A 112,508-nucleotide genomic window follows, 5' to 3' on the forward strand; every position below is an offset into this window, starting at 1 on the left:
ACGGCCATCGCCGCCCCCGTCCCCGTCCTCCAGGCCCCGCCCACCGGTTCGGACGCCCTCGCCCAGTACCGCGACCTCGCGGCGCAGGCCGAAAAGCTCAACGAAGACCTGCTCAAGGCCCAGGACGACCTGAAGGCCAAGCAGGGTGAGCTCGACAAGGCCACCGGCGACGTCAACGCGGCGAAGGACCAGGCCGCCCAGGCGTCCGAGAACCAGAAGAAGTACCAGACCGAGGTCGACAAGTTCGCCGGCGCGTCGTTCACCAGCGGTGTCCAGCTGAACAAGCTGTCCGCGCTGCTGGCCGGCACGTCCACGCAGGACTTCCTCGACCGTTCCTCGGCGCTCGAGGTGATCGCGACCGAAAAGAACGGCGCGATGGGCAACCTCACCGGCGCCGTGCAGCAGGCCAACGACGCCACCGCCAAGGCCACCGACGCCGCGAAGCGCGCGACGGACGCCCGTGACGCGGCGGCGAAGCTGACCCAGGACATCCAGGCCAAGCAGAAGACGCTCAACGACCAGATCGAGCAGCTCAAGGCCGCCAACAAGAACCTCAGCGCGGCCGACAAGGCGCTGCAGGGCGACCAGGGCGGCTCGGCGCCGAACGTCAAGGCGCCCACCGCGGCCGCCCAGACCGCGGTCAACGCGGCGCTGAGCAAGCTCGGCAGCCCGTACGGCTGGGGCGACACCGGCCCCAGCTCGTTCGACTGCTCCGGCCTGATGCTGTGGGCCTACGGCAAGGCCGGGGTCAAGCTGCCCCGGTCGAGCCGCGAGCAGTCCACGTTCGGCGCCGCGGTGCCGCGCGACCAGCTCCAGCCGGGCGACCTCGTGTTCTACTACTCGCCCGTTTCGCACGTCGGCATGTACATCGGCGACGGCAAGATGGTCCACGCGCCCGACACCGGCGACGTCGTGAAGATTTCGCCGCTGCAGAGCCAGTACGCGGGGGCACGCCGCCCGACGTCCTGACCCGAGCAGCACTCCGCGAAGGGCGGTACCGCACACGCGGTGCCGCCCTTTCGCCGTACACGGCGGCCGCTAGCCTCTGGGACGTGCTCAAGACCCTGCTCGTGACCAACGACTTCCCGCCCCGGCCCGGGGGGATCCAGAACTACCTGAACTCCCTCGCCACCCGGCTGCCGGCGGACGACCTGGTCGTCTACGCGCCTTCGTGGGAGTCGCGGACGGGGTCGCACGAGGAGTTCGACGCGGCGGCGCCGTTCGAGGTCGTGCGGCACCCGACGTCGCTGATGCTGCCGACGCCGGACGTGCTCCGCCGCGCGAAGCAGATCATGCGGGCGCGGGACTGCGAAGCCGTCTGGTTCGGCGCCGCGGCGCCGCTGGCGCTGCTCGGGCACTCCCTGCGCCAGGCCGGTGCGCGGCGCGTCGTGGCGTCGACGCACGGCCACGAAGTCGGCTGGTCCATGCTCCCGGCGTCGCGGCAGGCGCTGCGGCGCATCGGCGACACCGTGGACGTCGTCACCTACGTCAGCCGCTACACGCGCGGCCGGTTCGCCGCCGCGTTCGGCCCGATGGCCGGGCTGGAGCTGCTGCCGTCCGGCGTGGACACCGGACTGTACAAACCGGACCCCGCGGGCCGCGCGGAAATCCGCGCCCGGCACGGCCTTTCCGACCGGCCGACCGTCGTCTGCGTGTCGCGGCTGGTCCCGCGCAAGGGCCAGGACCAGCTGATCCGCGCGTTGCCGCTGATCCGCGAACGCGTTCCGGACGCGGCGCTGCTCATCGTCGGCGGCGGGCCCTACCGCAAGAAGCTCAGCGAGCTGGTCACCGGGCTCGGCCTGGAGCGCGACGTCGTGCTCACCGGCTCGGTGCCGTGGGCCGAGCTGCCCGCCCACTACGCGGCCGGCGACGTCTTCGCGATGCCCGCCCGCACCCGCGGCAAGGGGCTCGACGTCGAAGGGCTCGGCATCGTCTACCTGGAGGCGTCGGCGACCGGGCTGCCGGTCGTGGCCGGCAACTCCGGCGGGGCCCCGGAAACGGTGCTCGACGAGGTCACCGGGCACGTCGTCGAAGGCCGCGACACCGGCCAGCTGGCCGAAACCCTCGCCAGCCTCCTGGCCGACCCCGTGCGGGCGCGCCGGATGGGGCAGGCGGGCCGCGCCTGGGTCACCGAGAACTGGCGGTGGGACACCCTGGCCGGGCGGCTGTCCGGCCTGCTCGACGGCGATCCGGTGGCCGTCGTCCGCTGAGGCTCACGGCGTGTAGAGCGCCGGGTGCCGCGGATCGTCGACGCGCACGACGACGTCGGCGAACGAGCTGGGGTCCACTTCCTCTTCGTAGCGCTCGTAAGCCGGGACCGCCCACCCTTCCGGCACGCGGCGGCGCAGCGCGGCGGGGGAGAGCCACAGGTGCACGGCCAGGTCGAAGGTCAGGCCGGCGCCGAGCAGCAGCTCGCCGTCGAGGAGCACGACGCCGCCTTCGGGGACGGGCACCCGTTCGGCGCGGGTCGCGCGGTCGCGGCCGGCGTCCCACAGCGAAGGCAGGACTTCGCCGGAACCGCCGTCGCCCAGCGGGTCGAGCACCTCGCGGCGGAGGGCGCCGAGGTCGAGCCAGTCGGTGTAGCGGGCGTCGGGGTTCGTGCGGCCGTGCTCGTAGCGCAGCGACGCCGGGCGCAGGAAGTCTTTCGCGGACACGCGCAGGGCCGCGCGGCCGCGCAGGCGCAGCGGGTCGACCAGCGCGTCCGCGAGTTCTGTGGTTTCCGTCGCACCCGCCGCGCCGTCGACGGCGACCGCGAACCGTGGACGCCCGGTGAGCGCGTCGATGCGTTCGGTCAGCTCTTCGGCCAGCACGGCCGGGGAAATGGGGCGGTAGCGCACGAGTACCGATCCTCCCAGCCGGGCCTCCGGCCGGTTTTGTCGTACCCCGGTGGGAAGATGCGGGCATGACTTCCTCAGTGGGGAAAACGGCCGATGTCGGGTGGAACATCGGCGTTTCGCGGACCCTGCCGTACCCGGCGGAGACGGTCTGGGACTTCCTGGTGAGCCGCGACGGCGTCGCGATCTGGCTGGGTCCCGGGGTCGAGCTGCCGCGGGAACCGGGCGTGGAGTACGAGACGGCGAACGGCACGGTCGGCGAGATCCGCAGCTACGTCGAGCACGACCGCGTGCGGCTCACGTGGCGGCCGAGCGACTGGGACCACGATTCGACCGTCCAGGTGCGGCTGAGCGGCGCGGGCGCCAAGACCACGCTGCGGTTCCACCAGGAATGGCTCGCGAGCGCCGGAGAACGCGAGGAACAACGGGCATACTGGCAGGACGTGACCGAGCGCGTGGTGACGGCACTCGCCGAGCGCTGAAGCGGACTGCACGGGGGAGCGGAATGACGACTTTCGAGGTGGCCGAGGACTTCGCGCAGGACGCGCACCTGTTCGCGGAGCTGCTGCGCGCGGGCGGGCCGGTGCGCCGCGCCCGGATGCCGCGCGGCCTGGACTGCTACATCGTGACCGACTTCGCGCAGGCGCGGGCGCTGCTGGCGGATCCGCGGCTGCACAAGAACAGCGCGCGGGCCCGTGAGCTGTTCGAGGCGAAGCTGCCGTCCGGCGAGCCGGCGCAGGGCGGGCTGGGGAACGACCTGAGCTTCCACATGCTCAACTCCGACCCGCCGGACCACACGCGGCTGCGGAAGCTGGTGAACAAGGCCTTCACGGGGCGGACCATCGCCCGGTTGCGGCCGCGCGTGGAGGAGATCACCGCGGAGCTGCTCGACGCGCTGGCCGGGCAGGAGCGGGCCGACCTGCTGCCGGCGTTCGCCGCGCCGCTGCCGATCACGGTGATCTGCGAGCTGCTCGGCGTACGCGCGGCGGACCGCACCGACTTTTCCGCGTGGTCGAAGACGTTGCTGAGTTCCGCGGAACCGGAGGCGATGCAGAACGCGGCGCAGAGCATGTACGCCTACCTCACGGACCTGATCGCGCAGAAGCGCGCCGAGCCGGCCGAAGACCTGTTGTCGGACCTGGTGCACGCGACCGACGACGGGGACTCGCTGTCCGAGCCCGAGCTCGTCTCGATGGCGTTCCTGCTGCTGGTCGCCGGGCACGAGACCACCGTCAACCTGATCGCCAACGGTGTCCTGGCGCTGCTGCGGGAGCCGGCGCAGCTGGCCCGGCTGCGCGCGGAGCCCGAGCTGCTGCCGAACGCGGTCGAGGAGTTCCTCCGCTTCGACGGCCCGATCCACCTGGCCACCATCCGGTTCACGGCCGAGCCGGTCGACGTGGGGGGCGTGACGATCCCGGAAGGCGAGTTCGTGCTGGTGTCGCTGCTCGGCGCGAACCGGGACGCCGAGCGCTACCCGGAGCCGGACCGGCTGGACATCACCCGCGCGGCGGGCGGGCACCTGGCCTTCGGGCACGGCATCCACTACTGCGTCGGCGCACCGCTGGCTCGGCTGGAGGCGGAGATCGCGCTGGGCGGGCTGATCGCGCGGTTCCCGGAGCTGGCTTTGGACGCGAAGCCGGATGAGCTGGTGTACCGGCCGAGCTCGCTGGTGCACGGGCTGGAGGCGTTGCCGGTCCGCTTGCGGTGAGGTCGTAGGGTCGGCTGATGGAGACCGACCTGCTCGCCTTGGACGCCCAGCACGTGTGGCACCCCTACGCGCCGATGCCGGCGGAGGTGCCTTCGCTGCTGGTGACCGAGGCGAGCGGCGTCCGGCTGAAGCTGGCCGACGGCCGCGAGCTCGTCGACGGGATGTCGTCGTGGTGGTCGGCCATCCACGGCTACCGGCACCCGGTGCTCGACGCCGCGCTCACCGCGCAGGCCGGGCGGATGAGCCACGTCATGTTCGGCGGCCTGACGCACGAACCGGCGATCACCCTGGCGAAGACCCTGGTCGAGGTGACCCCGGACGGGCTGGAGCACGTCTTCCTGTGCGACTCCGGGTCGGTGTCGGTCGAGGTCGCCGCGAAGATGTGCCTGCAGTACCAGCGTTCGCGCGGGCTGCCGGAGAAGCACCGGCTGCTCACCTGGCGCGGCGGCTACCACGGCGACACGTTCACGCCGATGAGCGTGTGCGACCCCGACGGCGGCATGCACTCGCTGTGGCGCGGGGTGCTGCCCGAGCAGGTCTTCGTGCCCGCGCCGCCGTCCGGGTTCGGCACGCCGCCGGATCAGTCCTATGTGGACATCCTGGACGCGGCGATTTCCGCGCAGGCGGGCGAACTCGCGGCGGTGATCGTCGAACCGGTCGTGCAGGGCGCGGGCGGCATGCGCTTCCACCACCCCGCCTACCTGCGCGTGCTGCGGGAACTGACCGAAGCGCACGACGTGCTGCTGATCTTCGACGAGATCGCGACCGGCTTCGGCCGCACCGGCGCGCTGTTCGCGGCGGAGCACGCGGGCGTGACGCCGGACGTCCTGTGCGTCGGCAAGGCACTGACCGGCGGCTACCTGAGCATGGCGGCGACCCTGTGCACCCCGGAGGTGGCGGTGGGCATTTCCCGCGGCGCGCTCCCGGTCCTCGCGCACGGTCCGACGTTCATGGGCAACCCGCTGGCATCGGCGGTCGCGAACGCCTCGCTCGGCCTGCTCGCCGACGGCACCTGGCGCCAGGACGTGACCCGCCTGGAGAAAGGCCTCCTGGCCGGCCTCGCCCCGGCCCGCGACCTCGCCTCGGTGACCGACGTCCGGGTGCTCGGCGGCATCGGCGTGCTCCAGCTGGACCACCCGGTCGACATGGCGGTGGCGACGGAGGTGGTGACCGAGCACGGCGCTTGGCTGCGGCCGTTCCGCGACCTCGTCTACGCGATGCCACCGTACGTTTCGACGGACGCCGACCTCGCGGTGATCACCCGCGCGATGCTCGCGGTCGCCGAAAAGGCCTGAGGGGGCGGGGTGCGTCGCCGGCGGGCCTCGCGGCGCCGGTGGTGGCTGCCGCGGCTTGAGGGTGTTCCGGGTGGGTGCCGACCGCGGGCGACTCCCGGTCCTGCTCACCCGCGCGATGCTCGCGGTCGCCGAAAAGGCCTGATTTCAGCACATCGGGTGTGACCACGCCCACAGTGAGACCCGAAGGTCCCTCATCGTCGCGCTGTGTCGTCAAGCACGATCGACACCACGCGAACGGTGGGGGCGTTCCGTGTGAAAAGTCGCCGCCGGTGGGGCCATCCCGTACCGGAGCAAACGCGAGAAATGCTTGCATAGCGGACTTTTCGCCGGGTTTCGGCGATCCTGCCCCCATGATCGAGATCGTTCGTGGCGAACACGACACCGGCCCGCCGAAGCACCCCCACCTCCGGGAGAACCTCAAGCACGACCTCCTCGCGTCGATAGTCGTCTTCCTCGTCGCCGTCCCCCTGTCCCTCGGCGTGGCCTTCGCCGCCGGGGCGCCGCTGCTCTCCGGCCTCATCTCCGCCGTCGTCGGCGGGCTGGTCGCGAGCCTCTTCGGCGGGTCGCCGCTGCAGGTCAGCGGGCCCTCCGCCGCGCTCACCGTGGTGCTGGCCGACACGATCGCCACCCACGGCTGGCCGGTCACCTGCGCGATCACCGTCGCCGCCGGCCTCCTTCAAATCCTCTTCGGGCTGACCCGGCTCGCCCGGGCCGCGCTCGCCGTTTCGCCCGCCATCGTGCACGGGCTGCTCGCCGGCATCGGGGTCACGCTCGTGCTGGGGCAGCTGCACGTCGTGCTCGGCGGCTCGGCGCAGGGCTCCGCGCTCGCCAACGTCGTCGCGCTGCCGCGGCAGATCGCCGCGCACCACGACCAGGCCGTGCTGATCGGGGTCGTCACCCTCGCCGTGCTGGTCGCCTGGCCGCGGCTGCCGAAGGCCGTCCGCCGGGTGCCCGCGCCGCTGGCCGCCGTCGCGCTGGCCACCGGGCTGTCCGTCGCGACCGGCATGTCGCTGCCGCGCGTCGACCTGCCGGCCGGGCTGCCCGCGCTGCACGTCGTGCCGCGGCTGCCGGACGGCGGCTGGGGCGGGTTCGCGCTCGCCGCGCTCACCATCGCGCTCATCGCCGGCCTGGAAAGCCTGCTGTCCGCCGTCTCGGTCGACAAGCTCCGCGGCGGCCCGCGCACCGACCTCGACCGCGAGCTCATCGGCCAGGGCGCGGCCAACGTCGCCGCCGGCGCGCTCGGCGGGTTCCCGGTCACCGGCGTCATCGTGCGCAGCATGACCAACTACGAGGCGGGCGCGCGCACGCGGCTGTCGGCGATCCTGCACTGCGCCTGGATCCTCGCCGCCTGCCTGCTGTTCACCGGCGTGCTGCGGCTGATCCCGCTGGCCGCGCTCGCCGCCCTGCTGGTCTACGTCGGCACGAAGCTCGTGAACGTCAACGGGCTCAAGGAAGTCCGCCGCCACGGCGACCTGCCGGTCTACGTCGTCACGCTCGCCGGCGCGGTCGCCGTCAACCTGCTGACCGGCGTCGCGGCGGGGATCCTGCTCGCGCTCGCGATGATGCTCCGGCGGATGATCTTCTCCGGGATCCACGTCGAGACCGACGGCGAGCGCCACCGCGTCGTCATCGAAGGCGCGCTGACGTTCCTGTCCGTGCCGCGGCTGACCCGCGTCCTCGCCGCGGTGCCGCCGCACGCCGAGGTCACCCTCGAACTGCTCGTCGACTACCTCGACCACGCCGCGTTCGACTGCCTGCGCGGCTGGCAGCAGGCGCACGCCGGGCCGGTGACGGTCGACGAGATCGGGCACCCGTGGTTCGAACGCGGCAGCTCGGGCGCGCCGACCGTGCGCCGCAGCGTCGCCGCGCGGGTCGTGCCGCGGTGGCTCGCGCCGTGGTCGCAGTGGCAGGCCGAGCACGTCGTGCTGCCCGCCCAGCGCACGGCGAGCTCGCTGCTCTGCCGCGGCGCTTCGGAGTTCCAGCGCCGCACCGCGCCACTGCTGCGCGACACCTGGAGCGGGCTGGCGCACGGCCAGCAGCCGCACACGCTGTTCATCACCTGCGGCGACGCGCGGATCGTGCCCAACCTGATCACCACCAGCGGGCCGGGCGACCTGTTCACGGTCCGGAACATCGGCAACCTGGTGCCGCCGCCGGACGGCGACGACTCGTCGGTCGGCGCGGCGATCGAGTACGCGGTCGGTGTCCTGGGCGTGGCGGAGATCGTGGTGTGCGGGCACTCGGGCTGCGGCGCGATGAAGGCGCTGCTCGGCCAGGCCCCGGACGGGCTCGAACAGCTCGGCAGCTGGCTCCGCCACGGCGAAGCGACGCTCCGGCGCCGCGCCCGCGAAGCGCCGCTGCTGCTCGGCGGCGACCGCCCGCCCGCCGAGGCCGACCAGCTCGCGCTGCAGAACGTGGTGCAGCAGCTGGAGATCTTGCGCGCCTACCCGGTGGTGGCGGCCGCTCTCGAGCGGGGCGCGCTCCGGCTCACCGGCATGTACTTCGACGTCGGCGCCGCGCAGGTGTCCCTTTTGGACGACGCGGCCCGAGGCTTCGTCCCGGCGGGCGCGCTGGAGCACTGACCGAAGCGCCCCAATGTGGCGTTCGGTGCGTCAGACGCACCGAACGCCACATTGGGTGCGTCCAGCGCACCCAACGCCACATTGGGGCGCTCGGGCCGCGTGTGAAACCCTTGTGTAGTACGGAATTCAACTGTCACGCGACAGGCGGACGCTTGTGAACGGCTTGTTAACGACTTGTCCGGTTTGTGACATTCGAGCTAATTACGGCGAATTATTCACCCGATCGAGTGGCGCATAGCGGACATTTCACTCGTTTTCCGGTTGCATGGTGATCATGAGACCCCTCGCCGTGCTCCGCCACGACCTGCCGGCCTCACTGGTCGTCTTCCTCGTCGCAGTACCCCTGTCCCTGGGCATCGCCCTCGCTTCGGGCGCACCCGTCGCCGCCGGGCTCGTCGCCGCCGTCGTCGGTGGCGTCGTCGCCGGCGCGCTCGGCGGCTCCGCGCTGCAAGTGAGCGGGCCCGCCGCCGGCCTGACCGTCGTCATGGCCGAAACCATCACCACCTTCGGGTGGGCCGTCACCTGCGCGATCACGGTCGCCGCCGGGGCGTGCCAGATCCTGCTGGGGCTGAGCCGCATCGCGCGCGCCGCGCTGGCCATCTCGCCGGCGATCGTGCACGGCATGCTGGCCGGCATCGGCGTCACGATCGTGCTCGGCCAGCTCCACGTCGTCCTCGGCGGCAAGGCGCAGAGCTCGGCGGTGGAGAACGTCGCCGAGCTGCCCGGCCAGCTCGTCGCCCACCACGACTCCGCCGCCGTGATCGGCCTGCTCACCATCGCCATCCTGCTCGTCTGGCCGAAACTGCCGTCCGCCGTCCGCAAGGTGCCGGGGCCGCTCGCCGCGATCGCCGTCGCCACCGTCGTTTCGGTCGTCTTCGGGATGACGCTCCCGCGCGTCGAACTCCCCGGTGACCTGCTGAACATCCGGCTGGTCCCGCAGCTGCCGGACGGCGGGTGGGGCGGGTTCGCGCTCGCCGTCGTCACGATCGCGCTGATCGCCAGCGTCGAAAGCCTGCTTTCGGCCGTGGCGGTGGACAAGATGCACACCGGGCGGCGCGCCAACCTCGACCGGGAACTGGTCGGCCAGGGCGCGGCCAACATGGTCTCCGGCGCGCTGGGCGGCCTGCCGGTCACCGGCGTCATCGTCCGCAGCTCCACCAACGTCACCGCCGGGGCCAGGTCCCGCGCGTCGGCGGTGCTGCACGGCGTCTGGGTGCTGCTGTTCGTCGTCCTGCTCGCCGGGCTGATCCAGAGCATCCCGCTCGCGGCGCTGGCCGGCCTGCTGGTGCACGTCGGCGCGAAGCTGGTCAACCCGGGCCACATCAAGACCGTCCTCGCCCACGGCGACCTGCCCGTCTACCTGCTCACCCTCGCCGGTGTCGTGGTGTTCGACCTGCTCACCGGCGTGCTCGCCGGCATCGGGCTGGCGCTGGTGCTGATGCTGCGCCGCACGCTCTGGTCGGGGATCCACGTCGACCGGGAAGGCGACGCCTGGCGCGTCGTCGTCGAAGGCGTCCTGACGTTCCTGTCGGTGCCGCGGCTGTCGAAGGTGCTCGGGACCATCCCGGCCGGCGTCCCGGTGCGGCTCGAGCTGGTCGTCGACTACCTCGACCACGCCGCCTTCGAAAGCCTCACCACCTGGCAGCAGGCGCACGAGCGCGCCGGCGGCACGGTCGACGTCGACGAGGTCGGCCACCCGTGGTTCGGCGAGGGCAAGGCGGGCCGCCCGACGCGGTCGCGGGTGCACGCGAGCCGGGCGGTGCCGCGCTGGCTCGCGCCCTGGTCGGAGTGGCAGGCCACCGAAGGCATCCCCACACAGCAGACCCGCAACGGCGCCACCGAGTTCCACCGCCGGGCCGCGCCGCTGCTGAAGGACACGCTGTCCGGGCTCGCCGACGGCCAGCGCCCGCGCACGCTGTTCATCACCTGCGGCGACTCCCGGATCGTGCCGAACCTGATCACCACCAGCGGCCCCGGTGACCTGTTCACCATCCGCAACATCGGCAACCTCGTCCCGGCCGGGCAGGCCGACCCGTCGATGAACGCGTCGATCGAGTACGCCGTCGGCGTGCTCGGCGTCGAGGAGATCGTGGTGTGCGGCCACTCGGGCTGCGGGGCGATGGCGGCGCTCGCCGACGGCCCGCCGCCGGGGCCGCTGTCGGTCTGGCTCCGCCACGCCGAGCCGAGCGCGCACCGGCTGGGCTCGGCGACGCTGGAGGGCGCCGTCCCGGAGCGGGAAGGCGACCGGCTGGCCCTGCACAACGTGCTCCAGCAGCTGGACCACCTGCGCGAATACCCGTCGGTGGCCGCGGCCGAGGCGGCCGGGAAGCTGCAGCTGACCGGGATGTACTTCGCGGTCGGGACGGCGCAGGTCCACCTGTTCGACGCGGCCGAGCGGACGTTCCGCCCGGCCGGGGCCCCGGTGGCGGTGCCGGGCGCCTGACCCGGTCCGGACCGGCCGCTCGTGCTGCGCTGAAGGGGACTTTCCTCTCATGTGATGAGACGAAGGTCCCCTTCAGCGCGTCGGATGCGAGCAACGTCCCCTTCAGCCGCGCGGGCCGTGCGCACCCGAGCACGGCCCGCGTGTGCGCGACCCGGCCCGGGGTCACTAAGTTGATGGTCCGTGACCATGCTGGTGATGACGGGGACCGGGACCGGGGTCGGCAAGACGATCACCACGGCGGCGATCGCCGCCCTGGCGGCGGACGGCGGGCAGCGGGTCGCGGTGCTGAAACCGGCGCAGACCGGGGTCCGGCCCGACGAGCCCGGCGACCTCGCCGACGTCCGCCGCCTCGCCGGCGACGTCACGACCCTCGAACTGCGCCGCTACCCGGACCCGCTGTCCCCGGAGGCCGCCGCGCGCCGCAGCGGCCTGCCGACGCTCGACCCGGGCGAGATCGCCCGGGCGGCGGCCGACCTGGACACCGGGCACGACCTGACCCTGATCGAGGGCGCGGGCGGGCTGCTGGTGCGCTTCGACGCCACCGGCGCCAGCCTCGCCGACGTCGCCTGGTCGCTCGGCTCGCTCGTGATCATCGTGGCCGAGGCCGGGCTCGGCACGCTCAACGCGACCGCCCTCACCGCCGAGGTCGCCACCAAGCGCGGCCTGACCGTCGCCGGCGTGATCATCGGCGCCTGGCCGGCCGAGCCGGACCTCGCGGCGCTGTCCAACCTCGAAGACCTGCCGGTGGCGGCCGGGGCGCCGCTGCTCGGCGTACTGCCCGCGGGGCTCGGCGAGACGTCCCGGGACGAATTCCTGACCGCGGCCAGGGGCGGGCTCTCGCCGTGGTTCGGCGGCGAGTTCGACCCCGAGCTGTTCGCCGGGTGCGCTTCGGCCGGGAAGTGACCTGCGTCGCTGTCGCCCGAGGGGCCCGTCAGGCACGATGAGGGACGCTTCCGTCACGACCAAGGAGACGCCTTGACCGCAGTTCCGGACACCGACGTCCTCGCCCACGCCCGTGAACTCGTCCTCGAAACCGGCGCCGGCCTGGGGGAAGCCGAGGTCCTCGAGGTGCTGCGGCTGCCCGACGACCGGCTGCCCGACCTGCTCGCGCTCGCGCACGAGGTGCGGATGCGCTGGTGCGGGCCCGAGGTGGAGGTCGAGGGCATCATCAGCCTGAAGACCGGCGGCTGCCCGGAGGACTGCCACTTCTGCTCGCAGTCCGGCCGCTTCCCGACGCCGGTGCGCTCGGCGTGGCTCGACATCCCGAACCTGGTCAAGGCCGCCCGGCAGACCGCCGAGACCGGCGCGACGGAGTTCTGCATCGTCGCCGCCGTCCGCGGGCCGGACAAGCGGCTGCTCTCCCAGGTCCGTGAAGGCGTGAAGGCCATCCGCGAGGACGGCAACGACATCCAGATCGCCTGCTCGCTCGGCATGCTGACGCAGGAGCAGGTCGACGAGCTCGTCGAGATGGGCGTGCACCGCTACAACCACAACCTCGAGACGGCTCGCTCGCACTTCCCCGCGGTGGTCACCACGCACACGTGGGAGGAGCGCTGGGACACGCTGCGGATGGTGGCCGAGGCGGGCATGGAGGTCTGCTGCGGCGGCATCATCGGCATGGGGGAGACGGTCGAGCAGCGCGCGGAGTTCGCGGTGCAGCTGGCCGAGCTGAACCCGCACGAGGTGCCGATGAACTTCCTCATCCCGCAGCCCGGCACGCCGTACGAGAACTACGAAATCGTCGAGGGCAAGGACGCGCTGCGGACGGTTGCGGCGTTCCGGCTCGCGATGCCGCGCACGATGCTGCGCTTCGCCGGCGGCCGTGAGCTGACCCTCGGCGACCTCGGCGCGGAGCAGGGCATGCTCGGCGGGGTCAACGCGATCATCGTCGGCAACTACCTGACCAACCTGGGCCGGCCGGCTTCGGCGGACCTCGAGATGCTGGACGAGCTCAAGATGCCGATCAAGGCGCTCAGTGACAGCCTCTGACGCCCCGGCTTTTTGCGTCCACTGTGGACAATCTTCGGAGGGTGGGGCGGACCACCCGGCGTGCCACAACCCCCGGACGGCGCTGGAACCACCGCGCTACTGCACGTACTGCGCGCGGCGGCTGGTGGTCCAGGTGAGCCCGCTCGGCTGGACGGCCCGCTGCAGCCGGCACGGCGAGACGGCGAGCGGCTGACGCGGACGTCGTGAACGACTCGTTCACGACGTCGCGACACGACCGGCGGCTCACCGTCCGCGCACACCGACCGGTTACGCTCGGTCGCAGCACGCTGTTCGACGGCTCCGGTGGTGGAGCCCCGGCCGGCACAGTCGCAGGAGGGAGTCCGGGTGAGTGAGACGTCGGGGCCCGCGCACCGGCCGTCGGCCGTGGCCGGTCCGTGGTCGGTGCCCGTGCTGTTCCGCGAGCGGCGGCCCCGGGTAGTCGTCAAGGCCGACCTGCTGCCCGCCCTGAGCGTGTTCAGCACGGTCGGGCTGCTGAGCTTCCCGCTCGCGTTCGCCTGGTCCCGGCTCGCGCCGCCCGAGCGCGTCCGCATCATCGCCACCGACGGCACCCAAGGCGCGCTGGAACTGGAGAGCTGGCACCGGTTCGACGACCTCGCCGTGTTCGGGCTGATGACGCTCGGGCTCGGGATCGTCGTCGGCGTGGTCGTCTGGCTGCTGCGGGAACGCCGCGGCCCGGTCGTCTTCCTCGCCGCGCTGCTCGGCGTGGCGCTCGCGGGTGTGCTCGCGATGCTGCTCGGCGTCACCTGGGCGAACGCCCACTACGCGATCACCAGCCCACCCGCGCTCGGCTCGGTGATCGAGCTCGCGCCACGGCTGGAGTCGTGGTGGGTGCTGCTCACCGGCCCGCTCGGCGTGTCGATCGCCTACAGCCTGCTGGCCACCTGGAACGGACGCGACGACCTGGGCCGCCGCCTCGGCTGACCGGTTTGCCCTACGCTGGTGCCCTCACTCACAGGGGGTTCCGGCAGTGACCGAAGACATCGAAGTTTCGCGGCGCGACGCCGTCCGTTTCCCGGGCATCAGCCCGCGCGCCTACGAGCACCCCGTGGACCGCGGCGCGCTCGCCACGCTGCGCGCGGTGCCCGGGTTCGCTCAGGTCGTCAAGGCCATCTCGGGGTTCTACAACGAACGCGGCGAGCGGCTGATGGCGCTCGCTTCGTCGATCCGCGTCGGGCCGAAGCAGTACCCGGAGCTCGACCGCCTGCGCCACGAGTGCGCCGAGACGCTCGATCTGCCGTCGGTGCCGAACGTTTTCGTGTACCAGGACCCGCGCCTCAACGCGGAGACGGTCGGCATGGACGAGCCGTTCATCCGGCTCAGCACCGGGCTCGTCGAGCTGATGAGCCACGATTCGCTGCGGTTCGTGCTCGGCCACGAGATGGGGCACGTGCTGTCCGGGCACGCGGTGTACCGCACGATGATGGTGCGCCTGATCGCCCTGCAGCTGGCGATGTCGTGGACGCCGGTCAGCGCGCTCGGCATCCGGGCGATCGTCGCGGCGCTGCGCGAGTGGTTCCGCAAGGCGGAGCTGTCGTGCGACCGCGCGGGCCTGCTGTGCGGCCAGGACCCGACGGCGGCGCTGCGCGCGCAGATCCAGGTCGCGGGCGGCATCGACCCGGCCCGCATCGACATCCCGTCGTTCCTGCAGCAGGCGTCGGAGTACGAGTCGGTCGAGGACATCCGCGACAGCTTCCTCAAGCTCAAGTTCGTCGAGACGGAGTCGCACCCGTTCGCGGTGGTCCGCGCGGCACAGCTCCAGCGCTGGGCGGCGTCGGAGGAGTACCGCGCGATCTTGGCGGGCGACTACCCGCGACGGGACGGCGACAAGCCGGGCTCGGACTGGAAGGACGACCTCAAGTCGGCCGCGCAGTCGTACAAGGAGTCGTGGAACTCGTCGGCCGACCCGCTGACGAAGGTGTTCAGCGACGTCGGCGAGGCGGTTTCGGGCGCGGCGGGCAAGGTGTGGAACAAGTTCGGCAACGGGAACGGGAACGGCTCCGGTTCCTGAGGCGGCGCGGCCCCGGTCCACGGGCGAGGGTTGTCCCCAGGCCCGGCCGGTTGTGGACAACCGCGCCGGGAATCCGCTTCGCGGCCGGTTTCGCCGGGGGGCGCCGATAGCCTGGACCGGGGTCCTGCACCGACAGGTCGGTGCCTTTCGGGAGGTACTGGCGCAGCAGCCCGGTGGTGTTCTCGTTGGAGCCGCGTTGCCAGGGCGCGTGCGGGTCGCAGAAGTAGACCGGCATCCCCGACGCGGCGGTGAACTGACCGCGCAGATGCATCTCGCTGCCCTGATCCCAGGTCAGCGACCCGCGCAACGGCTCGGACAGGGTGCCGATCGCCGACTGGTCGAACGCGCCCATGATCAGATCGCTGATTCCGTAACGACCCCTGGAAACCGCCGACGGGTCGGCTTGGTCTTTGCGGGCGTGGTCAGTTGAGGCTGGCCGGGCGGCTGAGATCCGTCAGCTCGCCCGGCGGCAGCGGCACCGCGCCCAGCGTGTTCAGGAACCCCGTTTCGCGCGTCAGCAGGCGGCACGCGATGCGGAGCCGGCGCAGGGGGTGGCGTTCCTCCAGGAGGCGCTGGCGGTCTTCCAGTGGCAGCAGGCAGTCCGCGGCCAGCTGGTAGGCCAGCTCGTCGACCGCCGTGGCCGGGTCCGGGGATTGCCAGTCGTCGCTGCGCCACGCCGTTTCGCAGTAGCGCTGGTGGGCTGTGCGGGCGACCGTTGCCAGCCGCTCGGCCATGTCGCCGGACGGGGCCACCGGGTCGTCGTCGATCCACTCGACCGATGCGATCAGGTACGGCGCCGACGTGCAGTCGAGGTCGGTCAGGCGGAAGCGGCGCTGGGCCTGCGTGACGACGTCGAAACGGCCGTCCGGGAGGCGCTTCGCCTCGCGCAGCACCGTGCTGCAGCCGATCTCGTACAGCTGGTCCAGACCACGTACCTCGCGGGTGAGCGACGAGCGGAGTGCGACCACGCCGAACTCGCGGCCCGGCACCGTGCCGCTCACCAGGTCCGCGGTCAGCTGCCGGTAACGCGGTTCGAAGATGTGCAGCGGGAGCTTGGTGCCCGGCAGCAGCACGGTCTGCAGTGGGAACAACGGCAGGATCGTCGTCGTCGCGTCACTTTCAGATTCCGGCTCGGTCACGGGTCAACGGTAAGGGGAGAACGCCTCCGGCGCAGGATGGTCACCGGTTCGGCGGCTTGAAGACCGCGAACGGATCCGTGATCTGCATGCCCTTGCCGGCGAAGGAGAACAGCGCCGCCGGGCGCCCGCCGGCGCGGCCCGGTGCGGCCGTGTGACCAGTGGGAACCAGCAGTCCGCGCCGGGACAGCACCCGCTGCAGGTTGGTCGCCGAGACGCGGTAGCCGAGGGCCGCCGAATACAGGTCGCGCAGCGCGGAAATCGTGAACTCGTCGGGGGCCAGCGCGAACCCGAGGTTGGTGTAGGAGAGCTTCGACCGCAGCCGGTCGCGGGCGCGCAGCACGATCGCCTCGTGGTCGAACGCCGTGCGCGGCAGCCGGGCGACGTCGTGCCACTCGGTGTCTTCGGGTACCTCGGGGTCGACGTCGGAGGGGACCAGGGCGAGGAACGCCGTCGCCACCACGCGCGGGCCGGGGACGCGGTGCGGGTCGCTGAACACCGCGAGCTGCTCGACGTGCTTCAGCTGCCGGATGTCGACCTTCTCCTTGAGCTGGCGCCGGACGGACGTCTCGACGTCCTCGTCGGGCCGCAGCCGGCCGCCCGGCAGGGACCAGCGGCCGAGGTGCGGGTCGAGGGCGCGGCGCCAGAGCAGCACCCGCAGTGTGTCGGAGCGCACTTGAAGGACCGCTCCCAAAACCTCGTGGGCGAGGGGGGCCTGGGTGTTAAGATGACTTCGCACGGTTTTCGATTGTAAGGCGAAAACCCGCGATCGGTCCAGGAGGGCCACATGACCACCACGTTGGTTCCGGAAGGCCTCACCCCGTTCGGCGGGGTCGAGGCGAACGCGGCCTGGGCGGAGGAGGTGCGGCGCCTGGCGAAGCAGCGCGATGCGGTCCTGCTCGCGCACAACTACCAGGTCCCCGAGATCCAGGACATCGCCGACCACACCGGCGACTCCCTCGCCCTCAGCCGCATCGCGGCGAGCAGCGACGCGTCCACCATCGTCTTCTGCGGCGTGCACTTCATGGCCGAGACCGCGAAGATCCTCGCCCCCGGGAAGACCGTCCTGATCCCCGACGCGCGGGCCGGCTGCTCGCTCGCCGACTCCATCACCGGCGCCGAACTGCGCGCCTGGAAGGCCGAGCACCCGGGCGCGGTGGTCGTCTCCTACGTCAACACCACGGCCGAGGTGAAGGCCGAAACGGACATCTGCTGCACGTCCTCGAACGCGGTCGACGTCGTCGCCTCCATCCCCGCTGACCAGGAAGTCCTCTTCCTGCCGGACCAGTTCCTCGGTGCCCACGTCAAGCGCGTGACCGGCCGGGAGAACATGCACATCTGGGCCGGGGAGTGCCACGTCCACGCCGGCATCAACGGCGCCGAGCTGGCCGAGCGGGCGGCCGAGGACCCGGACGCCGACCTGTTCATCCACCCCGAGTGCGGCTGCGCGACGTCGGCGCTCTACCTGGCGGGCGAGGGTGCCGTGGCGCCGGAGCGGGTCAAGATCCTCTCCACCGGCGACATGGTCCACGAGGCCCGCGACACGAAGGCCAAGACCGTGCTGGTGGCCACCGAGATCGGCATGATCCACCAGCTGCGCAAGGCCGCGCCGGGCATCGACTTCCGCGCCGTGAACGACCGCGCGTCCTGCCGGTACATGAAGATGATCACCCCCGCCGCGCTGCTGCGCTGCCTGCGTGACGGCCTCGACGAGGTCCACGTCGACCTCGAGACGGCGGCCCGCGCGAAGGCGTCGGTGCAGCGGATGATCGAAATCGGGCAGCCGGGCGGCGGCGAATGACGCCGCCGGTTAATGACCCCCAGGCGAAAACTCCGGTTTGGGAGGCACGCGCGGATCTGGTCGTGATCGGCAGCGGCGTCGCCGGGCTGACCGCGGCGCTGCGGGCGCAGGCGCTCGGGCTGCACGTCCTGGTGATCACCAAGGCGGCCGTCGCCGACGGCAACACGCGCTGGGCGCAAGGCGGCGTCGCCGTGGTCCTGGAGCACGAGCACGACCTCGACGACTCGGTCGCCAAGCACGCGGAGGACACCTTCGCCGCGGGCGCGGGCCTGGTCGACGAGTCCGCGGCCCGCTCCATCCTCGACGGCGGCCCGGCCGCGGTCGCCCGGCTGCGAGCGGACGGCGCGGAGTTCGACGCCGCCGCCACCGGCCTGCTCGCGCGGACCCGCGAGGGCGGGCACAGCGCGTTCCGCGTGATCCACGCCGGCGGCGACGCGACCGGCGCCGAGGTCGAACGCGCACTGGTCGCGCGGGCCGGGGAAGCGCGGGTGCCGGTGCTGGAGCACCACCTCGCCGTCGACGCCCTGCGCACGCCGGGCGGGCGGGTCGCCGGGGTCACGGTGCTCGACCGCAACGGCGTGCCGGGCGTGGTCCGCGCCCCGGCCGTGCTGCTGGCCAGCGGCGGGATCGGGCAGCTCTACCAGGCGACGTCGAACCCGGAGATCGCCACCGGTGACGGCCTCGCGCTCGCGCTGCGGGCCGGGGCCGCGGTGGCGGACATCGAGTTCGTCCAGTTCCACCCGACCGTCCTCTACACCCCGGGCGCGCGTGGGCGCTGCCCGCTGGTCACCGAGGCGGTCCGAGGAGAGGGCGCGACCCTGGTCGACGGCGCCGGCCTGCCGGTGATGCGCGGGGTGCACCCGCTCGGCGACCTCGCCCCGCGCGACGTCGTCTCGGCGGCGATCACGCGGCGGATGGCGGCGGCGCCCGGCGGCGTCGACGACCACGTCTTCCTCGACGCGACCTCGATCGCCGGGTTCGCGGCCCGGTTCCCGACCGTGCACGCGGCCTGCGGGGCACTCGGGCTGGATCCCGCCGTCGACCCGATCCCGGTGACCCCGGCGGCGCACTTCTCGTGCGGCGGCGTGATGACCACAGTGGACGGACGCTCGTCGGTGCCCGGCCTCTACGCCGCGGGCGAGGTGGCGCGGACCGGCCTGCACGGCGCGAACCGGCTGGCCTCCAACAGCTTGCTCGAAGGCCTGGTCGTCGGGCAGCGCGTCGCCGAGGCCGTCGCGGCGGACCTCGCGGCCGGGCTGCTCGCCGATCCCGCCCGCGGCCGGCTGCCGGCCTGGACCACCGCACCCGCCGCCGAGCGCGACGCGCTGCAGCGGGTGATGAGCCGGTACGCGGCGATCGGCCGGGACGCCGACGGGCTCGCCGCGGCGGGTTCGGTCCTCGACCTGTCGGTCCAGGACAGTCCGTTGTGGACGCACACGGCGGTCGAGGACGCGGCGCTGACCGTGGTGGCGCAGGCACTGCTCGCCGCGGCCGTGCGGCGCACCGAGTCGCGCGGCTGCCACGTGCGGTCCGACTTCACCGAGCGGGACGAGAACTGGCGGCGCAGCCAGGTCATCCGGCTCAGCCCGTCCGGCCAGCCGGTGCTGGCCGACCCGATCCCCCTGGAGGGCGTGGCGTGACGTTCCCGATCTCCGAACCGGTCCTGCGCCTGATCGCCGCGGCGGGCCTCGACGTCGAAGACGTCAAGCGGGTGGTCACCACCGCGCTCGGCGAAGACCTGCGGTACGGGCCCGACGCGACGACGGCGTCGACGGTGCCGGCTTCCGCGACGGCCGTGGCGGAGCTGACCCCGCGCGTCGACGGCGTCGTCGCCGGGCTGCCGGTCGCGCTCGCGGTGTTCGACATGGTGCTGGGCGACGGCTACGAAGTGCTGGCCCGGCGCGAGGACGGCGACCGGCTGGTCGCGGGGGAGCCCGCGCTGGTCCTGTGCGGCCCGGTGCGCGGGCTGCTCACCGCCGAGCGCACGGCGCTGAACCTGCTCTGCCACCTGTCCGGCGTCGCCACCGCGACCGCCGCCTGGGTGTCCGAAGTGGACGGTACCGGGTGCGCGATCCGCGACTCCCGCAAGACGTTGCCGGGACTGCGGCTGCTGCAGAAGTACGCCGTCCGCTGCGGCGGCGGGGTGAACCACCGGCTGGGGCTCGGCGACGCGGTGCTGATCAAGGACAACCACGTCGTCGCCGCGGGTTCGGTGACGGCGGCGCTGGCCGCGGCCCGCGCGCACGCGCCGGAACTGCCGTGCGAGGTGGAAGTCGACACGCTCGAACAGCTCGAGGAGGCATTGGCCGCGGCGGCGGACGAGGTGCTGCTGGACAACTTCACGCCGGAGCAGTGCCGGCTCGCGGTCGCGCGCCGCGACGAGGTTTCCCCGAAGACGCGGCTGGAATCCTCTGGTGGGCTGACCATCGAGCGTGGTAATGCCTACGCCCGGTCCGGTGTGGACTACCTGTCGGTCGGCGGGCTGACGCACTCTTCACCGGCGTTGGATCTCGGCATGGACCTTCGCTGAGCCGGGGTTCCCGGCTAGACTGGCGGTGGCGGAAGTCCTTTTCCGCCACCGTCTTTCGGTTCGGGGGTTCGGGTGCGGATACCGGCGGCGCTCGCGGTCGCGGGCCTGGTGACGGTCGGTTCGCCGGTGGCGGCGGCCGCGGCCCCGGAAGCGCAGTGCGCGAACCCGTCCGGCACGTATTCCGGCGCCGTCCCGTGGGGCCAGCGCCAGATCGACCCGGCGCGGCTGTGGCCGCTGACCCGGGGTGACGGCCAGCTGGTCGCCGTCATCGGCACCGGCGTCGACGGGCTGAACGGCCAGTTCCGGCCCGGCCAGCTCGAAGGCGGCGCCGGTACCGAGTCCACCGACTGCGACGGCCGCGGCACGATCGCGGCCGGGATCGTCGGCGCGCAACCGGATCCGTCGACGACCTTCGCCGGCGTCGCGCCGGGCGCGCGCCTGCTGCCGATCCGCTACACCGACAGCTCGGCGAAGGACGGCGGTGACCCGGGCGCGCTGGCCGGCGCGATCGACACGGCGATCGACCGGCACGCGGGCGTCATCCTGATCGCCGTCCCGGCGGCGTTCGACAGCCCGGCGCTGTCGGGCGCGGTTTCGCGCGCGCGGTCCGAAGGCGCGGTGGTCGTCTCGGCGGCGTCGGCGACCCAGCAGGGCGCGCGCACCTACCCGACGGCGACGTCCGGGGTCCTGGCCGTCGGCTCGGTGAACCCGGCGGGCGAGCCGGTGCAGACCGAGGCGGGGGACTACGTCGGCGTCGCGGCACCGGGCGCGGAGCTGGTCAGCACCTCGGCCGGCGCGGGCGGCGCGATCGCGCACCGCTGGCCGGTCACCGACCCCGGCCTGGCGGCGGCGTACGTCGCGGGAGTCGCGGCACTGGTCCGGGCGTACCACCCCGACCTGACCGGCGACCAGGTCGCCACGCGCCTCACGCTCACGGCCCACCGCCCGGCTTCCGGCGGCCACGACGCCCGGCTCGGCTGGGGCGTGCTGGACGCCTACGCGGCGGTCTCGTCGACGCTGCCCGCCGGCATCGCCCCGCCCGGCTCGGTCGCCCCGGCGGCCACCGAGCCCGACGTCGTCCCGGCGGCGGCCCCGGCCCAGCACCCTTCGAACGTCGCGGCGGGCACGATCGCGCTGGCCGGCGTCGCCCTGGCGGCGGCCGCCGGGGTGGCGGTCGCCGCCGTCCGCCGGGGCCGCCGCCGCGGCTGGCGCGCGTCCCGCTTCACGCCGTAGGCCGTTCAGCGAAGCGGGTCAGAGCCGGAAGACCTCCTCGAGCCAGCCGGACACCGTCTCGCCGCGCAGCATCGCGCGGCGCTCCGCCCGCGACGACGGCCCCGGGCCGGTCAGCGCCGCCTCCATCGCCTCGCTGGTCGCCGCCAGGTCGAACGGGTCGATCGGGACCGCGAACCGGCTCAGGTTCTCCAGCACGCCGGCGTTCTCCGACACCAGCAGCGACGCCTGGTCCGGCAACACGTACGCGGCTTCCTTGGCGAACAGGTTCAGGCCGTCGTAGGTGGAGTTGACCACCGCCGCGTCGCTCATGCTCAGCCCCGCCAGCACGCAGTGGCGCGAGTCGTCGTCGGCGGCCGGGCGGACGAGGGAGACCGCTTCGGTGCCGTCGACGGCGAACCGCGCGTTGATCCGCCGCACGATCTCCTCGGTCGCTTCCGCGTACGCCAGGTGTCGCCCGGCCGCCCGGCTCGGGGTGGTCACCACCGCCGCGAACCAGCACTCCGCGGCCAGCTCCGGACGGCGTTCGAGGAGCATCTCGTAGGCGCGGAACCCGCGGGGCAGGTTCTTCCACAGGTCCAGCCGGTCGGCGCGCAGCATGATCCGCCGTCCCTGCGCCGCCTGCGCCAGCCGGCCCCGCCACTTCTCCATCGGCGGCTCCGCCACCATCTTGTCGATCGTGCCGGTGTCGAGCGGGAACGGCGTCGCGACGAGCTCGGTGCGGTGCCCGGCGTGGTGCACCGTCCGCCCGTCGACCACCGCGCCGGGCAGCTCGCGGGCGCAGCAGCGCAGGAACGCGTCGGCCCAGCGGGACGCGTGGAAGCCGACGACGTCGCAGCGCAGCAGGCTGGTCAGCAGCCGCACGCGGATCGGCCGCGGGATGAGGGAGAAGTAGTCCGGCTCGCACCACGGCGTGCCGAGGAAGTAGGTCAGCCGCCGCCGTCCCGGCCGTTCCGCGGCGAAGAACTCCGGGACCAGCATCAGGTGCGGGTCGTTGAGGAGGACGAGCTCGTCGTCCCCGCCGCCGGACACTTCGGCGAGGCGCTTGGCGTAGAGGCGGTTCACCTCCTCGTAGCCGGACCAGGCGGCCCACATCCGGTCGTCGAACACCGGCTGCTCCGACGTGTCGTGCAGGTAGTGCAGCAGGCCGAGGACCAGCCGGATCGACACCTCGTCGTAGTGCTGCCGGCGCAGCTCTTCGCCGGGTTCGATCGGGTGCAGGACGACGCCGCCGTCGATCCGCACGGTGTCCGGGGTGCCCGGCCGGTCGGGCGGCAGGGTGAAGATCCAGTCGCCCCCGTGCTGGTCGAGCAGGGCGATCACCATCGGCACCAGGCCGCCCGGCGACCGCGGGGAGATCTTCCCGGCTTCCCAGCGCGGGCAGCTGTTGCTACAGGTCAGAATTCTCATGTCAGGCGCCTCCGGACGCGAGAGCAGACGACGGCCAGGCCGGCCGCGGAGAAGACAGCGAGGGTGGCGGCCAGGCCCTGGTAGCCGCCGAGCACCGAAACGAGGCCGGCCAGCGGCGCGGCCACCCCGGCCGCCACGCCCATGGCCGCCTCGCCGATGCCTTCGAGACGGGTGCGCAGCTCCGGCGACGCGGTCCGCCCGAGCAGCGCGCTGCCGCCCACCACCCCGCCGTTCCAGCCGAGGCCGATGAGGACGAGGTGGCCGGTCATCAGCATGGGGTCGTGCCCGCCGGCCAGCACCCCGAGCAGACCGCCCGCCGCGAGCACGACGCCCCCGGCCGCGATGAGGTACCCGGGGTGGTACCGGTCGGCGAGGGCCCCGGTGACCAGCGAGGGGCAGAACATGAACACCACGTGCAGGGCGACCACCACCCCGACGACCGTCAGCCCGTCGCCGCCGACGTCGAGGTGGACCGGGGCCACGGTCATGAAGCCGACCATCGCGAAGTTCGTCACCGCGAGCGCGGCGACCGCGGGCAGGGCCCGCGAAGACCGCAAGGCCTTCAGCGTCCCGCCCGCGGGACCCGGTTCCGGCCGGCCGGAAGAAAGCGAAACCGCGCTCGCCCCGAAGCGCGACAACGCCCCGAAGGCCAGCGCGGCCGCGCCGAACGCCAGGATCGCCACCAGGTACGCCCCGGCCGGGCGGAGCAGGCCGGCGCCGGCCGCCAGCGCGCCGCCCGGGCTCAGCAGCATCGGGCTGGCGACCGCGCCGGCGGCCGTGGCGAACAGGACGCGGCCGAGGGCGCGGCCGCGGCGGTCCGGTGGCACCGCGGCCGCCGCGGCGTACCGGGCCAGGAAGACCGCCGCGTTCGCCGCCCCGAGCAGCACGCTGCCCAGCAGGACCAGGGGAAAGCTGCCCAGCGCGGCGGCCAGGACGACCAGCGCGGCCCCGCCCGCGCCCGCGGTGAACCCGAGCGCCAGGCCCGGTCCGCGCCGGCCGAGCGCGGCCAGCCGGGACAGCACGAGCGCCGCCCCCGCCTGACCCGCCAGGTTCATCGCGACCGGGACGCCGGCCAGCGCCGCCGAACCGGTCATCGCCGTGGCCACCAGCGGCCCCGCCGTCCCGCCCGCGGCCAGGCCGGTGCTGCCGACCGCGGTCGCGACCGCCACCAGGTCCGGGACGATCGAACGGGCGGACGGCGGGGGACCGGCCGGCCGGTGCGGGCGCACCGGGGCTCCGGACGACACCTCTTCGCTCCTTCCCCCGGCCACGCTTCAGGCAGCCAGTTCGGACATCGGGCCGGACTCGTACGACAGCAGCCCGGCCAGCGCCGCCTGCCGCATGGCCGCGGCCATCTTCAGCGGTTCCCTGGCACGCACGAGCGCCGTGTTCACCAGCGTGGCCGCCGCGCCCAGCTCCATCGCCTGTGCGACGTGCCGGGCGCTGCCGATACCGCCTTCGACGATCACCGGGATCCCCACCTGGCCGATCACGGCTTCGATCGGGCGGGGATCGACGATGCCCCGGCCCGAGGCCACCGGCGCCGCCATCACCCGCAGCGCCGCGCACCCGGCCTGTTCGAGCTCTTTCGCCGTCTTCACGTCGGGCAGGATGAACGGCAGCAGTTCCATGCCCTCGGCCCGCAGTTCGCGGGCGGCTTCCACGGTGCCCGCGTTGTCGGGCACGTTGTCTTCGCCGCGCACGTCCAGCTTGAGGATGTCGATCCCCAGCGAGTCGCGCAGGATGCGCGCGCTCCGCAGCGCGCTTTCCTTCGACCGGGCGAACGACGTCGTGCCGATCCAGGTGAACCGGTCGAGCGGCAGTTCGTTCTCGAGGTCCATCAGGAGCAGGCTCGACCGGCGGTTGTCCGGGTCCACCGTCGTGATGAACACGTCGGCGCCGGCGGCGGTGAGCACGTCGCGCACGAGCGGGACCGAGTCGTACTGCTCGATGCCGACGACGACCCGCGAGCGGAACTCCCGGGTGCCGATCTTCAACCAGGCCCGTTCGGCTGCCGGGCCCAGGTCCGAAATAGTCACGATTCGTCCGTCCTTTCCCACCGTTCACCTGTCGGAATTCGCCTTCCCCGCGGCTGGGCGGAGGGTGGTGCGTCAGCCGATGCGAACAGTTCGGGACGAGCGCGGCCGGCCGCGGCCGAATTTCGGATTCCGCAAGGATTCCCTGGCTCCGCTGGGAAATCCGAGGTCAGCTTCGCCCGCCCGAGTGACACATCGGTGCCAGTGTTCTGGGAACGGCAAATCCTGACAATGCGAAGCCCAAGATCGAGCACAATGGAAATAAATGGCGCCGTCGCCGGAATGCCGGTGGGTGGGACCGGGCCTCAGGCGGGGACCGGGCGGGTCGAGCCGATGATCGCCACCGCGTGGCTCGCGCGCGCCACGTGGACCGTGAAGTCCGCGCCGTCGCGGCTGAACCGGGCGATCAGCTCGCGCGGGGTGCTCCGGTCGTGCGCCTGCCAGCCGCGCTCGGCCAGCGTGGGCAGGACGACCTCGGCCAGGCGGCGTTCCGGCTCGCCGGGGTGTTCGAGCCGGACGCCGTACTGCCAGCACAGCAGCTGCCCCGGCCGGGTCGGGTCGCAGTCCAGCTCGCCGTCCACCGTCCGGTCCGCGCCGTCGCCGAACACCTCCGCGACGCTGTCGATCACGTCGGTCAGCTCGACGGCCAGCCGGTCCAGTTCCGGGCTCATCGCAGCACCCCTCCGTCGTTCAGGAACTCGACGCCGTGTTCGAGGATGCCATTCGGGTCGAAGGTGCCGTTCGGGGTGACCGGGCCGCTGGTGATCACGCGGTAGATGTTCGTCCACGACTCCGAACCCGGCTTCAGCACGTCACTGTGCGACGACAGGCCCCACAGCTGGCCGCCCTCGGCGTCCCGGCCGGTCTCCAGCTCGGTGACGCCGGGGAAGGTGTCCGGGTCCGCGCCGTGGCCGATGCCGGTCCACTCCAGGCCCCACGCGTTGCCCTGGGCGATCTCGATCGGGTCGAGCGGCGCCGTCATCGAGTAGCGCTGGACGCCCGCCTGGCTCGCCGGCAGGTCCGACGGCGACCACACGCCGTGGCCCATGCCCGCCGACTCGACGTGCAGGACGCGGTCGACGTCGAGGCCGTGCGTCTCGGCCAGGCCGACCGTGGCGCCGCCGTAGCTGTGCCCGATCGCGGTCAGCGTGACGTCGGAGCCCGCGTGGCTCGCGATCTCGCCGCGCAGGTCGTCGGTGAAGTTCTTGAGGTCGGGGGCCATCGTCTGCGCGTAGCTCGCGTCCGGGCCCTGCACGACCGGGTTCTGCGGGAACACCCCGTCGGCCCAGACGACCATCGCGGTGCGCCCGGTCGGGTCCGCGGCCACCAGGCTGCGCCCGAGCCCGGCGTAGGCGTCGAAGTTGGACATCTGCGTGTTGACGCCGGGGACGAACAACCCGACGTTCCGCGTCCCGGGCTCGACGTGCCCGACCAGCTCGGCGATCCGGCCGTTGCCCGCCGGGTCGAACTTCAGGATCTGCCGGTTGTTCGCGAGGATGTCTTCGTAGAGCTTGATCCGCGCCTGCGAGCGCTTGATTTCGTCGGCGTCGGTCAGCCCGGCCAGCTTGGCGCGTTCGGCCGTCAGCGCGTCGGAGACCTTGGTGCGGTTCTCCTCGATCGCGTGCGCCCACGCGCCGGTGTCGGCGGACCCCCCGATGCCGGCGGGGTTCCCGGCCTTCGGCAGCGGGTCTTCGGGCAGCAGCGCCCGGTACATCGCGGCGACCTGGGCGTCGGTGCGGCGGTAGCCGGCGGCCGACTCGATCAGTCCACTTTGGAGCTTCTGGGCGCGGGTGACGTGCTCGCCGAGCTTCTCGCCCAGCTCCGTCATCGTCTTCTCGAACGTCTTGGCCGCGGCCGCGGACTCGCTGACCTGGCCGAACGCGGCGGCGGGGACCTTTTCCCCCGCCACCGCCTGCTGCGCGGTGCCCAGCGCGTCCGCACGCGAGCCGAACTCGCCGGCCACGGTGTCGAGGCGGGCCGGGGCGACGCGATAGCCGGCAGCCGTCACGGCCCGCCTCCGTTCCTAGAGTGGTTCAGTACGCTTCGGGCTCTTCGCCGATGACCGGGGGTGCGACCGGGGCGGACTGGCCCCAGACGTTCTCCGTTTCGACCAGCCACGCCGGGATCCGGCGTCCGGAGCCCATGTCGCCGCCACCGCCCATGCCCATCGGCATCATGGGCATCATCGGCATCGCGCTCTTGGCCGCCGCCGCGCCCACCGCGCCGGCCGCGCCGCCGGCGAGACCGCTGAGCGCGTTGCCCGAGCCGCCGTCGCCGGCCAGGCCGGAGTGCGCGGCCGGGGCGTCGCCGCCCCCGCCGATGCCGGCCCCGCCGGGGATGCCGCCGCCGATCGAGGGCGCGTCACCGCCGCCGATCGGGATGCCGCCCCCGGCGCCGCCCTCGACGCCGGCCCCGCCGCCGCCGAGCTTGGTGCCGGGCGGCTGGTCCTTGTTGTCCTTCGGGTCCTTGCCGGTGGCCCAGGACGGCACCTTGGGCATGATCGAGCCGAACCGGCCGAACGCGGCGGCCGACGCCGCGGCGAGCCCGGCGGTGAACATGTCGCCGAACAGCGGGTTCGACGTCGGCACGGTCGTGCCCGGCTGCTGCGGCGTGCCGGTCGAGGGCAGCGGGTGCCCATCGCCGGGGGTGACGACGACGCCGGGGTCGGTCACGCCGTTGCCGACGAGCCCGGGCGAACCCGTGCTCCCGGCACCGCCACCGGCGGGCGGGGCCGTGGGCACCTGGGCGGCGTTCGGCGACGCCGGGATCGACTCTTCGGCCACGGTGTACTCCCCGGCCAGTTCGGTCATGACGACGATCGCCTTGCCGTGCGCCGACCCGGCGGCGTTGGCCGCGGACTGCTGGGCCTCGACGTTCGCGATGGCCTGCTGGCGCTGCTGCGCGGCGGCCTGGACGACGGTGGGGGAAGCGTCCGGCGGCAGCAGCGGCGGGTTGACCGCGAGCGCGACGTCGGCGGGGGAGACGTCCGGCACCGAAACCGGCGGCGGCATCTCCTTCTTGGCCTTCACCAGCGCGTCGGCGGCGTCGCCGAGCATCACGTTCATCGCCTCGGCGGTCTGCGCCACCTTGGAGATGCCGTTCGCGAGGTCGACGATCATGTGCTGGTACTGGTCGGCCGCGCCGCCGGTCCACTGGTCCTTGAACTCGGTCAGCTCCGAGTTGAGGTTGTGGGCCTGCTCGTGCAGGTGCAGCGCGGCGGACTTCCACTTGTCGGCGGCGTGGCGCGCGCTGTTCGGGTCGCCGGCCTGGAGCATCGCGTAGAGCTGCTGGTGGCTGAACGCGGCGAAGTTCGTGTGCGCGGTGTTCTTCGTCATCCCTTGCGGCTCCCGTCCGAGTCACCGAGGCCCAGCAGCCCGAGCACCGGGTCGAGCAGGTTGGTGACCGCACCCGAGTGGTGCAGGTCCCCGGCCACCGCCTGGTCGGCGTTCTGGTAGCCGTCGGCGACCGTGGTGGTCACGTCCTGCGCGAAGCCGATCGCGCTGCGGACCTGGTCGAGCAAGCCCTGCATCTCCGAGACGGCCGCGCGGTGCGCGTCGGCCAGCGACCCGGCTTCGCCGAACTCGCCGAACAACAGCGGCTCCGCGCCGAGGGTGAGCAGGAAGTCGTTCGGTTTCGACATCGCGTGGATCTGGGTTTCCAGCTCCCGCACGAAGTCCTTCAGCGATTCCAGGTGGACGTAGTACGACTGGTCTGGCATCGGTCCCGGCTCTCTGGGCGCGACTTGCGGACATGGGGAAAGCCGGTCGGCCGGTGCGAGCGGGGGGTTTCCCGCACCGGCCGACCGACGTCTGGGCGCGGATCAGCCCGCGAACAGCCCCTGGTTGCGGTTCTCCAGCGACTGCTGGAGGTCGTGGGCCTCGCCGACCTTGCCGCCGAACTGCGCGATGATGGCGACGATGTCCGCGGTGGCCTGGCGCAGCCGGGTCTCCGACTGGCGGGCCGCGTCACCGGCGGAGCTGCCGGAGGCGTACCAGGTCGCGGTGATCGGCTGCAGGTTCTGGTGCAGCTGCTCCAGCTGCGAGGTGAGCGCCTTGGCCTTGGCGGCCAGGGATGCCGAGCTGTGCTGCAGCGCGGCGAAATTGATTTCGACGACGTCGGCCATGGTGGGCGTCCTCTCGGGTCAGGGGTTGAGGCGGGGGATCACGCCCGAGCCCTCGAGGGTGTTGCCGACCCCCTGGAAGCTCTGGTGGACGTCGGCGTCGCCGCGGCCGTAGTTCTGGTGGCTGGTGTGGACGAGCTGCGACATGGTGTCGAGCTCCTTCACGGCCACGGTCATCTTCTCCTGCAGTCGCCGCTGGAGGTCCCAGAACGCCACGGCCTGGTCACCCTTGTAGTTGCGCAGCGCCTCGGTCAGCTCGGACTCCAAGCTGGCCATCGTGGACTTGGCGTTCGTCGCGGTTTCCTCGAAACCCTGGACGGCGCGCGTCATGGCAGCGGAATCTGCCTGGAATCCCGGACTGGACATCGACGGGCCACCTCCTTCCTGAAGCGAATTCCCCTGGCGCGGTGGTCCGCGCGGTGTGAAAGTCACGCTAGAAAAGAGGCCAGTGTGGTCAAACGGCACAACTGCCGGTCGCGGTGACGGCACTTATACCCACAGGGCCGCGGTGGGGCCCGCCCCACCTTTTCCCGGGGGCGCGCTCCAGTGCCCGGCGGCCGGCCCGGCGCCAGGCTGTGTGCCATGGCAGACAAGGGAAATCCGCTGGTCACGCTCCGGGCGTGGCACCGCCCGCTGGTGGTGCTCGCCGGGGTGATGGGGGTGCTGTGCGCGGCGTCGCTGCTCGGCCTGTGCTTCGATGATCGCACGCTGGTCAATGCGCCGGTCTGGCTCAAGCCGCTCAAGTTCTCGGTCTCGGTCGGGCTGTACGCGCTGACGCTGGCCTGGCTGCTCACCCACGTGCGCCGCGGCGCACGCGCGGGCTGGTGGTTCGGCACGGTGTTCGCCGCCGGCATCGGCCTGGACGTCGGGCTGATCGTGGTGCAGCTGATCTTCCGCGGCACCACGTTGCACTTCAACAAGGCGACGCCGGCCGACGTCGCGATCAACAACGTCGTGGCGGGCGGCGCCTACGCGGCGTGGCTGATGACCGCCGCCGTGGTCGTCCTGCTGCTGGTCCAGCGCCTGCCGGACCGGGCGCTGACCTCGGCGTTGCGCTGGGGGACCGGCCTGGCCCTGGCCGGGATGGGGATCGCGATGCTGATGTTCTCGCCGTCGCCGGCCCAGCAGGCCGTGCTCGACGCGGGTGGCAAGCCCTCGACGTTCGGCGCCCACTCCGTCGGCGTCGAGGACGGCGGGCCCGGGCTGCCGGTGCTCGGCTGGAGCACCGCGGGCGGGGACCTGCGCATCCCGCACTTCGCCGGCATCCACGGCCTGCAGGTGCTGCCGCTGATCGCGTTCGGACTGCTGTTCCTGGCCCGCCGGTACCCGGTGCTCTCGGCCGACGTCGTCCGGCGCCGGCTCGTCCGGGTCGCCGGCGCGGGCTACGCGGGCCTGCTTGTCCTGCTCACCTGGCAGGCCCAGCGCGGCCAGTCGATCGTCCACCCGGACTTCTGGACCCTGGCCGCGGCCTTCGCCTTGGTGGTGGCGGTCGCGGGGGCGGCGGCCGTGGCCGTGCGGCCTTCTGCCGAAATTCTGAGATCCGCCCGGTAGACCGGGACCCCCGGGCGAAAGGCGGTCGAGATGGTCCACCCGCAGGCTCTGCTGGACGAGCTGGAGCGCGCCCCGGAGGTTCCCGCGTTCGAACACGGCTCCCGCGTCACGTCGCGCGGCGAGCTGCGGGAGCTGATCGGCCGGTTCACCGCGGGCCTGCGGGCGGCCGGGCTCGGCGCCGGCGACGGCGTCGGCCTCGCCACCGCCGTCACCGCGGAGGGGTTCGCCGCGCTGATCGCGGTGCACGTGCTCGGCGCCCGCGCGGTCGCCGTGCGGGCCGGGCTGCCGGAGGCGCAGCTGCGGCACGTCCTCGCCGACGTCTCGGCGGTGGTCGTGGACGGCTCGGTGGAGCCGGTGGACGCCGGCGTGCCGGTGCTGCGGATCGGGTCCGCCCTGCTGGCCGCGTACGAGGAGCCGGCACCGGGCGGACGGCTCGAGGACATCGCGACGGTCGTGTTCACCAGCGGCAGCACCGGCCTCCCGAAGGGCGTGGCCTACAGCTACCGCGCCCTGACCGAGGGCCGCGTCTGGCGGCCGCCGCTGCCCGGCACGGCCCACGAACGGCTGGGCGCGTGCTTCGGGCGGTACCTGCTGTTCGGTTCCCTGGCCAGCGCGGTGATGGTCGAGCAGCTCGGGGTTTCGCTGCTGTCCGGTGGCACCGCGGTGATCCCGGAAGGGCTGCCGGACTTCCCCGGCGTGCTCCCGCGGCTGGGGATCACCGCGGCCCTGACGACGGTGCCCAGGCTGCACCGGATCCTCGACGACCTGCGCGGCACGGCCGTCGACCTGAGCGCGTTGCGGGCGCTGATCGTCGCGGGATCGCCGATGCCGCAGCACAAACTGGCCGAGGCGGCCGAGCGGATCGGGCCCGCGATGCACCACGCGTACGGGCAGACCGAGACCGGGATGCTGACGATCTGCCGGGCCGACGAAGGCCTCGGGTCGGTCGGGAAGCCGTGCGACACGGTGCAGATCGACGTCCGGGACGAGATCTGGGTGCGCACCCCGTCGGCGTTTTCCGGCTATTGGCGGGATCCCGAGACGACGGCGTCGGTGCTGCGCGACGGCTGGGTGCGCACGCAGGACCTCGGGCACCTGGATTCGGCGGGGTACCTCCACCTTTCGGGCCGGGCGCGGGACGTGGTGATCGTGAACGCGATCATCCACTACGCCGGCCCGATCGAGCGGGCGATCGCGGCGCACCCGGACGTCGACCAGGCGTACGTGGTGGCGGTCCCGGACGCGCTGACGGGCGAAGCGGCGCACGCCTTCGTGGTCCCGGTGCCGGGGCGGGAGCCGGACCTGGCGGAGGTCCGCAAGGGGGTGGCGGCCGAGCTGGGGGAGGCCGCGGTGCCGGCGCGGTTCAGCTTCGTGGGCGCGGTTCCCGTCGCGCCGTCGGGAAAACCGGACAAGGCCGCGCTGCGAAGGTCCGTTGTGGACTAGAAGTGGGTGTCGGCGCCGAAGGCCTCACGGAGGTGGCGCATGTCCGCGAGGTCCCGCGGCCGCGGTGCGTACCCCTGGTGGAAGAAGATCTGCTGGGCGGCCGAGATGCACGGCACTTCGACGCCGTCGACCGACCCGGTGACGAAGCAGTCCGCGGGGTAGCGGAAGACCGCGCCTTCGCCGTCGGCTTTCTGGGTGGCTGAGCCGTTTTCGGCGAAGACGAGCGGGTGCAGGTCGAGTTCGGTCGCGCCGTCGGAGAGCACGAACCGGACCGGGCGGAGGTCGAGGGTCTCGTGGTAGCCCAGGGTTCCGAGCGCTCGCCGGACGGCCGGTTCCTGCTCCGAGCGGTGCAGCAGGTCGAGGTCGCCGTGGTCGCGGGTCTGCCGCCCGAGGAGCGCGTCGATGCCCCAGCCGCCCGCGAGCCACACCTCGTTCGGAGCCACGGCGGCCAGCACGCGGAGCACCGTGCGCGCGTCCATCACTTCCCGGCGCGCAGGTCCGTGATCACCTTGGCGACCCGCCGCTGCCGGGTCTCCTCGGTCTTCGCCTGGCCGATCGGCAGCACGAACCGCTGCTTCGCACTGTAGGAAAGGCTTTCGAACCGCGCTCGCGCGGTGTCGTCCGCCGCCAGCGCCGCCGCGAGGTCCGGCGGGACCGCCAGCTCGCGCGGGGCGGTGTCGAGGGCGATCGCCACCACGACGTCGTCCCCGGCGGCGACCCCGGCCTTCTCGCGGTTCTCCGCGCTGAGCGGCACCAGGAACTGCCCGCCGCGGCTCGCGACCGTCGTGCGGTAGGTGTGCCCGCCGAGCGTCACCGTGACCGCGGGCTTCTTGCCGGCACCGAGCGCTTCGACGACGTCGTCGGGTACCGGCAGGCCGGTCGCGGTCTTGCCGCCGAGCAGCACCCGCGTGCGGAACTCCATGGGTCGAGTATGCCGCGTGCCGGCCTCCCGGGCGGTGAGGCCGGCACGGGCGGGTCAGACGCCGGCCGTGGTGCGGATCCAGCTGCGGCTCGACGCGATGCTCGCGTAGTTCTGCGTGCCCTGCGGGTTCGAACCGGAGTTGTTGCCCGTGGAGCACACCCCGACCTGGGCGCCGTTGGAGAGCTGCGGTCCGCCCGAGTCGCCGTGCCACGCCGAGCCGTCGATGCCCTGGCTGGCGATCGCGGTGCCGCCGAACGCGTCCGTGCTGGTGCCGGTGACGCGGACGTTGGCGGTCTTGAGCGTGCTCGAGGGCGGGCTGCTGCCCTGCGTGCGGCCCCAGCCGTAGATCTGGTTGGTGGCCCCGGTCGGCGGGTTGCCCGTGCCGAGCTTCATGTACGTCGTGGTGACCGCCGTCGTCAGGTGCAGCAGGGCGATGTCCCCGTTCGGCGACGCCTTCTGCTGGTCGACGTTGGCGTTCGTGCCCTGCTGGAGCGTCACGTTGCCGACCTTGACGTGCATGCCCGGCGAGTTCAGGCAGTGCCGCGCGGTGAGCACCCACTGCGGGGCGATGATCGTGCCCGAGCACTCGAACCCGCCGTAGGTGGTGACGTTGTTCCAGTAGATCTGGGCGCCCCACGGCGCGGAGGAGACGGTGCTCCCGCCGATGATGTCCTGCTGGGCGTCCGCAACCCCCGCTGAGACCATGCTCAGCGCCGCGGCGGCAGCACCCACCGCGGCAACAGCCCTCGACATTCGCATGAAAATGCCCTTCGGCCAGGTGATCCGGATGTCGGCCCCGAAACCGGGCGACGAGCACAAACGTAAGTTCGTGGGAGGTTCCCGGGTACCTACCGAAGTCGGAAACTCGCCGACGGTGATCAGGGTGCCGTGGCGACCAGCTCCAGCAGCGTCGTCGGGTCGCCGTTCGGGTCCGCGCCCACGCCGACCTGCGTGGTGCCGTCGGACGGCACGTCGACGCTCGAGTGCACCCCGGCGTCGGTGGTCAGCGACGCCTTGAGCTTGTGCCCCTGTCCCGCGGACAGCCCGTCGGCGCGGATCGAGTACACGGCGGGGATCTTCATGGTCAGCTCACCGCCCGTGCCCAGAACCTTGAAGCAGACGCGGCCGTTGAGCGTCTGGCCGATCGCTTCGGTCGTCTTCACCTGGATCACGCCGACGGTGTCCTGCCCGGTGGGGCAAGGCGCGTACACGATGTGCCCGTCACCGCTGATGAGCTGGACGTGGTCGGTGGCGAGGATCGCCGCCGCACCGGGGTAGCTGTAGTCCTCGACCAGCGACGGCGGCTGATCGCTCGCCGCGATTTCGGACCCCTGTGCCGTGAGCACCCCGGCCGTTCCCGCGATGCCTGCGACCGCGATAACCAGAATTGTCCGGTTCAGCGCGCGCATGATTCCCCCTCGTTGATTGTTCAAGCCGACTTTCACCCCAAAGCCGACATTCCTTTGCCGGCAAGTGCGGCGTCGTGAGGCTAAGGCATCGAGGTCAGGAAGGTCGTTGTGATGTCGATCACGACCATTTGGCCGTTGATGAGATTCCTTCCCGTGGTTAATGTCCCGGTGGGCGAATGGGGCCGGTGGCCTCGTTTGTGAGGGTCAAACAGGGGGGAAATCCACAATGCGTGCGGCGAGACGGCGATTTCGTGCTGCCCTGGTCACGGTTCTGACCGTATCCCTGGCCGGTGGCGTGTCCACCGTTCCGCAAGCCCAGGCCGCGCCGCGAGCCGCCGCGGCCGCGACGGCGGCCACCTCACCCGGCAGCGACCGCGCGGAAGTCCTGCGGCTCTGGCAGTTCGGCGGCCCGGCGACCAAGCGCGACGCCGCGGCCGCGCTGGCCGGGACCGATGCCGACATCACCCGCTTCCTCACCACGCAGAAGGACGTCGACACGTCCATCGACCTGGACGTCCAGGTCAACCAGCTGATGGCGAACGGTGGCCCGGCGACGAGGAACGCGGCCCAGCAGGCACTGGACGCCAACAGCGACGCCGCGCTGACGACCTTCCTCGACACCGGCTGGATCACCCCCCACGGCACCGATCTCGACCTGCGCGTCAACCAGGTGATGGCCGCAGGAGGACCGCAGGTCAGGAAGGCCGCGCAGCAGGCCCTCGACGCCAACGCGGAAGACGCGCTGCGGGCGTTCTTGAACAGCGGCTGGCAGGTGCCGTTCCGGATCGACCAGGACCTCAAGGTCAACCAGATCATGGCGGCCGGCGGGCCGGAGGTGAAGAAGGTCGCGCAGCAGGCGCTGGACGCCAACACCGTCGACGCGCTCAACCAGTTCCTGGCCGTCGATCTGCCCGTGGCCCAGGCGCGCGACGCGGAGACGGACTCGATCGCGCAGCTGACCGCGACGGCGAAAGCCGCGTCGGTGCAAGCCGCGAGCGAAACCGACGTGGCGAAGCGACAGTCCGACCTCGCGGTGACCGAGGCGGCCGCGGCGCAGAAGGCGGCTCAGGCCGCGAAGGACGCGGCGGCTGCCGCACAGGGGCACGTCGAGCAGGCCGCCGCCGCGGCGGCACGGGCGGCTTATGCCGCCGACCAGGCCGCGGCGACCGCGCGGCAGGCGGTCGGCGCGGCGAACGCGGCGTCCAACGCGGCGCACACCGCCGCGGTCGCCGCATCGCGCGCCGCTACCGCGGCCTCTCAGGCCGGGCGGGCGGCTTCCCGGGCGTACGACGCGGCGGCGCTGGCGGTCGGTGACCGGGACAAGGCCGCGGCCGCCCGCGAGGCCGCTCAAATCGCCCACGACGCGTCCTTGAGCGCGGCGGCGGCGCGGGATGCGGCCCTGAGCGCGAAGACCGTTTCGCAGCAAGCGGAAACCGCGGGCGGCCTGGCCAAGGACGCGGCCGCGCAGTCCCGCATCGCGGCCGATGCCGCGACGGACGCGGCCAACAGCTCCGCGGCCGCCGGCGCGGACGCGCGGCAGGCCAAGGCCGCCGCGGCGCGAGCCCGCGTGCAGGCCGACCGCGCGGCCGCGGCCGCGAACGCGTCCCAGGCGTGGGCGCACCAGGCGTCCCAGGCCGCGGGCGAGGCCGCTACGGCCGCCGACGCCGCCGCTACGGACGCGCACAACGCGGAAGTGGCGGCGCTGGACGCCGCCGCACACGCGGGCAACGCCGCGAACGCGGCGGAACAAGCGACCCAGCACGCGAACGCCGCGACCGCCGCGGCGACCGCGGCCGTCACCGCGTCCAACCAGGCCACCCGGATCGCCCAGGACGCGCGCAAAGCGGACGACGACCGCATCACGCTGGCCGGCCAGCAGGCCGACGACGCGGCGAAGGCGGCGCTGGACGAGTACGCGAACCGCGTGATCCCGCCGCGGCGGGACGTGGACCAGGCGAGCACCTGGAGTTCGGAGACGAGCCGCCTGATCGCCGAAGCGCAGGCGGCCGGGACTGCCCGCGCCACGGTGCTGGCCGACGCGCGCAAGGTCGCGCTCGACCTCGCCGTCACGGGAGGCCCGTGGACGCAGGCCGCGTCGACCGCCGCGCTGGCCGGTTCGGACGACCAGGTCGTCGACTTCGTCACCACCGGTCTCGCGGCCGCCGCGGGACAGGACGACCGCGTCGTCCTCGCCGACCTGAGCGAGGCGGGCACCGACGGGTTCAAGGCCGCGGCGGCGACCGCGCTGGCCGGTTCGGACACCGCCGTCCGGGACTTCCTGCGCAGCCGCGACTACCCGGGCCGCTTCACCGACGATTCGCTGCTGGTCAACCAGATCATGGCCGCGGCACGTACGGCGGGCCGGACGGTCGTGGTGCAGCAGGCGCAGCGGGCGCTGGACCAGAACACCGATCAGGCCCTGCGCGCGTTCCTGGAGACCGGGCAGTACACCGCGCTGAACACCGACGAGGACCTCAAGGTCAACCAGGTCATGTCGGCGGCGAAGGCGGCGGGTGCCCGCGAGGTCGCGGCGGCGGCGCAGGCGGCGATCGACGGGCCGCCGACGTTGCGCCACGAGTTCCTGACGGTCGGCCAGTTCACCGCCGCCCGGCGGGACCAGAACACCGCCACGCACAACGCGGCGATCGACGCCCTGCTCGCCCAGGCCGCGACGGCCGCCGCGACCGCGACGCACGACGCGAACGACGCTCAGGCCGCGGCCGCCCGCGCGCGCAACGCGGCGCAGGAGGCGCAGAACTACGCCGATCAGGCGTCGGCCGCGGCGGCCCAAGCCACGACCTGCGCGAACCAGGCGCGGGACGCGGCCAACCGGGCCGCCGAGTCGGCGCAGCAGGCTCAGGCGTCGGCGAACACGGCGGCGGCGGCCGCGAAGTCCGCGGCGATCTCCGCGGACAAGGCGAGTGCTTCGGCGGCTTGGGCGCAGCAGTCGGCGTACGACGCCGCCGGTTACGCATCGGATGCGGCCGTCTCGGCCAACATCGCCTACGGCGCCGCGATCGACGCGGGCAAGAGCGCGCAAGAGGCTGTCGCGCTGGCGAAGGAGGCTTGGCAGGGCGTCGCCGACAAAGCCAAGCTGGAGAAGCAGAACGCGATCAACCAGCGGACGTGGGACTGCAACAACCGGGCCGCCTGGGTGGCGCAGTCGCTGAACACCGACGACTGCATCAAGCTGTTCAGCGGTACTCCGGCCGACCAGCAGCGGATTCTCGGGCACCTGCAGCAGCTGTGCCGTCAGCTGAACGACCCCGGCACCGTCGAACTGGCCAACTGCCTCGACCCCCGCAACCTGCTCAACGCCGAGTTCATGCCCGGTCCCGCGCCGTACGGCGATTCGGAGCTCGGGCAGTCGGTGACCGGCCTCGTGCTCGCGGGTCTGCTCGCGCTGATGTGCCCCGAATGCGATCTGGCCTCGTTCCTCGGCAACGCCGAAACGGAACTCGGGCTGACCGGGGCCCGGGAGCTTTCGGCGATGATGGCGGAGGCGCTGGCCCGCGGGGACGGGCTGTTCAACGCCGCCGCCACCGAAGTCTCGGCCGAACTCGGCAAGGTGACGGAAATGGCGATCCAGGCGGATCTCCAAAGCGCCGAGCTGGCCCGGATCGCGCGGGAGTACAAGGACCGCTTCCCGTTGTGCACCGGCAACAGCTTCGCGGCGGGCACCCGGGTACTGATGGCCGACGGACGCGCCGAACCGATCGAGGACATCGCAGTCGGCGACCACGTGGCCGGCGCCGACCCCGGTTCGGCGCCGGGATCGCACCTCGTCGAAGCTGTGCACGTCACCGATGACGATCACGACTTCACCACGCTCACGGTCGGCACCAGCGGCGGCCCGCAGTCGATCGAATCGACCGCGAAGCACCTCTACTGGAACGCCACGACGCACGAATGGACCCAGGCGGCGAGTCTGCGGCCCGGGCAGTCGCTCGAAGCCGCGGGCGGCGGCCGGGCCACCGTCGTGGCCGACCACCGTCATCCCGGCGCCACCAGGACGTTCAACCTGAGCGTCAACGCGGTGCACACGTACTACGTGCTCGCGGGCGACGTACCCGTTCTGGTGCACAACACCAATTCATCCGGATGCGAGCCGTACTTCCGGGTGTACGGCCCCGAACAGAAATCGGGCATCATCGCGGAGGTCAACGACGGCGTGCTCACGATGATCATCGAAGGCGACGCGTATTCGCCTCGTGGTGGCCAGATGTTCGCGGACGTCATGAACCATTTCGGTGCGGAGAACGTGCGCCAGTTCGACGCGAAGTGGGTGACCAAGATGCCGACGAACCTCGACGCGTTCAACGCGAATCTGCGGAACGGCATGTCGTACGAAGACGCCGCGGCCAACACGTTCACCGGTCACATGTGTGCCAAGTACGGTTTGACCAAGGTCACGGTGGACCGAAGTAAGCTGGTGGGCAGTTTCGGCGCGTACACCGATGTCGCACCGACGTTTTCGAGGCCGTGAGGGAGTGCCTGTGTCGACTGACGGACCCGAGCTGCGCGTGCTCGTGGCGGAGAAGACTCCCTTCCTGGAGCTCCTCGACCACCTGAAGGCACGTGCGGGAGGGGACCTCGGCGGATTTCAGCTGGTGGCGATGCTCCAGCAGGAAGCGGGGATCTCCTTCACCGAGTCGCGGGAGATGCTGGCCTACTTCGCGCCGGATTGGACGCCCAACGCGGAGCCCTCGGTGATCAACGAGCGGTGGGATGCGATCGTCGAGGGGTGGCTGGCGCGCGGGTGAGGGGCCGCCGGTCGCCGGGAGCCGGGAAGTAAAGTCTCCTCGCGTTCGCGCACGAGGGGGAACCATGGCAGCGCCACAGCACGATCCTGAGCTCTTCGACGAGCTCACGAAGAACGAACTCCGCCGTCAGCCGATCAGCCGATCAGCCGGTACGCCGTCGCCACCCTCGTCTCCGGGCTGATCGGTGGTCTGCTCGCCCCGGTCTTCGCCGTCGTCGCCGTGGTGCGGATCCGGAAGCAGCGGCGGCGGGGGGTGGTCCTCGTGATCTGCGGGATGGTCGCCTTCGCCGGGTGGATGGGGTTCCTCGGGTACCGGATCAGCACCGGGACCGCCTGGTGGCAGCAGCGAGCGAGCCAGGACCGGCTGCCCGCGGGCGCCGTGCACGGGTTCGACCTCGCCGCCGGGGATTGCTTCTGGGCGCCGCCCGCGTCCGGGGCCTCCGATGTCCTGCGGCGGTCGTGCACCGAGGGGCACACCGGTGAGGCGTTCGAGGTGCTTCCACTCGGCGAGCCCGATGCCCGACATCCTCGACGTCTACCCTGACTTGGCTCAAGATCGCTGATCTTGGGTAGGGTGCTGGCTGTTGAGCTGCGGTTTCGTCGTGTGAACGGCGAAAATCTGCGCACTGAGCGGCCGGTTCCAGGGGTCTGCCCATCGCTTCCCGGTTACGGCTTCAGCGACAAGCCGGCCGCGCCGGGGTGGGGGATCGAGCGGATGTCCGACGCGTGGTGCGAGCTGATGGCCCGGCTCGGCTACCGGCGGTTCGGCGCCCAGGGCAGCGACTGGGGCGCCAGCATCGCCACGAGCATCGGTCAACGGCAACCCGATCGGGTCGCCGGCAGCCATCTCATGCCGCCGCTCGCACCGCCCGATCCGGCCACGTCGGACGACCTCACCGGTGCCGAGCGGGCGGCGCTCGCGACACTGCGGGAGGCGGACGAATGGGGCTGGCGGATACTCGGCGCGGCAGTCGACCCGGCCGCGGACGGTCGGCTACGGGCTGGTCGACTCGCCGGCCGCCCTCTGCGCCTGGATCGTCGAGAAGTTCTGGTCGTGGACCGACTCCGGTGGCGACCTGCATCGGGTTATTACCCGGGATGAGCTGCCCGACAACCTGATGCTCTACTGGCTGTCCGGCACCGGTGCCTCATCCGCCCGGCTGTACTGGGAAAGCCTCCGGCAGGTCAACGAATGGATCTCCGGGTCGGCCGGCGCGCCGGTGACCGTACCCACCGGCTGTTCGGTCTTCCCCAAGGAGCTGCAGCGCCCGTCTCGGCGGTGGGCGGAGCGCCGGTTCCCGAACATCCGGTACTGGAACGAGCCCGGCAAGGGCGGCCACTTCGCGGCGTTCGAGCAGCCGGCGTTGTTCGTCGACGAGGTCCGGTCATTCTTCCGGCTGGTCCGCTGATGGTCACCCGTACTCGGTAAGCGGCTGGCTAAAGATCAACAAGTGCCCATCGGGTGTCCGTACGTTGAAGTCGCGCATCCCGTAGGGCCGGTCAGCCGGTGGCTCGACGATGTCGGCGCCGCGGGCGCGCAGCTCGTCGTGGCAGGAATCGACGTCGTCGACGACAACCGTCACCCTGGCCGGGCCGACGCTGCTTTCGGCGTACAGGTGGAACTCGGCGGTGTCGCGGATCACGGCCGCGTAGCTGGGTGGGGTCTCCCAGGTGAATATGGTGTCGAATCCGAGCGCGTCCGTGAAGTACGACCGCGCTGCCTGCACATCTCGGCACGGCAGCACGGGAACCGCCACCCGCATGACCATTCCGTCACCTTACCTGACTTTGGCTCAAGATCGCCGATCTTGGGTAGGGTGCGCACTAAGCGGCCGGTTCTAGGCTGTCTCTCGTGGCGTATGTGCGCACGGTGAAGACGGCGTCGGGGGCCAGGGCGGTGCAGATCGTGCACTCCTCGCGTCGCGGGTCGCGGGACATCGAGCACATCGGCTCGGCGCATGACGATGCGGCGTTGGAGGCGCTCAAGGCGGTGGCGAGGCAGCGTCTGGCTGTGGGGCAAGCCCGAGCTCGACTTTGGCCCGGACTTCGCGGCGTTGCAGGCCGGCAGTGGTGCTGGTGGTGGGCCGCTTACTGGTGCCGGCACGGATCGTCGAGCCGACCGGCAAGCTGGACAGTCTGCGGGTGGTCGAGGAGGCAGGTTTCGACCCGCCGGCGTACGCGACCCTCAAGCGGCGTCTGCCCGCGTTCGCGAAAGAGTCCTGGCGGCAGAAGTTGGCCGCGGCGTGCGCCCGCACCGCTGATCTGGGGCCGGCGTCACTGGTTCTCTACGGTGTGTCCACCTTGTACTTCGAGACCATGCCGGGGACGGGTTCCGTGAGCCCGGGTTCTCCAAAGAACGCCGCCTGGAGCCGCAGATCACGATCGGGCTGCTCACCGACGCAAGCGGGTTTCCGTTGATGGTTAACGCGTTCGAGGGCAACCGGGGCGAGACCACTACGATGCTGCCGACCATCCGTGCGTTCATGGATGCCCACCAGCTGGCTGATGTCACGGTCGTGGCCGACGCTGGCGTGATCTCTGCGGCCAACCAGCAGGCCATCGAGGCCGCGGGGTTGTCGTTCATCCTCGGCGCGCGGATACCCGACGTGCCGTACGTGGTCCAGGCGTGGCGCCACGAGCACCCGGATGAGCAGATCCCCGACGGGCACATCTTCACCCAGCCCTGGCCTGCCGGCCCCAAGGACCAGCGCCGCGACCAGATCATCTACTACCAGTACCGGGCGGACCGGGCTCGGCGCACCCTGCACGGCATCGACGAACAGGTCGCCAAGGCCGAGCAGGCCGTCGCCGGCAAGACCGCGGTCAAACGCAACCGGTTCATCCAGCTCACCGGCGCCACCAAGAGTGTCAACCGGACCCTGGAAGCCAAGGCACGCGCCCTTGCCGGCCTCAAAGGCTACGTCACCAACCTCCCGGACGTCACCGCCGAGTTCGTGATCGACGCCTACCACCGACTGTTCCACATCGAGAAGTCGTTCCGAATGTCTAAACACGACCTACGTGCGCGGCCGATCTACCACCACAAGCGCGAGTCGATCGACGCGCACCTGACGGTCGTGTTCGCCGCCCTGGCCGTCAGCAGGTGGATCGAGCAGACCACCGGCCGGTCGATCAAGAAGTTCGTGCGCACCACCCGCCGCTACCGCACCATCAACATCCAGGTCGGCGAGCACACCCTCACCGCCGTCGACCCGCTACCCGACGACCTCCGCGATGCCCTCACCCGCATCCACGACCGCGGTGCGCACTAATTTGAGCCAAGTCAGGCCCGATGCCCGACATCCTCGACGTCTACCAGCGCTCCCTGGCCCGCTGCGAGGCCGACGCCCGGCGGCTGCCGGACGTGCGCGTCCAGGTCGTGACGCCGACCGCGGACAGCTGGAACAAGGGCAAGCACCTCGCGGTCTGCTACTACCGCTTCGCCATGGAGAAGACCGCGCCCGCGCGGTGAATCAGCTCTCCGCCGGCTTCGTCCACGCCACCTGCACCAGCCCCGTCCCGTGCCGCCGCGACACCAGCGTGCCCCGGCCCGGTGGCTGCGGTGACGGCTTCACGTCCGCCAGCAACGCGCCCTCGTCCTTCGTCCCCGACATGATCAGACCCGGCGAACCCAGCTCCCGCAGCCGCTGCAGGACCGGCTCGAACAGCGCGCGCCCGGCGCCACCGGAACCGCGCACGATGATCACGTGCAGGCCGATGTCGCGGGCCTGGGGCAGGAACTCCAGCAGCGGCTGCAACGGGTTCCGCCCCACCGTCGCCACCAGCTCGTAGTCGTCCACCAGCACGAACAGCTCCGGGCCGCGCCACCACGAGCGGTTGCGCAGCTGCTCCGGTGTCACCGACGGGCCCGGCAACCGGTTCCGCATCGCCGTCGCGCACTCGCCGATCAGGTCGGTCAGCTTGCCTTCCGCGCCCGCGTAGCCCAGCAGGTGCGGCTCGGACACCGCGCCCAGCAGGCCGCGGCGGTAGTCCGCGACGATGATCGCCGCTTCCTCCGGGGTGTAGGCCGACGTGATGCCCTGCGCGATCGCCCGCAGCAGCGAACTCTTGCCCGATTCGACGTCGCCGAACGCCACGAAGTGCGGGTCCGCCGCGAAGTCCAGGTACACCGGGCGCAGCGTCGACTCCGCGATGCCCAGCGTGACCTGACGCGAAGGCGCCTTCGGCAACCCGTCCAACGGCACCTCGGGCGGCAGCAGCCGGACCTGCGGGGCGCGCGGGCCCTTCCACGCTTCCGAAATCCGCCGCGTCAGGTCGACGCCGCCCGCGCCGATCGTCTCCGGGCGCTGGTCCGAGTCGATGCGCGGCAGCGCCGCCAGGAAGTGGAGCTTCTCCGCCGTGATGCCGCGGCCCGGGCGGTCGGCCGGGACGTTGACCGCCACCTTGCGGTCGATCGACGAGTCCATCGGGTCGCCCAGGCGCAGCTCGAAGCGGGTGCCGATCGCGTCGCGCAGCTGCGCGCGGACGCCGATCCACTGGTTGAGCGAGACGATCACGTGGATGCCGAAGCCGAGGCCGCGGGCGGCCAGGCCGGTGATCTGCTCCTCCAGCTGCTCGTACTCCTGGCGGATCGTGGTCCAGTTGTCCACGAGCAGGAAGACGTCGCCGAACTCGCGGCCGTCGGTGCTCTCGGTGAACTCCGAACGCCGCTGCCGGAACGTCGTGATCGACTCGATCCCGTTGGCGGCGAAGAACTCCTCGCGCTGCTCCAGCAACGTCGTCAGCTCGGCGACCACGCGGCGGCAGCGCTGCGCGTCGCGGCGGGTCGCGTAGCCTGACACGTGCGGCAGCCCGGCGATCGGCGCCAGCGCGCCACCACCCATGTCCAGCACGAACAGCTGCACCTCGGCCGGGGTGTGGGTCAGCGCGAGCATGCCCGCGATGTCCTTCATCAGCGTCGACTTCCCGCTCTGCGGCGCGCCGACGATGAGCGCGTGCCCGCCCGCGCCGGAGAAGTCGGCCCAGTGCAGGTCGCGACGCTGCTCGAACGGCTTGTCCACCAGCGCGACCGGGATCGTCAGCTTGCCGTTGCCGCCCCAGCCGAGCGGGCACAGGCCGCGTGCGGCGTCTTCGCCGAGCGGCGGCAGCAGCTGGTCCAGCGTCGGCGGCTCGGCCAGCGGCGGCAGCCAGATCTGGTGCGCGGCCGGGCCGCGGCCCTCCAGCCGGGACAGCATCGCGTGGATGATCGTCTCGCCGGTGCCGTCGGCCTTGGGGGCCTCCTCGATCTCGGTCGTCACCGGGATCTCCACCGGGGCCAGGGAAAACGGCAGCACGCCGAGCTCCTGGCCGTCTTCGCGCACGACCGTGCTGCGCGGCGGCAGTTCCCCGGAGACGTAGGCGGCCTTGAGCCGGATCAGCGTGTCGGTGTCGGCCTTCAGGTACGCCGACCCCGGCACCGGCGGCAGGTGGTAGGCGTCGGCGACACCCAGCACCGCGCGGCTTTCCGCGGCGGAGAACGTCCGCAGCCCGACCCGGTACGACAGGTGCGAGTCCAGCCCGCGCAGCCGGCCTTCCTCCAGCCGTTGCGACGCCAGCAGCAGGTGGATGCCCAGTGACCGCCCGAGCCGGCCGATCGCGACGAACAGGTCGATGAACTCCGGCCGGGCGGACAGCAGCTCGCTGAACTCGTCGATGATCACCAGCAGCGACGGCAGCGGGTCCAGCGGGACGCCGTCCGCGCGCGCCTTCTCGTAGTCCCGCACCGACGCGTAGTTCCCGGCCGCGTGCAGCAGTTCCTGGCGCCGCAGCAGTTCGCCGTTCAGGGCGTCGGCCATGCGGTCGACGAGCGCGAGGTCGTCGGACAGGTTCGTGATGACCGCGCAGGTGTGCGGCAGGCCGGTCATCCCGGCGAAGGTCGCGCCGCCCTTGAAGTCGATCAGCGCCAGGTTCAGCGTCTCCGACGAGTGCATCACCGCCAGCGCCGTCACCAGCGTTCGCAGCAGCTCGCTCTTGCCCGACCCGGTCGCGCCGATGACCAGGCCGTGCGGGCCCATCCCGCCTTCGGCCGACTCCTTGAGGTCCAGCTCCACCGGGCGGCCGTCCGGGTTGACGCCCAGCGGGATCCGCAGCCGGTCGCGGGCCGCGCGCGGTGCCCACGTCACGGTGGTGTCGGTGTCGCGCGGGTCGCCGATGCCGAGCAGGCCGGACAGCCCGAACGTCGCCGACATCGGCTTCTCGCCGACGACGGCGGCCGGGGTGTGCAGCGGCGTCAGCATCCTCGCCAGCGCTTCGGCCGCGCCGCGGTCGAGGACGTCCGGGCGGCCGAGGAACCCGAGCCGCTGCTCGGTGGCGTCGCCGACGACCATGCCGAGCGACTCGGGCGCGGTGTGCAGGCTCAGCAGCCGCTCGGTCGAGTACGTCCGCGGGTGCTCCTGCCCGACCTCGAGCACGGTGACGCCGAGCCGGCCGTCCTCGCCGATCAGGCGGGGTTCGCCGTGCGCGTTGCCGCCGTCGACGACCACGACGAGGTGCGGGAGGTCGAGCTGGCTCGCCGCGCGGCGGCTGAACGCCGGGCGCTCGCCGAGGTCCGCGCCGAGCAGCTCGGCCAGCCCCGCCGCCGAGTCCGCGGCCAGGCGCCGGGAGCCGACGGCGTCGGTCGCGCCCGCCGCGGTCGCGTGCGGCAGCCACTTCGCCCATTCCCAGTCGTGCTGCCGGTCCGGGGACACGCAGATCGCGACCCGCAGGTCGCCGGGGGAGTGGAAGGTGACGAGCTGGCACAGCAGCGCCCGGGTCAGCCCGAGCACGTCCGGGCGCCGCCCGGCCACGGTCACCGCGGCGAACGACCGCAGCGACAACGCCACCGGCAGGCCGTCGACCGTCGAGTAGGTGCGGATGAAGTGCTTGAGGCTGGTGGAGGACACCGGGTCCAGGTCCTCCAGCGGCACCGTCTGCGGCGCCTTCAACGGCGTCGCCAGCCGCTGCGGCCCGGTGCCCGCGCGCACCTGCGCGAACTGGGAGTCGGCGGGCCGGCGGTCCCACAGCTTCCCGGATTCGACGTAGGCCCACAGGTCGGCCGGGTCGGGCTGGACGGCGACCATGGCCGCGCGCTGCCCGTCGGCGATGTCGCGGACCTGGGCGCGCAGCCCGGACAGGTACCGCTGGTAGTCGCGGCGCTCGTCGTTGATCTGCGCTTTCTTCGCCATCCCGCCGCGGCCGAGCGACATCACGACCATGCCGCCCATGGCGCAGATGAACAGCGCGCCGAAGATGTAGGTCATCACCCCGCCGTCACGTCCGATGTAGACGAACGACATCGCGCCCATGCCGAGCATCATCGGCAGGAACATCATCAGCTGCATCATCCCGCCGGACGAGCTCTTCGGGAGCATCGGCGGCGACTGCAGCACGATCTCGGAAGGACGCTCGGGCGTGAGGCTCATGCGGCAATGCTCCAGCGGTTCGAGGTGGCTCTGACCGGTATTTTGGCCACTTACCGCCACGCCGCGGTGGGTACTTTTGCCGTCCGCCCGCTTCCGGGGACGAACTTACGCTCAGCCGGACAAGCCATCCGGAAGGAGACCCATGGCCGGCGAGTACCGGGCTGAGCCCGAGGCGATGCGCTCCGCCGTGGGCAACGTCGGGGGCATCCTCGCCCACGGCATCAACGCCGTGGCCGATCTGGAACGCCTGGTCGTGCAGCCGATGTCGTTCGCGACCTTCGGCAGCGCCGTCGCCGCCGCGAACGCCGCGCTGCACTCCAGCCAGATCACCGCCGTCCGCACCCTCCTGCAGCTGCTGCAGCAGATCAACGGGCTGGTCAAGGCCAGCGCCGACGCCTACCAGGCGGCCGACCAGGACGCCGCCGCCGGCTACGGCGGTGGCCACGACGGGACCACCACGCCGTCGTCGTCGATCTGGGGGAACTCGCACGCCTCCGAGCTCGCCACCCTCGCCATCAACGACAGCGCGGGCGCCCACGGCGAGCCGTCGTCGGTCGGGAACGTGCTGCGCTACCTGGGGGACGCGCGGCTCGGCGGGCTCGGCGACCACCCGATCACCGACACCCGCTTCCACGGGGTCGCCGACTTCAACGACTGGCTCGCCGGCGACGCCGACAACCAGGCGCGGGTCGGGCTGATCGAGGTGTACGCGGGTACCGCGCGCACCTTCTCCGACGTTCCCGGCGGCGTGCACAGCGGGGACGTCGTGGTGGTCGAGCCGCTGCTGTTCTCCGACCGCCAGCCGGTCATCGGCGTCGCCGGCGACGGCGGCCGCCTGTACAACCACGGGCTCCTCGACGCCCGGATCAGCGGGCTGGCGAGGGTCAGCGTGTACCGGCCCGCCTCCGTCGTCTGATCCTCCGCACCCCGAGACTTTGTGAGGTCCGATGCTGACTTTCCCGAACTCCAGCGCGATGGACGCGACCGCGTCGTCGGGCGGGCCGATCACCATCCTGCCGCAGATCGTCACCGGCCAGCCGGAGCAGATCGCCAAGCACGTGCTCGACCTGGTCAAGAAGGCCGAGCAGTTCCTCAGCATGTACACCGAGCTGACCAAGGCCGCCGACCAGCTCGGCAAGATCTGGTCGGGTGCGGCGAGCGAGTCGGCGCTGAAGAAGATCTCCGACTCCCTCAAACAGCTCGAGACGATCATCAACGTCGTGCAGAAGGGTGCCGAGCTGCTCGGCGTCTCCGGCACGCTGGTCAAGACCGCGCAGGAGGCCTACCGCGCGGTGGTCTCCGCGGTGAACCCGACGGTCGCCTCGCTGATGTCGAACTGGTGGACCTATGGCGCGGCGGTCGCTTTGTCGACCGCGACGAGCGCGTCGCTGCGGGCGTTCATCACCTCGATCGGCGCGCTGCTCAAGGCGCTCGGCGCGGTCGACCTCGCCCAGCAGGTCACCACGCTCGCGCAGGTCATCGGCGAGATCGAGAAGCTCTTCCACCACGACTCCGGCAGCTCCGGCGCGACGACGCCGTCGATCGGGAACACCCCGGTCACGGCGCCCCAGGCCCCGGCGCCGGTGGCAAGCTCGGCCGGGCAGCAGGCGGTGGCGGGCGGGAGCGGCGGGGGGATCCCGCAGCAGCCTTCGTTCACCGACTACACCCCGCCCGCGCTCGCCACCGGCGGCGGTTCCAGTGGCGGCACGGCGGTGTCCGGCAACGGCACGCCGCTGAACCCGGCGAACAGCTGGATCGCCGTGGACCCGGCGCAGCACGGCGCGACCGTGCCGACCCAGCCGGCCCCGGTCACCCAGCCCGCCCCGGTCACCCAGCCGGCGCCGGTGCACAGCGCCGATGAGGTCGTCATCCACACCAACCTCACCACCGGTGAGTCCACTGTGGAGGCTCCGGGCGGCCAGGACTTCGACCTCGACATCGACCTGGACTACAACGGCAAGCACTTCAGCCAGCACGTCGGCTACGACGCGGCCGGGAACTAGCCCATGTGGTCCTCGGGGGTGGTCGACGCGTCGGGGGTGGTCAGCTCCGTGCTGTCCGGGTACCGGCGCGTGCTCGTCGAGTGCCAGCGACGCGTCACCGGTGATCCCGGTGCGCTCAGTGCGGCGTCGCAGCGGGTCGCCACCCAGGCCACCACGGTTTCGGGCAAGGCGAAGGAAATCGACGAGTCCGCCAAGACCCTGCACGCGGACTGGGACGGTGACGCCTACACCGCGTTCGCCACGGCCGCCGGGAAACTCGGCGAAGAGCTCACCGACGCGGCCACGAAGCTCGACGACCAGGCGAAACGACTCGCCACCGCGGCACAGCTGGTCCAGTCCGCGAAGGCCGCCGTCGACTCGATCATCGCCCAGTTCGACCAGTACGCCCAGCAGCTGACCGCCCAGGCCCGCGCGGTGAACTCCGGCTCGGTCGGCGCGTTCATCCAGGCCGCCCGGCAGCTCGGCGAACAGAGCGTGCAGGCCGCCCGCCAGGTCGTCGACGAGTTCTCCGACGCGCTCGCCGAGCTGTTCCCGCCCGAAGGCGTCGGACGGCTGGAGCACGAGCTGGGCAAGTGGGCGCGCGGCCCGCTGCACTGGCTCAACGGCGAACCGCTCGACGGCCGGAAGCGGCCGCGGACCGTGCCGTCGTGGTTCGGCAACTCCGGCTGGAAGAAGCTCACCTGGGACGGCCTCGAAGGCACCCGCGCGCCGAAGAAGGCGGACACGCCGTTCGGGCGGCCGGAAGCCGAGGGGCTCAAGGACAAGATCGGCCGCAACACCGAGATCACCTACTACAAGTTCCAGCACGAGCAGGACGGGTTTTCCCCCGAGTACGACGGGAAGATCACGTCGAAGGGCTGGGACGTCGGCGCGTCCGGGCACGCGGAACTCGCGGCCGTGCACGGCGAAGCCGAGCTCAAGAAGGAGTGGGGTGTCGCCGAAGCCCACGCCAAGGGCACGGTGTTCGCCGGCGGCGAGGCCGGCGCGTCCGGCACGATCGGCGCGCACGGCGTCGGCGCGCACGCGAACGCCTTCGTGGGCGGGAAGGTCGAGGGCGAGGTCGCCGCGGACGTCGCCGGCATCGGCGTCGGCGCGAACGGCACGCTGCAGTACGGCCTCGGCGCGCAGCTCGACGCCCAGGCCGTCTACGACGCCGGGCACCTCAAGGTGAACTTCAAGGCGGGCGCGGCGCTGGGCCTCGGCCTCGGCGTCGGCGCGAAGATCGACATCGACCTGCCGAAGCTCGGCCACACCATCGGCGAGTACGGCGGCGCGGCCGTCGACGCGGTCGGCCACGCGGCCGGCGACGCCGCCGACGCCGTCGGATCCGCTTGGGACGACGCCGTTTCGTACGTGGGGTTGTGATGACCCTTCCCCTCGACTTCGTCATCCCGGACGGCTGGACCGCCGTCGACCCGGGCGACTCCGGCGCGGTCTTCGTCGCCGTGCACCCGGTGCCGGGCGAGGAGTTCACGCCGAACATCACGGTCAGCGTGCAGCAGCGGCCGGACGACGCCTCGATCGACGCCGTCGCCGCCGAAGCCGTCGAACGCCTCTCGCGGACGCTGGCCGGGCTCGAAGTGCTGAGCCGCCGCGACGTCGGCGACGCGGCCGCGCCCGGCGTCATGCAGCTGCTGCGCCTGCGCACCGGCGAAGGCGACGAGCTGATCCAGACCCAGGTGCACCTGACGGTCCCCGGCGCGGTGCCGGCGGACCGGCTGGTGCTCGAGCTCGCCTGCACGGCCGCGCCCGCGACCGCGCGGCGGCTCTCACCCAGTTTCCAGCGGTTCGTGGGCAGCGTCCGCGTCCGCCAGCACGAAGGGAAAGCACAGTGACCGATCCGTACGCGGTGCCGGACATGGACGAGCTGCTCGCGCAGGTGCGCAAGCAGACCGAAGAGGTCCAGCGGATCCAGCGCACGGTCGAGGCGATGGAGGTCAAGGCGCACTCGCGGCAGAACGAGGTCACCGTCACCCTCCGCGGCGACGGCCGGTTCACCTCGATCGACATCGACCCCCGCGCGATCCGCGAGTACGACGCCCGCAACCTCTCGGAGATCGTCCTCGAGGCGGTGAACGCCGGGCTGCAGAAGCTCGCCGAGGCGTCGAACGCCAAGTTCGCCCCGGTGATCTCGGCCGCGAAAGAGATCTGATGACCGCTTCGATCACCGGGACGACGCGGCGGGTCACGGTGGTCACGCCGAGGGCCCGCGTGGACGTCGCCCTGCCGCAGCAGTCGACGTTCGCCGAGCTGGTGCCGCAGCTGGTCCGGCTGGCCGGCGCCGCCGGGCAGGCGTCGGCCGAACACCCCGGCTGGGTGCTCTCCCGGCTCGGCGGGGCGCCACTGGCCTTGGGCCTGAGCGTCGCGGCCGCCCAGATCCGGGACGGCGAAGTGCTCCACCTGACCCCGCGGGAACGCCCGCGGGGTCCGCTGCTGTTCGACGACGTCGTCGATTCGATCGCGAGCGTCGCCGACACCTCCGGCGGCTGGGGCCCGTCGGTGGCGCGCCGGTCCGGCCTGGTGGCCGCGGTGGTGCTGCTGCTGGCGGGCGGTCTCCTGGTGCAGTCGGCGGCGTCCGGCAGCGTCCTGGCGCCCATCGGCACCGGGCTGCTGGCCTTGGTGCTGCTGCTCGGCGGCGGCGCGCTCAGCCGCGCCTACGGCGACGCGGAGGCCGGGGCCGCGGGCGCGGTCGCGGGCGTCGGGGTCGCGTTGCTGGCCGGGATGTCCGTGCTGCCCCCGCACCCGCTGTTCTCGCTCTCGGCCGGCCCGCTGGCGGCCGGCTTCGCCGCGGTGACGGTGTTCGGCGTCCTGGCGGCGGTCTCGGTGGCCGACCGCCTCCCGTGGTTCGTGGCGATCACCGGAGCGGCCGGCGTCGGCGCGCTGACGACGGGCGTGGTGCTCCTGGCCGGCGTCTCACCCGCTTCGGCCGCCTCGGTGGCGGCGGTGCTCTGCACGGCGCTGGCGGCGGTGGCCCCGATGCTGTCCCTGCGCCTGGCACGCCTGCCGCTGCCCCGGGTCCCGGACGACATGGCGGCGTTCCGCGCGGACGAACAGCCGTCGCTCGGCACGGAGATGATCGGCCGGACGTCCCGCGCCCAGGCCGTGCTGACGGGCCTGCTCGTCGCGCTCGGCCTGGTGGTGCTGGCGTCTTCTGTCGTGCTGTCTTCGCGCGGCCCGTGGGAAGCGGGCCTGGCCGGGGTGCTGGGCGTGGCGTGGATCCTGCGGTCGCGGTCGTACGCGGGCCGGGCGCAGCGGCTGGTGCTCGTCGGGTTCGGGATCCTGAGCCTGGTGTGCGCCGGCGTGTGGCTGGTGGCTTCCGGCAACCGCACGGTCGTTTTCGCGGCGGGGTGCGCGGTCGTCCTGGCTGCGGCGCTTTGCCTCGTGTACGCGACGCGGGTGGCGCGGGGGCTGCGTTCGCCTTACTGGTCGCGGCTGCTGGACGTTTCCGAGTTCCTGGTGCTGCTGTCGCTGGTCCCGTTCGTGGGCATGATCTCGGGGGTCTACGAGGCCGTCCGCGGCTGACTTTCAGCTGTCCAGCGCCAGCGGCAGCGTCTGGCGAACCCCGGCACCGTGCCGGCCGTGCAGCGGGACCGCGGCCGGCGGTGCCGGGACCGAAGCACCCGGCCGCGCTCCCACCCGGATCGTCACTTCCGCCTTCTCCTTGCCGCCCGCGGTCCGCGTCAGCGTGTACGACGTCGCCGTGAACGCCGCGCCCGGGACCGCGACGTCCGGCATCCGCGTGGACCGCGGCGCGAAGCACATCTGCGGGGCACCGCCACCCCACTTCCACGCCCGCCAGCTCTCGGGCGCGCCCGACGCGGGTCCCTGGACGCCCAGCGCCACCCGCAGCTCCTTCGCCAGCTCCCCGGCCTCCAGCACGGTGCTCTGGTACCCGGCCTCGGCCAGCGCCCCCATCAGGCTCAACGCCGCCGACGCCGTGCTCCGCAGCGCCCCGAGATCGCCGCCGCCGCGGGCCAGTGCCGCGATCGGGGCCAGGTCCGGCCGGTACCGCACCGCCAGCCACCGCACGCGCAGCACCTGCTCACCGCGCGGGATGGCCCACGTCAGCAGCTGCGCCGAAGCCAGCGGGACGTCGGTCCGCCGGTAGGCCTCGCGCAGGACGTCGGCCAGCGCGCCCGGCGCGCCCGTCCCCGGCGTCAGCCGCACCAGCGCGCTCCAGCCGCCGTCGACCTCCGCGACGCCGAAGCGGTTGCCCGCGCGGTCGACGTGCTGGCGGACCTTCACCGGCCCGGCCACCGACAGCAGCGGGTCCGGGCTGTCGCGGCGGGTGTCGTGCCGCCGGAGCCGGAACACCGTCCAGGTCAGCGCCCAGCCCGCCAGGTGCCGTCCGGCGAACCGCACGGACGTCAGCAGCACGACGAGCCCGGCGACGACGCTCGCGGCGATCCGCACCGGCTGCGCGACACCGTCGACCAGCCAGGCGAGCAGGACGGCGATCGCGGCGAGCTCCCACACCGCGGCCTGCAGCGGCCGGATCGGCAGCAGCCAGGGCAGCGCGGCGGAGGCGGGCCGGGACGGTGCCGGGCGGACGGCGCCGGCGGTTTCGACGGACACGGGCTCCCCTTTCCCCGGGAACCCGACGCTACTGCCTCCCCAGATGTCGCGTGGGCGTAAAAATTACCCTCGCCGCCGCGCGGACGGGTGCTTAGCATCAATCGCTCGGAGGGACGACGCACACCGGGGGCACAGCAGCGTGTGGACGCAGCGGGACCAGATCCAGGCGTACCAGTTCCTCCGCCGCAGGCTCGTTTCCGCGCTCGTCGCCGCGGACGCCAACCACCCCGTCTCGCCCAGCCGCCGGCTCGTGCTGGCCACCGTGCTGGGACTCGTGGCCGCGCTCCTCGTCACCGCCGTCTTCGGGATCATCGGCCTGCTGAACCCGTCGGGCGGCAAGGACTGGCTCGAAGGCGGCAAGGTGATCGTCGAGGAGGGCACCGGCGCGCGGTTCGTCCTCGGTGCCGACGGCGTGCTGCACCCGGTGCTCAACTACGCGTCCGCGCGGCTGCTGGCCGGCGGCACCGGCGAAGCGACCGTGAGCGTGTCGCCGGAGAACCTCGGCAAGGCGGGCCGCGGCACCCAGATCGGCATCCCGGGCGCGCCCGACTCGCTGCCCGCGACCGGCGCCCTCGTGAACGCCGCGTGGACGAGCTGCAGCCGCACCACCCAGGACGCGCCCGCGTCGGAAGAACCGCGCACCGCCGTCCTGCTCGCCCCGCCCGCGTCCGGCGTCGAACTGCCGCGCGACCAGGGCGTGATCGTCCGGCTGCCGCAGGGGGACCGGTTCCTGCTCGCCGGCGGGCGGCGCTACAAGCTCAGCGACGAGGCCGCGACCGCGCTGCAGTTCGACAGCTACCCGACGATCGCGGTGTCCTCGCGGTGGATCGACACCGTCCCGGCCGGGCGCGACCTCGCCGCGCTGCCGGTCGACGGCGCCGGCGACCGCGGACCGGCCGTCGGCGGCCGCGACACCCGCGTCGGCGAAGTCCTCGCCGTCGTCGACGCCATGGCCGCGCCCGGCGCCGCGACTTCGTACTACCTGGTCCGCCGCGACGGACTCGAACCGGTGGGGCAGACCGAAGCGAGCCTCCTGGTGACGACGGAAGCCAACGCCGCCGCCTACTCCGGACCGCCCGCGCCGGTGGAGGTCCGCGCGGCCGACGTCGCCGCGGTGGCCAAGGTCGCCGCGCCCCGCGCCGGCGGCGCCGACCCGGCGGCCTACCCCGACCGCATCCCCGGCAAGGCGCCGATCACCGGCGGCTCGGTCGCCCTGTGCGTTCAGGGCAGCCGGTTGCTCGTTTCGGCCGAATTCCCGCTTTCCCCTGGTGCCAAGGCAATCCAGGTCGCCACCCGGACCGAAGCAAGGGTGGCGGACGAGGTGTTCGTACCTCCGTCGGGGGGAGCCGTCGTCGTCGAAGCCGGCTCGGCCACCACCTACCTGGTGACCGACACGGGCCGGAAGTACCCGGTGGTGAGCGCGCAGGCGCTGTCCTCGCTCGGTTACGGAGGAGTGGCGAAGTCACCGGTCGCAGGTAGTTTGCTGGCATTGGTGCCGACGGGCCCCGCGCTGGACCCGGCCACGGCCGGGCGGCCGGCTCCGTCGGGTGGAACGGGGTGAAAGTCGTGCAAATGACAGAAGAGCGTTCGACCGGCGAAGTGGACCAGGGGCGGGTCCGCGTCGCGGTCATCGAAGACCATCCGCTGTACCGCGTCTCCGTCGAGCGCGTGCTGGCCGAGGCCGACTTCGTCGAGCTCGGCGCGGTGGTCGATTCGGTGGCGCGGTTCCACGTGCACCGGCAGCCGCCGGGGAGCGTGGTCCTGCTCGACCTCGGGCTCCCCGGCGTGGCGGGGGCCGCGGCGGTGCTGGAGGTCTGCGAGCTCGGGCACCACGTGCTCGTGGTGTCCGCCCAGGCGGAGCCGGAGGTGGTGCTGGGCGCGATCGCGGCGGGGGCGCGCGGCTTCCTTTCGAAGGACGTCGACGCCGACGAGCTGCTGATCGCGATCAAGACGGTCGCCGGCGGCGGCGCCTACGTCTCGGCGGTGGTCGCCGGGATGATCATGAAGGACAACGCGGACCGCCCGGCCGTCTCGGCGGACGTCGAGCTGTCACCGCGCGAGGAGCAGGTGCTGCGGCTGGTGGCGGCGGGGGAACGGGACGTCGACATCGCGCTGATCCTCGGCATCGGCGTCCGCACCGTGCGGGGCTACCTCGACCGGATCCGCGACAAGACGGGCGAACGGCGGCGGCCGGGGCTGGTCAAGGAAGCCATCCGGCGCGGCTTGATCGGTGGCGCGGACCCCCGGCGCGGCGGCCGCAAATGAGCGACCCGGAGGAAACCCAGACCCCGCCCCCGCCCCCGCGGCGGATCCACGTGGGTGTGATCGAGGACCACCCGCTCTACCGGTACGCGCTGACCCGCGTGCTCACCGAGGCACCGGACGTCGAGCTCGGCGCGGTCGCCGATTCGGTGGCCCGGTTCGCGGTCCAGGACCAGCCGGCGGGCAGCGTCGTCGTCCTCGACCTCAAGCTGCGCGGCGTCCAGGACGCGGCCGCGGTCCTGGAAGTGGGGCAGATGGGGCACAAGGTGCTGGTGGTGTCCGCGCACGCGGAACAGCCGGAGGTGCTCGGCGCGATGCAGGCGGGCGCGAAGGGCTTCCTGTCCAAGGACGTCGACGGCGACGAGCTGCTGCGCGCGATCCGCACCATCGCCGACGACAACGCGTACGTGTCGCCGACGCTGGCGGGGATGATCATCCAGGACAGCGAAGAGCGGCACGCGGGGCCGAAGATCGTGCTGTCGGAACGGGAAAAGCAGGTGCTCCGGCTGGTGGCGGCCGGGGAGCGGGACGTCGACGTCGCCGAGATCCTCAACATCAGCGTCCGGACGGTCCGGTCCTACCTGGACCGCATCCGCGACAAGACCGGCGAACGGCGCCGCGCGGGCTTCGTCCGCGTCGCCATCCGCGAAGGCCTGCTCCGCTAGCCCTCCCGAAGCGGCACTTTCACGTGAAAGTGAACCGGAGTGCGCACTCCGGATCACTTTCACGTGAAAGTGCGCTTTGTGGTTCAGAGACGGCGGTTGGCCAGGGCTCCCGTGGCGGTGCGGGCCTGGGCCGACACGGCCGGGTCGACGTCCACCAGCAGCGTCTCGGGGGCGGCGCCGGCCTGGGCGATCACCCGGCCGAAGCCGTCCGACACCGTCGAGAAGCCGATGCCGGTCGGCGCCTTCGGGTTCACCGCGAGCCCGGTCGCCGCCGGGTCGGCCTGGCCGCAGCTCAGCACCCAGCAGCCCGAATCCAGGGCCCGCGCCCGCACCAGCACCTCCCACTGGTCGCGCTTGCCCTCACCGGCGCCCCACGACGCCGGCAGCAGCACGACGTCGGCGCCGTCGTCGGCCAGCGCGCGGAACAGCTCCGGGAAGCGCACGTCGTAGCAGGTCGCGACGCCGTACACGACGCCGTCGAACTCGAAGGTCACCGGCGTGGTGCCCGGGGCGACCGTGTCGGACTCGGCGAACCCGAAGGCGTCGTAGAGGTGGATCTTGTCGTAGCCGCGGTGGTGCCCGCCGCCGGTGATCAGCAGCGTGTTGCGGACCCGGCCGCCGTCGGCGGGGGTGAACATCCCGGCGACGACCACGACGTCGTACTCGGCGGCGACGGCGGCCACCGCCGAGGCCCACGGCCCGTCGAGCGGCTCCGCGACCGGCTCCAGCGGACGGCCGAAGCGCGCCATCGCCGCTTCGGGGAACACGACGATCCGCGCGCCGCCCGCCACCGCGGCCTCCACGCCGGAGCGAACGAGCTTCAGGTTCGCCTCCGGATCGTCACCCGAGTTGACCTGGCACAACGCGATTCGCGCCACCGCTGCCTCCTGCATGCTGGGATCCGCCGTCACCGGGGAGTATCGCCGACGAGTGCTCCAGTGTGACCTCGTACCCTGGAGGGCATGTTGAACCGCACCGACCTGCGCGGGCAGGTCCCGACCGCCGCCGAACTGCGCGCCACGCTGCCCCGCGCCGAATACGACGTGGACGCGGCGCTGCACCACGTGCGCCCGGTGGTCGAGGCGGTCCGTGACCGCGGTGTCGAAGCCGTCCTCGAGTACACCGAGAAGTTCGACAGGGTGCGGCCCACCGCCGTGCGGGTGCCTCGCGCCGAGCTGACGCGCGCGCTGGAGCAACTGGACCCGGCCGTGCGCGCGGCGCTCGAGGAGTCGATCACCCGCGCCCGGAAGGTGCACGCCGAGCAGCGCCGGACCGACGTCACGACGACCGTCGTCGAGGGCGGCACGGTGACCGAGAGGTGGGTGCCGGTCGAGCGCGTCGGGCTGTACGCGCCGGGCGGCCTGGCCGTGTACCCGTCGACCGTGGTGATGAACGTCGTCCCGGCGCAGATCGCCGGCGTCGGCTCCCTGGTCGTGTGCTCGCCGCCGCAGGCCGCGTTCGGCGGGCTGCCGCACCCGACCATCCTCGCCGCGGCCGAGCTGCTCGGCGTCGACGAGGTGTGGGCGGCGGGCGGCGCGCAGGCCGTCGCGCTGCTGGCGTACGGCGGCACGGACACCGACGGCGCCGAGCTCGCCCCGGTCGACGTCGTCACCGGCCCGGGCAACATCTACCTCACCGCGGCGAAGCGGCTCCTGCGCGGCCTGATCGGCATCGACTCGGAAGCCGGGCCCACCGAGATCGCGATCCTCGCCGACGAGACGGCCGACCCGGTGCACGTCGCCGCCGACCTGATCAGCCAGGCCGAGCACGACCCCCTGGCCGCGAGCGTCCTGGTGACGACGTCGGTCGAGCTGGCCGACGCCGTCGACAAGGACCTGGCGAGCCGCGTCGCCGCGACCAAGCACAGCGAGCGGGTCGCCGAAGCCCTGGGCGGCAAGCAGTCCGGCATCATCCTGGTGTCCACAGTGGATGACGGCCTGCGCGTGGTCGACGCCTACGCCGCCGAGCACCTGGAGATCCAGACGGCGGACGCGCGCGCGGTCGCGGCCCGGGTCCGCAACGCGGGCGCGATCTTCGTCGGCGCGTACGCCCCGGTTTCGCTCGGCGACTACTGCGCCGGGTCCAACCACGTGCTGCCCACCGGCGGGTTCGCCCGCCACTCCTCGGGCCTGTCGGTGCAGAGCTTCCTCAAGGGCATCCACGTCGTGGACTACTCCGAGGACGCGCTGCGCGAGGTCGCCGGCCGCGTCGTCGCGCTGGCCGACGCCGAGGACCTGCCCGCGCACGGCGAAGCCGTCGCCGCCCGGTTCGCGGGGGAGGAGCTCCGATGACGATCGGCGAAGAGATCACCCTGGCCGCGCTGCCGCTGCGCGAGGACCTGCGCGGCAAGTCCCCGTACGGCGCGCCGCAGCTGGAGGTCCCGGTCCGGCTCAACACCAACGAAAACCCGTACCCGCCGCCGCCCGAGCTGGTCGCGGACGTGGCGGAGGCGGTCCGCGCGGAGGCGGCCGAGCTGCACCGCTACCCGGACCGCGACGCCGTGGCACTGCGCCAGGACCTGGCCGACTACCTGAGCGTGTCGACGCGGGTCGTGCTGTCGGAGGCGAACGTCTGGGCCGCCAACGGGTCCAACGAGGTGCTGCAGCAGATCCTGCAGGCCTTCGGCGGTCCCGGGCGCACCGCGCTCGGCTTCGAGCCGTCGTACTCGATGCACCCGATCATCGCGTCGGGCACCCGCACCGAGTGGCTCCCGGCGCCGCGCCGCCCCGACTTCACGCTGGACACGGCGGCGGCCGCCCGGCTCATCCGCGAACGGCGCCCGGACATCGTGTTCGTCACGAGCCCGAACAACCCGACCGGCGGCTCGATCCCGCCGGACGAGCTGCGCGTGGTGGTCGAGGCGGCGACCGGGATCGTGGTGGTCGACGAGGCGTACGCGGAGTTCTCCTCGCAGGCGAGCGCGGTCGAGCTGCTGGCCGACTACCCGGCTCAGCTCATCGTGTCGCGCACGATGAGCAAGGCGTTCGCCTTCGCCGGCGGGCGGCTGGGGTACCTGGCCGCCGCCCCCGCCGTCGTCGACGCACTGCAGCTGGTGCGCCTGCCGTACCACCTTTCGCGGCTGACGCAGGCGGCCGCGCGCGCGGCACTGCGCCACGCCGACGCCACTTTGGACAGCGTGCACAAGTTGTCCGCGGAACGCGACCGCGTCGTGGAAGCGTTGGCGGGCCTCGGTTTCGACCCGGTCCCGAGCGACGCGAACTTCGTCCTCTTCGGACGGTTCGCCGACCCCGCGGCCGCGTGGCGGGCCTACCTGGACGCCGGCGTGCTGATCCGCGATCCCGGCATCGAGGGGCACCTGCGCGTGAGCATCGGCACCCCGGAAGAGAACGACGCCTTCCTCGAGGCGAGTAAGGAAGTTTCCCGATGACGCGCATCGGCAAGGTCGAGCGGACCACCAAGGAGTCCTCGATCTTCGTGCAGCTGGACCTCGACGGCACGGGCGAGGTCGACATCTCGACCGGCGTGCCGTTCTACGACCACATGCTGACGGCGTTCGGCGTCCACGGCTCCCTGGACCTCAAGGTCGAGGCGACCGGCGACGTCCACATCGACGCCCACCACACGGTGGAGGACACGGCGATCGTCCTCGGCCAGGCGATCCGCCAGGCGCTGGGCGACAAGAGCGGTATCCGCCGCTTCGGCGACGCGTGGATCCCGATGGACGAAACCCTGGCCCACGCGGCGATCGACGTGTCGGGGCGCCCGTACTGCGTGCACGTCGGCGAGCCGGAGCAGTTCAACACCTTCACGATCGGCGGCAACTACCCGTTCGTCCTCACGCGGCACGTCTTCGACTCGCTGTCGTTCCACGCGCAGATCGCCCTGCACGTCCGCGTGATCCACGGCCGCGACCCGCACCACATCGCGGAGGCGGAGTACAAGGCGGTGGCCCGAGCCCTGCGCGCGGCGACCGAGCCGGACCCGCGCGCGGGCGGCATCCCCTCCACGAAGGGCGTTCTGTGAGCAGCAGTGTCGTCGGAGTTCTTCTGCTGGCCCTCGGCGGCTTCCTGGTGGGCGGCGTGTATTCGACGTGGAAGACGGCGAAGTTCATGGCCGTGGTCCTGGGCGTCGCAGCGCTGCTGGCCATCGGCGGCGCGATCTTCTGGTTGGTGAGTTAGCCCCACCACCTCGGCCGGCGTCCCACGGCACTTCGGCGGAGCCGCTGTCAGCTTGCGCTGATCGCGGTCTTGCCTTGGAGATCCTTCGCGAGTCGTCGCACTCCTTCGGCGTCGAAGGAGATCTCGTGCTCTCCCAGCGCCACCCCGACACCCCTGAAGTCGTTGAAGGTCATCGACGTCCCACCGGACAGGTGCAGGGCCAGGCCGCTGGTGAACCCGGTCGCGGAACTGTGGGGATTCGTCACGGCGACCACCTCGCGCCACGGTGCGCCGCCCGAGGTCGTACCCGACACCAGGCTTTCCCGTGCCCAGACGAACTGTGTCGAAGTGAACAAAAGTGCTACGTAGCGGCCGACTTCTCCGGGGATCCCGCAGCGGCACAGGGCGATCAGGTCCTCGTGGCCCGAGAGAGCCTCGGTCAACGCTGCCCGCTGCTTTCGCCACAGGCCGCTCTCGAATGAGCTCGCGCCTTCTGAAAGCAGGGCGAGGTTGAACGCGTGTCGTGCTTCGTCCGGGGCACCCCACAATTCTGTCTTCGGTGCCAGAAGGCGAAAGTCGTAGCCGCAGTCCGGGCAGGCGACGACGACGGTCTCGGTGCGACGGGCCCGGCAGCCCGGGCAGAACACCACCACTGCGGACTCGAAATCCGTTCCTCGGCACGATTCGCAGGTCCGTGCGCCGGCGGCGGCCGGTGAATCACCTTGGCCCGCGTGTCGCATCACACTGGCGAAAGCGGAAAGGAACGGGTGATCGGGATCGAAATCGGCGAAGTCCTCAGCGAGCAGAGAGGTGGTTGCGTCCCGCCGTTCTTGAGTTCTGCGAGCGGCCTTCGCTTGCTCGTCGACCGGGTTGACGAGGACCGCGTTGCCGCATGCGCTGCAGGTGAGGTGCAACCTCAACCGTTTTTGGCCGTCGAGCTCCGCAATGATCCGGACCTGCTCGTGGAGAAGCTCGATCCAGGCTCGAGCCGCCGGGGTCGTCACGAGAGGCGCAGGGCTCGGGCGGCCGGCCTCCTCGAGATCATCGAGCTCTTGCCCGAGCTCCTCGAGCGCGGCGATGTCAGGGGCCGGTCCGGCGACCTCCGGCCGGGATCGGATGGTGCCGATCGTCTCCCGGAGTCTGGCAATGTCCGCCGTCGCGAGGAAGAGCGCCTCGTTGCCGGTTTCCGTAGTGAACAGGTGGCCCACTGCGCTGGTCATCGCGACCTTCGCCTCCGATCAGGCTGAACAGGAGGCGACCTGGTTCGCCTCCTGCCAAGCAGTCGGTGCGCTCGACCCGAAGGGTTACGTTCGTGGGCGAAACGATATGTGAAGGAGAATGAGTGGTTACACCTCAGCTTGTCACGAATTGGCTTGGCCCGCCGTCAATTGATATCCGGCCGTTGATCGAGCGGCATTGATTCTTTCGAAGTCGTCGGTCGGAAGCCGGAAAAGGGCCCGGCCGTGACGTGGGAACCACATCACGGCCGGGCTGGGGAGACTCCGCTCAGCGGCTTGCGCCGACCAGTTCGCGGGGGTCGTCGCCGGGGGCGTCGTCGAGGTGCTTCGTGAGCTTCTCGCCCTCGACGTCGACGTCCGGCAGGATGCGGTCGAGCCACCTCGGCAGCCACCACGCGCCGCGGCCGAGCAGCGACATCACGGCCGGGACCAGGGTCATGCGGACCACGAACGCGTCCACCAGCACGCCGATCGCCAGCGCGAAGCCGATCGACTGGATCAGCGACGACTCGGCCAGGATGAAGCCGGCGAACACGCTGATCATGATCAGCGCCGCCGCGACGACCACCCGCGCGCCGTGCCGGAAGCCGGTCACCATCGCCTCCTGGGGTTCCGCGCCGTGGACGTGCTCCTCGCGCATCCGCGTCACCAGGAACACCTGGTAGTCCATCGCGAGTCCGAAGAGGACACCGATCAGCAGGATCGGCAGCATGCTCATGATCGGGCCGGTCGACTCGACGCCGAGCAGGTCCGTCAGCCAGCCCCACTGGAACACCGCGACCACCGCGCCGAACGTCGCCGCGACCGAGCCGAGGAAGCCGATCGTCGCCTTCAGCGGCACCACGACCGAGCGGAACACCAGCATCAGCAGCACGAACGCCAGCCCGACGATCAGCGCCAGGTACGGCAGCATCGCGTCCGACAGCTTCTCCGAGACGTCGATGTTCGCCGCGGTCTGGCCGGTGACGGCGAGCTTCGCGCCGGTCGCGTTCTCCAGGACGCCCGATTCCGCGCGGATCGCGGCCACCAGGTCCTCGGTCTGCGTGCTGCTCGGGCCGCTCTTCGGGATCACCGTCAGCAGCGCGGTGTCGCCGGTCTGGTTGACGCGCGGCGGCGTCACGGCGGCGACGTCGGGCAGCTTCTGGATGTCGGCGGCGGCCTGGCCGAGCGCGGCCTGGCGGTTGGTGCTCGCGCCGGTGTCGACGACGACCAGCAGCGGGCCGTTGGAGCCCTCGCCGAAGCTGCGGCTGGCGATGTCGTACGCCTTCTTCTGCGTCGATTCCGGGGCGGCGGTGCTGTCGTTGGGCAGGCCGAGCTGCATGCTCAGCGCGGGCAGCGCGACGACGGCCATCCCGGCCAGCGCGAGGATCAGCACCGGGATCCGGTGCCGGGCCACGAACCGCGCCCAGCGCTCGCCGTGCGTCGTCCCGACCGGCTTGCGGCGCAACCGGATGCGGCTGCCGGCGACGCGCACGCCGGCGAACCCGAGCACCGCGGGCAGCAGCGTCAGCGCGATGAGCACGGAAACCGCGACGGTCACCGCGGCGGCGACGCCCATCTGGCCGAGGAACGGGATGCCGACGACGGTCAGGCCGGCCAGCGCGATGATGACGGTGAGCCCGGCGAACACGACGGCCGAGCCGGCGGTGCCGACCGCGCGCCCGGCGGCCTCTTCGGGTTCTCGGCCGAGACTCAGCTCGTGCCGGTAGCGCGAGACGATGAACAGCGCGTAGTCGATGCCGACGGCCAGCCCGATCATCAGCGCGAGGATCGGCGTGTTCGAGTTCAGCTCGAGGAAGCCCGAGGCGAGGAAGATGCCGCCCATCCCGGTGCCGACGCCGATCAGCGCGGTCAGCAGCGGGATGCCGGCCGCGACCAGCGAGCCGAAGGTGATGATCAGCACGACGGCGGCGACCGCGACGCCCAGGCCTTCGGTGGCCCCGGTCTCCGGGATGCCCTGCACGGCGTCACCGCCGAACTCGACGGTGAACCCGGCGGCTCGGGCCGCGTCCGCGGGGGCTTGCAGTGCCTGACGGTCCTCTTCGGTCAGTTCGTACGCCTTCGCTCCGTAACTGACCTGGGCGAGTGCGACCCGCTGATCGGGTGAGATCGACTGCACCTGGAACGGGTCCACGACGGCGGCGACCTTCGGCGCCGTCTTCAGCTGGGTGACCAGCGACTCGACGGCGGCCTTGCCCTTCGCGTCGGTCACCGTGGTCCCGGCGGGGGCCTCGATCACCACGCGTGCGGTGGCGCCACCGGCGTTGGCCTGCGGGAACTTCTCGGTCAGCTGGTCGATCGCCCGCTGCGACTCGGTCCCGGGGATCGTCACCGAGTTCGACAGCTGGCCCGACAGCGTGAGGGCACCCAGCCCCAGCGCCACGAGGACGGCCGCCCAGACGGCCGCGACCAGCGCTCGCCGTCGGAAGGACAACCGGCCGAGCCGGTACAGGAAGGTCGCCACGAGTCAGCTCCGTTTCGCCCGAACGGGCTCGGTTCACTCCATCAGGTCTGTCCCCAAGCTAGCCGATCGGCAAGGGCTGGTCCAAGCCGATCGGCAAGTATGTGACTTGCCGAACAGCAAGGTTTATCCCTGTCGATCGGCAAGTAAGGGAATTTGCCGATCGACAGGGAGTGACGTACGCTCCGACGGCTCGCTGAGGAGGAAGAATGACCGCCGGCCCGGCCGAGGACACCCGGACCCGACTGCTGCAGACCGCGCTGCGCCTGTTCACGGAACACGGGGTCGAGGGCACGTCGCTGCAGATGATCGCGGACGCGCTGGGGATCACGAAGGCCGCGGTCTACTACCACTTCAAGACGAAGGCGGAGATCACCGAGGCGGTGGCCGAGCCCGGCGTGCGAGACCTGGACGACCTGGTGCTGCGCGCGGCGGCCCAGAAGCGCCGCGGCGCGCAGGTGGACCTGCTGCTGGAGGGGTTCATCGACCTCGTGATCCGCCACCGCGCGCTGGTGGCGCTGTTTTCCAGCGACCCCGGCCTCATCCGCGCGATCGAGAAGTCGGCGCACGGCGGGATGGAGGGGTTCGGTCAGGCGCTGCTGGGCATCTTGGCCGGCCCGGACCCGGACGCGACGGCGCGCGTCAACGCGATGGTCACGCTGACGGGCATCGCGATGGCGGGCGGCTCCCCGGACCTGGCCGGCTTGGGCGACGACGAGCTGCGCACAGAGCTGCTGGACGTGGGCCGGAGGCTCCTGGGGCGTCCGCGCCGCCGGACTCCGAGCGCGGTGCCCTCCCTGTGAGCCGACCGGGGACGTCCGCCGTCGCGCGTGGTCACGGGAGGCGCGTGAGGTAACCCGGGGGGACCGCCGCGGTGAGCCAGACGCCGTTCGCGCTCACCTGGAACGCGTGGCCCGCGTCCGCCATCGCGGCCGCGCCGACTCGGAGGATCACCGGCTTTCCGCGGCGGGCTGCCACGGTGCGGGCCGTGTCCGTGGTGGCCGAGAGGTGGACCGCGTGGCGGTTCATCGGGCGCAGGCCCTCGTGGAAGATCGCGTCGAGGAACTTCGGCACCGTGCCGTGGTACAGCACCGGCGGCGGGGTGGTGTTCGGCAGGCCCAGGTCGACCGCGACGCTGTGGCCCTGGCTCGCGCGGATGCGGATGCCCGTTTCGTCGAACGCGAAGCGGCGCTTGTTGTTCGTCTCGACGACTTCGTCGAGCTGTTCGCGGGTGATCGCGAGCCCGTGGGTGCGCAGGGCGCCGAGGAGGGTTTCGACGTTCACCCAGCCGTCCGGGCCGAGGGTGAGGCCGAGGGCGGCGGGGTCGTGGCGCAGGTGCCGGGCCAGCCGCTTCGAGATGCGGATCAAGTGCTTTTCGTTCATTTCCTCCCCAGGATCCCGCCGGCGGCAAGCGGTTAAATGCCGCCCTCGACCGCCGGGCGGAGTTTGCTCGCGCCCGGGCCGTAGCGGGCCAGCTCGTCGTCGTTGTTGTAGAGCGCGCAGCTGCGCAGGGACAGGCAGCCGCAGCCGACGCAGCCGGTCAGGCGGTCGCGAAGCCGTTGCAGGGCGTCGATCCGCGCGTCGAGCTCCTGCTGCCAGTCGCGCGACAGCCGCGCCCAGTCCGCCTTCGTCGGGGCGTGGTCCTCGGGCAGGGTCGCCAGCGCCGAACTGATGTCCTCCAGGGAAAGCCCGACCCGTTGCGCGGCGCGGATGAACGCGATCCGGCGCAGCACCGAGCGCGGGTAGCGCCGCTGGTTGCCCGCCGAGCGCTCGGAACTGATCAGTCCCTTCTCCTCGTAGAACCGCAATGCCGTGTGCGGCACCCCGCTGCGTTCCGCCACCTGTCCGATGCTGAGATGTTCGGCGAGCCTCGTCACCTGCTCAGGCTATCCTTGACTTCGAGTTTAGTCGAGGTTGCATGGTCGGACCATGACCACTGCGACCGAACCGGGCTACGCCGACCTGCCGCGGCTGATCTCGCTGATGACCGGTGACGACAAGCACAGCGCCGCCGCGGAGTCCACTGTGGACGTCCTGTGGGTGCTCTACGACCGCGTCCTCGACGTCACGCCCGAAAACTTCCGCGAGCCCGACCGCGACCGCTTCCTGCTGTCCAAAGGGCACGGTCCGATGGCGTACTACGCCGTGCTCACCGCGAAGGGCTTCCTCGCCGAAGCGGAACTCCCGACCTGGTCCGACCCGGTGTCCCGGCTCGGCCACCACCCCGACCGGCGCCGGGTCCCCGGCGTCGAGATCTCCAGCGGGTCCCTCGGCCACGGCCTGCCGATCGCGCTCGGCACCGCGCTCGGCCTGCGGGCCCGCGGCCTGACGCGGCCGAGGGTCGTCACGCTCGTCGGCGACGCCGAGCTCGACGAAGGCTCGAACCACGAGGCGATCGTCGTCGCGGCCCGCGCCGGCCTCGAGAACCTCACCACGGTGGTGATCGACAACCAGTCCTCGACGCGCGGCTGGCCGGGCGGGATCGCCCGCCGCTTCGCCGTCGAAGGCTGGGAGACCCGCACGGTGTCCGGCCGCGACCACGACGCGCTCCACGACGCCCTCACCGCCGCCCGCCCCGGCCGCCCGCTCGCGGTGGTCGCCGTCGTCGAACCGAAGGGCTGACCGATGCCGTCGATGCGCGAAGCGTTCCTGAGCACCACCGAAGAAATCCTCGACGCGGACCCGGACGTCGCCGTCGTGCTGGCCGACATTTCGGCCGCCCAGCTGGCGGGCGCCGCGCGGCGCCACCCGGACCGGGTGATCAACGTCGGCATCCGCGAGCAGCTGCTGGTCAGCGCGGGCGCCGGGCTGGCGCTCGCCGGCCTGCGGCCGATCGTGCACACGTTCCCGTCGTTCCTGGTGGAGCGCGCCTTCGAGCAGATCAAGCTCGACTTCTCCCACCAGGAAGCCGGTGGCGTCCTCGTGTCCTACGGCGCCTCCTACGACATGGCCGCGGAAGGGCGCACGCACCAGTCCCCGGGCGACGTCGCGCTCATCGACTCGCTCCCGGGCTGGACCGTGCACGTACCGGGCCACCCGGACGAGGCACGCCGGCTGCTGCTCGAGTCGATCCCCGGCGACGGCCGGATCTACCTGCGCCTCTCGGCCCAGGAGAACGCGTCGCCGCACCTCGGTGTCGGCTTCACCCGGCTGCGCTCGGGTTCACGCGGAGTCGTCGTGGCCGTCGGGCCGGTGCTGGACCGCGTCCTGCGCGCGACGGCGGGCCTCGACGTCACGGTGCTCTATGCCTCGACGATCCGCCCGTTCGACGCCGCGGGCCTGCGCGCGGCCGCTCTGGCCGCCGCACCGGAGGTGGTCCTGGTCGAGCCGTACCTGGCCGGGACGTCCGCGCACTGGGTCGCGGAGGCGCTTGCCGACGTGCCGCACCGGTTGCGGTCGCTCGGTGTCCGCCGGGACACCGAAGTCCGGACCTACGGCGGCATCGCGGACCACGACCTGGCCCACGGGCTGGACGCGGGCTCACTGGCGTTGTCGATCAAAGATTTCCTCCAGGGGTAGGGGGCCGCTAGCGTGGCCCCATGGGGTTCCGGATCAGGCCGCTCGCGCTCGGGCTGGTGTGGCGCGGCGACGCGCTGCTCGTGTTCGAAGGGCGCGACGACGTCAAAGGCGAGACGTACTGCCGGCCGCTCGGGGGCGGGATCGAGTTCGGCGAAAGCGGCAAGGACGCCCTCCGCCGGGAGTTCCTCGAGGAGCTCGGCGCCGAGCTCCTCGTCGGCAAGCGGGTCGGCGTGCTCGAGAACATCTTCAGCTGGCAGGGCAGGCCCGGCCACGAGATCGCCTTCCTCTACGCCGCCGAGTTCACCGACCCCGCCTTCTACGAACGCGAAGAGATGAAGATCCTCGACGACCCCGCCACCGCGCACTGGGCCGACCTCGCGGACTTCCGTGACGGCCGCAAGATCCTCTACCCGGCGGGGCTCCTCGAACTCCTCTCAGCGGATCAGTGACCGCGAAGTCGCCTCCAACCCCAGCTCCACGTCGGCACCGAGCGGTGTCCGGCTGAACCACACCGAAAACGGGCCGTCCGCGCGGACCGGCAGCTGCGGGAACGTGTTCTCGGACGGCTCGGTCTCGAACGCCGCGAACGCCGACGGCGGCGGGTCCGACGGCGGGCCGATCGCCACGTGCAGGCCCGAACCCGGTGGGGGCGCGGAAAGCCCGCGCCGGACCGGGCGCAGCAGCAGGACGTCGTCCGAGTCGATCATCGTCGCGTTCGCCGCCTCGCGGTGCTCCTTCCAGACCGGGCCGAAGTAGAACTCCTCCAGCGCCGCTCTGCGCTCGTCCATCGAGCGGAACCCGCGCAGCCACACGAACTTGTCGGGTGACGCGCGCTCGCGGAACAGCCCGAACAGGTGCGCGCCCGCCGCCTCCTGCGGCTCGACGAACTCGCGCTCGAACAGCTCGATCAGCTCGTCTCGCCGCCCCGGGTGCAGGGTGTAGCGCCGGAGCTCGATGACGGTTTCGAAGTCGGTGAAGGTCATGCCGCCGAAGCTAGCGGCCACCACCGACAAAAACCGGATCAGCGGAAGGCCGCGAGCCCCGTGATCGCCTGACCGAGTGACAGCGCGTGCATCTCCTCGGTGCCTTCGTACGTCAGCACCGTCTCGAGGTTCGCCATGTGCCGCATCACCGGGTACTCCAGCGAAATCCCGTTGGCGCCGAGCATCGAGCGGGCCGTCCGCGCCGCGTCGAGCGCGGAGCGGACGTTCGCCATCTTCCCGAAGCTGACGTGGTTGTGGTGCAGCGTCCCGGCGTCCTTGAGCCGCCCGATCTGCAGCGCCACCAGCCCGGCGCGGTTGACTTCGACGAGCAGGTCGGCGAGCTTCCGCTGGGTCAGCTGGAACCCCGCGAGGGGCTTGCCGAACTGCGAGCGCGAAAGCGTGTACTCCAACGCGGCTTCGTAGCACGCGCGCGCCGCGCCGACGACGCCGAAGAGGATGCCGTAGCGGGCTTCGTTCAGGCAGGACAGCGGCCCGCGCAGCCCGCGGACCTCGGGGAACGCCGCCGAGTCGGGCAGCCGCACGCCGTCCAGCACCAGTTCCGCGGTCAACGACGCCCGCAGCGACAGCTTGTGCTTGACCTCGTTCGCGGTGAAGCCCGGCGTCGACGTCGGGACGACGAAGCCGCGGATGCCGTCGTCGGTCTGCGCCCAGACGACCGCGACGTCGGCGACGGTCCCGTTGGTGATCCACATCTTCGTGCCCGACAGCACCCAGTCGGAGCCGTCGCGCACCGCGCGCGTCCGCATCGAGCCCGGGTCGCTGCCCGCGTCCGGCTCGGTCAGCCCGAAGCAGCCCAGCGCGTCACCGGTGGCCATCCGCGGCAGCCACTCCTGCCGGTGCTCCTCGCTGCCCCACTTGTGGATCGCGTACATCGCCAGCGAGCCCTGTACCGACACGAAGCTGCGCAGCCCGGAGTCGACGGCTTCGAGTTCGCGGCACGCGATGCCGTACGCGACCGCGCTGGTGCCCGCGCAGCCGTAGCCCTCCAGGTGCATGCCGAGCAGGCCCAGCGACCCGAAGCCCTTGGCCAGCTCGGCCGCCGGGAGCGCGCCCGTTTCGTACCAGTCGGCGACGTGGTCGAGCAGGTTGTCCTTCGCGTACTCGCGCACCGCGTCGCGGATGGCGCGCTCCTCCTCGGCGAGCCCGGCGTCGAGGTCGAGGAAGTCGTGGGGATCAGGGGTGCGGCTGCTCATGAGGACTCCCGGGGGACGCGTCGATGCGGCCCTCGCAGGAAACCACAGTCAGGCGTCTGTTCTCCGAGTGGCGTTCGTCACGCGGACAGCAGATGCCGAGGGCGTGCACCGCGGGCGCGTCTGCTGCCGGGGGATGAGCAGCTCGCTGAACTGCGGGAACGGCACGCTGTCGATGTCGTCGCGCCAGGCGTTCAGCATCTGCGACAGCACGTCTTCCTCGGCCATCTTCGCCTCCCTGGCGTCCGGTCGTGCGGGGCGGTAGCCACACGATCGGGTGACTTGATACCCAGTCGGCGGGACGGTGAAACGTCCTGCCCCGGAATTCTTCCGAGCGGTCGTCACCCCATGGCAGAATCGCGTCGCCGCCGCCCAGGCCTCTACTCCCGAGGAGCGCCCATGCGCGCGGCCAGTCTGTTCGCCCTCACCACCGCCGCCCTGCTCGCCGCCACCGGCGTCGCCGCGGCCCACGAACCCGGCTGGCGCCGGGTGGGGCACACGACCGCCGAGAACCGGATCAGCGGCGAGGGCCTCACCACGCTGCGCCTGCCCGGCCACGCACCCGAGATCGTCTACCGCAACGGCGCGACCATCCCGCAGCCGCTCAAGAACGAGGGCTGGGGCCACGTCGGCGACCCGGACTCGCTGCGCGGCTACGTCTTCGACGTCTACCAGGACACCGTGACGCCGACCCCGGCCACGAAGATGTACCTGGTCACGAAGCCCGACGGCAGCACGACGGAGTTCGTCCACCCGCTCGCCCCCGACGAGCCGGCGGCCAACGCGAACGCCCAGGTCGCGGCCACCCCGGACGGTCAGTGGCTGGTCTCCGGCCCGCTCGGCGAGATCGACCGCCTCTACGTCTCCCCGACGCCGTTCCTCAACCCGCGCGGCCCGAAGACCGCCGGCGACCTCCCCGTCGCCGCCCGCGTCCACCTCGACCACCACGTCCGCAGCGCCCAGGGCTGCGACTTCGTCGGCGCGACGCGGCTGGTCTGCGCCACCAGCGACCCGGACAACGACCTGTACCCGACGAACCTGCAGCTCCTGCAGATCGACCTGCCGCGGCCCCTGAACGGCCACGACGTCACGGCGAAGGTGCGCGAAATCGGCCAGGTCCCGCTGGTCAGCACCTGCACCGGTACCTTCACCCCGGAAGGCGTCGACTACGACGCCGGCGTGCTGCGCGTGGAGGTCGTCCCGCCGTCGCCGTGCAACACCGTGACCGACGTCTATTCGTTCGAGCGCCGCTGAGGCCTCCGGCTACGCTGGGTGGCGTGTCTCGTGTGGTGATCCTCGACTACGGTTCCGGCAACCTCCGCTCCGCCGAACGCGCCGTGGCGCGCGCCGGAGCCGACGTCGAGGTCACCGCCGACCCCCATGCCGCGATCGAGGCCGACGGCCTGGTCGTGCCCGGCGTCGGCGCGTTCTCGGCGTGCATGGCGGGGCTGCTGGAGGTCAAGGGCCACCGGATCATCGGCAAGCGCCTCGCCGGCGGCCGTCCCGTGCTCGGCATCTGCGTCGGCATGCAGATCCTCTTCTCCCGCGGCGTCGAGCACGGCGAGGAGACCGAGGGCACGGGGGAGTGGCCCGGCGTCGTCGACCGGCTGAACGCGGACGTCCTGCCGCACATGGGCTGGAACACCGTGCGCGCGCCCGCGGACTCGCAGCTGTTCGCCGGCCTCGACCCGGACGAGCGGTTCTACTTCGTCCACTCCTACGCCGCCCGCAAGTGGGAGCTCGACGGCCTGGCCGGCCAGGAGCCGAAGGTCACCTGGGCGAACCACGGCGAGGACTTCGTCGCGGCGGTCGAGAACGGCCCGCTGTGGGCCACCCAGTTCCACCCGGAGAAGTCCGGTGACGCGGGCGCGCGGCTGCTGAAGAACTGGCTCGCGACCCTCTGACCGGGTGACCGGGGTCTCCGCCCTAGAGTTACCGGCGTGACTTTCACGCTGCTTCCCGCCGTTGATGTGGCCGATGGCCAGGCCGTGCGACTCGTCCAGGGCGAGGCCGGCACCGAGACCTCCTACGGCAGCCCGCTGGAGGCCGCGCTCGCCTGGCAGCGCGACGGCGCCGAGTGGATCCACCTCGTCGACCTCGACGCCGCCTTCGGCAAGGGCAGCAACCGCGAGCTGCTCGCCGAGGTCGTCGGCAAGCTCGACGTCCAGGTGGAGCTCTCCGGCGGCATCCGCGACGACGCGTCGCTGAAGGCCGCGCTGGCCACCGGCGCCCGCCGCGTCAACCTCGGCACCGCCGCGCTCGAGGACCCGGCGTGGACCGCGCGCGTGATCGGCGAGTACGGCGACCGCGTCGCGATCGGCCTCGACGTCCGCATCACCGACGCCGGCCACCGCCTCTCGGCCCGCGGCTGGACCTCCGACGGCGGCGACCTGTGGGAGGTCCTGGAGCGCCTCGACCGCGACGGCGCGTCCCGCTACGTCGTGACGGACGTGAGCAAGGACGGCACGCTGCGCGGCCCGAACCTCGAGCTGCTGCGCGACGTCGTGGCGCGGACGGACGCCCCGGTGATCGCTTCGGGCGGGGTGTCGAGCGTGGCCGACCTGGTCGCGCTGGCCGGACTGGCTTCGGACGGGGTCGAGGGGTCGATCGTGGGGAAGGCGCTGTACGCGGGCGCGTTCACGCTGCCGGAGGCGCTGGCCGCGGTCGCGGAGGTCTAGCCGCGCCGGGGTTCACGGTTCGTGCAGCGGCAGGAAGCGGATGACCGGTTCCTCGTACGGGTGGGCAGCGCGGACCGCCTGCTGAACGGCACGGGCTTGATCGACGTCGCAGACTGATTCGATGCGGCATTCCTCGGCGTGCTGCACGACGCCGACCTGGCCGTCGTACGGCTGGGAGCCGGGCAACGGCAGCCATGTTCCGGTCACTTGCCACCCGCTGGAACACCGCGCGTACTGGCCGACCCGGCCCGCTCCTGCTTCGTGGAGAGCGTCGATGACAGCGGCCACGTGGCTTTCCGGAACGGTCACCTCGATCTTCAACCGCGGCATGGCTGGACACTAACAACCGGGTCATGGCAGACGGTGAAAGTCGCGGAGGTTCAGATCGCGCAGCACGCCGCCGCAGGTGCTCGGCGCGCCGCTCCCGCGCGAACCTGCAAGCAGCGGCCCGCTGCGCGCCCCGTGCGTGAGCACTCCGCCTGTAGTACTTTCCCCGGAGTAGTCCTACGCCGGGAGTCTTCATGGTGCGACGCAACCCCGAACGGCGCGCGGCCCTGCTCGACGCCGCCATCGACGTTCTCGCCCGGGAAGGCGCCCGCGGGCTCACCTTCCGCGCGGTCGACCAGCAGGCCGGTGTCCCGGTCGGCACGGCGTCCAACTACTTCGCCGGCCGCGACGAGATCCTCAAGCGCGCCGGCGAACGCGTCTACGAGCGGCTCGTCGACGAAGCCGTCATCGCGGACGGGCTGACCGGGCCGCGGGGCCGGGCTCGCGTCGCCGCGCTGATGCACGAGCTCGTGGACCGCGTCGCCGCGTTCCCCACCGGGTTCCTCGCCCTGCTGGAACTGCGGCTGGAAGCCACCCGGCGGCCGGAGCTGCGGGACGTGCTCACCCGCCGCATCCGCGAGGACGTCGACTTCAACGTCGCCTACCACGAGAAATCCGGCCTGCCGGGCGACGGCACGACGGTCGTGCTGCTGTGGCTCGCGCTGAACTGGCTGATCATGGAACGGCTGACGCTGCCCGGGTTGTTCACCGACGCCCAGCGCCACGACCTCGTCGAGGCTCTTGTGGACCGCTTGCTCGCCGGGCAGCCGTCATTACCTCCGGCGTAATCGACTCCACGCCGCGGGCGGGCGAAGATTCCTTTCAGGACGACGAAAGGACCGCCATGACCGCCTACGGACTCGCCCACCTGCGCCCGCCCGCCGAGCTGTCCGAAGAGGTCTTCCAGTACCTCGAGCGCATCCAGGCGACGCTCGACCCCTTCGGCGGCGAGTTCCTCGTGCACGGCGCTCCCGTCGAGGTGATGGAAGGCGAATGGCCGGGCGGGCTCGTGCTCATCGGGTTCCCGAGCACCGCCGCGGCGCACGAGTGGTACGCCTCGCCCGCCTACCAGGCGATCCTGCGGCTGCGCGCGGACCACATCCCGGGTGATCTGGTCATCGTGGAAGGGTGCGGGCCCGACCACGACTCCGCCGCGATGGGAGCCGCGCTGCGCGCTGCCGCCGTGGGCCGAAAAGCGGCTGACAGCACCGTCTCCGCCCCGTAGGTTGCCGCGGGTGGAGGAGATCGTCACCCAGCTCGAAATGACCGCGGCCGACCAGCTCAACCCGGCCCCGCCCGTCGACGGCGTCACGCTGCGGGCCGCCGAGCCCGGGCCGCTGATCCGCGACCTGCACGTCCGCATCGGCACGCCGTACCGGTGGCCCAGCGCGTCCCGTTCGGACGCCGGCTGGGCGCGGTGGCTCGCCGAACCGGGACGGCGGTACCGGCTGATCGAGTACCGCGGCGAGGTCGCCGGCGCCGCCGATTTCGAGTACCAGGCCGACGGCGACGTCGAGATCACCACCTTCGGGCTGCTCCCGGAGTTCGTCGGCAAAGGGCTCGGCGGGTACGCGCTCACCCTCGTCGTCGCCGACGCCTGGACGCCGCCGGGCGCGCGCCGCGTCTGGCTGCACACCTCGACGCTCGACCACCCGAACGCGCTGCCGAACTACCTGCGCCGCGGGTTCCGCAGCTTCAGCCGTCCAGCTTGACCGCGATCCCGACCGTCCGGTCGGCCGGGCCGCGCAGCTTGGAGAAGAACATCGTGACGCGCCCGACGAGGCCGTACTTGCGCGCGATCGCCTTCCGGACCCGCTCGGTCTCGGCGAGGTCCAGCAGCCGGGCCTGGCCGGTCGCGACGGCGCCGTGCGTCTTCTGCCCGCGCAGGTCGCAGGCCTGGACCTCCACCCGTCCGCTGTTGCGGATGCGCTTGACCTTGCCCGCCTTCCGCTCCGACCACAGCACGAGCTCGCCGGCGTCGCCGGCGACCCAGATCGGGGTCGGCACCGCGCGCCCGTCGCGCCGGAACGTGGTCAGGACGACGTAGCGCTCGGCGGCGAGCCGGTCCGTTTCGGATGCCATGGGACCACGGTAGTCACGGCGTCCGGCGCCGCAGCGTCGCCGCGCCGAGGACCAGGGCGAGCAGTGCGCAGCACGCGACGACCACGAGGTTCCGCAGGATCACCGCGTCGACCGTGCCGGCCGTGGTGACGCGGGACAGCGCCTCGACCGCGTACGACAGCGGCATCACGTCGGAAAGCCACCGCAGCAGCCAGCCCATGTCGTCGCGCGGGACGAACAGCCCGCACAGCAGGATCTGCGGCAGCACGAACACCGGCATGAACTGGATCGCCTGGAATTCGGTGCGCGCGAAGGCGCTCACGAAGAGTCCCAGCGCCATGCCGAGCAGCGCGTCGAGGACCGCGATCAGCAGCAGCATCCCGACGGAACCGGCCAGGTCGAGGCCGAGCCACCACAGCGAAACCCCGGCGGCGAGCGAGACCTGCACGACGGCGATCGCGCCGAACGCCAGCGCGTAGCCGAAGAGCAGGTCCAGCCGTCCGATGGGCAGCGTCATCAGGCGTTCGAGGGTGGCCGTGGTGCGTTCCCGCAACGTCGTGATCGACGCGATGAGGAACATGATCAGGAACGGGAAGACCCCGAGCAGCGCGGGCGCGACGCGGCTGAAGACGGCCGTCGAGTTGAACACGTACCGCAGCAGCACCATGAGCAGCGTCGGCACCAGGACCAGCATCACCACGGTCCGCGGGTCGTGCCGCAGCTGGGTCAGGATGCGCCGGGTGGTGGCCAGCGTCAGCGCGGGGTTCACGACGCGGCCCGCACGAGGTTGAGGAACGCGCCTTCGAGGTCGGCGGCACCGGTGCGCTCGCGCAGGGCGAGGGGTGCGTCGTCGGCGAGGAGGACGCCCTCGCGCATGAGCAGGAGGCGGTCGCAGCGCGCCGCTTCGTCCATGACGTGGCTGGACACGAGCAGCGTCGCGCCGCCTTTGGCGAGCCGGCGGAACAGCGCCCACAGTTCGTCGCGCAGCACCGGGTCGAGCCCGACGGTCGGCTCGTCGAGCACCAGCAGTTCCGGCCGGCCGAGCAGCGCGACGGCGAGGTTCGCGCGGCTGTGCTGGCCGCCGGACAGGGAACCGACCAGCTTCCCGGCGTGGTCGGCCAGCCCGACTTCGGCGATCACCCGGTCCACATCGGACACCGGCGCGCGCAGCACCGCGGCGAAGTACGCGAGCGCTTCCCGGACGGTGAGGTCGGCGTAGATCGCGGGGTTCTGCGTCGCGTAGCCGATCCGCCGTCGCAGCGGCGGGCTGCCGGCGGGCAGGCCGAGGACGGTGACCGTGCCGCCTTCGACGATCTGGACGCCGACGATCGCGCGCATCAGTGTGGTCTTGCCGCAGCCGCTCGGGCCGAGCAGCCCGGTGACGGTGCCGCGCGGCACCTCGAAGCTCACGTCCCGCACCACGGGCCGGCCACCGCGCCGGACGCGGAGCCCGGTGACCGCCAGCGCAGAATTAGTCATGTGTTTAATTCTGCGCGCGTTGAGAAGCCGCCGTCAAGGGGGCACCCGGCGCAACGTGATGGCGCAGGTCGGCAGAAGCGCTTCAACCACTTGATTTGCGACGATTTCCGGGTTGGGTTGTGCCCGCGTACTGGAGGGAACGTCGATGGCCGTCACACAGCAGGTCCCGGTTCATCCCCAAGCAGGTTTCTTCGGCGAGGGGCCCTACCCCGCACGCCGCGCGGTGATCGCCGTCGTCGCGATCCTCGCCGGTTTCGGGCTGACGGCCATCTGGTCGGCCCCCTTCGTCGACTCCGTGATCGGGGACAGCGTCGCCAACGGGCTCCTCGGCTACGACGCGAAAGCGACGCCGATCAGCGGGGCCCTCGCCGGGACGTTGTTCGCGTTCGTCTCCGGGCTCGCCGGATCGTTCACCGCCTGCAACATCGCCGCGTTCGGGGCGGTCGCGCCCCTGGTGGGCGGGCAGGCGGGTGAGAAGCGCAGCCCGTTCAAGCCGCTCGGCTGGATCGCCGCGGGCATGCTCACGGTTTCGATCGCCTACGGCGTGATCGTCGCGCTCGTCGGCACGAGCATGCCGCAGTTCTCCACCGCGACGGCCAAGGGCCTTTCCCCGCGCAGCATCCAGTCCATGGTCGCGTTCGGCGTCGTCGGCCTGGTCTTCCTGCTGATGGGCCTGATCGCGCTCGGCATCCTCCACAACCCCTTCGCCGCGTTCACCCGGCGGCACCCGGCGGCGCCGCACGTCCTGATGGGCGCGCTCATCGGCGGGTTCCTGATCGGGCGGCCGTACCCGCTGTTCCGGATCATGTTCCGCAGCGCCGCCGAGCAGCACAACGTCTTCTACGGCGCCGCCGCGTTCGCCCTGCAGTCGATCGGCAACATCGTCGTCATGGCGGTGCTGTTCCTGATCCTGACCTACGCCACGCGCGGTCGCCTGCAGAGCTGGTTCGCCGCGAAACCGTCCCGGATCGCGGCCGTGACCGGGGCCGCGCTGCTCGTCGGCGGCACGTTCACGCTGCTGTACTGGGACGTCCGCGTGCTCGGCCGGCTCGGGATCATCTGGTTCCCGATGATCAGCTGGTAGCCCGGCCGAGCCACCGGTAGTCGGGCGTGGGGTCGAGCTGGACGCCGTTCGCGACGGCGATCAGCTCGGCTTCCGGCCGCGCGCCCGACACCGTCAGCCAGCGCCCGGACGGCAGCCGGACGGCGACGGTCCCTTCCCGGCCGGCCACGAAGAACCCTTGGCCGCCGCGGACGGTGACCGGTGCGGCGCCGTGCACGCCGGGGGAGCCCGCGCTCGCCGTGACGCGGACGGCGGCCACCGACGGCCGCGCCGGGTCGGCGGCGGTCAGCTCGGTGCTCCCGTCGGCCGGGCCGCTGCCCTTGACCGCGGCGGACCGCTCGATCAGTCCCGCCGGGAGCTCGCCGAAGCGCAGCTCGCCGCGGACGCCGACCGGCCGGGCGGTGACGTCGTCGGCGATCCGCTGGGCCACGGCGCGGGCGTCCGGGACCCCGTCGACCCGCGCGGTCAGGACGTGGTCGTCGTCGGCGAGCCAGGTGAGCAGCGCGGCGGTCTCGGTGCCGCCGGTGACCATGGCGACCCGGCCGTGCACCAGGACCTGGTCGCGGACCGACGCGATCCGCAGCGCGACCTGCGACCACTCGGGGTCGGCGGTGGAGTACGCCGACAGCGTGATCGCCGCGGGTCCGGCGGACCACCGCCGGACCTGCGGAGTGATGCCCGGGCCGCCCTCGCGGTACTGCTCGGTGAAGCCGTCCGGCAGCCAGTCCGGGCTGTAGCCGAGGACCGGAGCGCCGGCGGCCGGGACGACGTCCGGGGTGGTGAGCGCCCGCGTGCCCACGAAGACCCCGGCGACCAGCACGACCACCGCCGCGGCGACCAGGGCCAGCTTCGTCGACGGCCGCCGCGTCCGCCGGTCGCGGGCCAGCGCTTCCCGCACCGCCCGGCCGTCCGGGGCGCGGGTGGCGAGGCGGTCCAGGGTCTCCCGGATCAGCGTCTCGGTGTCGTGGTCGCTGCGGGTCATTCTCCAGCTCCGGTGGTGAGTACCGCGGGGTTCGGGGCCTGGCGCAGGGTGGTCAGCGCGCGGGAAATCTGGCTGCGCACGGTGGAGGCGCCGCAGCGCAGGACGGCGGCGATCTCGGCGTCGGAGTAGTTCTCGTAGTACCGCAGCACGACCGCCGCGCGCTGCTTGCGGGGCAGCGTGGCGAGCAGGCCGAGCATCGCGTCCCGCTCGTCGTAGGCGGTGGCCGGGTCGGCTTCGGGCGGGCCGAGCGCGTCGAGGACGTCGTGGCTGCTCGGCACCATCCGCCGCACGGCCCGCCGTCGCCACGAGAGGTATTCGTTGGTGATCATCCGCCGCACGTAGGACGGCGGCGCGTCGATGCCGTCCCACCGCTGCTGGGCGCGCAGCAGCACGTCCTGGACGATGTCCTGCGCCAGGTGCGGGTCGTTCGTCAGGACGGTGGCGTAGCGGAGGAGGCCGTCCAGCCGCTCCGCGACGAACTCTTCGAAGCTCACACGCGTCCCTTCCGTTCTTCCCTTGGACGCGCGAGGGGGCCGGGCTGATGCATGCGAGCGGAAAGTTTTTTCCGGGGCGAGTTCACCGGTTCGGCCCAGTCCGGCGTGGTCGCGGTCACACTGGGCTTCGTCTTCGGGGATGTTCGGCGGCGTCGCCGCTCCCGCCTTCGTCGGCGTGGGTGACAGGTGGCTCCGCTGCGTTCCCGGTTTCGGCGGGGTGGTCCGGGCGCTCGGGGAAACCTGTCGGTGGCCCGTGCTTTCCTGGGTCCGGGAGGAAGAAAGACCTGGAGGAGGGGCGATGACGAGGGGGAAGGCAGCGGCCGGTTCGGCCGCCGTGGCGGTGCTCGTGGCCGCCTTCGCGATCGGCCCGTTCGCGTTGTTCGTGGGCGCGGTCTGGGGGCTCGTCGCGGGCTGCCGCCGGTACACGCGGCGGTTCGCGGTCGGCGGTTCGGGACTGCGGTACCACCTGGCCGCGTTCGGGGTGCTGTACCTCGTACCGGTCGGCGTGGCCGCGAGCGCGTACCTGGCGCTGTCGGCGTACCTGCAGTGGTTCGCCGACACGTCGGGCACGGGCTGGCTCATTTCACTGCAACGGTTCTTCGAGGCGGTTTCGCGGTTCTTCTCCGAGAACCTGAAGCTGAGCGAGTTCTCGGTGTTCGCCGCGCTGATCGGCGTCTACCTGCTGACGTGCCTGCTGCTCGCACGCCGTGCGGATGGCTGGCGGGGGCGCGCGGCGGCCGGGCTCGGCCGGGCCGCCGACGGCTACACGAAGTACAGCGGGCCCGCGGCCGCCGGGCTCGCGACGTTGGCGTCGCTGTCGCTGTTCGGCATGCAGCTCGGCGTGCCGGCCACCGACCTGCAGGTGAAGTTCAAGGTCGCCCAGCAGGGCTACGCCGAGGTGACCCGGAAGATCGAAGCGGATCTGACCCAGCGGGTGGCGGGGAAGCTGTACGGCAAGGTCGAAGCGTCGTTGCCGCAGGCGTACCGGGACGCGCTCGCCGTCCGCCGGACGGAGCTGGCGGGCTTGACCGAAGCCGCGCGCAGCAGCGCCGAGAGCGCCAAGTCGGGCTACGACGTGGGGTTGCCCGCGGTGGACGAGGCCGTCCGCGCCGAGACGTCACGCGGGCGGCAGGTCGATGCGCTCGTGCCCGAGGTGCGGGTCGACGGCTCGCGGCCGCGCGAAGCACCACCCGGGATCACGCCCGAGCAGGTGGCGGCGGCCGGGGTGGCCGTCGGGGCCCGGCCGGCCGAGCCGGGGATCGACCTGGTCGCGGACGGCCGCAAGAAGGTGACCCTGCAGGTCGAGAAGGTCGCCACCGAACGGATCTTGGCGGTGACGAAACCGGTCACGGACGCGATCCCGATCCTGGAACCGCTGGTGCAGGCGTTCGCCGAGGCGGCCGACAAGACCCTGCAGGACAGGCTGGGCCCGCTCTACGACCGCCTGGCCGAGATCGCCCTGCGCAGCCCGCGCGACTTCGCCGCGGCGGTCGACCGCGAGGCGGCGGGCCTGGTCGACCGGACCGACGTCAGCCGCCCGGCGGCGGCCGTGGCACCCCGCGCCGTGGAGGCGGCCCGGGCGTTCCAGGCGTCGGTGTCGACGTTGCGGGCCGCGCCGGGCCGGCTCGGCCAGAAAGTGACGGAGGTGATCCTCTCCCGGCCGGTGCCCCCGGTGCTCGACCCGTCGGGCCGGTTGCGGCTGACGCTCCCGGAGATCCCGCCGCTGCGCCTGCCACCAGCGGACTCCTTCCGGCTGCCGTACTCCTACGACCCCGGGAGGTACGGCTACACCCTGCCGGACCGGTTCACCGTGCCCCCGGAGATCGCCAGGGTGCCGCGGATCGCGCCACCGCCACGGGCGAGCCTGCCCCGGATCTTCTTCTGGTGAGCCGGGTCAGCAGTTCGGCGTCACGCCGTCGAAGGAGGCGCAGTCGTCCTGGTTCCAGGGTTCGTTCTGCCACTGCGCCGGGGTGAGGGTGCGGGAGGTGTCGCCGGCGACGAACGCCCACGGGCCGAGGTAGTCGTTGCTGTACCAGTAGTTGTCCTGGTCGTGGGTGATCGCCTCCTGCACCAGCGTGCCCCGGTACGGAGACCACGCCGGGTAGGTGCCGTAGTTCGACAGCACCGCCATCCGGCCGCAGAGGCTGAGGCAGCCGGGCCGGGCGGGATCGAAGCGGAAGGTGTTCGAATGGATCTCGACCCGCTGGGTCTTCCAGCGGCAGTCGTCGAACAGCGGCTCGGACTCGATGCCCGGTGCCACGCACCGGGCCCGGTCCGGGACGAGCTTGGTGCAGCTCGCGGTCGAGGTGTTCGCCGGGCTGTTGCAGAAGCGGTCGGCGTTCTCCCACAGCGTGATGCCGGACCAGTTGTCCTCGAAGGAGTTGCCGTAGATGTCGAGCACGTCGGTGCGGGCCGGCACGCGGGGTTCGCCGCCGGACTCGGAGATGTACACCGAGGCGGACGGGAAGTTGTCGCCGCGGGACGCGCGCCGGCTGCCCGCCACCACGTTGTTGCGGCGGATGGCGTTGTGGCGGATCACGACGTTGTAGCTGATCTCGTAGAGGATCGCTTCCGCGTCATTGTCCTCGATGACGTTGTCTTCGATCAGGAAATCGTTGTCGTTGGTGTCCGCCCACAGCCCGACGCCGCGGTTGTGGTGGATCCAGTTGCCGCGGACGTCGGCGCCGTTCACGGCCCAGAACTTGATTCCGCCGCTGCACCCGCAGCCGGGGTTGCGCGTTTCCCAGTCGTCGACGTTGTTCCCGCTGATTTCGTTGCCTTCGACGAGCAGCCCGGTGATCGCGTTGTCGGGGCGGTAGGCGTTCATCCCGTACTGCCCGTTGTCGCGCAGGCAGCTGGCCCGCACCACCTGGCGGACGCCGGCCATCAGCGCGGCGCCGGTGTTGCGCTGGATGGTGGTGTTCTCGATCACCCAGTGCTCGCCGGAGTCGTGGTTGACCACGCCCTGGTCCTGGGGTGCGACGAAGTTCTGGATGGTGAGGCCGCGGATGACGACGTCCTTGGCCTGCTGGGTGAACGCGGCCCGGTTGAGGCCGCGGCCGTCGAGCACGGCGCCGGGAGCGCCGAGGTAGACGTCCCCGTCCTTGGGGATGACCTGCCCGAACTGGTCGGGCGCCAGCCGGTGCGTGCCGGGCGGCAGCCAGAAGGTGGTCCCCGGTGGCGACGCCTGCGTCTTGACGCTCAGGTCGCCCTCGACGGCCAGGTCGACGGGCACGGCACCCGGCGGTGCCTGGGTGTAGAGCGCGGGCTGGTGGTCGCACACGGCACCCGTCGCGGACTCGGCGAGGGCGGGTGTGGCGACGGTGAAAACGGGAACAACGGAGGCGGCCACGAGCAGGACAACGAGCGCGGAATGGAGGCGCGGCATGCCGTGAACCTACGCAGAATCGATCCCGTAGATACCGCCATCAGTGGGCAGTTGTGCATTATCGGCCGCGGTAAAAAATCACCGCGGCCGATAACATGACAAATACAGGACAATGGTGACGGTCGAAATGCGGTGTTCGGCTGCTCGTTACCGGGGGAGGACGTCTTCCAGCCGGACGAAGGCGAAGCCCGTGGTCGGGAGGTCGCCGGCCGTCGGGCGGCGTTCGCCGTCGTGGACCACCAGGAGGCCGTGCGGGAAGCGGCGGCCGAGGGACGCGGTCGTGATCGCCGAGCCGTCGGAGTGCTCGACCGAGTCCGTGCCGCGGCCCGCGACGATCCGGAGGTCGCGCGTGCGGTGGCCGTAGCCGACGAACCGGGAGTCGCCCTGGCTGGACGCGAACAGCGTGCCGTCCGCCACCGCCAGCCCCTCGGCGTCGGCCGCCAGCCACCGGCCGCCGAAGCCGGGGTCGGCGCCGTCGGGGACGCACTCCCCGGTCTTGGAGTCCCAGCGCTGCGGGACGCCGTAGGAGCGCACGCGGTCGACCAGTTCGGGCCGCCCGAACCCGGTGGCCGTCAGCGGGATCCGCCAGATCCCGACGTCCTCCTGGGCGGTGTAGAGCACGCGGCCGTCGAGCACCGACCCCTCCAGCTGCGGCCCTTCGCCGGGCTCCTCGCAGGGCGACCAGGTCGTGCCGTCCGGCAGCCGGAACGTCGAGGGCAGGTCGACGGTCGCCAGCGGCGCCGTGCCGACGGTGCCGTCCGGCCGGTCGGCCAGCCGCAGCAGCGCCACCCGCGTCTCGTGCCGCCGGGTCACCGCCACCCACCGGACGCCGGTGCGCGGGTCGCGTCCCGCGGCCAGCCCGTACGCGGTCCGCTGATCGTCCACTTCGGACTCCGACCCGGAGAACACCGGCGCGGCGGCGGGATCGGTGACGTCCCGCAGCACGCGCCCGCCCGCCGCGGCGCCCGCCGGGTCGATCCGGTAGACCCGGATCCGGTCACGCCCGCGGTCGCTCACGACGGCCAGGTCACCGACGACGTCGACGTTGTTGAAGCGCCCGGGAGCGGCGCCCGGCCCCGGCGCGGCCGGCGCGGCGACCAGCTGGAGGGTCCGCGCCTCCAGGTCGAACGCGGCGAGCCCGCCCTCCTTGAGCGTGCCCAGGACGACACTGCGCGAAGGATCGTGCGGGTGGACCCAGATGGCCGGGTCGTCGGCATCGGCGTTCGCCGGTGACGCGCCGGCGTCATCGACGAAGGCCTGGGTCTGGGCGACCGGCGAGGGATCGCGGGAAGCGGCGGAAGCGGGAACGGCGGACACCAGGGAGACGGCGGCCACGGCCACCGGAAGAAGTCTGCGCACGCGCGGAAACTAGACGAATCGGGTGTCCGGTACGTGAACGCCGGATGCCGGGCTCACCCGTGCCGCGCCGGGCGGTAGATCAGCTCCTGGATGCCGCCGTCGAAGGTCCGGCTCTCCAGCAGTTCCAGGTCGAAGTCCTCCGCGCCGCCGAACACCGGGCAAACGCCCGTCTTGCCCGTGAGCACCGGGAACACCGTCACCTGCACGCGGTCCACCAGGCCCGCCGCCAGCAGGGCCCGGTTCAGGGACAGGCTCCCGTGCGACCGCAGCGGTACCGGCGACTCCTCCTTCAGCCGCGCGACGACGTCGGCGGCGTCCCCGGCCACGACCGTCGCGTCCGGCCAGCCGAGGGGGCCGTCGAGCGTGGCGGACACCACCGTCGCGGGCAGTGTCCGCAGGCGGGCCACCCACGGGTCGAGCGCCGCCGGGGTGGCCGACAGCATCCGCGCGTTCAGCCGGTGGGTGTTCGCGCCGAAGACCATGCGCTGGTCCTCGCGGTACTGCGCGAGGCGGTGGGCGAGGAACTCGGGACCCTGCTTGCCCCAGTAACCGCCCCAGTCGCCGGTGTGGGAACCGAAGCCGTCGAGGCTCATGAAGACGTCGAACGTGTACGTGGCGGTCATCGTGCTCTCCTCGGGTAAGGGGACTCTCACCCTGGCTACGAACGCGCCCCGCCCGATTCGACAGCGTCCCGGGAATCCAAGTAGTACTGGGCCACCGGGGCCAGCAGCGCGACGATCTCCTCGTCGTCCGCCTCGGCCAGCGGGGGCAGCTTGATCACGTACCGCAGGAGCGCGACGCCCATCATCTGGGCCGCGATGCCCGTCACGCGGATCTTCGGGACAGCCAGCGCCCGCGCCACCTCGGCCAGGACCGTGCGCTCGATGAACTGGCGCATCATCAGCGCGACCTGCTCGTTCGTCGCCGCCGCGCGCAGCATCGCGACGAAGGGCGTGCGGCCCTCCGGGGTCGCCCACACCGCCAGGAACGCGCGCACCAGGCGTTCGCCGATGCCCGTGCGCGGGCCCGCCAGGATGGCCGGGACCAGGGACGCCGGGTTCACCGGGAGGTTCATCGCCGCCGCGAAGAGGGCCTGCTTGCTGCCGAAGAAGTGGTGGAGCAGGGCCGCGTTGACGCCCGCGTCGGCGGCGATCCCGCGGACCGTCGCGCCGTCGTAACCCAGCTCGGCGAACCGGTGGCGGGCCGCGTCGAGGATCTTCTCGCGCGTCTCCGTCTGTCCCGGCCGCCGTCCCGCCCGTGCCATTGGCCGAGCTTAGAACCCCCTTGACTACGCTGGTGCGCATGTCTGTCGCGGTGCGGGTGATCCCCTGTCTCGACGTCGACGCGGGCCGGGTCGTGAAGGGCGTCAACTTCGCCGGCCTCCGCGACGCCGGCGACCCGGTCGAGCTGGCCCGGCGTTACGACGCCGAAGGGGCCGACGAGCTGACGTTCCTCGACGTCACGGCGTCCTCCGGCGACCGCGAAACCACCTACGACGTGGTCCGCCGCACCGCCGAGCAGGTCTTCATCCCGCTCACCGTCGGCGGCGGCGTCCGCAGCAACGACGACGTCAACCGGCTCCTGCGGACCGGTGCGGACAAGGTGAGCATCAACACCGCCGCCATCGCCCGGCCGGAGTTCCTGCACGAAGCTTCACGCCGGTTCGGCGCGCAGTGCATCGTGCTGTCCGTCGACGCGCGCCGCGTTCCCGAAGGGGGCGAGCCGACCGCGTCCGGCTTCGAGGTCACCACCCACGGCGGCCGCCGCGGCACCGGGATCGACGCCGTCGAGTGGGCCGCGCGCGGCGAAGAGCTCGGCGTGGGCGAGATCCTGCTGAACTCGATGGACGCCGACGGCACCAAGAACGGCTTCGACCTCGAGCTCATCGAGCTGGTCCGCAAGGCCGTGCGGGTCCCGGTGATCGCCAGCGGGGGAGCGGGCGCGCTCGAGCACTTCCTGCCCGCGGTGCGGACCGGCGCGGACGCGGTGCTCGCGGCCAGCGTGTTCCACTTCGGACAGCTGAAGATCGGCGACGTCAAGGACGCGCTGCGCGAAGGCGGGGTCGAGGTCCGGTGAAGGCCTGGCAGGCACCCGTCGAGGTGAAGGTCACCGCCGCCCTGCTGGTCGGGCTGCCGGTGGCGTGGGCGCTGCTCGACCTGATCCCGGTGCTCAGTGCCGGCTCGGGCCTCGAGATCTACCGGATGCCGGCGCTCGCGCTGATCCTCGGCGCCGTCGTCACCACCGGGCTCGTGCACAAGATGGGCAGCGCGCGCATCGGCGGGCTGGTCGTCACCGTGGTGTTCGCGCTGCTGCACGCGTTCCTGCTGCTCGGCGCGGCGCTGTGGTGGAACAAGCTGTTCTCCGGCCTGTCCTTCGCGGGCTACGGCTACGCGTTCGTCCTGTTGAACTCGATGCCGCTCAAGCGGCACATCCTGGGAGCGCAAGCATGAGCCTGGACGCGGCCGTCTCGGCGCGCCTCAAGCGCAACGCCGACGGCCTGATCGCCGCGGTCGTCGTCGAGCACGCCACCTCCGACGTGCTGATGATGGCCTGGATGAACGACGACGCTCTCGCCGCGACCCTGGCCACCCGCCGCGGCACCTACTGGTCGCGCAGCCGGCGGAAGCTGTGGGTCAAGGGCGAGACGTCCGGGCACTACCAGCACGTTCGCGAGGTGCGCATCGACTGCGACGGCGATACGGTGCTGCTGCGCGTCGACCAGACCGGCCCGGCCTGTCACACCGGCACGCACACCTGTTTCGACACCGAGGAGCGCTTGCTCCTGGCCGACGAGAAAGAGCACGCGTGACAATCGTCGCCGACGTCCTGGTCGGGCTGGTCGCCCTGATCCACTGCTACATCGTCGTCCTGGAGATGGTCCTCTGGACCACCCCGCGCGCCCGCGCCGCCTTCGGCACGACGAAGGAGTTCGCGGAGGAGAGCAAGACGCTGGCCGCGAACCAGGGGCTGTACAACGGTTTCCTGGCGCTCGCGCTGGTGTGGGGCCTGATCGCGAGCGACCCGACGGGCTTCCAGCTCAAGCTGTACGGCCTCGTCTGCGTCATCGTCGCGGGCCTCTACGGCGCGGCGACGGCCAGCAAGCGGATCCTGTTCGTGCAGGTGCTGCCGGGCGCGCTCGCGCTGGTCGCGCTGCTGCTCGCCCGCTGACCCTGCTCCCTTGCACGCTCGGCGAGGCCGCCGGGTTGCCCCGGTGTGCGGTACCGCCGGAATGTCGTTGAGCTGCGGTTTTCCGCTTTAGACTGCGCGAATGGACCTGGGCACGGACGCCGGCGACGTCGCTCGCCGGCTGGAACGCCGGCAAGAGACGGCGGAAGTACTGACCGGGCTGGCCGTGCTGCTCTTCCTGTTCTTCGTGCTCGTCATTTCGATGACGCTCGCCGGGCCGGGACCCCTGCCGGCCGGCGGCGAGCTGCCCGCCGAGGTCGCGGCGCTCGTCGGTTCGGCGACGCTGGCCGTTCTCGCCGGCCTCCGGATCCCGGCCCTCGACCGCCGGGCCGAGACCGAGCTGACTCGGCTGGGCGTCGAAAACTGGCTGCCCGAAGACGGCCGCACCGACTTCGAGGACGACGTGACGGGCTTGCGCTCGCAGGGCCGCCGTGCGGTGTTCGTCGCGACGGTCTGCGCCTGGGTGCTGGCCGGCTGCGCGGCGCTGTTCGGGGCGAACGGCACCGGCGGTGCGAGCGCGGAAACCGGGACCGAGGCGCTCGCCGACGTCGTCGCCGTCGCGGACGCGCAGGGGGTGCCCGGGCTGTGGGTGGAATACCGCGTCGACGGCGTGCCGCGCACCGTGAAGCTCTCCCAGGACTCCGTCGACGGGCACGCGGTCGGTCAAGTGGTGGCGGTCGTCTACGACCCGGCGCACCCGCAGGACGTCCGGCTCGCCGGCGAGGCGGAGGCGAGCCCGTCCCCGGTCGCACTGCTGATCGTGCTGATGGTGATCGCCGTCGGCGTGGTGCTGGGCCAGGTGCTGCAGGCGCTGCACCGCCGGCGGCTGGACCGCGCGGTGCGCCGCACCGGGTGGCGCCGCGCCTCGGTGACCGTGGTCCGGGGCGCCGGGGCGCGCCGCCGGAAGGTGCCGGACTTCGAAGTCCGCTTCCGCGACGGGTCGTCGATCGCGCTGCACGGGAACGAGCGGAGCCGGTACACCGGCGTGCTGACGGAACGGCCGGGCCGCCTCGCCTGGATCGGCGGCTGGGGCCGGGACATGGTCGTGCTGTTCCCGGCCGGGGCGGTCGGGGAGCGGCCCCTCGCGATCCCGGCGTACGCGCCGGGGAAGCGGCGGAGCTAGCCGATCTCGCCGGTGAGGTAGCGCTGCAGGTTCGGGGCCACCGCCGCCACGAGGGTGTCGACCTCCGCCGCGGCCATCGGCTCGAACTTCGCGACGTAGCGGATCATGCCCATGCCGACGAGCTGGGACGCGCAGAGCGCCATCCGGAGGGGGACCCGGTCCGAGCCGATCGACGTGATGAGCGCCGTGAAGAAGTTCTGGAAGAAGGTCCGCAGCACCTGCCCGGCCTGTTCGTGGCCGGTGATGCTGCGGATCAGGGCCTGGAAGACGTCGCCGCCCGCGCCGTCCCAGCGGGTGAGGAACGCGCGGGCGATCCGCCTGCCGAGTTCGTCGTCCGGGCCGTCGCGCAGTTCGGCCTGCAGCTCGAGGGGGTCGAACGGCAGCTGGAGCACGGCCTTCGCGAACAAGCCTTCCTTGCTGCCGAACCAGTGGTTGACCATCGCCGCGTCGACGCCGGCGCGGGTGGCGATCGCGCGCACCGTCGCGCCGTCGTAGCCGCTCTCGGCGAACACCGCCCGCGCGGCCTCGACCAGCGCCGTGCGGGTGTCCTGGCCGGCGGGCCGCCGGCCGCGGCGGCGGGAAGTAGTGTCGGTGTTGTCGGTCGTGCTCACGGCTCCATCATGACGCACGCCCCCGCACAATTCAACACTCATTGAATTACGGACCCGCCGTCGGCGGAGCCGGCCGGGGCGGCACAATGAGCCCCATGGTCAGCGCTTCCGCCGGTTCGACCGGTCCCGGCTCGGTCAGCCCGTCCCGCGAGGACTTCCGAGCCCTCGCCGAGAGCCGCCGCGTGATCCCGGTCGTGCGCCGGGTCCTCGCCGACGGCGAGACGCCGATCGGGGTGTACCGCAAGCTCGCCGCCGACCGGCCGGGCACGTTCCTGTTCGAGTCGGCCGAAAACGGCGCCTCCTGGACGCGCTGGTCGTTCATCGGCGTCCGCAGCCCGGCGGCGCTGACCGTCCGCGCCGGCAAAGCGGTCTGGACCGGCACCCCGCCGGTCGGCCTGCCGGGTGACGGCAACCCGCTCACCGTGCTGCGCGAAACGATCGAAGCGTTGCACACCGAGCCGCTGCCCGGGTTGCCGCCGCTGACCGGCGGCATGGTCGGCTACATCGGCTACGACGCCGTGCGCTGGCTGGAACGGCTGCCCGAGCTGGCCGAGCGCGACCTCGACATCCCCGAGCTGACCATGCTGCTGGCCACCGACCTCGCGGCCTTCGACCACCACGAGGGCACGGTCACGCTGATCGCGAACGCCGTCAACTGGGACGACTCGCCCGAGCGCGTGGACGCGGCCTACGACGACGCCGTCGCCCGGCTGAGCGCGATGACCGAGCAGCTGCAGGTGCCCGCGCCCGCGACCGTCGCCGCGTTCGACCGGCCCGTGCCGGAGTTCACCCGGAAGCGGTCCAAAGCGGATTTCCACGCCGCGGTCGAAAAGGCCGTCGAGGCGATCAAGGCCGGCGAAGCGTTCCAGATCGTGCCGTCGCAACGGTTCGAGATCCCGACCGCCGCCGACGCGCTCGACATCTACCGCGTGCTCCGGACGTCCAACCCGAGCCCGTACATGTACCTGCTGCGGCTGGAGGGCTTCGACATCGTCGGCTCCAGCCCCGAATCCCTGGTCACCGTGCGGGACGGCCGCGCGACCACGCACCCGATCGCGGGCACCCGCTGGCGCGGCGCCGACCCGGAAGAGGACGCGCAGCTGGCCAAGGACCTGCTGGCCGACGAGAAGGAGCGTGCCGAGCACCTGATGCTCGTCGACCTCGGCCGCAACGACCTCGGCAAGGTCTGCAAGCCGGGCACCGTGCGCGTCGTCGACTTCTTCCAGATCGAGCGCTACAGCCACGTCATGCACATCGTGTCCACCGTCACCGGCGAGCTGGCCGAGGGCAAGACCGCCTTCGACGCGGTCACGGCGTGCTTCCCGGCCGGGACGCTCTCCGGCGCGCCGAAGGTCCGCGCCATGCAGCTGATCGAGGAGCTGGAGCCGGTCCGCCGCGCGCTGTACGGCGGGGTCGTCGGCTACCTCGACTTCGCCGGCGACGCCGACACGGCGATCGCGATCCGCACCGCGCTGGTCAAGGACGGCATCGCGCACGTGCAGGCCGGGGGCGGGGTGGTCGCCGACTCGGTGCCGGACTACGAGGACACCGAATCGCTGAACAAGGCCAGGACCGTGCTCTCGGCGGTCGCCGCCGCGCAGACGATGGTCGCGGCGGGCACCCTCGACCCGGCCGCGGACTCCGCCCGTGTCTGAGCCGGCCAAGCCCTCCCGCCGTCCACTGTGGATGATCGTGACCGCGCTGCTGCTCGGCGCGCTCGCGCTGTGGGGTGCGTCACGGCTGACGTGGTTCGCCGAGTTCCGCGACGGCGGCGTGCGCGGCACGGTGCTCCACCGCGAGACCGGCGAGGAGCGGGCGACCGCGCTGGTGCCGCTGGCCCTGCTCGCGCTGGCCGGCGTGGCCGGTGTCATCGCGACCGGCGGCTGGGCGCGGCGCGTGCTCGGCGTCGTGCTCGCGCTGGCCGGCCTGGCGGCGGTCTGGACCGGGATCGACGGCGTCCGCTTCGGCGGCTACGCCGACGGTCTGCCGGTGTCCCAGATGCTGATCGGGCGCGGGCTGGCCGTGCTGGGGGGAATTCTCGTCGCCGCCGGCGGGTTGGCAGCCGTCAAGGGCGCGGGCAAGGCGGCGCGGCTGGGCACCAAGTACGCGGCTCCGGCGACGCGGAAGAAGACCCGCGATCCGGACGCCGAGCTGTGGGAAGCCCTGTCGGAAGGGGAGGACCCGACGGACGTCCGCGGCAGGCATTCGGAGTAACGCACGCACCCGGAACCGAGCGCTCCAGATGCGGGGGTTAGCATCGTTTCGGCGGGAAGGGGAAGGTTTTTGTGAGCGACCTTGCGAGTGAATCCGTGAGCACGTGCCAGGGCGGGGGCGCCCGGTGAGCGTGCTCGAAGACATCGTCGCCGGCGTGCGGGAAGACCTCGCCGTGCGGGAATCCGCGCTGCCGTTCGACGAACTGAAGATCCGGGCGGCCGCCGCTCCGGCGCCCCGCGACGTGATGTCCGCGCTGCGCGAGTCCGGCATCGGCGTGATCGCCGAGGTGAAGCGGCGCAGCCCCTCCAAGGGCGAGCTGGCCGACATCCCCGACCCGGCCGCGCTGGCGAAGGACTACGAAGACGGCGGCGCGCGGGTGATCAGCGTGCTGACCGAGCAGCGCCGCTTCGGCGGGTCGCTGGCCGACCTCGACGCGGTCCGCGCCGCGGTGGACATCCCCATCCTGCGCAAGGACTTCGTCGTCAGCCCCTACCAGGTGCACGAGGCCCGCCTGCACGGCGCCGACATGGTGCTGCTGATCGTCGCCGCGCTGGAGCAGAACGCGCTCGTCGCGCTGCTCGACCGCGTCGAGTCGCTCGGCATGACCGCGCTGGTGGAGATCCACAACGCCGAGGAGGCCGACAAGGCCCTCGAGGCGGGCGCCAAGGTCATCGGCGTCAACGCGCGCAACCTGCACACCCTCGAGGTGGACCGGGACGTCTTCTCGCGGCTGGCCCCCGGCCTGCCGATGGACGTCTACAAGGTCGCCGAGTCGGGTGTCCGCGGGCCGGGCGACCTGATGTCGTACGCCGGTCACGGCGCCGACGCGGTGCTGGTCGGCGAAGGGCTCGTCGCGTCGGGTGACCCGAAGGGCTCCCTGGTCAAGCTGGTCACCGCCGGCTCGCACCCCGCCTGCCCGAGGCCGTCGCGGTGACCGAAGAGCACGGCGTGATCGAAAAGCGGATCGAAAAGCAGGGGGAGCACGACCCGGACGAGCGGGGCTACTACGGCCCGTACGGCGGGCGCTTCATGCCGGAGGCGCTGATCGGCGTCGTCGACGAGGTCGCCACCGAGTACGACAAGGCTCGCCACGACCCGGAGTTCCTGAACGAGTTCAACCGCCTGCTGAAGGACTACGCGGGCCGCCCGTCGCTGCTCACCGAGGCCAAGCGCTTCGGCGAGCACGCCGGCGGCGCGCGCGTCTTCCTCAAGCGCGAAGACCTGAACCACACCGGTTCCCACAAGATCAACAACGTGCTGGGCCAGGCGCTGCTCACCAAACGGATGGGCAAGAAGCGCGTCATCGCCGAGACCGGCGCGGGCCAGCACGGCGTCGCGACGGCCACCGCGTGCGCGCTGCTCGACCTCGACTGCGTGGTCTACATGGGCGAGGTCGACACCGAGCGCCAGGCGCTGAACGTGGCCCGCATGCGGCTGCTCGGCGCCGAGGTGATCCCGGTCAAGACGGGTTCGCGGACGCTGAAGGACGCGATCAACGAGGCGCTGCGCGACTGGGTCACCAACGCCGACACCACGCACTACCTGTTCGGCACGGCCGCCGGACCGGCCCCGTTCCCGACGATGGTGCGCAACTTCCACCACGTCATCGGCACCGAGGCCCGCGAGCAGATCCTCGAGCAGGCCGGCCGCCTGCCCGACGTCGTCGCGGCGTGCGTCGGCGGCGGGTCGAACGCGATCGGCATCTTCTCCGGCTTCTACGACGACCCGTCCGTGCGGCTGGTCGGCCTGGAGCCGGGCGGCGAGGGCATCGAGGGCAACCGCCACGGCGCGACGCTCACCAAGGGCACCCCGGGCAACCTGCACGGCGCGATGACGTACCTGCTGCAGGACGAGGACGGCCAGACGGTCGAGTCGCACTCGATCTCGGCCGGGCTGGACTACCCGGGCGTCGGCCCGGAGCACGCGTGGCTGAAGGACACCGGCCGCGCAGAGTACCGGCCGGTCACCGACGCCGAGGCGATGGACGCGTTCAAGCTGCTCTCGCGCACCGAGGGCATCATCCCGGCGATCGAGTCGGCGCACGCGCTGGCCGGCGCGCTGGTGCTGGGCCGCGAGCTCGGGCCGGACGGCCTGATCGTGGTCAACCTGTCCGGCCGCGGCGACAAGGACATGGACACGGCGGCGAAGTGGTTCGGGTTGGTGGGCGAGTGAGCGGGCTGGACGACCTCTTCGCGACGACGCGTGCGGAGGGCCGGGCCGCGCTGGTCGGCTACCTCCCCGCGGGCTTCCCGACGGTCGGGGGTTCGAAGGACCTGATCGGGGCGTGCGTCGACGGCGGCGCGGACCTGATCGAGGTCGGTGTCCCGTACTCGGACCCGGTGATGGACGGCCCGACCATCCAGGCCGCTTCGGTGACCGCGCTGGACAACGGCTTCCGCCTCAAGCACGTGTTCGAGGTCGTCGAGTCGGTGGCTTCGCGGGGCGGCCGCGCGGTCGTGATGACGTACTGGAACCCGGTCAACCGCTACGGCGTCGACCGCTTCGCGCGCGACCTCGCCGCGGCGGGCGGGCTCGGCCTGATCACGCCGGACCTGATCCCGGACGAGGCCGGTCTCTGGCTGGAAGCGTCCGAGGCGCACGGCCTGGACCGGACGTTCCTGGTGGCACCGTCGTCGTCGGAGGAGCGCCTCGCCCGCACGGCGGCCGCGTCTTCCGGCTTCATCTACGCCACCGCGGTGATGGGCGTGACGGGCGCGCGCGACCAGGTCGGCTCGGGCGCGGAGGAGCTGGTCCGCCGCACGCGAGCGCACACTTCGCTCCCGATCGGCGTCGGTCTCGGTGTCCGTTCCGGTGACCAGGCGGCCGAGGTGGCGTCGTTCGCGGACGCGGTGATCGTGGGCTCGGCCCTGGTCACGGCGGCGGCCGAGGGTCCTTCCGGCGTTCGCGCGCTGTCCGCCGAGCTGGCCGAAGGCGTGCGCCGGGCGGTCGCCACCGCTTGACCTGGAGCGCGCTCCAGGTGCCACTCTGGGTCGGTGACCTCCTACACCCCGGCTCAGGTGACCGAAAAGACCGGCTTCACGATCGACACCCTGCGGTACTACGAGCGCATCGGCCTGCTCCACCCCGTCGGCCGCACGGCCGGGGGCCGGCGCACGTTCACCGACCAGGACGTGGAGTTCCTGCAGCTGCTGCGATGCCTGCGGTACACGGGCATGCCGGTGGCGGAGATGCTGCGATTCGTGGAGCTGCTGCGCTCGGGTGAGGCCACGCGCGAGGAACGGGTCGACGTCCTGCGCGACCACGAGGCCCGGGTGGCGGCCCAGATCGAGCGCCTGCGCGAGCACCAGGACCACATCCGGTTCAAGATCCGGCTGTACAGCGGGGCGGAGGAGCTGGCATCGGCGGGGTAGCCCGCCGGTTGTACGAAAGCTGTACGCCCCGGCGGCACAGTCCACCGCATGGACCTCGCATACCTCCCGCGCCGCACCTTCCTCCGCGGCGCCGCCGGCCTGGCCGTCGCGGGCGCCGCCGGGCTCGCGCTCCCCAAGGCCGCCCGAGCCGCCACGGAACCCCGGATCCACAGCTGTGCGGAGTGGGGCGCCCGGCCGCCCGCCGACGCCCTCACCACCCTCGACCACCCCGCGAACCGCATCCTCATCCACCACATCGCCAGTGCCAACAGCACCGACTACTCCCTCGCCCACGCCTTCCAGGTGGCCCGGGACGACCAGCACGACCACATGGACAACAACGGCTGGTCCGACACCGGCCAGCACTTCACCGTCAGCCGCGGCGGGTACCGCCTCGAAGGCCGGCACGGCAGCCTCGACGCCCTGCGCGGCCGCACCACGATGATCCAGGGCGCGCACTGCCCCGGGCAGAACACCAACGCCATCGGCATCGAAAACGAAGGCACCTACACCAGCGTCGAGCCGCCCGGGGCGCAGTGGGCGTCGCTCGTCACCTTCTGCGCCTACATCTGCCGCCAGTACGGCATCGGAGCCGAGGAGATCAAAGGCCACCGCGACTTCTACAACACCGAGTGCCCCGGGGACCGCCTCTACGCGAAGCTCCCGCGGCTGCGCGAAGAAGTGGCCGCGTCAATGTAGGTACCGCACGAGCGCGCACAGCTCGTCCGGCGGCAGCGAACCCAGCCGGTCGATCTCGCCGCGGCGCAGGTCCATCAGCGTCGTCGCCAGCTCCGGGCCGAACGCCGACGTCAGCACGGTGTCCGCCTCGAACGCCGCCACCGCGTCCGCCAGCGAAGCCGGCAGCCGCGTCGCCGACGGGAGCGTCCCCGGGTCGACGTCGACCGGTTCCGGCAGCGCCGCCTCCTCGGAGACCCCCGCCAGGCCCGCGAACAGCAGCGCCGCCACCACCAGGTACGGGTTCGCGGTCAGGTCGAAGCACTTGACCTCGAAGTTCGCCGTCCGGTCGCGCTGCCCGGCCGGGCCCTGCACCAGCCGCAGCGGCGCCTCGCGGTTTTCCAGGCCCCACGCGCTGAACACGCCCGCCCAGTGGTGCGGCTCCAGCCGCAGGTAGCTCACCACCGAGGGCGCGCCGATCGCCAGCAGCGCCGGCAGCCGGGAGAGGATCCCGGCGCCGAACGCCTCCGCCGCCGGTGTCAGCCCGAAGGGACCGTCGCCGCCGGAGCACAGGTTGCGGTCACCGTCCCAGATGCTCAGGTGGACGTGGCCGCCGTTGCCGACGCCGTCCGGCTCGAACTTCGGCGTGAACGAGGCCCGCAGCCCGTGCCGCTCGCTGACCGTCCGGATCGTCTCCCGGGTCAGCACCGCGATGTCGGCCGCGCGCACCGGGTCGTCCGCCGCCACCGACAGCTCGAACTGCCCGGCCGCGTATTCGGGGTGGATCTGTTCCACCGCAACGCCTTGCGCGGACAACGTGGACACCAGCGTGCGCAGGTAGGCCGCCTGGGAGGACAGCCGCGCGTAGCCGTAGGCCGGGCCCGCGGTGGCCGAGCGCGGGTCGTCCGGCGCGTCCGCCGCGGTGAGCACCCATTCGAGCTCGAACGCCGTCCGCGCGCGGTAGCCGCGCGAGGCCAGCTCGGCCGTCGCCGTCGCGGCCAGCGCCCGCGCGTCCTGGGGGTGCGGCTCGCCCTCGGTGTCGTACTTGCGGACCGGTGCCCACGCCCAGCCCGGCTGCGCCGCCAGCGGCACGAGCGCGTCGAGGTCCGGGTGCAGCCGCAGGTCGCCGACCGGGCCGCGCGAGTACGTGCCGCCCACGATGTCGTCGGTGGCCAGGAAGAAGTCGAACGAGTTCGACGCGCCGACGCCCCACGCCGCCGCCGACCACAGCCGGTCCACCGGGACGGCCTTCACCCGGGCGATGCCGCTGTTGTCCACGAAGGTCAGCGCGACCAGCTCCACGCCGGCCGCGCGCAGGCCGTCGGCCCGGATCGCGCCCTGCTGCGCGAGTTCTGCCCGATCGAGCTGGCTCATCCCGCTCCCGTCGATGTTCACTGAGTACTTCGAGGAAAGAGGTGGAGATCGTGTCAGACACCTTCGAAACCCGTCCAGGGCTGCGCCGCTCCCTCTCCGTCTGGCAGGCCGTCGGCCTGTCCGTGGCGTTGATGGCGCCCAGCATGGCCGCCAACATCAACCCCCAGCAGACCGCGGCCGCCGCCGGCCGCGCCGTCCCCCTCGCCTTCCTGCTCTCCGCGGTCGGCGTGCTGCTGGTCGCGTACGGCTTCGTCAAGCTCTGCCGGCACTACCAGCACGCCGGTTCGGTGTACGCCTTCGTCGGCGCCACCCTCGGCCCGCGCGCGGGTGTCGTCTCCGGCATCGGCCTCCTCGGCACGTACACCTTCTACGCCGTCGTCACGAGCTCGGCCGCGGGCACGCTGGGGACGGCTTTCCTGACGCAGGTGGGGATCTGGCCGGACCCGCCGTCCTGGGGCCCGTTCGTGCTGACCGCCGTCGCGCTCGCCGGCGCGTGGCTCCTGTCCGCGCTGCCCGCGCGCCGCGGCACGAGCACGCTGCTCGCCGTCGAGGGCGCGACGATCGCGGTGATCCTGCTGGTCACGGTGGTGATCCTGGTGCGCCTGCTGGCCGGTGGCGCGCCCGGTGGCGCCCGGTTCACGCTCGACGTCTTCGTGCCGGAAACCGGGCTGTCCGGGGTGTTTCTCGGCGCGGTGTTCGGCTTCCTGTCCTTCGCGGGCTTCGAAGCCGCGGCCACGCTCGGCGAGGAAACGCTCGACCCGAAGCGCAACGTCCCGCGCGCGATCCTGGGCACGGCGGTCTTCGGCGGGGTCTACTTCGTCGTGGTCACCGCCGTCGAGATGATGGCGTTCGGCACGGACGCGGCGGCGTTCCACGATTCGCCGTCCCTGCTCGGCGACCTCGGCAGCCGGTACGCGGGCGCCTGGGTCGGTGACGTGATCAGCGTCGGCGCCGCGATCAGCGCGTTCGGCTGCTGCCTGGCCTGCGTCGTCGGCGGTTCGCGGCTGCTCTACGCCCTGGGGCGCGACGCCGTCGGCGGCCGCGGCATCGGCCGGACGTCGAGCCGCGGCACCCCGGTGGTGGCGGTCAGTGCGGTGACCGGTGCGGCGGCGCTGATCATCCTGGTGTGCGCGCTGGTCTTCGGCGCCACCGCGGCCGACACGTTCGCCTGGTCCGGCTCGATCGGCACGCTGATCCTGCTGGTGATCTACCTGCTCACGACGATCGGCGCGATCCTGCTGCTGTTCGTGAAGCGCCGCATGCGCGTGCCGGGGTGGCACCTGGTGTTCCCGCTCGGCGCGCTCGCCGTCCTCGGGTACACCGTCTACGTCAACGTGGTGCCCTACCCGGCCGAGGGACCCGCGCGCTGGTTCCCGGTGGCCGCCGCGGCCGTGCTGGTGCTCGCGGTGATCTTCGTGCTGTCGGCGCCCGCCTACGCTCGTAGGGTGGGGGAGAGGCTGACCACCGTGGACGGAGGCGCATGACCGACCTGCTCCCGTTCGTCGCGGACCTGCCGCTGGTGGACCACCACTGCCACGGCGTCGTCACCCGCGACGTGGCCCGCGCGGACTTCGAGGGGATGCTGACCGAGGCCGACGCGCCCTCGCCGCTCGGCACGAGCCTGTTCGACTCGCTGATCGGGCTGGCCGTGCGCGAACGCTGCGCGCCGGTGCTCGGCCTGCCGGAGCACGCCCCCGCCGACGCCTACCTCGAACGCCGCGCCGAGCTGGGCGCGGCCGAGGTGGCGCGGCGGTTCCTGCGGGCCACCGGCACGACCGACTTCCTGCTGGACGGCGGGTTCCTGCCCGACGCGCTGACCACGACCCCGGAGTTCGCCGCGCTCGCGGGCACCCGCGCGCACGACGTCGTCCGGCTGGAACAGGTTGCCGAGGCGGTGATCCGGGGCACGACCGCGGCGGGGTTCGCCGCCGCCTTCGCCGACGAGCTGGGGAAACGCGCGAAGACCGCCGTGGGGCTCAAGTCGATCGCCGCCTACCGCGTCGGCCTCGAGCTGGCGGGGGAGCGGCCGTCGCCGCCGGAGGTGACCGCCGCGGCGGGACGCTGGCTGCGCACCGGGAACCCCAGGCTGGCCGACGAGGTGCTGCACCGGCACCTCGTCTTCACCGGCCTCGACCTGGGCCTGCCGGTGCAGTTCCACGTCGGCTACGGCGACTCCGACGTCGACCTGCACCGCTGCGACCCGCTGCTGCTCACCGGGCTGCTGCGGGCGACCCGCGACCGCGGCGTGCCGATCCTGCTGCTGCACAACTACCCGTTCCACCGCAACGCCGCGTATCTGGCGCAGGTCTTCGAGCACGTGTTCGTGGACGCCGGGCTCATCACGCACAACGCGGGGTTCCGGGCGCCGGCGGTCCTGGCCGAGCTCCTGGAGATCGCGCCGTTCGGGAAGGTGCTCTTCTCCACCGACGCGTTCGGCCTGGCCGAGCTGTACCACCTGGGCACGGCGCTGTTCCGGCAAGGACTGTCGGACTTCGTGCGCGCCGCGCTCGACGCGGCCGCGGTGTCCGAAGTGGACGCCATCCGGCTGTGTGCTTTGGTGGGAAGTGAGAACGCGCAGAGGATCTACCGCTTGGAGCACGTGTGAGTGACCTGTGGGCCCGGTGGACACGGGCGATCGCCGACGAACTGCCCGCCGCCGTGGAGCTCCGGCACGCGGTGCACGCCGACCCCCGCGGCTCCGGCGACGAAGAGGACACCGCCCGCCTGGTCACCGAGGCGCTCGGCGCGGGGGACGGGATCCGCGTCGCCAAGACCGGCCGCGCGATCCCGCTGCCCGGCGGCGAAGGCCCGGCGGTGGCGCTGCGCGCCGAGCTCGACGCCCTCCCGGTGCTGGAGGGCACCCGCGTGCCGTGGGCGTCGGGGAACGAACTGATGCACGCGTGCGGCCACGACGTCCACGTCGCCGCGCTGGTCGCCGTCGGCCGCGCGGCGGTGCGCGCCGGCGTCCCGCGGCCGATCCTCGCGCTGCTGCAGCCGCGCGAGGAGACGTCGCCGCCGGGCGCGCTCGACGTCGTCGAGTCCGGAGTGCTGGCCGAGCACGGGGTCGACGCGGTAATCGGCGCGCACGTCCAGCCGCGGATCGCGCACGGCGTCGTCTCGGCGGTCCCGGGCCCGGTGAACGCGTCCACCGACGAGTTCGAGGTGACCCTGCACGGCCAGGGCGGCCACGCCGGTTACCCGCACCTGCTGCGCGACCCGATCCTGGCGCTGTCCCAGCTGGTCGTGAGCCTGCAGCAGCTCGCGTCGCGGCGGATCGACCCGGTGTTCGGCGCGGTCTGCTCGGTCGGGCGGATCCAGGCGGGCGCGGCGGCCAACGTCGTCCCCAACAGCGCGACCGCGTTCGGCTCGCTGCGCCTGATGCGCGCGAAGGACCGCGACCGCGCGCTGGAAGCCCTCGCCGACATCGTGCACGGCACCGCGCGGGCGCACGGCTGCACCGCCGAGCTGGAGATCAGCCCCTGCGAGCCGGTGCTGGACAACGACGCCGCACTGGCGGCGGGCGCGCAGGGCTGGCTCCGGCACGCGGGCTTCGCCGTCGACGACCAGTTCCGGTCGTTCGGCGCGGACGATTTCGCCCACTACTGCGGCGGCGCGACCCGCGGGCTGATGCTGTTCGTCGGCCTCGGCGACACCGCGGGCGTGCCCAGCCTGCACGACGAACGCTTCCTCCCGCGCGACGAAGCCGTCACCCAGGTCGCGCACGCGCTGGTGGCGGGGTACCTGGCCGCCTTGGATGCTCCGGCGCCTTAGCGCTACGGTGGCCGCGTGATGAGCGCCTACCTCGCGACGATCCCCAGTCCCGACCGGGGGGTCTGGCACCTGGGACCGATCCCGCTCCGCGCGTACGCCCTGTGCATCATCGCCGGCATCATCGTGGCGATCTGGTGGGGCGAGCGGCGCTGGGCGGCCCGCGGCGGCACCAAGGGCACGGTGATCGACATCGCGGTGTTCGCGGTGCCGTTCGGCCTGGTCGGCGGCCGGTTGTACCACGTGATCACCGACCCCGAGCTGTACTTCACCGAGGGCAAGAACCCCTGGAACGCGTTCGCGATCTGGGACGGCGGCCTCGGCATCTGGGGCGCCATCGCCCTCGGCGCGGTGGGCGCGCTCATCGCCTGCCGCCGCAAGGGCATCCCGCTGCCGGCGATGGCGGACGCGATCGCCCCGGGCATCGTCGTGGCGCAGGCCATCGGCCGCATCGGCAACTACTTCAACCAGGAGCTCTACGGCGCGCACACCGACCTGCCGTGGGGCCTGGAGGTCTACCAGCGCTTCAACCCGGAGGACCCGGACAACCTGCTCAACGGCGTCGCGACCGGGCACATCCCGCTGCCGGAGAGCCCGGTCCACCCGACGTTCCTCTACGAGCTGATCTGGAACCTGCTGGTCGCGCTGCTGGTCGTCTGGGCGGACCGCAAGTTCAAGCTGGGTCACGGCCGGGCGTTCGCGCTGTACGTCGCCGGCTACACGGTCGGCCGCGGCTGGATCGAGATGATGCGGACCGACACCGCGAACCACATCCTCGGCCTGCGGGTGAACGTGTGGACGTCGATCCTGCTGTTCGCCGCCGCGGTGGTGTACTTCGTGCTGGCTGCGAAGCGGGGGCCGCGGGAGCTGCCGGAGACGCTGGTGAGCAAGGACGCGCCCGGGCCGGTTCCGGAGTCGGCTTCGCGGTTGGACTCCGACGAACCCGAGCACGCGAAGGTGGCGGCCGAGGCCCCGGCGCCGGAGAAACCCGCCTCGGAGGAGACTCCGGCCGCCGAAGAGCCGAAGAAGACCGACGAGAGCTGACCGCTTTCCCGAAGGCCACCGCCGGACGCCCGGTGGTGGCCTTCGTCGTACGCGGGGCCGGGGCGCCGCCCCCCGTCTTCCACGCTACCGGGAGGGGCCGACAGTTCCGGTCAGCCGAGGTCGGGCAGGCCCAGCTCCAGGTTGGGGGTCTGCAGGCCGCCGTCCACCTCGAGGATCTTGCCCGTGAGGTAACCGCCGGCGCGCGAGGCCAGGAACACCACCGTCGCCGCGATGTCCTCGGCCTCGCCGATCCGGTGCAGCGGGGTCGCCGCCTCCATCTTCGCCTTCAGCTCCGGGTTGCCCACCACGATCTCCAGGGCCGATGTCGCCACCGAGCCCACCGAGATCGCGTTCACCCGGACTTTCGGGGCCAGGTCGGCCGCCGCCAGGCGGGTGTAGTGGGCGAGGGCGGCCTTCGCCGTGCCGTACGCCGCGAAGCCGCGGCCCGAGAGCCGGCCCAGCACCGACGAGATGTTGACGACCGAGCCGCCGGTCTCCAGCAGGGCGGGGGCCGCCGCCGCGGTCAGGGCGTGCGCGGTCGAGACGTTGAAGCGGAACGCTTCCTCCAGGAACTCCGCGGTGGTCTCCAGCAAGGGGCGCGGGTACGTGCCGCCGACGTTGTTGACCACCAGGTCGAGGCGCCCGAACTCCGCCACCGCCGTCGCGGCCAGCGCGGCCGCGGCCTCCGGTGTCGCGAGGTCGCCCGGGACGACGTGCGCGCGGCGGCCCGCCGCCGAAACCCGCGAGGCCACTTCTTCGAGCTGAGCGGCGGTGCGGGCGGCGATGACCACGTCGGCGCCCGCTTCGGCGAGCGCCACGGCGGTGGCCGCACCGATCCCGCGGCCGGCGCCGGTGACCACCGCGACCTGGTCGGTGAGCTTGAACCGATCGAGGATCATGCGGCGAAATGTAACACGTTCTAGTGATGGCGGACACAGGGCGAGCGCGCCGGGTCGGACTGGTCACGTTAGGCTTGACCGGAGTTTCCGGGACGTATACTTAGCGCCGCGAACTACCGGGAACCCATCAGGAACTACGTCGTTCCACGCAGCCAGATCGTTACCGTCCGCCGCTGTTCGGGGCGCTCTGAATTGATGCTGACGTGTTTCCCAGGTGTTAAAGTCGCGCTAACAAGCGGGCCATCGTCGTCCCGTGCGCTCCCGGCCGGTAGCCCGGCCCGCACGACAAGACGACGAAGGAGGTCCCTTCTCCATGATCTTCTCCGCCATTCCCGGCAAGCAAGGTCTCTACGATCCGGAGACCGAACAGGACTCCTGCGGTGTGGCCATGGTGGCCGACATCCGCGGGCGCCGCTCGCACGGCATCGTCACCGACGGCCTGGCCGCGCTGACCAACCTCGACCACCGCGGCGCCGCGGGCGCCGAGCCGACCTCCGGCGACGGCGCCGGCATCCTGCTGCAGCTGCCCGACGCGCTGCTGCGCGCCGAAGCCGGCTTCACGCTTCCCGCACCCGGCGAGCACGGCCACCACACCTACGCCGCCGGCATCGCCTTCCTGCCCGAAGACGCCGAGCAGCGCCGCAAGGCCGTCGAACTGGCCGAACGCATCGCCGTCGAAGAGGGCCTGGAGGTCCTCGGCTGGCGCGAGGTGCCGGTCGACGCCGACCGCGCCGACATCGGCCCCACCGCCCGCTCGGTCATGCCGCACTTCGCCATGCTTTTCGTCACCGCCGACGGAAAAGCCGGCCTGGAGCTGGACCGGCTGGCCTTCTGCCTGCGCAAGCGCGTCGAGCACGAAAGCGCGAACTCCGGCTGCGGCACGTACTTCCCGTCGCTGTCCTCGCGGACGATCGTCTACAAGGGCATGGTGACGCCGGAGCAGCTGCCGGCGTTCTTCGCCGACCTGCGCGACGAGCGGCTGGAAAGCGCCATCGCGCTGGTGCACTCCCGCTTCTCCACCAACACCTTCCCGTCGTGGCCGCTGGCGCACCCGTTCCGGTTCGTGGCCCACAACGGCGAGATCAACACCATCCGCGGCAACCGCAACCGCATGCGGGCCCGCGAGGCGCTGCTGGAGTCGGAGGTCCTCGACGGCGACCTGTCCCGGCTGTTCCCGATCTGCTCGCCGGACGCGTCGGACTCGGCGTCGTTCGACGAGGTTCTGGAGCTGCTGCACCTCGGTGGCCGGTCGCTGCCGCACGCGGTGCTGATGATGATCCCGGAGGCGTGGGAGAACCACGCCACCATGAAGCCCGAGCGCCGCGCGTTCTACCAGTTCCACGCGAGCCTGATGGAACCGTGGGACGGCCCCGCGTGCGTCACCTTCACCGACGGCACCCTGGTCGGCGCGGTCCTGGACCGCAACGGCCTGCGCCCGGCGCGCTGGTGGCGCACGGCCGACGACCGCGTCGTCCTGGCCAGCGAGGCCGGCGTCCTGGACGTCGCCCCGAAGGACGTCGTGGCGAAGGGGCGGCTCAAGCCCGGCAAGATGTTCCTGGTCGACACCGAGGCCGGCCGGATCGTGGACGACGAAGAGGTCAAGTCCGCCCTCGCCGGCGAGCTGCCCTACGACGCCTGGCTGCACGCCGGCCTGCTGCAGATCGCCGAACTGCCCGACCGCGACCACGTCGTGCAGAGCCACGACTCGGTGCTGCGCCGCCAGCTTTCCTTCGGCTACACCGAAGAAGAGCTCAAGATCCTGCTGGCGCCGATGGCCGAGAAGGGCGCCGAGCCGATCGGTTCGATGGGCTCGGACACCCCGCCCGCGGTGCTGTCGAAGCGATCCCGGCTGCTCTACGACTACTTCAAGCAGAACTTCGCGCAGGTGACCAACCCGCCGCTGGACGCGATCCGCGAGGAGCTCGTCACCTGCATGGCGCGGATCATGGGCCCGGAGCGCAACCTGCTGGCCCCCGGCCCGGCGTCGTGCCGCCACCTCAAGCTGCCCTACCCCGTCATCGACAACGACGAGCTCGCCAAGCTCATCCACATCAACGACGACGGCGACCTCCCCGGCTTCGCGTGCAGTGTCCTTTCCGGACTGTACGAAGTGGACGGCGGCGCCGAGGCGCTGGCCGGCGCGATCGAACGCGTCCGGCGCGAGGCGTCCGAGGCGATCGCGGCCGGTGCGCGCACGCTGGTGCTGTCCGACCGCGACTCCGACCACCGGATGGCGCCGATCCCGTCGCTGCTGCTGGTTTCCGCGGTGCACCACCACCTGGTCCGCACCAAGGAACGCCTGCGCGTCGCGCTGGTCGTCGAGTCCGGCGACGCGCGCGAGGTGCACCACATCGCGCTGCTGCTCGGCTACGGTGCCGCCGCGGTCAACCCGTACCTGGCCTTCGAGACCATCGAAGACATGATCGGGCAGGGCGCGGTCACCGGCATCGAGCCCGCCAAGGCGATCCGGAACTACGTGCAGGCGCTCGTGAAGGGTGTCCTGAAGATCATGTCCAAGATGGGCATCTCGACGGTCGGCGCGTACACCGCCGCCCAGGTCTTCGAATCCCTCGGCCTGGCGCAGGACCTGCTCGACGAGTACTTCACCGGGACGTCGTCGAAGCTCGGCGGCGTCGGCCTGACCGTGCTCGCCGAAGAGGTGGCCGTGCGCCACCGCCGCGCCTACCCGGACAACCCGACCGAGCGCGTCCACCGTGGACTCGACACCGGCGGCGAGTACGCCTACCGGCGCGAGGGCGAGCTGCACCTGTTCACGCCGGAGACGGTGTTCCTGCTGCAGCACGCGTCCAAGACCGGCCGCGAAGAGGTGTACCGCAAGTACACCGACGAGGTGCACCGCCTCTACCGCGAGGGCGGCACGCTGCGCGGGCTGTTCTCCTTCCGCGACGGCGTGCGCGAGCCGATCCCGCTGGACGAGGTCGAGCCCGCCGAGGCGATCTTCAAGCGCTTCAACACCGGCGCGATGTCCTACGGCTCGATTTCGGCCGAGGCGCACGAAACGCTGGCCATCGCGATGAACCGGATCGGTGGCCGGTCCAACACCGGCGAGGGCGGCGAAGACCCCGAGCGGCTCTACGACCCCGAACGCCGCAGCGCGATCAAGCAGGTCGCGTCGGGCCGGTTCGGCGTCACGAGCGAATACCTCGTCAACGCCGACGACATCCAGATCAAGATGGCGCAGGGCGCGAAGCCCGGCGAGGGCGGCCAGCTGCCGCCGAACAAGGTGTACCCGTGGATCGCGCGCACCCGGCACTCGACGCCGGGCGTCGGCCTCATTTCGCCGCCGCCGCACCACGACATCTACTCCATCGAGGACCTGGCGCAGCTGATCCACGACCTCAAGAACGCCAACGAGCACGCCCGCATCCACGTGAAGCTGGTGTCCTCGCTGGGTGTCGGCACGGTCGCGGCGGGCGTGTCCAAGGCGCACGCGGACGTCGTGCTCATCTCCGGCCACGACGGCGGCACCGGCGCGTCCCCGATGAACTCGCTCAAGCACGCGGGCACGCCGTGGGAGATCGGCCTCGCCGAGACCCAGCAGACGTTGCTGCTCAACGGGTTGCGCGACCGGATCACCGTGCAGGTGGACGGTGCCATGAAGACCGGGCGGGACGTCGTCATCGCGGCGCTGCTCGGCGCCGAGGAATACGGCTTCGCGACGGCCCCGCTCGTCGTCGCGGGCTGCATCATGATGCGCGTCTGCCACCTCGACACCTGCCCGGTCGGCGTCGCCACGCAGAGCCCGGAGCTCCGCAAGCGCTACACCGGCCAGGTCGAGCACGTGGTGAACTTCTTCGAGTTCGTCGCCGAAGAAGTCCGCGAAACCCTTGCCGCACTGGGTTTCCGCACGCTCGACGAAGCCATCGGACACGCCGAGCTGCTGAACACCGACGAGGCCGTCGACCACTGGAAGGCGTCCGGTCTGGACCTGGCGCCGATCTTCGAGATGCCGGCCGAAACCCCGTACGGCGGCGCGAAGCGGCGCACCCGAGGCCAGGACCACGGCCTCGAGCACGCCCTGGACCGCACGCTGATCCAGCTCGCCGAAGCAGCGCTGGAAGATGCGCACCACGTGAACATCGAGCTGCCGGTGCGCAACGTCAACCGGACCGTCGGCACGCTGCTCGGTTCGGAGATCACCCGCCGCTACGGCGGGGACGGGCTGCCCGAGGGCACGATCAACGTCACGCTCACCGGTTCGGCGGGCCAGTCGCTCGGCGCGTTCCTGCCGCGCGGCATCACCCTCGACATGGTCGGCGACGCGAACGACTACGTCGGCAAGGGCCTTTCCGGCGGCCGGATCGTGGTCCGGCCCGACCCGGAGGCGTCCTTCGCCGCCGAGGCGCAGACGATCGCGGGCAACACGATCGCCTACGGTGCCACGGCCGGCGAGATCTTCCTGCGCGGCCAGGTCGGCGAACGCTTCTGCGTCCGCAACTCCGGCGCCACGGTGGTCGCCGAGGGCGTCGGCGACCACGCCTTCGAGTACATGACCGGCGGCCGCGCGGTGGTGCTCGGCCCGACCGGGCGGAACCTGGCGGCCGGCATGTCCGGCGGCATGGCGTTCGTGCTCGACGTCGACCGCAAGAAGGTCAACCAGGACATGGTGGACCTGCTCAAGCCGACCGCCGACGACCTGGCGTGGCTCAAGAAAACGGTGCAGCAGCACCACGATCTCACCCGCTCCGCGGTGGCGGCGTCGCTGCTCGGCGACTGGCCGCGCCGCTCGGCGGCGTTCACGAAGGTGATGCCGCGCGACTACCAGCGGGTTCTGGACGCGGCGAAGGCGGCGAAGGCCGCCGGCCGCGACGTCGACGAGGCGATCATGGAGGCCGCTCGTGGCTGACCCGACCGGTTTCCTGAAGTACGACCGCGAAGAGCCGAAGAAGAAGTCCTACGAGGAACGGCTTTCTTCGTGGGGCGAGGTCTACGCCGACGTCGATCCGGGCGAGCGCAACGAAAAGGTGCGCAAGCAGGCGTCGCGGTGCATGGACTGCGGCATCCCGTTCTGCCACTCCGGTGGCTCGGGTTGCCCGCTGGGCAACCTGATCCCGGAGTGGAACGACCTCGTCCGCCGTGGCGACTGGGCCGCGGCGAGCGACCGGCTGCACGCGACCAACAACTTCCCGGAGTTCACCGGGAAGCTGTGCCCGGCGCCGTGCGAGGCGGGCTGCGTGCTGTCGATCTCGCCGGCCTCCGGCGGCCCGGTGGCGATCAAGCGCGTCGAGCAGACGATCGCCGACCAGTCCTGGGAAGCGGGCTACGTCCAGCCGCAGGTGTCCGAAGTGTCCAGCGGCCGCCGCGTCGCGGTCGTCGGCTCCGGCCCGGCCGGCCTCGCCGCCGCCCAGCAGCTGACCCGCGCCGGCCACGAGGTCACGGTGTTCGAGCGCGACGACCGCCTCGGCGGCCTGCTGCGCTACGGCATCCCCGAGTTCAAGATGGAGAAGAAGGTCCTCGACCGCCGCCTGGCGCAGCTGCGCAAGGAAGGCACCCGGTTCGTCACCGGCTGCGAGGTCGGCGTCGACCTCTCGGTGGACGACCTGCGCGCGCAGTACGACGCGGTGGTCCTCGCGGTCGGCGCCCTGCGCGGCCGCGACGACACGACGACGCCGGGCCGGGACCTCAAGGGCATCCACCTGGCGATGGAACACCTGGTCCCGGCCAACAAGTACGTCGAGGGCGACGGCCCCCCGTCGATCGACGCCCACGGCAAGCACGTGCTCATCATCGGCGGCGGCGACACCGGCGCGGACTCCTACGGCACGGCCACCCGCCAGGGCGCGCTGTCGGTGACGCAGCTCGACCAGTACCCGATGCCACCGTCCACCCGGGACGACGAGCGCTCGCCGTGGCCGACGTGGCCGTACATCCTGCGCACCTACCCGGCGCACGAGGAAGCGGGCGAGCGCAAGTTCGCGGTCGCGGTCAAGCGATTCGTCGGTTCCGCCGAGGGCCGCGTGACGGCGGTGGAGCTGCAGCAGGTCCGCGTCCATAAGGACCCGTCGACCGGCCGCCGCGAGGTCATCCCGGTGACCGAGGAGATCGAGACGGTCCCGGCCGACCTGGTCCTGCTGGCGATCGGCTTCGAAGGCGTCGAGGAGATGCCGCTGCTCGACGGGCTCGGGCTGTCGCTGACCCGCCGCGGAACCCTGTCGTGCGGCGCTGACTGGCAGACGGAAACCCCGGGCGTGTTCGTGTGCGGTGACGCGCACCGCGGCGCGTCGCTGGTGGTGTGGGCGATCGCGGAGGGCCGTTCGGTGGCCAATGCGGTGGACACGTACCTGACGGGCGCGTCGGACCTCCCGGCCCCGGTCCACCCGACGGCGCTGCCGCTCGCGGTCGTCTGATCCTCCGTTCTCCGGAAGCCCCCTCGCCACTGGTGAGGGGGCTTCCGGCGTAACACCGGGCGTTCCCGCAGCGACGCTGCGAGTGCCAGCGAAAGGTGACGGGGAGGATCGTCGATGACCCAGCCGGAGGACGACCAGCCGGCCAGGTTCGTGAACTCGATCTCCGGCGAGGGCGACAACGTCCAGGTCGGATACGTGGCCGGCAACGTCGTCTACGGCACCGCCCGCGCGGCCAAGTCCTACTACTGGGGAACCGCTCGCCAACTCGCTCCGGACGAGCTCGTCGGGCGTGAGATCGAGCTGGCCGAGCTGGAGCGGTTTTGCCTGGCCGCCGACCCCGCGCCGTCCTACGCGTGGTGGCGAGCCGGCGCCTGGAGTGGCAAGACCGCACTGATGGCGTCATTCGTGCTGGGTCCCCACGAGGGGGTCCGGCTGATCCCGTTCTTCGTCCGGGCACTGGACACGGAAGCCGACGGCCGAGCGGGCTTCCTGGCCCAGGTGAACCTGCAGCTGGCGGAAACACTGGGCATCCCGCTCCCGGAGAACGCCGGCGCGTCGGGGTTCCCGGGTCTGCTCGACGCGGCCGCGGAAGCCAGTGCCCGCCGCGGCCGGCGGCTGATCCTGATCGTGGACGGGCTCGACGAGGACCGGGGAGCGGGGGAAAACGACGGAGCCGGGAGCATCGCCGTCCTGTTGCCCCGCCGGCCCGCCCACGGGATGCGCGTCATCGTCACCGGGCGGCCGAACCCGGGTATCCCGCCGGCGCTGCACCCGGACCACCCCCTGCGTGATCCCGCGATCGTGCGCGAACTCGAACCCTCGTCCGCGGCTTCCGCGGTGGAACTGGAAATGAAGGGTGACCTCGACCGGCTCCTGGGTGCGGAGGCGGGCGAAGCCCGGGACGTGCTCGGCTTGCTGGTCGCCGCCCGAGGCGGCCTCAGCCGGGACGACCTCGTCGCGCTCATCGGCCGGCGGGCGAGTTCGGTGCACCGGATCCTGGACAGCGTCGAGGGGCGGGCGTTCAGCCGGCGAAGTTCTCGATGGAACCCCGGCCGGACGGCGGAGGTGTACGTACTGGCGCACGAGGGTCTGCAAGCCCGGGCCGTGGGCCGGTTCGAACCGGACGAAGTGCCGGCCTATCGAGACCGCCTCATGGCCTGGGCTGACGAGTACCGGGATCTGGGCTGGCCCGCGTCGACGCCGCAGTTCCTCCTGTCGGGCTATCCGAAACTCCTCCAGGAGACCGGACAGCTCGATCGCCTGACCGAGTGCGTCACCGACCTGGCGAGGCAGGAGCGGTTGCTGGCGGTCTCCGGTGGTGAAGCCGCGGCCCAGGCGGAGATCACGGCCGCCCACGCGGAGGTTGCCGCCGCGGTCCAGCCCGATGTGGTGGGCCTGCTCAAGCTGTCGATGCACCGCGACGACCTGGAAGCCCGCAACGCCCGGACACCGGCGCGCTTGCCCGCGCTCTGGGCGCGGCTGGGTGAATTCGACCGGGCGGAGGCGCTCGCGCGTTCGGTCTCGGAGCGGGACCGGCGGGCCGATGCGGTCCTCGAGCTGGTGCCGGAGCTGGTCCCGGCCGGGCAGATCGACCGGGCCGAGCGGATCGTGGCCGACGTGGTCGACGAAGCACGGTTCCCGATCGTCAGGCAGCGTCTCGTCAACGAGGTCGCGGCCACCGGTGATCTTGCTCTGGCCACGGCGATCGCCGAAGCCATCGGGGACGCGAGCTGGCGCGCCCGGGCGCTGCTCGCCTTGGCCGCCCCGAGGCCCTTGACCGACGTGGCTTCGATGCTGGCCGCCGCCGACGAGATACCGGACGACAGTGCGAGGACGAATACGCGCTACTTCGTGGCTCGCCGGCTGATCGAGCAAGGGGACGTCGCGCGCGCGGTCGCCGTCGCCGAGCACTTCGATCCGCCACTTCGCGTCGACGTGATCGAACGGGCCGCGCGCCGGCTCCGGGACGATGGAGATCCGAAAGCGGCGGCCGGCATCGTTGCCGCCGCGGGGACGGCCGCGGAGGGAATCGTCTTCTCACTGGAGCTGGAAGACCTGGCACGGGCCGACCTCGAGCTCGCGAAGGAGAAGGTGTTCGGCCACGGTGAATCGAATCGCCGTGACGGTTACGTGTGCGATCTCGTCGAGCTGGCCATCGGGCAGGAGCGGGTCGGTTTCGCCGAATCGCTCCTCGACTTCCTTTCGCCCGTTTACGGCAAGCGTCCATTGCTCCTCGTTCTCGAGGCACTGGCCGCGCACGGCGAATACGAGCGGGCGATGGAACTGCTCGCGAAGAAGTCCGGGGAGTGGAGCGCCTACGTCGGTACGGAGGTTCGTGCGGCTGCCCTGACGGTGATCGCCGAAGGCCTGCTGCGGTCCGGCGACACCGCCATGGCGGAAAACTTGGCGCTGCGTGCCGAAGCCGAGGCGCGTGGCCTGGGTGGGGACCAGCGGGACGCACGTCCGTTCCGGCGCGTCGCCGACTTCGTCGTCGCCGCGCAGGACGTGCCCGCTGCCGAACGGCTCGCCCGGATCTTCCTGGCTTCGGGCGCGGGCCGGCACGGTTTCGCGGAAGTCGCCGAATTGCTGGCCCAGTCGGGCGAGGCGGAACTGGCCGAACGGGTGGTTTTGCGACTGGAGCGGACTTCGGCGGTGGCCGAGGCCGTGCTGCCCCTGCTCCGCCGCCACCGTGCCGCCGGCGCCGAAGAAAAAGTGCGTGGCATCGTCCGCGAGTTCGATGAACGCTTGGCCGGCGGTCCGCCCGGGGAAGTCGACGGGACTCGTCTGGTCGACTTCTATTGCGCCGCCGGGCTTCCGGACCAAGCGCTCAACCTCGTCTGGACGGTGGACAAGCCGTACCAACGCGAGCGCGCCTGTGCGGCCGTCATCAGGGAATTCTGCGCCGCCGGCCGGATCAAGCCGGCAGTCGAGGTCGTGCGGAGCGCGATCGGCGAGGGAACAGCCGCGTCCCGGCTGGCGGTAGCACTCGCCGAGGCCATGGGTGCCGCCGGTTACGGCGATGGCCTCGAAGTGCTCGCCGGCCTGGGCGTCGAGCATCCTTCGACGACAGCCAAGGCCTACCTCGAACGGTTGGCGGAGCACGACCTCGAACGGGCGCTGCACCTCGTCAGCACTTCAGTCAACGTCTACCGCCGGAGTTCGATGCTGCTCGCGATGGCCCGTCGCGTCGCGGAGCCCGCCCGGTCGCGCATCCTCGCTGAGGTGGCGCAGACGGCCGAGTGGCCGTCGATCCTGCCGGTCCTCCTGTCGGACGAGCACCCCGGCTTGACCGAGGTCGTCGACCAGTTCATCCGCCTCCAGGAGGCGCGAGCAGGTCTGGACCCCGAGGACGACCGACCCGCCTGAAGCGTTACGCCGAACGGCGGCTGTGCTCTGCGTACACGGACAACTACTTTCGAGTAGCTGTGCCGCTTTTGCGGCAATTCACTTTCGCGGAAGGTGGGTGTCTTGAAGCGCACGACATTCCGGGCCGCGGTCGTCACCGCCGTCCTTTCGCTCGCGTTCGCCCTGGTCGGTGTGCCCGCCCAGGCTGCCGCGAAACCCTTCTGGACGCCCGATGCCATGCGGGCGGCCGTTCCGATGGACAAGCTCGTCAAAGCGCCCGCCACCAGCCCGAAGGACGTGGCGAAAGGGCAGAGCGCGATCATCCGGAGCATCCCGAACGGCGGGGGTGCCTGGACCGGCGGCGGCAAGGTCACCCAGACCGCCGGGCGCGTGTTCTTCCTCTTCAACGGGCAGAAAGCGTCCTGCTCCGGCGACGCCGTCACCAGCGCCAACGGCAGTGTCGTCGTCACCGCCGGGCACTGCGTGAAGTACCAGGGCACCTGGCACACCGAATGGGTGTTCGTGCCGGGCTACAACAACGGGAACGCGCCCTACGGCCAGTGGGCCGCGAAGACCACGGTCACCACGCCGCAGTGGGAAGCCGGCGAGGACATGAACTACGACGTCGGCATGGCCGTCGTGAACCCGCTCGGCGGGCAGCGGCTCACCGACGTCGTCGGCGCCCAGGGCATCGCCTTCAACCAGCCGAAGAACCAGAGCATGTACACCTTCGGCTACCCGGCCGCCTCGCCGTACGACGGGACGAAGCTGATCTACTGTAGCGGGAGCACCTTCACCGACTTCCTGCTGACCAAGGACCACGGCATGAACTGCAACATGACCGGTGGCTCCAGCGGCGGGCCGTGGTTCCTGTCGTTCGACGAGAGCACCGGCACCGGTGTGCAGGCCTCGGTGAACAGCTTCGGCTACACCTTCCTGCCGGGCTACATGTTCGGGCCGTACTTCGGCGCCGACGCGCAGAACCTGTACAACCGCGCGCAAGCCGCGTGAGCACCGTCAGCCCAGGGGAGGAC

Annotated in this window: 109 protein-coding genes and 2 pseudogenes (1 of these 111 cut by a window edge); 69 read left to right on the plus strand and 42 right to left on the minus strand. The window is 72.1% G+C overall.

Features of this window, described 5'->3' with window-relative positions; all coding sequences use genetic code 11:
* Together AB5J73_RS23655 and AB5J73_RS23660 are read left to right on the plus strand one after the other, a co-directional pair.
* Window positions 1-969 carry the 3' portion of an NlpC/P60 family protein gene (locus AB5J73_RS23655; RefSeq protein WP_370972329.1) on the plus strand. The gene continues 84 nt to the left of window position 1, outside the view, so only the last 969 of its 1,053 coding nucleotides appear in the window; its start codon lies beyond the left edge, outside the window; its stop codon occupies window positions 967-969.
* Window positions 970-1,052: 83 nt separating this feature from the next.
* Entirely contained in the window at window positions 1,053-2,210 is a 1,158-nt protein-coding gene (locus AB5J73_RS23660) for a glycosyltransferase family 4 protein (protein WP_370972331.1), read from the plus strand.
* Window positions 2,211-2,213: 3 nt separating this feature from the next.
* Here the strand turns inward: AB5J73_RS23660 and AB5J73_RS23665 are convergent, their stop codons facing one another.
* On the minus strand, window positions 2,214-2,837 hold the full coding sequence (locus AB5J73_RS23665) for a uridine kinase (protein WP_370972333.1): 624 nt from the start codon (window positions 2,835-2,837) through the stop codon (window positions 2,214-2,216).
* 65 nt (window positions 2,838-2,902) lie between these two features.
* Here AB5J73_RS23665 and AB5J73_RS23670 point away from each other — a divergent pair, with 65 nt between their 5' ends.
* From AB5J73_RS23670 to AB5J73_RS23715, 10 genes are all read left to right on the plus strand, one after another.
* Window positions 2,903-3,316 carry an SRPBCC domain-containing protein gene (locus tag AB5J73_RS23670; RefSeq protein ID WP_370972335.1) on the plus strand — a complete coding sequence of 138 codons (414 nt, stop codon included), beginning with the start codon at window positions 2,903-2,905 and terminating at the stop codon, window positions 3,314-3,316.
* A gap of 23 nt (window positions 3,317-3,339) precedes the next feature.
* The gene (locus AB5J73_RS23675) at window positions 3,340-4,542 is read left to right on the plus strand and encodes a cytochrome P450 (RefSeq protein WP_370972337.1); all 1,203 of its coding nucleotides are present in this window, start codon (window positions 3,340-3,342) and stop codon (window positions 4,540-4,542) included.
* Between the two features lie 17 nt (window positions 4,543-4,559).
* Window positions 4,560-5,837, plus strand: coding sequence for an adenosylmethionine--8-amino-7-oxononanoate transaminase (locus tag AB5J73_RS23680; protein ID WP_370972339.1), 1,278 nt, complete (start codon window positions 4,560-4,562; stop codon window positions 5,835-5,837).
* Window positions 5,838-6,187: 350 nt separating this feature from the next.
* Window positions 6,188-8,419 (plus strand): bifunctional SulP family inorganic anion transporter/carbonic anhydrase, encoded by a 2,232-nt coding sequence (locus AB5J73_RS23685; protein WP_370972341.1) that lies wholly within the window; start codon window positions 6,188-6,190, stop codon window positions 8,417-8,419.
* A 265-nt stretch (window positions 8,420-8,684) separates the two neighbouring features.
* The gene (locus tag AB5J73_RS23690; RefSeq protein WP_370972342.1) at window positions 8,685-10,862 is read left to right on the plus strand and encodes a SulP family inorganic anion transporter; all 2,178 of its coding nucleotides are present in this window, start codon (window positions 8,685-8,687) and stop codon (window positions 10,860-10,862) included.
* Window positions 10,863-11,042: 180 nt separating this feature from the next.
* Window positions 11,043-11,765, plus strand: coding sequence for a dethiobiotin synthase (gene bioD / locus AB5J73_RS23695; protein WP_370972344.1), 723 nt, complete (start codon window positions 11,043-11,045; stop codon window positions 11,763-11,765).
* 72 nt (window positions 11,766-11,837) lie between these two features.
* Window positions 11,838-12,851, plus strand: coding sequence for a biotin synthase BioB (gene bioB / locus AB5J73_RS23700; protein WP_086856687.1), 1,014 nt, complete (start codon window positions 11,838-11,840; stop codon window positions 12,849-12,851).
* Window positions 12,838-13,044 carry a hypothetical protein gene (locus AB5J73_RS23705; protein ID WP_370972346.1) on the plus strand — a complete coding sequence of 69 codons (207 nt, stop codon included), beginning with the start codon at window positions 12,838-12,840 and terminating at the stop codon, window positions 13,042-13,044. Before bioB ends, AB5J73_RS23705 begins: the two co-directional genes overlap by 14 nt.
* 152 nt (window positions 13,045-13,196) lie before the next feature.
* A complete protein-coding gene (locus AB5J73_RS23710; RefSeq protein WP_370972347.1) occupies window positions 13,197-13,793 on the plus strand; it encodes a DUF2567 domain-containing protein in 597 nt (198 codons plus the stop codon).
* A 46-nt stretch (window positions 13,794-13,839) separates the two neighbouring features.
* Window positions 13,840-14,880 (plus strand): M48 family metallopeptidase, encoded by a 1,041-nt coding sequence (locus AB5J73_RS23715; protein WP_370972349.1) that lies wholly within the window; start codon window positions 13,840-13,842, stop codon window positions 14,878-14,880.
* Window positions 14,881-15,007: 127 nt separating this feature from the next.
* Here the strand turns inward: AB5J73_RS23715 and AB5J73_RS23720 are convergent.
* The 3 genes and pseudogenes from AB5J73_RS23720 to AB5J73_RS23730 all read right to left on the minus strand — a co-directional run.
* Window positions 15,008-15,217: pseudogene (locus tag AB5J73_RS23720) on the minus strand (IS30 family transposase); the annotation flags it as partial.
* A gap of 85 nt (window positions 15,218-15,302) precedes the next feature.
* Window positions 15,303-16,019, minus strand: coding sequence for an LON peptidase substrate-binding domain-containing protein (locus tag AB5J73_RS23725; protein WP_370972351.1), 717 nt, complete (start codon window positions 16,017-16,019; stop codon window positions 15,303-15,305).
* Between the two features lie 40 nt (window positions 16,020-16,059).
* Window positions 16,060-16,692 (minus strand): NUDIX domain-containing protein, encoded by a 633-nt coding sequence (locus AB5J73_RS23730; RefSeq protein ID WP_370972353.1) that lies wholly within the window; start codon window positions 16,690-16,692, stop codon window positions 16,060-16,062.
* A 111-nt stretch (window positions 16,693-16,803) separates the two neighbouring features.
* On the opposite strand from AB5J73_RS23730, the gene nadA reads away from it, so the two are divergent.
* The 4 genes from nadA to AB5J73_RS23750 all read left to right on the plus strand — a co-directional run bounded on the left by nadA (window position 16,804) and on the right by AB5J73_RS23750 (window position 21,580).
* Window positions 16,804-17,817, plus strand: coding sequence for a quinolinate synthase NadA (nadA, locus tag AB5J73_RS23735; protein ID WP_370972354.1), 1,014 nt, complete (start codon window positions 16,804-16,806; stop codon window positions 17,815-17,817).
* The gene (locus AB5J73_RS23740) at window positions 17,814-19,457 is read left to right on the plus strand and encodes an L-aspartate oxidase (protein WP_370972356.1); all 1,644 of its coding nucleotides are present in this window, start codon (window positions 17,814-17,816) and stop codon (window positions 19,455-19,457) included. Before nadA ends, AB5J73_RS23740 begins: the two co-directional genes overlap by 4 nt.
* A complete protein-coding gene (gene nadC / locus AB5J73_RS23745; RefSeq protein WP_370972358.1) occupies window positions 19,454-20,347 on the plus strand; it encodes a carboxylating nicotinate-nucleotide diphosphorylase in 894 nt (297 codons plus the stop codon). The genes AB5J73_RS23740 and nadC overlap by 4 nt, the downstream gene beginning before the upstream one ends.
* 72 nt (window positions 20,348-20,419) lie before the next feature.
* Window positions 20,420-21,580, plus strand: a complete 1,161-nt coding sequence (locus AB5J73_RS23750) for a S8 family serine peptidase (protein ID WP_370972360.1) — start codon at window positions 20,420-20,422, stop codon at window positions 21,578-21,580.
* An 18-nt stretch (window positions 21,581-21,598) separates the two neighbouring features.
* Here the strand turns inward: AB5J73_RS23750 and AB5J73_RS23755 are convergent, their stop codons facing one another.
* The 9 genes from AB5J73_RS23755 to AB5J73_RS23795 form a co-directional block, all read right to left on the minus strand.
* Window positions 21,599-22,987: a trehalose-6-phosphate synthase gene (locus AB5J73_RS23755; protein WP_370972362.1), complete on the minus strand. Its 1,389-nt coding sequence runs from the start codon at window positions 22,985-22,987 to the stop codon at window positions 21,599-21,601.
* Entirely contained in the window at window positions 22,984-24,234 is a 1,251-nt protein-coding gene (locus tag AB5J73_RS23760) for an MFS transporter (RefSeq protein ID WP_370972364.1), read from the minus strand. The genes AB5J73_RS23755 and AB5J73_RS23760 overlap by 4 nt, the downstream gene beginning before the upstream one ends.
* A gap of 27 nt (window positions 24,235-24,261) precedes the next feature.
* The gene (locus AB5J73_RS23765; protein ID WP_370972366.1) at window positions 24,262-25,026 is read right to left on the minus strand and encodes a HisA/HisF-related TIM barrel protein; all 765 of its coding nucleotides are present in this window, start codon (window positions 25,024-25,026) and stop codon (window positions 24,262-24,264) included.
* 302 nt (window positions 25,027-25,328) lie between these two features.
* Complete coding sequence (locus AB5J73_RS23770; RefSeq protein ID WP_370972368.1) at window positions 25,329-25,694, minus strand: hypothetical protein; 366 nt, start codon at window positions 25,692-25,694, stop codon at window positions 25,329-25,331.
* Complete coding sequence (locus AB5J73_RS23775; RefSeq protein ID WP_370972370.1) at window positions 25,691-27,031, minus strand: alpha/beta hydrolase; 1,341 nt, start codon at window positions 27,029-27,031, stop codon at window positions 25,691-25,693. The genes AB5J73_RS23770 and AB5J73_RS23775 overlap by 4 nt, the downstream gene beginning before the upstream one ends.
* 25 nt (window positions 27,032-27,056) lie before the next feature.
* A complete protein-coding gene (locus tag AB5J73_RS23780; protein ID WP_370972371.1) occupies window positions 27,057-28,358 on the minus strand; it encodes a WXG100 family type VII secretion target in 1,302 nt (433 codons plus the stop codon).
* The gene (locus AB5J73_RS23785) at window positions 28,355-28,741 is read right to left on the minus strand and encodes a hypothetical protein (protein WP_086856674.1); all 387 of its coding nucleotides are present in this window, start codon (window positions 28,739-28,741) and stop codon (window positions 28,355-28,357) included. Before AB5J73_RS23785 ends, AB5J73_RS23780 begins: the two co-directional genes overlap by 4 nt.
* 102 nt (window positions 28,742-28,843) lie before the next feature.
* Window positions 28,844-29,146, minus strand: a complete 303-nt coding sequence (locus AB5J73_RS23790) for a hypothetical protein (protein WP_020644701.1) — start codon at window positions 29,144-29,146, stop codon at window positions 28,844-28,846.
* An 18-nt stretch (window positions 29,147-29,164) separates the two neighbouring features.
* Window positions 29,165-29,509: a WXG100 family type VII secretion target gene (locus AB5J73_RS23795; protein ID WP_155541946.1), complete on the minus strand. Its 345-nt coding sequence runs from the start codon at window positions 29,507-29,509 to the stop codon at window positions 29,165-29,167.
* A gap of 216 nt (window positions 29,510-29,725) precedes the next feature.
* On the opposite strand from AB5J73_RS23795, the gene AB5J73_RS23800 reads away from it, so the two are divergent.
* A complete protein-coding gene (locus AB5J73_RS23800) occupies window positions 29,726-30,694 on the plus strand; it encodes a hypothetical protein (protein ID WP_370972374.1) in 969 nt (322 codons plus the stop codon).
* Window positions 30,695-30,724: 30 nt separating this feature from the next.
* Window positions 30,725-32,137 carry a class I adenylate-forming enzyme family protein gene (locus tag AB5J73_RS23805; protein WP_370972376.1) on the plus strand — a complete coding sequence of 471 codons (1,413 nt, stop codon included), beginning with the start codon at window positions 30,725-30,727 and terminating at the stop codon, window positions 32,135-32,137.
* On the opposite strand, the gene AB5J73_RS23810 is transcribed toward AB5J73_RS23805, so the two are convergent.
* From AB5J73_RS23810 to AB5J73_RS23825, 4 genes are all read right to left on the minus strand, one after another.
* Window positions 32,134-32,616: a nucleotidyltransferase domain-containing protein gene (locus tag AB5J73_RS23810; protein ID WP_370972378.1), complete on the minus strand. Its 483-nt coding sequence runs from the start codon at window positions 32,614-32,616 to the stop codon at window positions 32,134-32,136. The two genes, AB5J73_RS23805 and AB5J73_RS23810, sit on opposite strands and share 4 nt — an antisense overlap.
* On the minus strand, window positions 32,616-33,059 hold the full coding sequence (locus AB5J73_RS23815) for a YdeI/OmpD-associated family protein (RefSeq protein ID WP_370972380.1): 444 nt from the start codon (window positions 33,057-33,059) through the stop codon (window positions 32,616-32,618). Before AB5J73_RS23815 ends, AB5J73_RS23810 begins: the two co-directional genes overlap by 1 nt.
* 54 nt (window positions 33,060-33,113) lie before the next feature.
* On the minus strand, window positions 33,114-33,818 hold the full coding sequence (locus AB5J73_RS23820; protein ID WP_370972381.1) for a trypsin-like serine protease: 705 nt from the start codon (window positions 33,816-33,818) through the stop codon (window positions 33,114-33,116).
* A gap of 119 nt (window positions 33,819-33,937) precedes the next feature.
* Entirely contained in the window at window positions 33,938-34,405 is a 468-nt protein-coding gene (locus AB5J73_RS23825; RefSeq protein ID WP_370972383.1) for a hypothetical protein, read from the minus strand.
* A 358-nt stretch (window positions 34,406-34,763) separates the two neighbouring features.
* Between AB5J73_RS23825 and AB5J73_RS23830 the strand changes: the two genes are divergently transcribed.
* Together AB5J73_RS23830 and AB5J73_RS23835 are read left to right on the plus strand one after the other, a co-directional pair.
* Window positions 34,764-38,954 (plus strand): polymorphic toxin-type HINT domain-containing protein, encoded by a 4,191-nt coding sequence (locus AB5J73_RS23830; protein WP_370972385.1) that lies wholly within the window; start codon window positions 34,764-34,766, stop codon window positions 38,952-38,954.
* A gap of 10 nt (window positions 38,955-38,964) precedes the next feature.
* Window positions 38,965-39,231 carry a hypothetical protein gene (locus AB5J73_RS23835; RefSeq protein ID WP_370972387.1) on the plus strand — a complete coding sequence of 89 codons (267 nt, stop codon included), beginning with the start codon at window positions 38,965-38,967 and terminating at the stop codon, window positions 39,229-39,231.
* 134 nt (window positions 39,232-39,365) lie between these two features.
* Here AB5J73_RS23835 and AB5J73_RS23840 read toward each other — a convergent pair whose 3' ends face one another.
* Window positions 39,366-39,695: a hypothetical protein gene (locus tag AB5J73_RS23840; protein ID WP_370972389.1), complete on the minus strand. Its 330-nt coding sequence runs from the start codon at window positions 39,693-39,695 to the stop codon at window positions 39,366-39,368.
* A 109-nt stretch (window positions 39,696-39,804) separates the two neighbouring features.
* On the opposite strand from AB5J73_RS23840, the gene AB5J73_RS23845 reads away from it, so the two are divergent.
* Window positions 39,805-40,332, plus strand: coding sequence for an alpha/beta fold hydrolase (locus AB5J73_RS23845; RefSeq protein WP_370972391.1), 528 nt, complete (start codon window positions 39,805-39,807; stop codon window positions 40,330-40,332).
* 16 nt (window positions 40,333-40,348) lie between these two features.
* Window positions 40,349-40,639, plus strand: a complete 291-nt coding sequence (locus tag AB5J73_RS23850; protein WP_370972393.1) for an alpha/beta fold hydrolase — start codon at window positions 40,349-40,351, stop codon at window positions 40,637-40,639.
* A gap of 3 nt (window positions 40,640-40,642) precedes the next feature.
* Here the strand turns inward: AB5J73_RS23850 and AB5J73_RS23855 are convergent, their stop codons facing one another.
* Complete coding sequence (locus AB5J73_RS23855; RefSeq protein WP_284742606.1) at window positions 40,643-40,999, minus strand: VOC family protein; 357 nt, start codon at window positions 40,997-40,999, stop codon at window positions 40,643-40,645.
* A gap of 128 nt (window positions 41,000-41,127) precedes the next feature.
* Here AB5J73_RS23855 and AB5J73_RS23860 point away from each other — a divergent pair.
* Both AB5J73_RS23860 and AB5J73_RS23865 read left to right on the plus strand, forming a co-directional pair.
* Window positions 41,128-42,502 (plus strand): annotated as a pseudogene (locus AB5J73_RS23860) (IS1634 family transposase).
* A 20-nt stretch (window positions 42,503-42,522) separates the two neighbouring features.
* Entirely contained in the window at window positions 42,523-42,702 is a 180-nt protein-coding gene (locus AB5J73_RS23865; RefSeq protein WP_370972395.1) for a hypothetical protein, read from the plus strand.
* A gap of 1 nt (window position 42,703) precedes the next feature.
* Here the strand turns inward: AB5J73_RS23865 and eccCa are convergent, their stop codons facing one another.
* Window positions 42,704-46,630 (minus strand): type VII secretion protein EccCa, encoded by a 3,927-nt coding sequence (gene eccCa, locus AB5J73_RS23870; RefSeq protein ID WP_370972397.1) that lies wholly within the window; start codon window positions 46,628-46,630, stop codon window positions 42,704-42,706.
* Window positions 46,631-46,772: 142 nt separating this feature from the next.
* Here eccCa and AB5J73_RS23875 point away from each other — a divergent pair, with 142 nt between their 5' ends.
* The 6 genes from AB5J73_RS23875 to eccD are packed head-to-tail and all read left to right on the plus strand — an operon-like array spanning window position 46,773 to window position 52,155.
* Entirely contained in the window at window positions 46,773-47,546 is a 774-nt protein-coding gene (locus AB5J73_RS23875; protein ID WP_370972399.1) for a WXG100 family type VII secretion target, read from the plus strand.
* 31 nt (window positions 47,547-47,577) lie between these two features.
* Window positions 47,578-48,633, plus strand: a complete 1,056-nt coding sequence (locus tag AB5J73_RS23880; RefSeq protein WP_370972401.1) for a hypothetical protein — start codon at window positions 47,578-47,580, stop codon at window positions 48,631-48,633.
* Window positions 48,634-48,636: 3 nt separating this feature from the next.
* The gene (locus AB5J73_RS23885) at window positions 48,637-49,998 is read left to right on the plus strand and encodes a WXG100 family type VII secretion target (protein WP_370972403.1); all 1,362 of its coding nucleotides are present in this window, start codon (window positions 48,637-48,639) and stop codon (window positions 49,996-49,998) included.
* On the plus strand, window positions 49,998-50,468 hold the full coding sequence (locus tag AB5J73_RS23890) for a hypothetical protein (protein WP_370972405.1): 471 nt from the start codon (window positions 49,998-50,000) through the stop codon (window positions 50,466-50,468). Before AB5J73_RS23885 ends, AB5J73_RS23890 begins: the two co-directional genes overlap by 1 nt.
* Window positions 50,465-50,785, plus strand: coding sequence for a YbaB/EbfC family nucleoid-associated protein (locus tag AB5J73_RS23895; protein ID WP_247012473.1), 321 nt, complete (start codon window positions 50,465-50,467; stop codon window positions 50,783-50,785). The genes AB5J73_RS23890 and AB5J73_RS23895 overlap by 4 nt, the downstream gene beginning before the upstream one ends.
* Window positions 50,785-52,155: a type VII secretion integral membrane protein EccD gene (gene eccD / locus AB5J73_RS23900; protein ID WP_370972407.1), complete on the plus strand. Its 1,371-nt coding sequence runs from the start codon at window positions 50,785-50,787 to the stop codon at window positions 52,153-52,155. The genes AB5J73_RS23895 and eccD overlap by 1 nt, the downstream gene beginning before the upstream one ends.
* 3 nt (window positions 52,156-52,158) lie before the next feature.
* On the opposite strand, the gene AB5J73_RS23905 is transcribed toward eccD, so the two are convergent.
* Window positions 52,159-53,208, minus strand: a complete 1,050-nt coding sequence (locus tag AB5J73_RS23905; protein WP_370972409.1) for a type VII secretion protein EccE — start codon at window positions 53,206-53,208, stop codon at window positions 52,159-52,161.
* A gap of 139 nt (window positions 53,209-53,347) precedes the next feature.
* Here AB5J73_RS23905 and eccB point away from each other — a divergent pair, with 139 nt between their 5' ends.
* The 3 genes from eccB to AB5J73_RS23920 are packed head-to-tail and all read left to right on the plus strand — an operon-like array spanning window position 53,348 to window position 56,135.
* Entirely contained in the window at window positions 53,348-54,769 is a 1,422-nt protein-coding gene (gene eccB / locus AB5J73_RS23910) for a type VII secretion protein EccB (RefSeq protein ID WP_370972411.1), read from the plus strand.
* An 11-nt stretch (window positions 54,770-54,780) separates the two neighbouring features.
* The gene (locus AB5J73_RS23915) at window positions 54,781-55,473 is read left to right on the plus strand and encodes a response regulator (RefSeq protein WP_370972413.1); all 693 of its coding nucleotides are present in this window, start codon (window positions 54,781-54,783) and stop codon (window positions 55,471-55,473) included.
* Window positions 55,470-56,135, plus strand: a complete 666-nt coding sequence (locus AB5J73_RS23920) for a response regulator (protein ID WP_370972415.1) — start codon at window positions 55,470-55,472, stop codon at window positions 56,133-56,135. The genes AB5J73_RS23915 and AB5J73_RS23920 overlap by 4 nt, the downstream gene beginning before the upstream one ends.
* 83 nt (window positions 56,136-56,218) lie before the next feature.
* Here AB5J73_RS23920 and AB5J73_RS23925 read toward each other — a convergent pair whose 3' ends face one another.
* A complete protein-coding gene (locus AB5J73_RS23925) occupies window positions 56,219-57,013 on the minus strand; it encodes a carbon-nitrogen hydrolase family protein (RefSeq protein ID WP_370972416.1) in 795 nt (264 codons plus the stop codon).
* Between the two features lie 84 nt (window positions 57,014-57,097).
* Between AB5J73_RS23925 and hisD the strand changes: the two genes are divergently transcribed.
* Genes hisD through AB5J73_RS23945 form a run of 4 tightly spaced genes read left to right on the plus strand, consistent with a single transcriptional unit; the run spans window position 57,098 to window position 60,274 of the window.
* Window positions 57,098-58,426 carry a histidinol dehydrogenase gene (hisD, locus tag AB5J73_RS23930; protein WP_370972418.1) on the plus strand — a complete coding sequence of 443 codons (1,329 nt, stop codon included), beginning with the start codon at window positions 57,098-57,100 and terminating at the stop codon, window positions 58,424-58,426.
* Entirely contained in the window at window positions 58,423-59,523 is a 1,101-nt protein-coding gene (locus AB5J73_RS23935; RefSeq protein ID WP_370972420.1) for a histidinol-phosphate transaminase, read from the plus strand. Before hisD ends, AB5J73_RS23935 begins: the two co-directional genes overlap by 4 nt.
* A complete protein-coding gene (hisB, locus tag AB5J73_RS23940; protein ID WP_086856650.1) occupies window positions 59,520-60,119 on the plus strand; it encodes an imidazoleglycerol-phosphate dehydratase HisB in 600 nt (199 codons plus the stop codon). The genes AB5J73_RS23935 and hisB overlap by 4 nt, the downstream gene beginning before the upstream one ends.
* Window positions 60,116-60,274, plus strand: coding sequence for a hypothetical protein (locus AB5J73_RS23945; protein WP_370972422.1), 159 nt, complete (start codon window positions 60,116-60,118; stop codon window positions 60,272-60,274). Before hisB ends, AB5J73_RS23945 begins: the two co-directional genes overlap by 4 nt.
* A gap of 47 nt (window positions 60,275-60,321) precedes the next feature.
* On the opposite strand, the gene AB5J73_RS23950 is transcribed toward AB5J73_RS23945, so the two are convergent.
* Window positions 60,322-61,473: a hypothetical protein gene (locus AB5J73_RS23950; RefSeq protein ID WP_370972424.1), complete on the minus strand. Its 1,152-nt coding sequence runs from the start codon at window positions 61,471-61,473 to the stop codon at window positions 60,322-60,324.
* Window positions 61,474-61,759: 286 nt separating this feature from the next.
* Complete coding sequence (locus AB5J73_RS23955) at window positions 61,760-63,955, minus strand: MMPL family transporter (protein ID WP_370972425.1); 2,196 nt, start codon at window positions 63,953-63,955, stop codon at window positions 61,760-61,762.
* 206 nt (window positions 63,956-64,161) lie between these two features.
* On the opposite strand from AB5J73_RS23955, the gene AB5J73_RS23960 reads away from it, so the two are divergent.
* Window positions 64,162-64,755 carry a TetR/AcrR family transcriptional regulator gene (locus AB5J73_RS23960; RefSeq protein ID WP_370972427.1) on the plus strand — a complete coding sequence of 198 codons (594 nt, stop codon included), beginning with the start codon at window positions 64,162-64,164 and terminating at the stop codon, window positions 64,753-64,755.
* A 31-nt stretch (window positions 64,756-64,786) separates the two neighbouring features.
* Here AB5J73_RS23960 and AB5J73_RS23965 read toward each other — a convergent pair whose 3' ends face one another.
* Together AB5J73_RS23965 and soxR are read right to left on the minus strand one after the other, a co-directional pair.
* The gene (locus AB5J73_RS23965) at window positions 64,787-65,335 is read right to left on the minus strand and encodes an RNA 2'-phosphotransferase (RefSeq protein WP_370972429.1); all 549 of its coding nucleotides are present in this window, start codon (window positions 65,333-65,335) and stop codon (window positions 64,787-64,789) included.
* A 32-nt stretch (window positions 65,336-65,367) separates the two neighbouring features.
* The gene (gene soxR / locus AB5J73_RS23970) at window positions 65,368-65,829 is read right to left on the minus strand and encodes a redox-sensitive transcriptional activator SoxR (protein WP_086856575.1); all 462 of its coding nucleotides are present in this window, start codon (window positions 65,827-65,829) and stop codon (window positions 65,368-65,370) included.
* Between the two features lie 52 nt (window positions 65,830-65,881).
* Between soxR and AB5J73_RS23975 the strand changes: the two genes are divergently transcribed.
* The 3 genes from AB5J73_RS23975 to AB5J73_RS23985 are packed head-to-tail and all read left to right on the plus strand — an operon-like array spanning window position 65,882 to window position 67,920.
* The gene (locus AB5J73_RS23975) at window positions 65,882-66,574 is read left to right on the plus strand and encodes a thiamine pyrophosphate-dependent enzyme (protein ID WP_370972431.1); all 693 of its coding nucleotides are present in this window, start codon (window positions 65,882-65,884) and stop codon (window positions 66,572-66,574) included.
* Between the two features lie 3 nt (window positions 66,575-66,577).
* The gene (locus AB5J73_RS23980; protein ID WP_370972433.1) at window positions 66,578-67,471 is read left to right on the plus strand and encodes a transketolase family protein; all 894 of its coding nucleotides are present in this window, start codon (window positions 66,578-66,580) and stop codon (window positions 67,469-67,471) included.
* 20 nt (window positions 67,472-67,491) lie between these two features.
* Window positions 67,492-67,920 (plus strand): NUDIX hydrolase, encoded by a 429-nt coding sequence (locus tag AB5J73_RS23985; protein ID WP_370972435.1) that lies wholly within the window; start codon window positions 67,492-67,494, stop codon window positions 67,918-67,920.
* Here AB5J73_RS23985 and AB5J73_RS23990 read toward each other — a convergent pair.
* From AB5J73_RS23990 to AB5J73_RS24000, 3 genes are read right to left on the minus strand one after another with little or no spacing between them, the layout of a single operon-like run.
* On the minus strand, window positions 67,906-68,454 hold the full coding sequence (locus tag AB5J73_RS23990; protein WP_370972437.1) for an NIPSNAP family protein: 549 nt from the start codon (window positions 68,452-68,454) through the stop codon (window positions 67,906-67,908). The two genes, AB5J73_RS23985 and AB5J73_RS23990, sit on opposite strands and share 15 nt — an antisense overlap.
* Before the next feature lie 38 nt (window positions 68,455-68,492).
* A complete protein-coding gene (locus tag AB5J73_RS23995; protein WP_370972439.1) occupies window positions 68,493-69,668 on the minus strand; it encodes an acyl-CoA dehydrogenase family protein in 1,176 nt (391 codons plus the stop codon).
* Window positions 69,669-69,716: 48 nt separating this feature from the next.
* Window positions 69,717-69,893: a hypothetical protein gene (locus AB5J73_RS24000; protein WP_370972440.1), complete on the minus strand. Its 177-nt coding sequence runs from the start codon at window positions 69,891-69,893 to the stop codon at window positions 69,717-69,719.
* Window positions 69,894-70,064: 171 nt separating this feature from the next.
* Here AB5J73_RS24000 and AB5J73_RS24005 point away from each other — a divergent pair, with 171 nt between their 5' ends.
* From AB5J73_RS24005 to priA, 3 genes are read left to right on the plus strand one after another with little or no spacing between them, the layout of a single operon-like run.
* The gene (locus AB5J73_RS24005) at window positions 70,065-70,919 is read left to right on the plus strand and encodes a hypothetical protein (RefSeq protein WP_370972441.1); all 855 of its coding nucleotides are present in this window, start codon (window positions 70,065-70,067) and stop codon (window positions 70,917-70,919) included.
* Between the two features lie 32 nt (window positions 70,920-70,951).
* Window positions 70,952-71,569, plus strand: coding sequence for an imidazole glycerol phosphate synthase subunit HisH (gene hisH / locus AB5J73_RS24010; RefSeq protein WP_370973292.1), 618 nt, complete (start codon window positions 70,952-70,954; stop codon window positions 71,567-71,569).
* 36 nt (window positions 71,570-71,605) lie between these two features.
* A complete protein-coding gene (gene priA, locus AB5J73_RS24015) occupies window positions 71,606-72,343 on the plus strand; it encodes a bifunctional 1-(5-phosphoribosyl)-5-((5-phosphoribosylamino)methylideneamino)imidazole-4-carboxamide isomerase/phosphoribosylanthranilate isomerase PriA (protein ID WP_370972443.1) in 738 nt (245 codons plus the stop codon).
* A gap of 12 nt (window positions 72,344-72,355) precedes the next feature.
* Here priA and AB5J73_RS24020 read toward each other — a convergent pair whose 3' ends face one another.
* Window positions 72,356-72,673, minus strand: a complete 318-nt coding sequence (locus AB5J73_RS24020) for a hypothetical protein (RefSeq protein ID WP_370972445.1) — start codon at window positions 72,671-72,673, stop codon at window positions 72,356-72,358.
* A gap of 191 nt (window positions 72,674-72,864) precedes the next feature.
* Between AB5J73_RS24020 and AB5J73_RS24025 the strand changes: the two genes are divergently transcribed.
* Genes AB5J73_RS24025 through AB5J73_RS24035 form a run of 3 tightly spaced genes read left to right on the plus strand, consistent with a single transcriptional unit; the run spans window position 72,865 to window position 74,382 of the window.
* Window positions 72,865-73,458, plus strand: a complete 594-nt coding sequence (locus AB5J73_RS24025; protein WP_370972446.1) for a TetR/AcrR family transcriptional regulator — start codon at window positions 72,865-72,867, stop codon at window positions 73,456-73,458.
* Between the two features lie 56 nt (window positions 73,459-73,514).
* Window positions 73,515-73,895 (plus strand): DUF1330 domain-containing protein, encoded by a 381-nt coding sequence (locus AB5J73_RS24030; RefSeq protein ID WP_370972448.1) that lies wholly within the window; start codon window positions 73,515-73,517, stop codon window positions 73,893-73,895.
* Window positions 73,896-73,905: 10 nt separating this feature from the next.
* Window positions 73,906-74,382 carry a GNAT family N-acetyltransferase gene (locus AB5J73_RS24035; protein ID WP_370972449.1) on the plus strand — a complete coding sequence of 159 codons (477 nt, stop codon included), beginning with the start codon at window positions 73,906-73,908 and terminating at the stop codon, window positions 74,380-74,382.
* Here the strand turns inward: AB5J73_RS24035 and AB5J73_RS24040 are convergent.
* From AB5J73_RS24040 to AB5J73_RS24050, 3 genes are read right to left on the minus strand one after another with little or no spacing between them, the layout of a single operon-like run.
* Window positions 74,366-74,752, minus strand: a complete 387-nt coding sequence (locus AB5J73_RS24040; RefSeq protein ID WP_160697947.1) for a PPOX class F420-dependent oxidoreductase — start codon at window positions 74,750-74,752, stop codon at window positions 74,366-74,368. The genes AB5J73_RS24035 and AB5J73_RS24040 overlap by 17 nt on opposite strands.
* Before the next feature lie 13 nt (window positions 74,753-74,765).
* Window positions 74,766-75,500, minus strand: coding sequence for an ABC transporter permease (locus AB5J73_RS24045; RefSeq protein ID WP_370972452.1), 735 nt, complete (start codon window positions 75,498-75,500; stop codon window positions 74,766-74,768).
* Window positions 75,497-76,210, minus strand: a complete 714-nt coding sequence (locus tag AB5J73_RS24050; protein ID WP_370972454.1) for an ABC transporter ATP-binding protein — start codon at window positions 76,208-76,210, stop codon at window positions 75,497-75,499. The genes AB5J73_RS24045 and AB5J73_RS24050 overlap by 4 nt, the downstream gene beginning before the upstream one ends.
* 145 nt (window positions 76,211-76,355) lie before the next feature.
* Here AB5J73_RS24050 and AB5J73_RS24055 point away from each other — a divergent pair, with 145 nt between their 5' ends.
* Window positions 76,356-77,294 carry a hypothetical protein gene (locus tag AB5J73_RS24055; RefSeq protein WP_370972456.1) on the plus strand — a complete coding sequence of 313 codons (939 nt, stop codon included), beginning with the start codon at window positions 76,356-76,358 and terminating at the stop codon, window positions 77,292-77,294.
* Here AB5J73_RS24055 and AB5J73_RS24060 read toward each other — a convergent pair.
* Both AB5J73_RS24060 and AB5J73_RS24065 read right to left on the minus strand, forming a co-directional pair.
* Window positions 77,284-78,255 (minus strand): hypothetical protein, encoded by a 972-nt coding sequence (locus AB5J73_RS24060; protein WP_370972458.1) that lies wholly within the window; start codon window positions 78,253-78,255, stop codon window positions 77,284-77,286. The genes AB5J73_RS24055 and AB5J73_RS24060 overlap by 11 nt on opposite strands.
* Window positions 78,252-78,749: a SigE family RNA polymerase sigma factor gene (locus tag AB5J73_RS24065; protein ID WP_370972460.1), complete on the minus strand. Its 498-nt coding sequence runs from the start codon at window positions 78,747-78,749 to the stop codon at window positions 78,252-78,254. Before AB5J73_RS24065 ends, AB5J73_RS24060 begins: the two co-directional genes overlap by 4 nt.
* A gap of 298 nt (window positions 78,750-79,047) precedes the next feature.
* Here AB5J73_RS24065 and AB5J73_RS24070 point away from each other — a divergent pair, with 298 nt between their 5' ends.
* Window positions 79,048-80,637 (plus strand): hypothetical protein, encoded by a 1,590-nt coding sequence (locus AB5J73_RS24070; RefSeq protein WP_370972462.1) that lies wholly within the window; start codon window positions 79,048-79,050, stop codon window positions 80,635-80,637.
* Window positions 80,638-80,643: 6 nt separating this feature from the next.
* On the opposite strand, the gene AB5J73_RS24075 is transcribed toward AB5J73_RS24070, so the two are convergent.
* The 4 genes from AB5J73_RS24075 to AB5J73_RS24090 form a co-directional block, all read right to left on the minus strand.
* The gene (locus AB5J73_RS24075; protein WP_370972464.1) at window positions 80,644-82,137 is read right to left on the minus strand and encodes a right-handed parallel beta-helix repeat-containing protein; all 1,494 of its coding nucleotides are present in this window, start codon (window positions 82,135-82,137) and stop codon (window positions 80,644-80,646) included.
* A gap of 147 nt (window positions 82,138-82,284) precedes the next feature.
* Complete coding sequence (locus AB5J73_RS24080) at window positions 82,285-83,478, minus strand: phytase (protein ID WP_370973294.1); 1,194 nt, start codon at window positions 83,476-83,478, stop codon at window positions 82,285-82,287.
* Between the two features lie 71 nt (window positions 83,479-83,549).
* Entirely contained in the window at window positions 83,550-84,119 is a 570-nt protein-coding gene (locus AB5J73_RS24085; protein WP_370972466.1) for a dihydrofolate reductase family protein, read from the minus strand.
* Window positions 84,120-84,154: 35 nt separating this feature from the next.
* Window positions 84,155-84,760 carry a TetR family transcriptional regulator gene (locus AB5J73_RS24090; RefSeq protein WP_370972468.1) on the minus strand — a complete coding sequence of 202 codons (606 nt, stop codon included), beginning with the start codon at window positions 84,758-84,760 and terminating at the stop codon, window positions 84,155-84,157.
* Between the two features lie 38 nt (window positions 84,761-84,798).
* Between AB5J73_RS24090 and hisF the strand changes: the two genes are divergently transcribed.
* From hisF to AB5J73_RS24115, 5 genes are all read left to right on the plus strand, one after another.
* Window positions 84,799-85,572: an imidazole glycerol phosphate synthase subunit HisF gene (gene hisF / locus AB5J73_RS24095; RefSeq protein WP_370972470.1), complete on the plus strand. Its 774-nt coding sequence runs from the start codon at window positions 84,799-84,801 to the stop codon at window positions 85,570-85,572.
* Window positions 85,569-85,946, plus strand: coding sequence for a hypothetical protein (locus tag AB5J73_RS24100; RefSeq protein WP_370972472.1), 378 nt, complete (start codon window positions 85,569-85,571; stop codon window positions 85,944-85,946). The genes hisF and AB5J73_RS24100 overlap by 4 nt, the downstream gene beginning before the upstream one ends.
* On the plus strand, window positions 85,943-86,305 hold the full coding sequence (hisI, locus tag AB5J73_RS24105) for a phosphoribosyl-AMP cyclohydrolase (protein WP_086856549.1): 363 nt from the start codon (window positions 85,943-85,945) through the stop codon (window positions 86,303-86,305). Before AB5J73_RS24100 ends, hisI begins: the two co-directional genes overlap by 4 nt.
* Window positions 86,302-86,664 carry a DUF1304 domain-containing protein gene (locus tag AB5J73_RS24110; RefSeq protein WP_370972474.1) on the plus strand — a complete coding sequence of 121 codons (363 nt, stop codon included), beginning with the start codon at window positions 86,302-86,304 and terminating at the stop codon, window positions 86,662-86,664. The genes hisI and AB5J73_RS24110 overlap by 4 nt, the downstream gene beginning before the upstream one ends.
* 100 nt (window positions 86,665-86,764) lie before the next feature.
* Window positions 86,765-87,805 carry a hypothetical protein gene (locus AB5J73_RS24115; protein ID WP_370972476.1) on the plus strand — a complete coding sequence of 347 codons (1,041 nt, stop codon included), beginning with the start codon at window positions 86,765-86,767 and terminating at the stop codon, window positions 87,803-87,805.
* Here AB5J73_RS24115 and AB5J73_RS24120 read toward each other — a convergent pair.
* Window positions 87,802-88,458: a TetR/AcrR family transcriptional regulator gene (locus tag AB5J73_RS24120; RefSeq protein WP_370972478.1), complete on the minus strand. Its 657-nt coding sequence runs from the start codon at window positions 88,456-88,458 to the stop codon at window positions 87,802-87,804. The genes AB5J73_RS24115 and AB5J73_RS24120 overlap by 4 nt on opposite strands.
* Window positions 88,459-88,511: 53 nt before the next feature.
* On the opposite strand from AB5J73_RS24120, the gene AB5J73_RS24125 reads away from it, so the two are divergent.
* The 7 genes from AB5J73_RS24125 (at window position 88,512) to AB5J73_RS24155 (ending at window position 94,700) form a co-directional block, all read left to right on the plus strand.
* Window positions 88,512-90,071, plus strand: coding sequence for an anthranilate synthase component I (locus AB5J73_RS24125; RefSeq protein WP_370972480.1), 1,560 nt, complete (start codon window positions 88,512-88,514; stop codon window positions 90,069-90,071).
* Between the two features lie 31 nt (window positions 90,072-90,102).
* Window positions 90,103-90,630 (plus strand): Trp biosynthesis-associated membrane protein, encoded by a 528-nt coding sequence (locus AB5J73_RS24130; RefSeq protein WP_370973296.1) that lies wholly within the window; start codon window positions 90,103-90,105, stop codon window positions 90,628-90,630.
* A 124-nt stretch (window positions 90,631-90,754) separates the two neighbouring features.
* Window positions 90,755-91,564: an indole-3-glycerol phosphate synthase TrpC gene (gene trpC / locus AB5J73_RS24135; protein ID WP_370972482.1), complete on the plus strand. Its 810-nt coding sequence runs from the start codon at window positions 90,755-90,757 to the stop codon at window positions 91,562-91,564.
* The gene (trpB, locus tag AB5J73_RS24140) at window positions 91,561-92,802 is read left to right on the plus strand and encodes a tryptophan synthase subunit beta (RefSeq protein WP_370972484.1); all 1,242 of its coding nucleotides are present in this window, start codon (window positions 91,561-91,563) and stop codon (window positions 92,800-92,802) included. The genes trpC and trpB overlap by 4 nt, the downstream gene beginning before the upstream one ends.
* Window positions 92,799-93,590, plus strand: a complete 792-nt coding sequence (trpA, locus tag AB5J73_RS24145) for a tryptophan synthase subunit alpha (RefSeq protein ID WP_370972486.1) — start codon at window positions 92,799-92,801, stop codon at window positions 93,588-93,590. The genes trpB and trpA overlap by 4 nt, the downstream gene beginning before the upstream one ends.
* A gap of 33 nt (window positions 93,591-93,623) precedes the next feature.
* Window positions 93,624-94,001: a MerR family transcriptional regulator gene (locus tag AB5J73_RS24150; protein ID WP_370972488.1), complete on the plus strand. Its 378-nt coding sequence runs from the start codon at window positions 93,624-93,626 to the stop codon at window positions 93,999-94,001.
* A 48-nt stretch (window positions 94,002-94,049) separates the two neighbouring features.
* Window positions 94,050-94,700, plus strand: a complete 651-nt coding sequence (locus AB5J73_RS24155; protein ID WP_370972490.1) for a peptidoglycan recognition family protein — start codon at window positions 94,050-94,052, stop codon at window positions 94,698-94,700.
* Here AB5J73_RS24155 and AB5J73_RS24160 read toward each other — a convergent pair.
* Window positions 94,692-96,050 (minus strand): glutamine synthetase family protein, encoded by a 1,359-nt coding sequence (locus AB5J73_RS24160; RefSeq protein ID WP_370972492.1) that lies wholly within the window; start codon window positions 96,048-96,050, stop codon window positions 94,692-94,694. The two genes, AB5J73_RS24155 and AB5J73_RS24160, sit on opposite strands and share 9 nt — an antisense overlap.
* 50 nt (window positions 96,051-96,100) lie before the next feature.
* Between AB5J73_RS24160 and AB5J73_RS24165 the strand changes: the two genes are divergently transcribed.
* The 4 genes from AB5J73_RS24165 to lgt are packed head-to-tail and all read left to right on the plus strand — an operon-like array spanning window position 96,101 to window position 100,862.
* The gene (locus tag AB5J73_RS24165; RefSeq protein ID WP_370972494.1) at window positions 96,101-97,534 is read left to right on the plus strand and encodes an APC family permease; all 1,434 of its coding nucleotides are present in this window, start codon (window positions 96,101-96,103) and stop codon (window positions 97,532-97,534) included.
* Window positions 97,531-98,655, plus strand: a complete 1,125-nt coding sequence (locus AB5J73_RS24170; RefSeq protein ID WP_370972496.1) for an amidohydrolase family protein — start codon at window positions 97,531-97,533, stop codon at window positions 98,653-98,655. The genes AB5J73_RS24165 and AB5J73_RS24170 overlap by 4 nt, the downstream gene beginning before the upstream one ends.
* Window positions 98,652-99,821, plus strand: a complete 1,170-nt coding sequence (locus AB5J73_RS24175; RefSeq protein WP_370972498.1) for a M20 family metallopeptidase — start codon at window positions 98,652-98,654, stop codon at window positions 99,819-99,821. The genes AB5J73_RS24170 and AB5J73_RS24175 overlap by 4 nt, the downstream gene beginning before the upstream one ends.
* 18 nt (window positions 99,822-99,839) lie before the next feature.
* A complete protein-coding gene (lgt, locus tag AB5J73_RS24180; RefSeq protein WP_370972500.1) occupies window positions 99,840-100,862 on the plus strand; it encodes a prolipoprotein diacylglyceryl transferase in 1,023 nt (340 codons plus the stop codon).
* A gap of 110 nt (window positions 100,863-100,972) precedes the next feature.
* Here the strand turns inward: lgt and AB5J73_RS24185 are convergent, their stop codons facing one another.
* The gene (locus AB5J73_RS24185; RefSeq protein WP_370972502.1) at window positions 100,973-101,761 is read right to left on the minus strand and encodes an SDR family oxidoreductase; all 789 of its coding nucleotides are present in this window, start codon (window positions 101,759-101,761) and stop codon (window positions 100,973-100,975) included.
* Window positions 101,762-102,074: 313 nt separating this feature from the next.
* Here AB5J73_RS24185 and gltB point away from each other — a divergent pair, with 313 nt between their 5' ends.
* The 4 genes from gltB (at window position 102,075) to AB5J73_RS24205 (ending at window position 112,485) form a co-directional block, all read left to right on the plus strand.
* Window positions 102,075-106,628 carry a glutamate synthase large subunit gene (gene gltB / locus AB5J73_RS24190; protein ID WP_370972504.1) on the plus strand — a complete coding sequence of 1,518 codons (4,554 nt, stop codon included), beginning with the start codon at window positions 102,075-102,077 and terminating at the stop codon, window positions 106,626-106,628.
* Window positions 106,621-108,129: a glutamate synthase subunit beta gene (locus AB5J73_RS24195; RefSeq protein ID WP_370972506.1), complete on the plus strand. Its 1,509-nt coding sequence runs from the start codon at window positions 106,621-106,623 to the stop codon at window positions 108,127-108,129. Before gltB ends, AB5J73_RS24195 begins: the two co-directional genes overlap by 8 nt.
* A gap of 114 nt (window positions 108,130-108,243) precedes the next feature.
* Window positions 108,244-111,495 (plus strand): hypothetical protein, encoded by a 3,252-nt coding sequence (locus AB5J73_RS24200; RefSeq protein WP_370972508.1) that lies wholly within the window; start codon window positions 108,244-108,246, stop codon window positions 111,493-111,495.
* 102 nt (window positions 111,496-111,597) lie between these two features.
* On the plus strand, window positions 111,598-112,485 hold the full coding sequence (locus tag AB5J73_RS24205; RefSeq protein ID WP_370972510.1) for a serine protease: 888 nt from the start codon (window positions 111,598-111,600) through the stop codon (window positions 112,483-112,485).
* The last annotated feature ends 23 nt before the right edge of the window (window positions 112,486-112,508 follow it).

This window comes from Amycolatopsis sp. cg9, assembly GCF_041346945.1.
Lineage (GTDB): Bacteria > Actinomycetota > Actinomycetes > Mycobacteriales > Pseudonocardiaceae > Amycolatopsis.

Coding starts and splice junctions, on each gene's coding strand:
- AB5J73_RS23670 (WP_370972335.1), top strand. CDS start 2,903: ATGACTTCCTCAGTGGGGAAAACGGCCGATGTCGGGTGGAACATCGGC.
- AB5J73_RS23675 (WP_370972337.1), top strand. CDS start 3,340: ATGACGACTTTCGAGGTGGCCGAGGACTTCGCGCAGGACGCGCACCTG.
- AB5J73_RS23680 (WP_370972339.1), top strand. CDS start 4,560: ATGGAGACCGACCTGCTCGCCTTGGACGCCCAGCACGTGTGGCACCCC.
- AB5J73_RS23685 (WP_370972341.1), top strand. CDS start 6,188: ATGATCGAGATCGTTCGTGGCGAACACGACACCGGCCCGCCGAAGCAC.
- AB5J73_RS23690 (WP_370972342.1), top strand. CDS start 8,685: ATGGTGATCATGAGACCCCTCGCCGTGCTCCGCCACGACCTGCCGGCC.
- nadA (WP_370972354.1), top strand. CDS start 16,804: ATGACCACCACGTTGGTTCCGGAAGGCCTCACCCCGTTCGGCGGGGTC.
- AB5J73_RS23740 (WP_370972356.1), top strand. CDS start 17,814: ATGACGCCGCCGGTTAATGACCCCCAGGCGAAAACTCCGGTTTGGGAG.
- AB5J73_RS23755 (WP_370972362.1), bottom strand. CDS start 22,987: ATGAGAATTCTGACCTGTAGCAACAGCTGCCCGCGCTGGGAAGCCGGG.
- AB5J73_RS23770 (WP_370972368.1), bottom strand. CDS start 25,694: ATGAGCCCGGAACTGGACCGGCTGGCCGTCGAGCTGACCGACGTGATC.
- AB5J73_RS23780 (WP_370972371.1), bottom strand. CDS start 28,358: ATGACGAAGAACACCGCGCACACGAACTTCGCCGCGTTCAGCCACCAG.
- AB5J73_RS23785 (WP_086856674.1), bottom strand. CDS start 28,741: ATGCCAGACCAGTCGTACTACGTCCACCTGGAATCGCTGAAGGACTTC.
- AB5J73_RS23790 (WP_020644701.1), bottom strand. CDS start 29,146: ATGGCCGACGTCGTCGAAATCAATTTCGCCGCGCTGCAGCACAGCTCG.
- AB5J73_RS23795 (WP_155541946.1), bottom strand. CDS start 29,509: ATGTCCAGTCCGGGATTCCAGGCAGATTCCGCTGCCATGACGCGCGCC.
- AB5J73_RS23800 (WP_370972374.1), top strand. CDS start 29,726: ATGGCAGACAAGGGAAATCCGCTGGTCACGCTCCGGGCGTGGCACCGC.
- AB5J73_RS23805 (WP_370972376.1), top strand. CDS start 30,725: ATGGTCCACCCGCAGGCTCTGCTGGACGAGCTGGAGCGCGCCCCGGAG.
- AB5J73_RS23810 (WP_370972378.1), bottom strand. CDS start 32,616: ATGGACGCGCGCACGGTGCTCCGCGTGCTGGCCGCCGTGGCTCCGAAC.
- AB5J73_RS23815 (WP_370972380.1), bottom strand. CDS start 33,059: ATGGAGTTCCGCACGCGGGTGCTGCTCGGCGGCAAGACCGCGACCGGC.
- AB5J73_RS23820 (WP_370972381.1), bottom strand. CDS start 33,818: ATGCGAATGTCGAGGGCTGTTGCCGCGGTGGGTGCTGCCGCCGCGGCG.
- AB5J73_RS23850 (WP_370972393.1), top strand. CDS start 40,349: ATGCTCTACTGGCTGTCCGGCACCGGTGCCTCATCCGCCCGGCTGTAC.
- AB5J73_RS23855 (WP_284742606.1), bottom strand. CDS start 40,999: ATGGTCATGCGGGTGGCGGTTCCCGTGCTGCCGTGCCGAGATGTGCAG.
- AB5J73_RS23865 (WP_370972395.1), top strand. CDS start 42,523: ATGCCCGACATCCTCGACGTCTACCAGCGCTCCCTGGCCCGCTGCGAG.
- eccCa (WP_370972397.1), bottom strand. CDS start 46,630: ATGAGCCTCACGCCCGAGCGTCCTTCCGAGATCGTGCTGCAGTCGCCG.
- AB5J73_RS23875 (WP_370972399.1), top strand. CDS start 46,773: ATGGCCGGCGAGTACCGGGCTGAGCCCGAGGCGATGCGCTCCGCCGTG.
- AB5J73_RS23880 (WP_370972401.1), top strand. CDS start 47,578: ATGCTGACTTTCCCGAACTCCAGCGCGATGGACGCGACCGCGTCGTCG.
- AB5J73_RS23885 (WP_370972403.1), top strand. CDS start 48,637: ATGTGGTCCTCGGGGGTGGTCGACGCGTCGGGGGTGGTCAGCTCCGTG.
- AB5J73_RS23890 (WP_370972405.1), top strand. CDS start 49,998: ATGACCCTTCCCCTCGACTTCGTCATCCCGGACGGCTGGACCGCCGTC.
- eccD (WP_370972407.1), top strand. CDS start 50,785: ATGACCGCTTCGATCACCGGGACGACGCGGCGGGTCACGGTGGTCACG.
- AB5J73_RS23915 (WP_370972413.1), top strand. CDS start 54,781: ATGACAGAAGAGCGTTCGACCGGCGAAGTGGACCAGGGGCGGGTCCGC.
- AB5J73_RS23920 (WP_370972415.1), top strand. CDS start 55,470: ATGAGCGACCCGGAGGAAACCCAGACCCCGCCCCCGCCCCCGCGGCGG.
- hisD (WP_370972418.1), top strand. CDS start 57,098: ATGTTGAACCGCACCGACCTGCGCGGGCAGGTCCCGACCGCCGCCGAA.
- AB5J73_RS23935 (WP_370972420.1), top strand. CDS start 58,423: ATGACGATCGGCGAAGAGATCACCCTGGCCGCGCTGCCGCTGCGCGAG.
- hisB (WP_086856650.1), top strand. CDS start 59,520: ATGACGCGCATCGGCAAGGTCGAGCGGACCACCAAGGAGTCCTCGATC.
- AB5J73_RS23950 (WP_370972424.1), bottom strand. CDS start 61,473: ATGACCAGCGCAGTGGGCCACCTGTTCACTACGGAAACCGGCAACGAG.
- AB5J73_RS23960 (WP_370972427.1), top strand. CDS start 64,162: ATGACCGCCGGCCCGGCCGAGGACACCCGGACCCGACTGCTGCAGACC.
- AB5J73_RS23965 (WP_370972429.1), bottom strand. CDS start 65,335: ATGAACGAAAAGCACTTGATCCGCATCTCGAAGCGGCTGGCCCGGCAC.
- AB5J73_RS23975 (WP_370972431.1), top strand. CDS start 65,882: ATGACCACTGCGACCGAACCGGGCTACGCCGACCTGCCGCGGCTGATC.
- AB5J73_RS23980 (WP_370972433.1), top strand. CDS start 66,578: ATGCCGTCGATGCGCGAAGCGTTCCTGAGCACCACCGAAGAAATCCTC.
- AB5J73_RS23985 (WP_370972435.1), top strand. CDS start 67,492: ATGGGGTTCCGGATCAGGCCGCTCGCGCTCGGGCTGGTGTGGCGCGGC.
- AB5J73_RS23990 (WP_370972437.1), bottom strand. CDS start 68,454: ATGACCTTCACCGACTTCGAAACCGTCATCGAGCTCCGGCGCTACACC.
- AB5J73_RS23995 (WP_370972439.1), bottom strand. CDS start 69,668: ATGAGCAGCCGCACCCCTGATCCCCACGACTTCCTCGACCTCGACGCC.
- AB5J73_RS24000 (WP_370972440.1), bottom strand. CDS start 69,893: ATGGCCGAGGAAGACGTGCTGTCGCAGATGCTGAACGCCTGGCGCGAC.
- AB5J73_RS24005 (WP_370972441.1), top strand. CDS start 70,065: ATGCGCGCGGCCAGTCTGTTCGCCCTCACCACCGCCGCCCTGCTCGCC.
- AB5J73_RS24020 (WP_370972445.1), bottom strand. CDS start 72,673: ATGCCGCGGTTGAAGATCGAGGTGACCGTTCCGGAAAGCCACGTGGCC.
- AB5J73_RS24025 (WP_370972446.1), top strand. CDS start 72,865: ATGGTGCGACGCAACCCCGAACGGCGCGCGGCCCTGCTCGACGCCGCC.
- AB5J73_RS24030 (WP_370972448.1), top strand. CDS start 73,515: ATGACCGCCTACGGACTCGCCCACCTGCGCCCGCCCGCCGAGCTGTCC.
- AB5J73_RS24040 (WP_160697947.1), bottom strand. CDS start 74,752: ATGGCATCCGAAACGGACCGGCTCGCCGCCGAGCGCTACGTCGTCCTG.
- AB5J73_RS24050 (WP_370972454.1), bottom strand. CDS start 76,210: ATGACTAATTCTGCGCTGGCGGTCACCGGGCTCCGCGTCCGGCGCGGT.
- AB5J73_RS24055 (WP_370972456.1), top strand. CDS start 76,356: ATGGCCGTCACACAGCAGGTCCCGGTTCATCCCCAAGCAGGTTTCTTC.
- AB5J73_RS24060 (WP_370972458.1), bottom strand. CDS start 78,255: ATGACCCGCAGCGACCACGACACCGAGACGCTGATCCGGGAGACCCTG.
- AB5J73_RS24070 (WP_370972462.1), top strand. CDS start 79,048: ATGACGAGGGGGAAGGCAGCGGCCGGTTCGGCCGCCGTGGCGGTGCTC.
- AB5J73_RS24075 (WP_370972464.1), bottom strand. CDS start 82,137: ATGCCGCGCCTCCATTCCGCGCTCGTTGTCCTGCTCGTGGCCGCCTCC.
- AB5J73_RS24085 (WP_370972466.1), bottom strand. CDS start 84,119: ATGACCGCCACGTACACGTTCGACGTCTTCATGAGCCTCGACGGCTTC.
- AB5J73_RS24090 (WP_370972468.1), bottom strand. CDS start 84,760: ATGGCACGGGCGGGACGGCGGCCGGGACAGACGGAGACGCGCGAGAAG.
- hisF (WP_370972470.1), top strand. CDS start 84,799: ATGTCTGTCGCGGTGCGGGTGATCCCCTGTCTCGACGTCGACGCGGGC.
- hisI (WP_086856549.1), top strand. CDS start 85,943: ATGAGCCTGGACGCGGCCGTCTCGGCGCGCCTCAAGCGCAACGCCGAC.
- AB5J73_RS24115 (WP_370972476.1), top strand. CDS start 86,765: ATGGACCTGGGCACGGACGCCGGCGACGTCGCTCGCCGGCTGGAACGC.
- AB5J73_RS24120 (WP_370972478.1), bottom strand. CDS start 88,458: ATGAGTGTTGAATTGTGCGGGGGCGTGCGTCATGATGGAGCCGTGAGC.
- AB5J73_RS24125 (WP_370972480.1), top strand. CDS start 88,512: ATGGTCAGCGCTTCCGCCGGTTCGACCGGTCCCGGCTCGGTCAGCCCG.
- AB5J73_RS24130 (WP_370973296.1), top strand. CDS start 90,103: ATGATCGTGACCGCGCTGCTGCTCGGCGCGCTCGCGCTGTGGGGTGCG.
- AB5J73_RS24155 (WP_370972490.1), top strand. CDS start 94,050: ATGGACCTCGCATACCTCCCGCGCCGCACCTTCCTCCGCGGCGCCGCC.
- AB5J73_RS24160 (WP_370972492.1), bottom strand. CDS start 96,050: ATGAGCCAGCTCGATCGGGCAGAACTCGCGCAGCAGGGCGCGATCCGG.
- AB5J73_RS24170 (WP_370972496.1), top strand. CDS start 97,531: ATGACCGACCTGCTCCCGTTCGTCGCGGACCTGCCGCTGGTGGACCAC.
- lgt (WP_370972500.1), top strand. CDS start 99,840: ATGAGCGCCTACCTCGCGACGATCCCCAGTCCCGACCGGGGGGTCTGG.
- AB5J73_RS24185 (WP_370972502.1), bottom strand. CDS start 101,761: ATGATCCTCGATCGGTTCAAGCTCACCGACCAGGTCGCGGTGGTCACC.
- gltB (WP_370972504.1), top strand. CDS start 102,075: ATGATCTTCTCCGCCATTCCCGGCAAGCAAGGTCTCTACGATCCGGAG.
- AB5J73_RS24200 (WP_370972508.1), top strand. CDS start 108,244: ATGACCCAGCCGGAGGACGACCAGCCGGCCAGGTTCGTGAACTCGATC.